Source organism: Yersinia aleksiciae (genome assembly GCF_001047675.1).
Lineage (GTDB): Bacteria > Pseudomonadota > Gammaproteobacteria > Enterobacterales > Enterobacteriaceae > Yersinia > Yersinia aleksiciae.
This window is the reverse complement of the sequence record NZ_CP011975.1, coordinates 1,380,152-1,495,494: the sequence shown is the minus strand read 5'-3', so window position 1 is coordinate 1,495,494 and position 115,343 is coordinate 1,380,152. Positions and strand designations below refer to the sequence as shown.

Sequence of the window (115,343 nt, the reverse complement as noted above, 5' to 3'; positions counted from 1 at the left end):
GAAAAACTGGAGCTGTACGCCGGTAAGCAACCGATTTTCGATCTTTACGATGTCGAAAACGAAATCCAGCGCTCATTGGAACGTAAAGTTGAATTAAAATCAGGTGGTTACCTGATTATTGACCAGACAGAAGCCATGACTACCGTGGATATCAACACCGGTGCATTTGTCGGTCACCGCAATCTTGACGAAACCATTTTCAATACCAATATTGAGGCTACTCAGGCTATCGCTCGCCAGCTGCGGATGCGTAATCTGGGGGGGATTATCATTATTGATTTCATTGATATGAGCAACGAAGAACATCGTCGGCGCGTATTGCATTCATTGGAACAGGCCCTGAGTAAAGATCGAGTAAAAACCAGTATTAATGGTTTCTCTCAGCTAGGCTTAGTCGAAATGACGCGCAAGCGCACGCGGGAGAGCATTGAGCACGTTTTATGCAATGATTGCCCGACCTGCCGTGGCCGTGGCACGGTGAAATCAGTGGAAACTGTATGCTACGAAATCTTGCGTGAAATTGTCCGTGTTCACCACGCTTACGATTCTGATCGCTTCTTGGTCTATGCTTCCCCAGCGGTGGGAGAAGCGCTGAAAGGCGAAGAGTCTCATGCACTGGCCGAGGTGGAAATCTTCGTCGGCAAGCAGGTCAAAGTTCAGATTGAGCCGCTGTATAACCAAGAACAGTTTGACGTGGTGATGATGTAAGAGCCTTCCAACCTGAGATGGGATGGGTGCGATTAAGATCCGCTGCTAGCTTTGCAGTGGATGGCAAGGAGAGATGTGTGAGGCGACTGCCCAGGATTTTGTTAGCGACAGGCGCCACAATAATTGTTGTGGTGGCGTTGTTGGTCAGTGGGCTACGCATGATGCTGCCTCTCATCAACGATTATCGTCCGCAAATCGTGGCCAAAGTTCAGTCCATCAGCGGGATTCCACTGGAGGTGGGGTTCATGCAGGGGACGTGGGAAACCTTTGGCCCGACGCTGGAATTGCGTGATATTAGCGCTAAATTGCCGAAAGCCGATTGGCAGGTGCAACGGGTGACCCTTGCCCTCGATGTCTGGCAGTCTTTGCTGCACTGGCGCTGGCAGTTCCGCGATATGACCTTTTACCAGTTGCAACTGGACCTGAACACTACGCTGGATGCGCAGCAGAACAACAGCCGCAACCTTGAAACCAGTAATATTACCGATATATTCCTGCGCCAGTTGGACCATTTCGACCTGCGCAACAGCCGTGTTTCCTTCCTCACCCCTTCAGGCCCCCGTGCCGAATTAGAGATCCCGCAACTGACCTGGCTTAACTCCCGTAACCGGCACCGCGCCGAGGGGCAAATTAGCCTTTCGACCATTAATGGTCAGCATGGCGTGGTGATGGTGCGGATGGATCTGCATGATAATCAGGGCATTTTAAATAATGGCACGGTTTATATGCAGGCCGATAACATCGATCTTAAGCCGTGGATCAGCCGCTGGCTGCACAATAATACCGGGCTGGACAGCGCTGAATTCAGTTTGGCGGCTTGGTTGAGCATTAAAAGTGGCGAGATCTACAGTGGCAATGTGCTGCTCAGCCAGGGGCAAGCCAATTGGACCGCCGGTGACAAAAGTCATCAGCTAGCGGTAGACAATTTTGTGCTGGAAGGCCGCCGTCAGGGCAATGGCTGGCAAATCGACGCGCCGCAATTGAGTCTGAAAACCGATGGACAATCGTGGCCGAAAGGGCAACTCTCGGCGCTGTGGCTGCCTGAAAATACTCAATTCATTGGCCCAGACCAATCCCAAGAATTACGTATTCGCGCCACTAATATTCAGCTAGAACGTGTGGGGCCGCTATTGCCCACAGTGTCACTCTTGACCCCTGAATTAATGAATCGCTGGGCAGACTTGCGCCCACAAGGCATCGTTGATGCGCTGGCATTAGATATTCCTATCAGTCAGCCGCAAAAAACCCGTTTTCAAGCTAAATGGCACGATATCAGCTGGCAACACTGGGATTTGCTGCCGGGCGTGAATAACTTTGCCGGTGCATTAAGTGGTTCTACCGAGCAAGGTAAGCTAGATATTAACCTTAAAAACAGCACCTTGCCTTATGGCGATATGTTTCGCGCGCCATTGGAAGTGAGCCAAGCCAGTGGAGCAGTGAACTGGCGCGTTGATGACAAAGGTTGGGAGCTGTGGAGCGACCAGTTGGATGTGAGGGCGAAATCGCTGTGGGGCAATGGCAGTTTTCACTATCAACAGCCTGATAAAGGGCAACCCTGGCTTAAAATCCTGACCGGTATCCGCCTGTATGATGCTACCGATGCCTGGCGCTACTTCCCGGAGCCCTTGATGGGCAAGAAGCTGGCGGATTATCTGACCGAGGCGTTACAGGGTGGGCAGGTAGACAATGCCACGCTGGTCTATAACGGCAATCCTCATGATTTCCCTTATAAACATAAAGAGGGCCAGTTCCAAGTTTATGTGCCGCTACGTCACGCTACCTTCCAGTTCCAACCGGATTGGCCTGCGTTAGAGAATTTAGCTATCGACTTGAATTTCCTTAATGAAGGCCTGTGGATGGACGCGCCCCATGCGATGCTGGGCAACGTCACTGGCAGCAATATCAGCGCCATCATTCCTGATTATCTGAAAGAGAAACTCTACGTCGATGCCGAGGTGGTTGGCGAAGGGCGCGATGTCCATGACTACTTTACCGACACGCCGCTTAAGGATTCGGTCGCTGAAACACTGGCAGAGCTACAGGTGGGCGGTAAGGTTAGTGGGCGCTTACACCTAGATATTCCGTTGGAAGAGGATCACATCACACACGCCAGTGGCGAAGTGACGCTGAAGAATAACAGCCTGTTGGTGAAGCCACTGAAAAGCCAGTTGGAGAATATCAGCGGCAAGTTCCGCTTCAATGATGGCAATCTTGATAGCGATAGCTTATCAGCCAACTGGTTCGGGCAGCCGCTGACGGTTGATTTCACTACCGAAGAGCAGCCAAAGAACTTTTTGGTGAATGTTGGGTTACAGGGCGACTGGCTACCGGCTAAATTACCGGGTGTGCCGGACGATGTGGCGAAATTGCTCAGTGGCAGTGCCAATTGGCAAGGCAAAGTGGCAGTGCAATTACCTAAAAATGGCAAGCCGGATTACAAAATCGATGTCACGGCGGACCTAAAAAAAGTAAGCAGTCACTTACCTCCACCGCTAGATAAATCAGCTGGTCAGGCACTACCGCTGCATGTTCAGGCCATTGGCGGACTGGATTCATTTACCCTGTCGGGCAGCGCGGGGAGTCATAACCATTTCAATAGCCAATGGTTGCTGCAAAAAGATCAAGTTGAGCTGGCGCGGGCTATTTGGCAGCACGACACGCAAAAAGCGCCGCCATTGCCAGATGATAAAGGCCTGGTGCTCAAGTTACCGCCATTAGACGGTGAGCGCTGGCTGGCCTTGCTGGCACCAGAGTTGGCAACCCTGAGCGCGCCTTTTGCTTCCTCTGCGCAACCTAAAATCAAGGGCAGTAGTTCCAGTGTCATTCTCCCTAAGCGGTTGATATTAGAGACACCACAGCTGTTGGTTGGTGGGCAGGCTTGGCATCAACTGACCCTGCTGGTCGAGCCACTGTTGACGGGCACCAAAGTTACGGCAAAAGGCGAGGAAGTTGAGGGTAGCTTGCTGATGGAAGACCACGGCTTATGGCATGCTGACATTAATTATCTCTATTACAACCCTCAATGGACGTCGAACGAGGCGAAAGACCGGTTGGCGCAAGCGGCATTGCAGTCGCCAGAAAGCCGCAGTAAAATTTCGTTCCGCGACTGGCCAGCACTGCAATTGCGCTGCAAAGCCTGTTGGATTCTGGGGCAAAATATCGGGCGGATTAATGCGGATCTGACCCCGAAAGGCGATATTTTGATGCTAACCAATGGCTTGATTGAAGCGGGTAACGGGCGGGCAAAAATTACTGGGCAGTGGCAACAAGACGGCTCTGGCGATAAAACCACGCTCAATGTTGCGCTGACCGGGCCAAAAATCGATGACACCATCTCGTTCTTTGGCCTGACAACGCCAATAAAAGACGCCTCGTTTGATATCAATGCCGACCTCAACTGGCGTGGCGTGCCGTGGCAGCCACAGATTAATACCCTAAACGGGACGTTAAAGAGTAGATTGGGCCGAGGGCTGTTGACGGATCTTGGCGGCGGGCGCGCTGGGCAGCTACTACGACTGGTCAGCTTTGACGCACTATTACGTAAGCTCCAGCTAGACTTTAGTGATACGTTTAGTCGTGACTTCGCGTTTGATTCTATTCGCGGCACTGCCAATATCAAAAATGGTGTCATGCACACCAATGATTTAGTGGTAGATGGTTTAGCCGCCGACATTGCCATGAGCGGTAATGTGGACTTGGCTAAACGCCAGATCGCCATGGAAGCGGTCATCACGCCCGAGATTTCGGCCACAGTGGGTGTCGCCACCGCTTTTGCGATTAATCCTGTGGTTGGGGCCGCGGTATTCGCTGCTTCTAAGATTTTAGGGCCATTATGGAGCAAGGTTTCGCTGATTCGCTACCAAATCACCGGTAGTTTGGACCAACCGACCATCCATGAAGTATTACGCCAGTTAAAGGAGAGTAAGGCGCCATGAAAAATGCCAATGTTGCATTGTTGCAGTTATGCAGTGGTGAAAATACCCGTGACAATCTGGCTCAAATTGAGCAGCAGATCAAACAGTTAAACTCTGGTATTAAGCTGGTTCTGACGCCGGAAAATGCACTGTTGTTTGCCAATGCCGCCTCTTATCGTCACCATGCAGAGCAGCACAACGATGGGCCATTGCAACAAGAAGTACGTGAGATGGCTCGCCGCTATGGTGTCTGGATTCAAATCGGCTCGATGCCGCTGATCAGCCGTGAGTCACCGGACCTCATCACCACCAGCAGCTTGCTGTTTGATGACCAAGGTGAGCTAAAAGCGCGCTATGATAAAATTCATATGTTTGATGTGGATATCAATGACATTCATGGTCGTTATCGTGAGTCGGATACCTATCAGCCAGGGCAGCAGATCACCGTCGTGGACACGCCTGTTGGCCGCTTAGGCATGACGGTGTGCTATGACTTGCGTTTTCCTGGCTTGTTCCAAGCTTTACGGGCGCAGGGCGCGGAGATTATTACCGTACCGGCGGCCTTTACCAAAATGACCGGTGAAGCTCACTGGGAAATTTTATTGCGCGCGCGGGCGATTGAAAACCAGTGCGTGATTTTGGCCGCAGCCCAAGTAGGGCGGCACGGTGCTACCCGCCGTACTTGGGGCCACACCATGGCAGTTGATGCTTGGGGCAAAATATTGGGGCAGAACCCCGATGCGGTGGCTGCCTTAAAAGTCAAAATTGAAACCACAGGCTTAAAAACCATCCGTAATCAAATGCCGGTATTGCAGCACAATCGCTTTTTAGCGCCGCTGGTGCCGTCATCGCATAAACCATCATCTAATTAAAGAGTGAAAACTATGAGCCTCTCGTTTGTCAGTGAGCAGTTACTCGCTGCTAACAAGCTGAACCATCAGGACTTGTTCTCAGTGTTGGGGCAGTTGGCTGAACGCCGCCTCGATTATGCTGACCTGTATTTCCAGTCCAGCTACCACGAGGCATGGGTGTTGGAAGACAGCATCATCAAAGATGGCTCTTACAATATTGATCAGGGCGTAGGTGTCCGTGCGGTCAGCGGTGAAAAAACCGGTTTTGCTTATGCAGACCAAATTACCCTGAACGCCTTGCAGCAAAGCGCCCATGCTGCGCGCAGTATTGTGCGTGAATCTGGCAATGGCAAAGTTCATACACTGGGTGAGGTTCCTTACCAAGCGCTCTACCCGTTGCTGGACCCCCTGCAAAGCTTATCGCGGGAGGACAAAATCGCGCTGTTGCATCGCGTCGATAAAGTCGCTCGTGCCGCCGATAAACGAGTGCAGGAAGTGAGTGCTAGCTTAACTGGCATCTATGAGCAGGTGCTGGTGGCGGCTACCGACGGCACACTGGCCGCTGATGTGCGCCCGCTGGTGCGCCTGTCAGTCAGCGTGTTGGTGGAAGAGAATGGCAAACGCGAGCGCGGGGCTAGCGGTGGCGGTGGTCGTTTCGGCTATGCCTACTTCCTGGAAATCGTTGACGGCGAAATGCGGGCGGATAACTTCGCCAATGAAGCCGTCAGAATGGCGCTGGTTAACCTTTCTGCTATTGCCGCGCCTGCCGGTGCCATGCCCGTGGTTTTAGGCGCAGGCTGGCCGGGTGTGCTGTTGCATGAAGCTGTCGGTCATGGTTTAGAAGGCGATTTCAACCGCCGTGGTAGCTCCGTCTTTAGCGGGCAAATGGGTAAATTGGTCGCCTCCGAGCTGTGTACCGTAGTGGATGATGGCACCATGCAAGGCCGCCGAGGCTCACTGGCGATCGACGACGAAGGTGTACCGGGGCAATACAACGTATTAATCGAAAACGGTATTCTGAAAGGCTATATGCAGGATAAGTTGAATGCGCGCCTTATGGGGGTTGCCCCGACAGGTAATGGCCGCCGCGAATCTTACGCGCACTTACCAATGCCGCGCATGACCAATACTTATATGTTAGCGGGCAAATCGACGCCAGAAGAGATCATCGCCAGTGTGGAATATGGCCTTTACGCGCCAAACTTTGGCGGCGGTCAGGTCGATATCACTTCCGGCAAGTTTGTGTTCTCAACCTCCGAAGCTTATTTAATCGAAAAAGGCCAAATCACCCACGCGGTGAAAGGTGCCACCTTGATTGGCTCCGGTATTGAAGCGATGCAGCAGATCTCGATGGTCGGCAACGATCTGGCGTTGGACAAAGGTGTCGGCGTCTGTGGCAAAGAGGGCCAAAGCCTGCCGGTAGGTGTCGGCCAACCGACGCTGAAACTGGATAATTTGACAGTAGGTGGCACGGCTTAGGGGCTGTTATTAAGAGCAACGAGATTGGCATAAAATCTATTTGGAGCTAAATTTAGGACTAAATTTAGCTCCAGTGGAGATACTATGTTAGTTCAACCTATCCTAGCGAATGCCGCTGTCAGCATGCGTGATTGCTACAAGATCAAACTCAGAAATGTAGGTGAGAAGAGCTGGCTGTCCGGCGACATTCATCGTATTAGGTGTTGCTATTGTTTTGGACATGACTTAACTCCTATGTTCTCTAACCATTCTCGCAGGCTGACTACTGCGCTTTTTATGTGATCTTCAATGACCTCACTTTGATTGAGCGTAAAAGATAAGCCACGTTTGGTCGATAGAGGGCATAACCTAGGATGTAGCAATAAAAGCCGGTATGGGTGATTAGCGATAGCCCTGATAAATCTCTGCAACGCCCTTAAAGTAGGCGGTTAAATAGTCGATACAGACTTGAACCTTGAGCGGCATTTTGTCTTTTTCAGTATATAACGCGTATACCGGGCGCGGATCTGAATGGTATTTTTTGAACAATACTTCCACTTCACCGCGCTTAATCTCTTCTATTACCCACATCAATGGCGCGTAGGCGATACCCGCGCCCGCTTTCAGCCAGCGGATCATAGTTTGTGAGTCGTTGGTCACGAAACGGCCTTGTGGCGATATTTGTGTGGTGATCCCTTCCGGTGCAATCAGTTCGAAATTACTGTCTGGCCTGACGCTGTACTCCAGCCAAGAGAAGTTGACCATATCACTTGGTTTTTCGGGCGTGCCATGTTGCAACACATAGCTTTTGGCGGCACAGACCACCATCGGCATCGAGCCGAGACGGCGGGAAAACAGCCCTGAATCTTGCAGTGCGCCAACCCGAATCACCACATCCAGACCATCGGCAATCAGATCCGGTGCCGGGATACCGGTCACCAAATTAACGGACAGGCCGGGGTACTCTTTCAGCATCTCTGCTGTCATTGTCGCCAGCACATTTTGTGCCATGGTGGATGAGCAGCCGATTCGCAACGTGCCAGTTGGCGTATTGTTAAATGCGTACAACTGCTCATGCACCTCCTGCACTTCCTGCAACATGCGCCGACAGCCCTGATAATAAATTCGGCCCGCTTCGGTCAAACCAATACGGCGGGTACTGCGGTTAAGCAACTTAACATTCAGCTCGGTCTCCAGCTTTGACACGGTTTGGCTGATCGAAGACACACTCATTTCCAACTGCCGGGCCGCCGCAGTAAAAGAGCCGCACTCAACCACTTTGGCGAACACCGACATCCGTTTTAGTCTTTCCATTGCTGATCCTGTATGGCTTATTTGTTTGGCGCTGATTGCGTGTTCTGCATCGATTGTTAACTCTAGCTTAAAAGTGATTTAGATCACACATTGTAGATAAGTTGATAATAAGCAGGCTAATATACTGCTGTCGGAGAAAGGTCCGAAGTCTGAAAGCCGCGTAGCTAAAGTGTTGCCTCGCCTCATCCAGCTTGCAGTTACACCTAACAATCAAGTTTAACCTATAAGTCAGTCTTATCGCTGGTGCTTTTAGCTCTGGCAGCTATGGTTGGATGAGTTTCAGTTAGAATCTAATTATTAACCTAGGCGTGTTCACCGACATCCTATAATTGAGAGGATTTAAAGAATGAGTTTACTTCCGGTGATGGTGATTTTCGGCCTCTCTTTCCCGCCGATATTTCTTGAACTGCTTCTCTCATTGGCACTTTTTTTTGTCGTGCGTCGTATGTTACAACCCACAGGTATTTATGAGTTTGTTTGGCATCCGGCACTCTTTAATACTGCGCTGTATGCTTGCCTTTTTTACTTAATTTCTCGTTTTCTCTCCTGAGGTCGCCGTGAGTACTTTTTCATTAAAAATAATCCGCATCGGCATCACCTTATTGGTGGTTTTACTGGCTGTTATCGCTATTTTCAAAGTATGGGCTTTTTACACTGAATCGCCGTGGACTCGTGATGCTAAATTTACCGCCGATGTGGTGGCTATCGCGCCGGATGTCAGCGGCTTAATCACTGATGTGCCGGTTAAAGACAACCAACTGGTGCAAAAAGGCCAAGTCTTGTTTGTTATTGACCAACCCCGCTATCAGCAAGCACTGGCCGAAGCTGAAGCCGATGTTGCCTATTACCAAACGCTGGCGGCTGAGAAGCAGCGCGAATCCGGTAGACGGCAACGTCTGGGGGTTCAGGCGCTGTCACAAGAGGAGATCGACCAATCCAGCAATGTGTTGCAAACCGTGAAGCATCAATTGGCAAAAGCCATTGCGGTACGTGATTTAGCCAAGCTGGATCTGGAGCGCACCACGGTACGAGCGCCTGCGGAGGGCTGGGTGACTAACCTGAATGTCCATGCAGGGGAATTCATTAACCGGGGCGCGACCGCTGTCGCCTTGGTGAAAAAAGACACTTTCTATATTTTGGCCTATCTGGAAGAGACCAAGCTGGAAGGGGTTAAACCGGGAGATCGGGCGGAAATCACCCCATTGGGCAGCAACCGCATACTGCATGGCACCGTCGACAGTATCTCTGCGGGTGTCACCAATAGCAGCAGCAGTGTGGACAGCAAAGGGCTGGCGACTATCGATAATAATCTGGAGTGGGTGCGCCTGGCGCAACGGGTGCCGGTGAAGATTCGTTTGGATAGCGAAGATCAGCAGCATCCCTACCCAGCAGGCACCACCGCGACGGTAGTGATAACCGGAGCAAATGATCGCGATCCTAATCAGGCATCACCGATGATTAAGTTGATGCACCGCCTGCGCGAGTTTGGCTAAGATGAACAGCCCGACCTTCATTCGCCTGCGCTTTGCCTTTAAGCTGAGTTTTGCCATTGTAGCCGCGCTGTTTCTGGGCTTTCATTTGCAACTGGAGACACCACGCTGGTCAGTGCTGACTGCCGCGATTGTTGCCGCTGGCCCGGCTTTTGCCGCCGGTGGTGAGCCTTTCTCTGGCGCGATTCGCCACCGTGGTTGGCTGCGTATTATCGGCACATTTATTGGCTGTATTGGCGGCTTGGTGATTATCGTGCTGACTATCAGAGCGCCGGTATTAACCCTGATGTTGTGCTGCTTATGGGCGGGGGTGTGCACCTGGATCTCATCACTGGTGCGGGTCGAAAACTCCTATGCCTTTGGTCTGGCGGGTTATACCGCGCTGATTATCATCGTGACAACCGGTGAAACGCCGCTGTTGACACCGCAGTTTGCCGTCGAGCGTTGCAGCGAAATTGTGTTGGGGATCGTTTGTGCGGTGATGGCGGATCTGCTGTTCTCCCCGCGATCGATTAAGCAGGATATTGATCGGCTGGTGGATAAAGTACTCGTGGATCAATATAAGCTGTTGCAGCTGTGTATCCGTCCGGCGGAAAAAACCGAAATCGATCGCGCCTGGAATGATTTAGTCAAAAATACCACTGCGCTCAATGGGATGCGCAGCTACCTGATGATGGAGTCATCCCGTTGGCAGCGCTGCAACCGCCGCCTGCGGGTATTGCACACGGAGTCACTCGCACTGATCACGCAGGCATGTGAAAGCTATCTGGTGCTGGTTAATCACCCCGATATTTTAACCCCTGAGCTGAAGGCCATGCTGAGCGAACCGGCATCAACACCGACAGAGATTCGCCAGCAGATGAAAAAACTACGTCAGTTCATCGGAGCCAGCCACAGTGAGGCGATCCCCCATACCATCAGCAGTTGGGTCGGTGCCGCTACCCGCTATCTATTGCTCGCAAAAGGTATTCACACCAACAGCAGCATCAGTCGGGTAGAGGAGGGCATTCTGACGGGTGACGTCCCGGTAAAGCATGTTTCAGCCGAAGGGCATCACGCGATGATCAATGGCCTGCGCACCGGTATTGCCACCGCGATTGGTGGCCTATTTTGGCTCTGGACCGGCTGGACATCAGGGGCGGGCTGCATGGTGATGATCGCCGTGGTCACCTCGCTGGCGATGCGCACTCCCAATCCGCGCATGGTGGCGATCGACTTCCTGCTGGGGGTGGTAATGGCGCTGCCCATCGGGGCGCTCTACTTTATGTTTATCATCCCCGCCACCCAGCAGAGCATGTTGCTGTTGTGCATCAGCCTCGGGTTGCTGGCCTTTATCATTGGTATCGAAGTGCAGAAGCGGCGGCTGGGTTCGCTGGGGACATTGGCCAGCACCATCAATATTATGGTGCTAAGTAACCCGATGGAATTTAACGTCAGCCTGTTCCTCGACAGCGCCTTGGGGCAAATTGTCGGTTGCTTCGTCTCCCTGATTGTCCTGCTGCTGATCCGCGATAATGCCAAAGAGCGAACCGGCAGAACCTTGCTCAATCGCTTTGTTTACAGTGCGGTATCCGCCCTGACCACCAATAAAGCGCGTCGCAGTGAAAATCATTTACCGATGCTGTATCAACAACTGAATCAGCTGTTGATGATGTTCCCCGGCGATATCGATAAGTATCGGCTGGCACTGACGTTGATCATCGCCCATCAACGACTCAACAGCACCGAAATTCCGGTAAATGCCGAACTGAGTGCCTTCCATAAGCAAATCCGCTATACCGCTGATCGCGTCATCAATGTGAAGAGTGATCAGAAGCGACGCTATTACTTCGCTCGGCTATTGCAGGAGCTGGAACAATATCAGAAAAAACTGCTGGATTATCAGTCTCCTGATTCTGTTACCCTGCCAGTAAAACGGCTAGCGGATATGTTGCACAAATATCAAAGTGCACTTATTTGATATCAGTCGAAACGACCTAAGCTGTCCTTATCGCTTTTTCAAAGGCTATACTGAATCTGGAACCACCCTTCCTCGCCCTCCATTGTTGGGGGCATCATTTCCCTAAGGAGGTTGACATGATGTCAGAACAAAGCCCCTTGCAGGACCAGCAACACAGCGACGGCGTTTACCATATCGGTTATTTTGCCGGCGGAAAATGGTGTCCGGCTCAAGACACTTTCGACGTCTGTAATCCAGCCACTGGCGAACTGGTGGCTAAAGTGGCCAAAGCCGGGAAACAAGAGACCGAAGCCGCCATCAAAGCGGCCAGTGAGGCATTTCCTGCCTGGCGCAAAAGGCCAGCCAAACAGCGGGCTGAGATCCTACAGCGTTGGTATCTGCTGATTATGGAACATCAGCAATCATTAGCTGAGATAATGGTTTCCGAGCAAGGTAAACCACTGAAAGAAGCATTAGGCGAGGTGGCCTATGCCGCCAGCTTTATTCAATGGTTTAGTGAGCAGGCCAAACGTGCCAACGGTGAAATCATTCCTCCCGCCAAAGAGGGGGCGCGTATTTTTGCCACCCGCGAACCAGTCGGCGTTGTCGCTGCCATCACACCGTGGAATTTCCCGTTGGCAATGCTCACCCGCAAATTGGGGCCAGCATTGGCCGCGGGCTGTACCGGGCTGATTAAACCCGCCAATAACACGCCACTGTCCGCTTTTGCCTTGCTGGCACTGGCTGAAAAAGCGGGCGTGCCTGCGGGTGTTATTAATGGTGTTGCCGGTGACACCCATGCTATCAGCGATGCCATCATGGCCAGTTCTGAAGTGCGTAAGATCTCCTTCACTGGCTCGACTGAAGTGGGCAAAACCCTGATGCGTAATGCCGCCGCCACCATGAAAAAGATCTCCATGGAGCTGGGGGGCAACGCACCCTATATCGTGTTCGATGATGCTGACTTAGATGCGGCGGTCGCGGGGGCGATGGCCTGTAAATTCCGCAATGCCGGACAAGTCTGTGTTTGCGTCAACCGCTTCTATATTCAAGAGGGCATTTACAATGCGTTCGTCAGCCACTTGGCCGCTGAGGTTAAAAAACTGAAAGTGGGCAATGGGATGGATAAAGACGTCGATATGGGACCGCTGATTAATATTGCGGGTCTGGAGAAAGTCGAAGATCACGTCAAAGACGCGCTTGAAAAAGGCGGTCGGCTGCTGGTGGGGGGCCATCGCCATGAATTGGGCGGTAATTTTTTCCAGCCTACCGTTATTGCCGACGCCAATGAGCAGATGAAAGTGGCGTCTGAAGAGACATTTGGCCCACTGGCAGCTTGCTTCCGCTTTAAAACGGAAGCTGAAGTGATTAAGCGGGCAAATGACACACCATTCGGACTGGCGGCTTACTTCTATACGCAGGACCTGCAACGCGTGTTTCGGGTTTCGGATGCATTGGAAAGTGGCATGATTGGCGTCAATGAAAGCTCGGTTTCTACGGAGCTGGCCCCTTTTGGTGGCGTGAAAGAATCCGGCCTTGGCCGCGAAGGTTCCGTGCTAGGGTTAGATGAGTTTATGGAAGTCAAAACCCTGCATCTGGGCAATTTATAAGTCAGATTAACGAGTCAGCTTGATTGCAACAGTGGGCATGGGTTATCACGATGTGTATACAACCATTATTGGAAGCCTAAGGGTTAAGGAGAACCATGATGAATAAACGACTTATTGCTATTCTGGGCGCGGCGGCGCTGCTGATCGTGGCAGTATTACAAGGCTTTGGCGGCATCACTGCGCGTGATATCGGTCAAACGCCCGATCTGGAGCGACCATCGGTATCGGCGCCCGCGTCCATCGAACAATTAACGCAGCCCAAACCGGTGGCGAAATACATCCATGAGCATCATCGCCTGCCGGACTTTTACATGACTAAGCAGCAGGCCCGTGAGAAGGGTTGGGACCCGAAAGAGGGTAATTTGTGTAAGGTGTTGCCGGGGCGAGCCATTGGTGGCGATCGTTTTTCTAACCGAGAACGTCAATTACCCGATGCCAAAGGGCGCAACTGGCGTGAGGCTGATGTGAATTATCGCTGCGGCCATCGCGGTAGTGATCGTTTGCTGTATTCTAATGATGGCCTGATTTATCTGACTCAGGATCACTACAAGCATTTCATTCGGATGGAGTGAGAAGATGGTAAAAGTGGTATTCGATTTTGACCATATACCGGATCTTCCTGCATTTTATCGTGAATTTTCCCAAAAATTTGCGCTGAGCGAAGGTTTCGGAGCCAATCTGGATGCGCTATGGGATGTGGTCACGGGCGAGATAGCATTGCCGGTAGAGATTGAATTTATCCATTTCAATCACCGCCGGAAACGCCGTTTTGGGGCGATAGTGTTGCTGTTCGAAGAGGCGGAAGAGGAGTTGGCAGGTAGTCTGCGTTTTAATATTAATTAGGCTATTTTACCTGCCATCTTGAGCCTGGGCAGTGTTCGGACTCCTCACGTACTGCGTGTACGCTTCGGGTCCTGTGCGCTGTCCGTGCTCAAGCTGACTGCGATAATTACGCCTAATTGAACAGGTTTCGTCTGTCGCCTGATTACTGCTGTTTTTCTGCCAATTCGCGCAGATATTGGAAGATCTGGCGGAAGGATTTTGGCGGTTTATTCGCGGCTTTCTCTTTTTGGGCATTACGCACCAAACTACGCAGTTGCTGGCGATCAGCATCTGGATACAGATCCAATACGGTTGGAATGACATCATCACCTTCTTCAACCAAGCGATCGCGCAGCGTTTCCAGTTTATGGAACAGCGAAATTTGTTGGTTGTGACGGTTCTTCAACTTATCCAAGGCGGTCTGAATCGGCTCTACATCACGGGCGCGCAGCATTTTACCAATTAACTGAATCTGGCGACGGCGGCCTTCTTTCTTGATTTTCTGTGCCAGCTCGATGGCTGCCAACAGATCTTCATCCAGCGGGATCTTCTCCAGCGCATTTTTACCTAGCTCAACCAGCTCGGTACCGAGATCTTTCAATGCTTCGGCATCGCGTTTGATTTCACTTTTACTGACCCAGATGATTTCGTCATCATCGTCATTTTTATCTTCTGGGACTTCATCTAGCCAGTCTTCGGGCTGTTTGTTCATGGTCAAATTCCTTAAAAAGAGGCTAATCGTAGCAGGTTGTTGGCTTTCTGCGAAATTGTACAAAGATCTCTGATAGACTCAAAAGTATGGCGTTCTCTATTTTATCCGTGTAAGTCGTCGTATTACGACACTTTCCTGAACGATTATCTCATTAATTATGGCAGATCGATGAAAGTAGTCACTCAAGTTGCAGAACAGCGTAAAACGCTGGAACAAGCTGTTGCACAGGCTTTGGAATTGGCCCGTGCCGGTTCTGATGCGGCCGAAGTTGCCGTCAGCAAAACCACCGGAATTAGCGTCAGCACTCGCTTTGGTGAAGTGGAAAACGTGGAGTTCAACAGCGATGGTGCGCTGGGAATTACCGTTTATCACCAGCAACGCAAAGGCAGTGCCTCCACCACCGACTTAAATCCGGATGCGGTCGCGCGTACCGTGCAGGCGGCGTTGGATATCGCCCGCTATACCTCGCCTGACCCTTACGCGGGGCCAGCAGAAAAATCGCTATTGGCCTTTGCAGCGCCGGATCTGGATCTGTTCCATCCGAGCGATTTGGATGCTGAGCAAGGTATCTTGTTGGCTGCGCGCGCAGAACAAGCGGCATTACAGGCGGACAAGCGGATTACCAATACCGAAGGTGGCAGCTTTAACAGCCACTATGGCATCAAGGTCTTCGGCAACAGCCACGGCATGTTGCAGAGCTATTGCTCCAGCCGCCATTCGCTCTCCAGCAGTGTTATCGCTGAGCACAATGGCGATATGGAGCGGGATTATGCCTATACCATTGGTCGGCGGATGGAGGATTTAGCCAACCCGGAATGGGTGGGTGAAGAGTGCGCCCGTCGCACCTTGTCCCGTTTATCCCCGCGTAAGCTGCCGACCATGCAGTCACCGGTACTGTTTGCCGCCGAAGTGGCGACGGGCTTATTCGGCCATCTGGTGTCCGCTATCAGTGGCGGCAATATTTATCGCAAATCGACTTTCTTGCTCGATCACCTCGGCAAGCAGATTCTGCCCGAATGGCTGACCATTGAAGAGCATCCGCATTTATTGCGCGGTCTGGCTTCAACGCCGTTCGACAGTGAAGGTGTGCGCACGCTGCAACGAGATATCGTCAAGGATGGGATCCTGCAAACCTATCTGCTGACCAGCTATTCGGCCCGTAAATTGGGGCTGCAAAGCACAGGGCATGCCGGGGGTATCCATAACTGGCGCATTGCCGGTCAGGGCCAGGATTTCGCTGGGATGCTGAAGCAACTGGATAAAGGCTTGGTGGTGACTGAACTGATGGGCCAAGGGGTCAGTACCGTGACCGGTGATTACTCTCGCGGTGCCGCCGGTTTCTGGGTTGAAAACGGTGAGATTCAGTATCCGGTGAGTGAGATCACCATTGCCGGTAACCTGAAAGATATGCTGCGCAATATCGTGAGTGTCGGCAGTGATATCGAACTCCGCAGTAACATCCAGTGTGGCTCTGTTTTATTACCGGCGATGAAAATCGCAGGCGAATAATAACTCTTCTGTCATATGCTCGTTCCATCTCCCGCCTGTAGAAATACGGGCGGTTTTGTTTGCTTTGTCGTCGCTCAGCTCGCTCTTTGGCTCGTACTCCCATTCCCATTTTCTCAACTGACAATAAAAAATCATTGTCAGTTTGCCCGCCCATTGCCTATGTTAAGTAGGAGCAATGCACCAATGATAACTATTCAGTTAACAATAATTATAAGGAATGTGAGCATGGGTAAGAAAATGATGGCGTTAATGGCGGCAGTGTTACTCAGCGCCAGCACGTTAGCAATGGCGGCCAGTGTGGCGGATAACATGGACACCATTGCCGAGAATTACGGCAAAGTGTTGAAGGCTGACTCTACAGAGGTAATCAAACAAGGCTTAGCTGCGATGCGCGTGGCGGCACTGGATGCGCAAAAGGGTATTCCTACCAAACTGAAGAGTAAAGGCGAGGGGAGCGCGGAGGTGAAGGATTTCCGCCATGGTTTGGATTTATTGATCGGACAGATTGATGGTGCGCTGGCATTAGCGAATCAAGGCAAACTGGATGACGCTAAAAAAGCAGCCCAAGATTTCAAAACCACCCGCGATACCTTCCACAAAAAATACCGCTAATACGCTGAAAGAGGGTAATGGCCTTCGGCTGTTACCCTCACAACTTATGCGTTGACGTTGCAATCAACATCTATCGGCATTTATTGTCGATTAACGGTGGAATTCACCAGCGGCTTCTGGCTGATACAGCAACTCCAGCACAGTAATGCGCGTTTCATCGCCACCCGGCAATTTCCAACTGATTTCGTCATTGACGTGCAAGCCCAGCAATGCCGCACCTAAAGGTGCCATCACCGAGAGTTGCTCGTTGCTGTCTTTCAGCGAGGCTGGATAAACCAGCGTGCGGATGTGCTCTTCCTGATTATTCAAATCGCGAAAACGCACACGGCTATTCATGGTCACCACATCTGCCGGAATGGCATTCGGTGGCAGAATTTCTGCGCGATCCAGTTCTTCATTGAGCGCTTGTGCGACCACAGTACCGGCAAAGGCCGGTTGCGCCAGTAACGCATCCAAACGTTCAGCATCCAGCTCGTTAATCGTGATGGTTGGCTTGGTCATACCACTCTCCAATTCAATTTCAGCAAAACATAAAAACAACACCCCCACGCCATAGGAGAGGGGGTGTTCGAAAATAACTTAATATTGATCTGATATTAGGCGCTTCCGGCTAGAAAAGAAAGAGATCCGGATCACGAACTTTTTTCCGTCACCGCCATTCACTGTGCATTTATATAAAAGTTATTTTGTTGTTAATGATTAAGTTAGCCATGTAATCACCTATTTTGCGAATGTGATCCCCCCAGTACACGACATTTCCACTTTGAACTGGAAAAAATGCCGCTACACACCTATTCCGCTAGCAGGTAGGGTGATGTTATCGCGCAGAGGGAAGGTCGCTGACCTGCCTTTGTAGTCAGAAAGCTATTACAGCAAGAAATAGAGGATTGCCAGCGTGAATGATGTAGCCGCATTGAATGCAGCCGAGGAACCTGGAGTGGAAGAAGCCATTATCATCACTGAGCGGGTATTAGCTGAAATTACCGCGATGCTAAATGCCGAAAATATTTTTACCAACGATGTTCAACAGCAAATGTTGAGCTCACATATTCGTGCCATGGTGTTGCGTTCAATAACTGGCGAGCCATTACCTGAAGTGGATAAATCATTATTCGATGAGATTTCGGCACATTCGATGCAAATGGCCCAGCAAGTTGTCGACAAATTTGCCAATTTACCCATTGAGGAAGCGTACTTATTGTCGGTTCATTTTGAAGTAGCGAAAGATAATAACCCATAAAACAGTGATCTGGAGAAGAGACTATGAGTCAAATTACCGTTGTGATTGGTGACCGTTTAGGTAAAGGCCAGAAAGTTGGGCAAGGGGTTGAATTAGCTGGTGGCCGCGTGGTGGTTATTCCCGGTGTTGCCGCAGACATGAAGCTGGGTGATGTGATGAATAGCGAAAAAGCGGACTTCGGTATTTCATTCTGTGGTAGCGGTGGCGCGGGTGCGATTACTGCCCAAAATAAGTATGGCTACAAAGCAAAATACGGCATGCGTTCAGTCGAAGAAGGTGTGACGGCAATAAATGAAGGTTGCAAGGTATTAGGCTTCGGATTTATGGATAAAGAAGAACTAGGGCAGAAGTTAGTGGAAGCTTATATCAAGAAATATGGCCAGCCGTAATGAAAGAGCAATATACCACTCAGGTACAGGTAAAAGGTAAAGGTGATACCAAGGGTAAAGCTTTCGCTAATGCGCTTGGTAATGTCCAAAATACGGTGCTGAAGTCGACGCAAAATATTCTATTACGGATTGAACCACAAGACGTAAAAGTATTACGCGCTGAATTATCAGTGAAAAAAGAGAAGTTTTTATTCTTTTTTCTACCGAGAGAAAGAAAAACATACAGTGTTGAATTAGATATTACTGTGAACGTGACAATTATTGACACAGAAAAGGTTGTCTTCGTTTCTAAATAAAAAGTCTATTCCCACCGCACTTTTATTTGCAGTTAGCTGCAACTTAAATTGCTTGGGTGTGGCTTATAGATGAAAGGATATGGTGATGTTTTTAATTATTCTTTTTAAGTCGATTATTATCGGCGGACTGGTCGGTGTGGGGGTTGGTGTTGGGGCCGCCCGTATGTTCCATGCGCCGACAATACAGGGCATGGGCGCGTTTCGTACCTTGGGCGAGTTGAACTCGTGTGAGGGCGATCCGGCATCGCATTTCTCCTTCGGGCTAGGCTTCTTCTTCAACGCCTGGGCTTCATCGGTCGCCGCAGGGGCGTTTACTCAAGACGTCGACCACCGCATTATCCCGAACTGGGGTGCCGCAGCATTGATGATTAAAAATCGTAATGTGGCGGAAACCATGCATAACCCGAAAAAGATGGCTATTGCTTGCGGGATTATCGGGGTGATTGTCGTCAGCTTCCTAAATACCACGGCTTCAGCGGTTCCGGCGGCATTGCAGGTCACGGCAATTAAAGTCTTGGTGCCTGCCGCCAATATTCTGGTTAACACCGTGATGCCAGTTATTTTCTGGTTAGCGGCTATTGATGCCGGACGCCGTTCTGGTTTCTGGGCCACTATTTTCGGCGGCTTGGCACAGTTAATTATGGGTAACGCGGTTCCAGGTCTGGTACTGGGTATTTTAATTGGTAAAGGTGTTGAGGAAAGTGGCTGGAATAAAGTCACGAAAATCATGATGACAGTGATTGTGCTGTTGTTCGTGCTCAGTGGTTTCTTCCGTGGATTCGACATGAAGTTCCTTGAGTCATTCAGTCTGGGTGTGCCAGTGTGGCTCGATACTATTCATAACGCATTGAGCGGAAAATAACACAGCGAGAGGAGCTTAATGATGGATGAACAAACCAAGAATAATTTCTGGTATGCCGACTGGTCCTTTCCGATCTTTGTAGGGCTGTTATCTTCCGGCGTATTCGCGGGTACCCATATGTATTATTTATATGGTATCGGCGCATTTAACGAAGTGGCATTTGTTTCAATGCTGCGAGCGGGTATGGATACCGGTGTTTATGGTGCGGTGGCCGCATTCGGTGCCAGCTTCTTATTTGCTCGTATTATTGAAGGATCGCTGGTCGGTATTTTAGATATCGGCGGTGCGATTCAAACGGGGGTGGGCTTGGGCGTACCTGCATTATTGCTGGGGGCGGGATTCGTGTTCCCGGTTGCCAACTTTGCTGCATCCCTGGTGACGGGCCTGATTATTGGTTTAGCCATCGGCTATCTGATTATTTTGGCGCGTAAATTCACGATTAACCAAAGTAATTCGACTTACGGTGCAGATGTCATGATGGGCGCAGGTAACTCATCGGGGCGCTTCTTAGGGCCACTGATTATTCTGTCAGCGATTACCGCATCCATTCCCATTGGTATCGGCTCTTTAGGCGGCGCATTACTGTTTTATCTGTGGAATAAACCTATTACCGGTGGCGCAATTCTAGGTGCCATGATTTTAGGGTCTATTTTCCCGGTCGCGATTTCTTGAACTTCGGGGTAAATATTCAAATTACCGGATATTTACCCCGCTGCGATACCCAGTAAGCAGGGTATAACGGAGAATAAAGATAATGCATGACTTTATTATCACTCGGGCAGTATTGGTTGATGGCCGTCAGGTTGATATTGCAATTAATGATGGAAAAATAACAGCAGTGAGCACGGCTATTGCTGCGGTTGAAAATAACCAAACTGAATCCCCCCTTTACCCGGCCAAAAAAGTCCTGGATCTGGCTGGGAAATATTATCTTAGTGCGGGCTGGATTGATTCCCATGTTCACTGCTATCCCGCATCGCCTATTTATCATGACGAAGCTGATTTAGTGGGTGTTGCCAGTGGCGTAACCACGGTGGTAGACGCGGGCAGTACTGGCGCTAATGATATCGATGATTTCTACCGGCTGACTCGCGCAGCCAAAACTCATGTTTATGCTTTTTTGAATATTGCAAAAACGGGCATCGTCACGCAAAACGAATTAGCTGATATGGCGCAGATTGATAAGCAAAGTGTCAGTCAGGCGATTGCCCGAAATCCCGGCTTTATTATCGGTATTAAAGCTCGAATGAGCAGCAGTGTGGTGGGTAAAAATGGCATTAAGCCATTGATTCGCGCCAAAGAGATCCAGCACGAAAACAACCAGTTGCCGCTGATGGTACACATTGGCAATAACCCGCCGGATCTGGATGAAATTGCCGATTTATTGACGCAAGGCGACATTATTACCCACTGCTACAACGGCAAACCCAACCGAATTCTGACCCCTGCGGGTACTTTGCGTGAGTCTATTCAGCGCGCACTCAAACGCGGTGTGTTACTGGATGTGGGCCACGGCAGCGCCAGTTTCAGCTTTGATGTTGCAGAGCTTGCCATCAAGCAAGGTATCTACCCGCACACCATCAGCTCCGACATCTATTGCCGCAACCGCATCAACGGGCCAGTACACAGCCTGGCGACCGTGATGTCCAAATTTTTCACCATCGGCCTGAGCCTGGAACAGGTCATTGGCTGCGTAACCGAAAATGCCGCCCAAGCCCTGCGCCTGCACGATAAAGGGGTACTGGCTCAGGGCTATGACGCTGACCTGACCATTTTTGAGCTGAAACAACAGCCGCAGGTATTCAGCGATTCGGAAGGCAAATCGGTCACCGGTGAACAGTACCTGGTGCCACTGGCTGCGGTCGTCGCCGGTGACTTAGTGTTAACTGATGAAGGGAAGTTAAAAAATGTCTTCAGTCTATGAAAAATACCAGTTAAAACATGTAATTAATGCCTCCGGCAGGATGACGATGCTCGGGGTTTCAACGCCACGCCCCGATGTGGTTGAAGCCGTGGAACTCGGTCTGAATCACTACTTTGAAATGAAAGATCTGGTGAATAAAACCGGTGCTTACATTGCCGATTTATTAAATGTTGAGAGCGCGGTGGTGGTCTCCTGCGCTTCGGCTGGCATTGCACAATCGGTCGCGGCGGTGATCGTGAAAGATGATGCGAATTTGCTGGTCAATCTTCATGCCGCACCTCGCACTGTGCCCCATGAAATCGTACTGCCGAAGGGCCACAACGTTAACTTCGGTGCGCCAGTCGATACGATGGTGACGTTGGGTGGCGGCAAAGTGGTGGAAGCCGGTTATGCCAATGAGTGTTTACCGGAGCAGCTAGAAGCGGCGATCACGCCAAATACGGCGGCGATCTTGTACATAAAATCCCACCATTGCGTGCAAAAAAGCATTTTATCGGTTGAGCAAGCGGTGGTCATCGCCCGTAAGCATCAACTGCCCTTAATCGTCGACGCGGCTGCGGAAGAAGATCTGATCTGCTACTACCAAATGGGCGCTGATTTAGTGATTTACAGCGGTGCTAAAGCCATTGAAGGGCCGACCAGCGGATTGGTCTTAGGCAAGAAAACCTATGTCGATTGGGTGAAATTGCAATCAAGCGGCATTGGTCGGGCGATGAAAGTGGGTAAAGAGGGCATCCTCGGCCTGACCCGTGCCATTGAAAGCTATATGACGCTGGAAAAAGAGACCGGACAGCAGATGGTGGCGAAGATGACGCCTTTCATCACCCAATTGAATACCATCGATGGCGTTTCCGCCAAAGTGGTTTGGGATGCCGCTGGGCGCGATATTGCCCGCACTGAGATCAGTTTTGATGAAGCCAAAATTGGCTGCTCGACACCGGATCTGGTTGATGCGCTAAAAAATGGCGATATCGCCATCTACTTCCGCGCTTACAAAGCCAACGAAGGCAAAATTGAGGTGGATGTTCGCAGTGTGACCCCTGCGCAACTCGAGACAATTTACCGCTGTATCAACCAATTGGTTAAGGGAGCCTAACCCATGAAATTGACCCCAAATTATTACCGTGATCGGGTGTGCCTGAATGTGCTGGCCGGTTCAAAAGAGAATGCGCGCGAGATCTATCAAGCGGCTGAAGGCCATGTGTTGGTGGGCGTGTTATCGAAAAATTACCCTGATGTCGACAGCGCCGTGAAAGAGATGCGCGAGTATGCGGCACTTATCGACAATGCCTTATCCGTCGGGCTGGGCGCAGGCGATCCAAAGCAATCGGCGATGGTCAGCCTGATCTCGCAGCAGGTGCAACCACAGCATGTAAATCAGGTATTTACCGGCGTCGGCCCGAGCCGCGCTTTGCTGGGGCAACAGGATACGGTGGTTAACGGCCTGATTTCACCGACCGGTAAAGTGGGCTACGTGAAGATCTCTACCGGCCCACTCAGTTCGCAGCAAAAAGATGCGATCGTTCCGGTCACCACCGCCATTGCCATGTTGCGGGATATGGGCGGCAGCTCGATAAAATTCTTCCCAATGAATGGGTTGGATTCAATCGACGAGTATCGCTTTGTCGCCGAAGCTTGCGCCGCGACCGGTTTCTGGCTGGAACCAACCGGTGGTATCGATCTGGAGAATTTCGAGCAGATCGTGCAGATCGCACTGGATGCCGGAGTAACGAAAATCATTCCGCACATCTATAGCTCGATTATCGACAGTAAAACGGGCAATACCCGCCCGGAAGATGTGAAAACCTTATTGGATATCGTGAAGAAGATCATGGCCTAACATTCTGATAACCCCTCACTATGGGTAAGGACCAATATGCATAACAGCTCAATAGATTCTGGTTTGAAAGGTTTATCCGCAGGTATCGCTCTGGCTATGGTGGCGCTGTTTAATCCGCTGGCCCATGCCGAGCAAGCTGCTAATAAGTCGTTTGCTTATGTCGGAACTTATCATCCTAACGGTGAAGGGGTTTATCGGCTGCTGGTCGATCCTAAATCCGGTGAATTAACAGAGAAAACCTTGGTCAGCTCACTGGCGAATCCGGCGCAGTTAGTGGTGGATAGCCACGGAAAAACCTTATACGTCGCCAGTGAAGTCGCGGACTACAATGGTGGCAAACATGGGGCTATCGCGGCTTACAGTATCAATCCGACGGATGGCAGCTTGACGCTGCTCAATCAGGTTGATTCTCAGGGCGCTGGGCCGGTGTACCTCTCATTGACGCCATCTGGCAACCATTTGTTGGTGGCTAACTATATCAGCGGTTCGGTGGCGGCATTCCCAGTGCAAAGTGGCGGGAAATTGTCCGAAGCCAGTTCGGTAGAGCAAGATGAAGGCCTGGCAGGTGCGGCTAAACCGGCGGCAGCGGTGGAAGGGAGCTTTGCTATCAGTGATCACAATGGCCCGCATGCCCATATGATTGCCAGTGATCCCAGCGGCAAATTCGTGTTTTCCACTGATCTGGGGTTGGATCGTATTTATCAGTACCGTTTCGATGCTGATAGCGGCAAGTTAACACCCAATGATCCGCCATATATCAGCGCCTCATCCGCGGGCGCGGGACCGCGTCATTTTGTGTTCCATCCTAATGGCAAGACGCTATTCTTAATCAATGAAGAAGCCTCGACCCTGACCAGCTATCAATTGGACCCGCAGAAAGGTACGCTCAAGCAGTTACATACGCTGTCATCATTGCCAGCAGATTACCGTGGCACAAGCTTTGCCGCGGGCTTGACGCTGTCGAAAGAGGGCAAGTTCCTGTATGTGGCGAATCGCCTGCATAACAGCATCGGTCAGTTTGCCGTGACTGCTGACGGCGCATTCAAGCCGATAGACCAGGTCTGGACGCGAGGCGACTATCCACGCACGCTGGTGCTCGATCCGACAGGCCACTACCTGTACGCCATGAACCAGCGCAGCGATAATATAACCCGCTTTAAAGTTGATCCGCAAAGTGGCAAATTGACCTTTGTACCAGGCTACACGGCTGTCGGCAGCCCATCGCAGATGGTGTTTGTACCGCCAGTACAGAAAAAATGATGTGAGCTACGCCCCCTGCGCACATACTGGCAGGGGAAGCACTCAATGCCTTGAAAAACAGCATGTCTGAATAACGGAGTGGAGCAGTGAGATTTCCCTATCAACGTCTGGCCTATATGTTCGATGCCCTGCAATCGGAAACGCTGCCTCAGGATGAGCTGGCGAAACGCTTTGCGGTCTCGACACGTACTGTGCGGGCTGATATCACGGCGTTGAATGAAATTCTTGAGCATTATGGCGCACACTTTGTGCATAACCGTGGCTTTGGTTATCGACTCATGATTGATGACGCCGAACGCTTTCGCGCTCTACAGCAGCAAAATCGCAAAACGCATTTAACCCCGCGCACTGCCAATGAGCGAGTGCACTATCTGTTAATCCGTTTTCTGACCTCTGCTTTTTCATTGAAGCTGGAAGATTTAGCCGATGAATGGTTTGTCAGCCGTGGCACACTGCAAAATGATATGGCTGAGGTGAGAGAGAGGCTAAACCGCTACCATCTGACGATTGAAACCAAGCCCCGCTATGGCATGAAATTGTTTGGGACAGAGTTGGCGATCCGCACCTGTCTGACGGATCTTTTGTTCCAACTTCAACTGCAAGATACTGATAACCCATTATTAAAAAATGAGTTTCTGAGTATTCAGGCTATCCCTGAACTGACCGGAATGTTACACGCGCTCTTGGATCAATATGGGGTGCGGTTGACTGATGAAGGTGAGCAATATCTGATTTTCTACTGTGCAGTGGCGATAAAACGTATCACTGACGGCTATCCGTTATCAGATTTTGATGCAGAAGATGTGGATGAGGCGGTGAAACTGGCATCAGGCCGCTTGGCGAATGAGCTTAAGTTACTGTCCGGAAAAGATATTTCAGCAGCGGAAGAAGCTTATTTGCGGGTCAATATTGCCGCCCGTCGGGTGCAAGCTAGCCAGCCTAGCACCAGCCGACCGAGTGAAATCAATGCTGATGATGAAGAGACGCTGGTGGATTACATCCTCTCGTATATCAACGCGCATTATAATTACAATTTGCAGGGTGATAAGCAGCTGCGCAGTGACCTTCTCACCCATATCAAAACCATGATCACGCGGGTGAAGTATCAAATAACCATTCCTAACCCATTGTTATCCAATATTAAACAGCACTATCCTATGGCCTATGATGTCACGCTGGCGGCGGTATCCAGTTGGGGAAAATATACCCCTTACAGCCTGAGTGAGAATGAAATCGGCTATCTGGTGCTGCATATTGGGGTAGGGCTGGAGCGCCATTACAACATTGGTTATCAGCGCCATCCGCAGGTAATGCTGGTGTGTGATACCGGTAACTCCACCACCCGCATGATTCAGGCGCAGATTTCCCGCAAGTATCCACAAATTGTGATGACACAGACTATTTCCCTGCGTGACTACGAAATTCTCGACCATATCGACGAAGATTTCATTATTTCCAACTCGCGATTAGCTGAAAAAAACAAGCCAGTGGTGGTCATGTCGCCATTCCCGACCGAGTATCAGTTGGAGCAGTTGGGCAAGCTAGTGTTGGTGGATCGGACTCGCCCCTACATGCTGGAAAAGTTTTTTGATCGCCAACACTTCATGATTATCGACCAGCCAATGACGCAGGCGCAGTTGTTCGAGAAAGTCTGCGGTCAGTTAGAGGCGGAAGGGTTTGTTGACGCGGATTTCTACCCGTCAGTGGTTGAGCGGGAAGCGATTGTCTCCACCATGCTAGGCGAGGGGATCGCACTGCCACATTCGCTGGGCTTATTGGCGAAGAAAACGGTGGTGGTGACGTTACTGGCCCCTAATGGTATTGCCTGGGGGGACGGCGAAGTCGCCTATGTTATTTTCTTGCTCGCGATCAGTAAAACCGATTATGAAGAGGCGATGGCGATTTACGATCTGTTCGTCACCTTTGTGCGAGAGCGCTCAATGAGTCGTTTGTTGAGTAGTCAGCATTTTGATAGTTTTAAGGCGATAGCGATTGATTGTTTGAGTCGCATTTAACTTAGGGTTCAAGTTTCGGTTTGGTTTGGTGATCGGTTCGGTTGACATGAGATCGGCGATCACCTTATCTCTGATGCCTCAACCGCCAATGGCGTCCAGCCCGTTTTCCTTACCTTCTCTCTTCATTCGGCAGCTCAAATGTGCTGTTAAACTTCAAGGTCAAAACCATGACTTGTAGGTTTTGACCTTAAGCGCAATCAGAAAAATTGCCGACGAGGATGGAGGATAGAGTGAGCGGCCATGGACGGCCGCGAAAAGCGCGCTTGAGCATGGATGCGAATCGCGCTGGCTCGTTAGCCGAAAGACGTAGGAGGTTTACCCGCAGGGCAATATTTCGCGCAAAGGCGCGGGTGTTGGGCCGCCGCCCTGCGGCCCGACTCGGTTGAGGCGGCGGAGTCAAAGTGATCACCGAACGAATATCAACCGAAATCAGATCCAGTCCTCAACCGAAATCAGATCCAATCTTCAACCGAAACCAGATCCAGTCCTCAACTGAAACTAAAAATGTGCTCCCCCTCCCTCACTGCCACCCATATCTCCTGACAAACCACCCTTTCACCCACTGCACCGTCACCATATAACCCGCCAGAATCACTATCAGCCACGGGAAGTAAGCGAGTGGCAGCGCTTGTAATTGCAGGAATCCTGCCAGGGGCGAGAAGGTTAGCCCGATGCCGATGACCACCACTGCCAGTGTCATCAAACAGAGCGGCCATGAGGCGCGGCTCTGGATAAATGGAATCTTACGGGTGCGAATCATATGCACGATTAATGTCTGGGACAGCAGCCCCTCGACAAACCAACCGGACTGGAACAACGTCTGCATTTCTGGCGTATTCGCCTTAAATACCCACCACATCAGGCTAAAGGTCAATACGTCAAAAATAGAACTTATCGGGCCAAAGAACACCATAAACCGTCCCAGATCACCGGCGTTCCAGCGCTGCGGTTTCGCCAATTGCTCCTCGTCGACGTTATCGAACGGAATGGCAATCTGCGAAATATCGTATAGCAGGTTTTGGATTAACAGATGCAGTGGCAGCATCGGCAAGAAAGGCAAAAATGCACTGGCAATCAGCACGCTGAAGACGTTACCAAAGTTGGAACTGGCAGTCATTTTTATATATTTCAGCATGTTGGCGAAGGTGCGGCGGCCTTCGATAACCCCCTGTTCCAGCACCATCAGGCTCTTTTCCAGCAAAATGATATCGGCCGCTTCTTTGGCGATATCCACCGCCGAATCCACGGAGATCCCAATGTCAGCCGCCCGTAGAGCGGGCGCATCATTGATGCCATCCCCCATAAAACCCACCACATGGCCCGCTGCCCGCAGGTTTTGCACAATGCGCTCTTTATGCATTGGCGTCAGTTTGGCAAACACCGTAGTGGTGCGGGTGGCTTCGGTCAGTTCCGCCTCTGTCATCTGCTCAATATCATTGCCGCGCAGAACTCGCTCGACAGATAATCCGACATCTTTGCAAACCTTACGCGCCACTAACTCATTGTCGCCAGTCAGAATTTTTACGTTAACACCATTGTGTTTCAGCGCCAACAGCGCTGGGGCGGTGCTCTCTTTCGGTGGATCGAGGAAGGCGATATACCCTTCCAAAATCAGGTCATACTCATCGATAACCGCATAATCTCGCTGATAGGCGGGGAGAATGCGGGTCGCGACGGCAACCACCCGCAGCCCTTGCTGGTTCTGCTCATCCGTCACCCGGCGAATACGGGCCAACAGTGCGTCAGTCAGAGGGATCACCTCATCCCCATGGCGCACATGGCGACAAATGGAGAGCATCTCTTCCAGCGCACCTTTGCAGATCAGCTCGTGATAATCTGATTTATCGCTGACGACCACGGACATGCGGCGGCGTTCGAAATCAAAGGGGATTTCATCGATTTTGCGGTAACCCGCCAGTGTGTCGGCGGCCTGAGACTCGGTGATGGCAGATCCCGTCATGGAGGAGAGTACCGCCACATCCAGTAAATTTTTCAGCCCAGTTTGGTAGTAACTGTTGAGCCAAGCGTAGTGCAGCACTCGCTCACAGCTGGCACCAAACACATCGGTATGGCTCTCTAACACGATTTTATCTTGGGTCAGGGTGCCAGTTTTATCGGTGCACAGAACGTCCATTGCACCAAAGTTTTGAATCGCATCCAGTCGTTTGACGATCACTTTCTGTTGCGAGAGCTTCACTGCCCCTTTTGCCAGCGTTGAGGTGACGATCATTGGCAGCATTTCGGGGGTTAAACCGACCGCGACGGAGAGGGCAAAAAGCGCAGCTTCCCACCAGTCGCCTTTGGTAAAACCATTGAGCAGCAACACAATGGGCGTCATGACCAACATGAAGCGGATCAGCAGCCAGCTGACTTTACTGATGCCACTCTGGAAGGCGTTTGGTTGCTCATCCTGATGAGTCACCCGCTCAGCCAACAGGCCAAAATAGGTTTGGTTGCCAGTGCCGATGACTATCGCCAGCGCCGTGCCGCTGACCACATTGGTGCCCATAAAGCACAGGGTATCGCGCTCCAGCGGGTTCTGCTCCTCACACTCACGGCACTGGGCCAATTTCTCCACTGGCAGTGATTCACCGGTCAATGCGGCCTGACTGATAAACAGGTCTTTTGCCACTAAAATGCGCAAGTCTGCCGGGATCATGTCGCCAGCAGAGAGCTTGATGATATCGCCGGGGACCAACTGTGAAATGGGCAGCTCGCGGTGCTCGCTCTTGCCGGTATGGGCATCGCTGCGGATCACGGTAGCGGTGTTGCTGACCATGGCTTTCAACGCATCTGCCGCGCGGCTTGAGCGCGCTTCCTGAATAAAATGCATCAGGGTGGAGATCAATACCATGGCGCCAATCACCAGTGCGGCAGTAAGATCCTCGGTGGCATAGGAGATCAGCGCCAGAATGGTTAGCAGCAAGTTAAATGGGTTGCGGTAGCAGTGCCATAGGTGAACCCACCAGCGGGTGGCCTGCTGATTCTCAATTTCATTATTGCCACTGTTGAGGCGAATCGCCTCCGCTTCCTGCTCGGTCAACCCTTCCGGGTGGCTCTGGAAGCGCTGGTACAGCTGCTGTGGCGTCTCATTGGCGCACTGCAAACGCTGCTGTGTCAGTGCAGCGGGCAGAACTTTAGCCGCACTTCCCTGCGGTAAACCGTCTAGCATGGTTTCCCGGCGGATCAGGCGGCGAGGTAGGCTACGGCTCAATACATTGAGCAACTGCCGGGTGAAATTTTTAACGCGCATGGTTCAAACCTTACTGTCATGCCATGGAGCCGTTTATTAGATGGCCTTCATGTTGCGCCCACAGCAACACGGCCATAGAAGCGCAAAAAAACATCATCAGCAGAAACCAACGCAGGGAGAGTGCGCGATGACTGCCGACCAGATTGTTATCCGGTCAGCAATCACCTCAAATGAGGAATTACCGGACCGGAGGCACCCAGCGGGTGCAGATTGAGGGAACAGGGTCCACGGGTTAGTTAACCTCCGGTAAATAATTGACGTTGCAGCTAACCATAAGCTTAGCAACCAAACAGACACTAAACGGTATAACTATTGTTAACACGGCAAAAATCACCCTGACGAGAAGATAATCCGTTAGGGTGACAACTTGCTGCTGGTCATTGGGATATCATGCGCTGAGTCTGATTCTGTGCATGCTATGCTTCCCTGTATGCCGTCAAATATAAATAATCAGTTTATTATATATTTCTAAACCTAAACATTAGGTAAACCATGCAAAACCGCTTAACCATTAAGGACATTGCCCGCATGAGTGGAGTTGGAAAATCCACGGTTTCGCGGGTATTGAATAACGAAGGCAGTGTCAGCCCACAGACGCGCGAGCGGGTTGAGGCGGTTATTCGTCAGCAGGGCTTTACCCCATCAAAATCCGCTCGTGCCATGCGGGGACAGAGCGATAAAGTGGTGGCGATTATTGTCTCGCGTCTGGATTCACCGTCTGAAAATCAGGCGGTACGCACCATGCTGCCACTGTTCTATCAGCAAGGTTACGACCCGATTCTGATGGAGAGCCAGTTTGATCCCACCTTGGTGGGCGAGCATCTGCATGTACTGCAACAGCGCAATGTGGATGGGGTGATTTTGTTTGGTTTCACTGGGTTAACCGCAGATATGCTCTCGCCGTGGCAAGAGAAAATGGTGGTGTTGGCGCGGGAGTATGCGGGCTACTCTTCTGTTTGTTACGACGATGAAGGCGCGGTGCGCCTGCTGATGGATAAGTTACGCCATGCCGGACATCGTCATATCAGTTATATCGGCGTGCAGCCATCGGATGCCACCACCGGTATGCGCCGCCATCAATCTTATCTCGATTACAGCCAGCAGCACGGCCTGACAGCGACAGTTGCACTGGGTGAGCTGAGCTATCAGAGTGGCTTTCAACTGGCACCTCAAGTGATAAAACCGGATACCTCGGCGCTGGTCTGTGCTTCTGATACCATCGCCATGGGAGTGAGTAAGTACTTACAGCAGCAGGGCCAGCAACATATTCAGGTGTGCGGCATTGGTAATACGCCGCTGCTGCACTTTCTGTTCCCCAATACCCTGTCAGTCGAGCTGGGTTATGGCACTGCGGGTGTGAAAGCGGCGCAACAACTGCTGGCTCAGCTTAATCATAGTCTGCCAATTCAACAGATTATCATCCCCGGTCAACTGGCCTAATGCCTCTTCTCTCACACTGCTATTAGCCGCTATCCCATCCTGAGTGGTGGGAATGAATTGCGGTAGCGCTTCTGTTTTTGGCGGCTTATCTGGCACAAAAAATTGCCAAATTGTGATCTTCAACGCAAGTTGGGAACGTTCCCATTCCATAAATATAAATACGTAGCTAATCTTTAATTAGCCGAATATTTAACCGGCTATGGTTTTAATACTGGCGACGCTCTTAATGCCGACGACCATTTTTCACTCTTTTTTATTCAAGATAGGCCTTACAGATTAAAAAAACCTTATCACTCAGCATGCTATCCCACCGTTGAAAGGTACGTTGAAATGAGCAAAGTAAAACAACAAGATATCGACCAATTGATCGTACTGGTGGGAGGCAGAGAGAATATTGCCTCCGTCAGCCACTGCATTACCCGGCTACGTTTTGTATTAAATGACCCGTCGAAAGCTTCGCCAAAAGAGATCGAAAATCTATCGATGGTTAAAGGCTGCTTTACCAATGCGGGGCAATTTCAAGTGGTCATCGGGCCAGAAGTCGATGATTACTATCAAGCGCTGATCGCCAAAATTGGCCTAAATGAGGTGGATAAAGAGCAAACTAAGCTGGCTGCGCGGCAGAACATGACTTGGTTTGAGCGCGGCATTTCTCACTTTGCCGAGATCTTCTTCCCACTGTTACCGGCACTGATCAGCGGGGGCTTGATCCTCGGCTTCCGTAATGTGATCGGTGATATCCCGATGACTGACGGCAAAACGCTGGCGCAGATGTATCCGGCGTGGAAAACCCTCTATGACTTCCTCTGGTTACTGGGCGAAGCCATCTTCTTCTACCTGCCGGTAGCGATCTGTTGGTCGACAGTGAAGAAAATGGGCGGCACGCCAGTATTGGGGATTGTGCTGGGTATCACGCTGGTTTCACCGCAGCTGATGAACTCCTATCTGCTGGGCCAACAAATTCCTGAGGTGTGGAACTTTGGCTGGTTCACCATTGAAAAAGTGGGTTATCAGGCGCAGGTTATCCCCTCAATTCTGGCGGGTTTAGCGCTGGGCTGGATTGAAACCAACCTGAAGAAAATCATCCCTGCTTACCTCTATCTGGTGGTGGTGCCAGTGGTTTCCCTGCTGCTGGCGGTGTTCCTCGCCCATACGCTGATCGGGCCATTTGGCCGCATGATTGGTGATGGGGTGGCATGGGGCGTGAAAGCAGTGATGACCGGCAGTTTCGCGCCGATTGGGGCCGCGCTGTTTGGCTTCCTGTATGCGCCGCTGGTTATCACGGGCGTGCATCAAACTACGTTAGCCATTGATATGCAGATGATTCAGAGCATGGGCGGTACGCCAGTCTGGCCGTTGATTGCACTGTCTAACATCGCGCAGGCCTCTGCAGTACTGGGTATCATCATTATTAGCCGTAAGATTAATGAGCGCGAAATTTCTGTGCCCGCGGCTATTTCGGCTTACCTCGGCGTCACCGAACCCGCAATGTACGGTATCAACCTGAAATACCGCTTCCCGATGCTCTGCGCCATGATTGGCTCAGCGCTGGCGGGTCTGATTTGTGGGTTGACGGGGGTGATGGCGAACGGCATCGGTGTCGGCGGTCTGCCGGGAATTCTATCCATTAAACCGCAGTTCTGGGGCATTTATGCTCTGGCAATGTTAGTGGCGATTGTGGTGCCACTGGTGCTGACGATTATGGTTTATAAGCGTAAAGAGAGTCGCGGCGAGCTGCCAGTCTAAGTCATGAAACGCCGCGGGTGGTGATCCGCTGGCGGCGTCGTTTTTTCCATTTTTCTGTTTTTCTACGAATAAAGAGTCTGCTATGAATAATCCTATCCCTTGGTGGCAAAACGGCGTCATTTATCAGATTTACCCGAAGAGTTTTCAGGACAGCACCGGTAATGGTTTTGGTGATCTGGCGGGGGTGACGCAACGTTTGGATTATCTGCAAAAACTGGGTATTGATGCCATTTGGCTGACGCCCGTGTATGTCTCGCCGCAAGTGGATAATGGCTATGACGTCGCGGATTACTGCGCCATCGACCCGGCTTACGGCACACTGGACGACTTCAAAAATCTGGTGGCGCAAGCCCATCAGCGCGGAATTCGCATTGTGATGGATATGGTGTTCAACCACACCTCCACCGAGCACGCCTGGTTTAAAGCCTCGCAAGACCGCAGCAGCCCTTATCGCCAGTTCTACATCTGGCGCGATGGTGAGGGCGATAACTTGCCAAATAACTGGCGCTCGAAATTTGGCGGCAACGCCTGGCAATGGCACGCCGCCAGTGGCCAATATTACCTGCATTTATTCGCCACCGAGCAGGCAGATTTGAACTGGGAACATCAGCCGGTACGTGATGAGCTGAAAAAAGTGTGCGAGTTCTGGGCGGATATGGGTGTTGATGGCTTGCGGCTGGATGTGATCAATCTGGTTTCCAAACAGCAGGACTTCCCTGATGATTTTGAGGGCGATGGCCGCCGTTTCTATACCGATGGCCCCCGTATCCACGAATTTTTGCAAGAGATGAGCCGCGATGTGTTTCAACCACGCGGCCTGATGACGGTGGGCGAGATGTCCTCCACCCGCCTTGAACATTGCCAGCGTTATGCCGCATTAGGGGGTGATGAGCTGTCGATGACCTTTAATTTCCATCATCTGAAAGTCGATTATCTCAATGGCGAGAAGTGGTCGCTAATGCCACCGGATCGGGTCGAGCTAAAGCAGATTTTTAACCAGTGGCAGCAGGGGATGCATAACCGTGCGTGGAATGCGTTGTTCTGGTGTAATCACGACCAGCCGCGCATTGTGTCGCGCTTTGGTGATGAAGGGGCATTGCGCCTGCCTGCGGCCAAGATGCTGGCGATGGTGCTGCATGGTATGCAGGGCACCCCCTATATCTATCAGGGTGAAGAGATTGGGATGACCAATCCTAATTTCAGTGCCATCAGCCAATATCGTGATGTAGAAAGCCTGAATATGTTTGCTGAGTTGAGTGCCAAAGGGCGCGATCCGGATACGTTATTGGCGATTCTGGCGGCGAAATCCCGCGATAATGGCCGCACGCCGATGCAGTGGGATCGCAGCCGCAATGCGGGATTCAGCCAAGGCACACCATGGATTGAACCTTGCAGTAACTATGCTGATATCAATGTCGATGCTGCACTGGCAGATGCTGATTCGGTATTTTATGCCTACCAATATTTAATCGCCCTACGTAAGCAACATGATGTGTTCACCTTTGGCGATTATCAGGATCTCTGCCCGCAGCACCCTGATTTATGGTGTTATTTGCGCAGTTGGCAGGGGAAGCAGTTGTTGGTGGTAGCGAACCTGAGTGGTGAACCGCAGGCATGGCAGCCAGAGGGGATCGCGCTGGATGGCAACTGGCAGTTATTGATGAGCAGCTATGGTGAAAGCGCTTTCCAGCCGCAGGAGAGTGTATTGCGGGGGTATGAGGGGGTTTATTGGGTTAGGGATTAATGGGATCTAATGGGGATCGGATTAAGTTTCGGTTGATATTCGTTCAGTGATTACCTTACCTTCGCGGCCTCAACCGAGCAGGAGGGCAGACCGGCCCTCCTGCACCTGCGGCTTGCGCGAAATATTACTGCTGTCGCAGTGCCCTCCGGCAGCTTGCCGGCTGTTCGAACCGGGGCTGACTCGCTCCCAGCTCGACAGCCCCTTTCGCCGCGTCCATGCGGCTCATTCGGCCTGCAATCTTTGTCGGCAATATTCCTGACTGCGCTCAAGGTCAAAAACCAATTCAAAACCAAACCCATTTTTAGATTTTGATGTTAAAAGCACATTTGAGCTGCCGAGTGAAGAGTGGAGGTAGGACGCGAGGCATGGATGCCGAGCGAGGGCCGCTTGAACAGGAGTGAATCGGCCCGGTCCGTCAGCCGAAACGATGATTGAGGGAACCCACGAAGTGGGCAAGCGATACGTGCGAAGCGCGGGATTCCACAAGGGGCCACGCTTATGGCCCCTTTGGCGGTTGAGGCGCTGGAGGTCAAGTGAACGCTGCTCTCATGTCAACCGAACCGATAACCTGAACGTCTATCAACCGAAACTTGATCTGATCCATCATGGCGCTAACCTCAGCACCGGTAACTGCGCAAAAATACTCACTAACCCCTCGCCCCACCCCTTACGGATCATCATAAAATAGGGGTGATCCTCGGTGATTCGATACTGCTGCTCGGTGCTGAAACTGTCGAGGGGGTAGATCATCACATCCAGCGGCAAGCCCACTGACAAATTACTGCGCAAAGTCGAGTCCATCGAAATTAATGCACACTGCATCGCCTGATCCAGCGCGGTATCGTAACTCAACACACGATCAATAATGGGCTTACCATATTTACTCTCGCCAATCTGAAAATAGGGCGTGTCCTGGGTGGCTTCAATAAAATTACCCTGCGGATAGATGTGGAACAGCCGTAGCCCTTCGCCTTTAATCTGCCCACCTAACAACAGGTTACAGTTGAAATCTGTACCGCCACTGTTTTGCTGCGCGCCGCTGTCCCGGTTGATCACCTCGCGCACCGTTTCACCCAACAGGGTGGCAGCTTCGTACATTGAACCGACATTCATCAGGTTGGTTTGTTCGGGGTCCAAACAGCGGCGTTGCAGTAAACTGACAATGCTCTGTGTGGTCGCTAGATTGCCCGCACTTTGCACCACCAGCGTTCGTTCGCCCTCTTGCTGGAACAGATGCAATTTACGAAAAGTGGAAATATGATCCACTCCGGCATTGGTTCGGGAATCGGAAGCAAACACTAACCCGGACGACAGCCGCATGGCCACACAGTAGGTCATAAAAATGAGTCCTTTTATTGCGACAAATCACGTCGTGGGGTCGATAACATATGCACAGCAGCAATGGTTTGCATATCTTCATAGCCACCGCCTCGGCGAATACCGCGCACTGGGCAGGCATCCAGATAGTCTATGCCCACCGCCAGTTTCAAATGCTGATTCGGTTTGCAGGTGTTATTGGTGACGTCAAAGCTCTGCCAATGCCCACCCAGCCACACTTCTGCCCACGCATGGGTCGCGACATGACTGGAGGATTCTGTATAAAGATAGCCGCTTACATAGCGTGCCGGAATATTTAAACTTCGGCAACAGGCAAGAAAGACGTGAGTGTGATCCTGACATACCCCTTGCTCGGCGGCAAAAGCCTGGGCTGCACTGTCTTGGACCGTCGTGGTGCCGGGGCTGTAGGGCATTTTTGCCAGCAGCTCGCCCATCATCAGTGTTAGACAATCCAATTGCGCATCTGCATGGGGCGCGCCCTGACAATAACCTGAAGCAAATTGGCGGATGGCGGTGTCCGGCTGAGTGAGTGGGCTGTGGCGCAGAAACACCAGTGGGGAGAGATGGTCGCCACTGTCATCCTCCACGTTATCTTCAATCTCCACCACACCCTGAGCCTGAATGGTGATGGCTTGATGGGGTTTATCCAGTGTCAGCACGTGCAGCACATTGCCAAAGGCATCAGTGGTGCAGATGGCCTCTTCCGGCAAGGTCAGTTGCCAGGATAAAATCCGCTGGTGGGCAGAATCTTGTGGTGTCAGGCGCAGATATTGCGTGCTGTGCTGCACTTGCTGTGCATAGGTGTAATGGGTACTGTGATCGACATTCAGTCTCATTGGACCTCCAGATAGGTTTGACGAATGCTGTCAGCGATCGCATTGATCTTGCCTAAAAAATCCATCAGATAGATGTGCAGGCCATCAGCCATCACATCGTTAATGCTGCTAAAACGCAGCTCGGCAAGCAAGATACTGACCAACCGCCGTGGCTGATTACTGCGATTGCCGCCAATCAATTCCAACTGCTGCTCCATGTCGTTGATGCAGGCCAGCAGGGAGCGTGGGATCTCGTTGCGTAGAATCAATAGTTCCGCAATCGCCTCGCGGCTAAGTTGCTGTTTGTACAGGCTGTGGTATGCCTCACGCGCACTGACGGCCCGCAGCAAGGTGTCCATTCGGTAGTATTCGCGCACCGGGTCATCGTCGTTATCCAGTAATTGGTTTTTCACATCCAACAGACGTGCGGTGCTGTCAGCCCGCTCAATCAAGGTGCCCAGACGAATAAAATAGAGCGCATCGCTGCGCAGCAAGGTGCCGTAAACCGCGCCACGAAAGAGATGTGAGCGCTCCTTAACCCAGTCAAAAAAGGCATCGATACCGGCGGCGCTGATCCCCTGTCGCCGCAGCTGTTTCATCTCAATCCAAGTGGCGTTGATGCTTTCCCATACCTCGGACGACAAGCTACCGCGTACTGCATGGGCATTGTTCCAAGCCATCTGTAAACAGCTAAAAATACTGCTGGGGTTATTGCTGTCGAGTACGAAGAAATTCAGCAGGTGGGTCATGGAGACCTGCGGATAGTGTTCGGCAAACAAGGCTTGGGTGTTGCTTAAACTGAGAGGCACCAGTAAATCAAAATTCACGCGGGTGCTGGTGGGCATCATCGATAGTCGATTGGTGACATCCAGTACCCGCGTGATGTTTTCTGCCCGCTCAAGATAACGGGCCATCCAATAAAGCTCGCTGGCTGTTCGGCTTAGCATGCATCATCCTCCAATACCCAAGTGTCTTTGGTGCCGCCGCCTTGCGAGGAGTTAACCACCAGTGAGCCATCCGCCAGAGCCACGCGGGTTAGACCGCCGGGTACCAAACGAATTTCCGCGCCAGACAGGGCAAAAGGGCGCAAATCAATGTGGCGCGGGGCCAGGCCGTTGTTCACAAAGGTCGGGCAGGTCGAGAGCGCGAGGGTCTCTTGTGCGATGTAGTTTTGTGGCCGCGCCAGTAGCAATTGGCGGAATTGGGCAATCTCCGCTTGTGTGGCGGCGGGACCGATCAACATGCCATAGCCCCCCGCACCATGTACCTCTTTCACCACCATTTGATCCAGATTAGCCAACACATAAGATAAATCAGTAGGTTGGCGGCATTGCCAGGTGGGGACATTCGCCAGAATAGGATCTTCGGTGAGGTAAAAACGAATCATGTCCGGTACATAGGGATAGATAGATTTATCATCTGCAACGCCAGTACCAATTGCGTTAGCCAATACCACCCCACCAGCCCGATAGACTGACAGCAGTCCGGGGATACCTAACATCGAGTCAGGGCGGAAAGCCAGTGGATCGAGGAAGGCATCATCCACTCGCCGATAGATCACATCTATCTTGCAAGGGCCGGCGGTGGTGCGCATAAAGACCGCCCCCTCTTTGACAAACAGATCCGCGCTTTCAACCAGCTCGACCCCCATCTGTTGCGCCAGAAAACTGTGCTCAAAATAGGCGCTGTTAAAGCGACCTGGGGTCAGTACCACCACGGTAGGATCGTTAACGGGCGTGCTTTCGCGCAGGGTTTGCAATAGATGGGAAGGGTAGCGCTCAACCGGAGCAATACGTTGCTGCGCAAACAGTTCCGGGTAGAGCCGCATCATCATTTTGCGGTTTTCCAGCATATAGGAGACGCCGGACGGGGTGCGCAGGTTATCCTCCAACACATAATAGAGGCCATCGCTGTTACGCACCATATCCACGCCAATGATGTGTGCGTAGGTGTCGCGATGTAGGTTTACCCCTTGCATACAGGGCTGATATTGGTCATTGGCTAACACTTGTTCAGCCGGAATAATCCCTGCTTTTAGGATGTGTTGATCGTGGTAAATATCATGCAGAAACGCATTCAGCGCTTGAACACGTTGACGAATGCCACGGTCCAACATCTGCCATTCACTGGCGGGAATAATACGTGGCACGCTATCGAACGGGATTAAGCGCTCCGCACCATCATCATCACCATACACATTGAAGGTAATGCCCACCCGGTGAAACAGCAGTGCAGCTTCTTCACGCTTACGCGCAATTGTCAGCTGATCGGCCTGTTGTAACCATTGCCAGTAGGCGTCGTAATGGCTTCGGTGTTGTCCCTGCGCCAGTAACATTTCATCGAAAAATCGTGATGCGGAAAGGTCGATGTTCAGCATTATCACCTCGCTAACAGAACAGGCTGTAGTCAGGATCAGGCATAAACTGTGCCAGCTCGTAAAACAGGCAAAATAAGGGGGATTAGCGCGATTTCAGCACTATTAGGGGGCAATAAGTGAGCCTGCTGCTTTATTTATGGGCAGAAAATTGCCACATCTGAGCATGATGATCTGCAATGGAGCACAGAGAAAAGAGGGTGGAAGTATTCATGGAGGAGCAGTAAAACACGGCTGGCGATCACCAGCCGTGGGCGCAATGACATCAGAATTAACGACGTACCGCGATAGCTTCGATTTCGATTTTGACATCTTTTGGCAGACGGGCGACTTCAACACATGAACGCGCCGGGAAGGGTGCATTGTGCTCATTGAAGAAGGTTTCGTAAGTGGCGTTAACTGTACTGAAATCATTCAAATCTTTCACGAATACCGTGGTTTTCACGATATCGGCCACTTTCAGGCCAGCCGCTTCGACGATAGCTTTCACATTTTCCAGTGACTGACGTGCCTGAGCTGAAACATCATCAGCCACCAGACCGGTTTTAGGGTCAACCGGGATCTGGCCGGAAGTGAAGATCATGCTGCCCAAATCAACACCTTGGACATAAGGGCCAATGGCGGCAGGGGCAAGTTCAGTGCTGATAATGCGTGACATGGTGACTCCTGGTTTACGTGATGCAGAAAAGATATACCCGCTATCTTTCAAGTGGCAGGTGTGTTGGCTGCATCATGAAATCTATCGGGTATAATTATCGCTACTATTATAAAGCTGGGATGAATAACGGCAACCCGCACGCACTAAGTTTGCTACGGGTCACCGTGTTAATTTGCTTACAGCTTGCCATCCATTTACAACACTTCATCCGCTTGCAGCACCACTTGATGATCGAACTCTTTCTCGCAATATTGGCACTTCAGGTGGATCTCGCCCAATTTGGCCTTCACTTTGAAGCTGGAGTCGACTGGCTCATTGTGGCTGATGCAGTTACTGTTCGGGCAGGTGAGAACGCCGTCGATCTGCTCTGGCAGGCTGAGGGTGAGTTTCTTCACCACTTCGTAGTTATCGATGCGGTTGACGGTCGCGTCTGGGGCATACATCGCCAATTGGTTGGCTTGTTGCTCAGTCAGAAAGGTATTTTCTATTTTAATCAGGTCCTTACGCCCTGAGCGTTTGGATGGCAAATTCAAGCCGATGGTAATACGCTGATCCGTCGCCGTCAGTTTGAATAGCGATAGCAATTTGAACCCGATTTGCGCCGGAATATGGTCAATCACGGTGCCACATTTAATCGCTTCAACCTGTAGTTTGTAATCCTGAGTCATGTTCAATTCTCCCTCAAAGAGCCAATTCAGCGTTTAAGACCAGTGCCAGCAGCGCCTGACGTGCAAAAATCCCATTCCCCGCCTGTTGGAAATAGTAGGCGTAAGGCGTTTTATCGACATCGGTGGTGATTTCATCAATGCGTGGCAGTGGGTGCAGCACTTTGAGATTATCCCGTGCGCCATTCAAATCCGCTGCGCGTAGAACAAATTGTGCTTTGACATTGGCGTATTCTGACGGGTCAAGGCGCTCTTTTTGTACGCGGGTCATGTAGAGAATATCCAGATCCGCGACCACTTCTTCGATGCTTTCGTGCAGGCTATATTCGATCCCTTTTTCGTCCAACATTTGCAGGATATAGGCGGGCATTGCCAGCGCATCGGGGGCGATAAAGAAGAAGCGATTGCCGTCGAATTTTGCCAGCGCTTGCGTCAGGGAGTGCACGGTACGGCCATATTTCAGGTCACCGACCATGGCGATATTGATGTTATCCAGTCGCCCTTGGGTTTCCTGAATGGTGAATAAGTCGAGCAAAGTTTGCGTTGGATGCTGGTTTGCACCGTCACCGGCATTGACCACCGGTACATTGCCGGAGAATTGTGCCGCCAGTCGGGCTGCGCCCTCCTGTGGGTGACGCATGACGATGGCATCCACATAGGTGCTGATCACCGACACGGTATCGGCCAGTGTCTCGCCTTTCTTGCCTAGCGACGTATTGCTGCTGTCAGAGAAACCGACCACGGATGCGCCCAGACGATGAATCGAGGTTTCGAATGACAGACGGGTGCGGGTTGAAGCTTCGAAAAAGCAACTGGCGATCACTTTATGTTTTAACAGCTCAGGTTGCGGATGGTTCTTCAGGCTGGCGGCAGTACGTAGCACCAGTTCCAGGTCATCGCGACATAAGTCATTAATTGAGATGATATGCTTGTGATACAACGGGTTGGCCATTTTTCGCTCTCCTCTGTGACTGCCCGTGGTCGCGGGCTCTTAATTGGTTTTAATGTGGTTGATGTAAAATTCGGCCCGATCGATAGACAAAAAAAAGCCCCTCAATGAGGGGCCTGACAGGATCGGTTTAGCAACGGGAGAAACCACGGCAGTTTGCTGCCTGCTGGCTGGCCATTTTGTCGGCCATCAATCGGGTCATTTTCAACAAAACGACGATGTTGAGCGAAATCTAAGCAGCTTTTCATCATATCTCCCGGCAAATTGTGGCGAATTATACTCGCGTGCCATTTCTCTGCAAGGGGCAAAAGCCGCATTTTTTATGATTAGCAAACGATTACCCAGTATATTTTGATTTCAAATATCTTAAGTTAGGGTATGTGCTGGTTATGTTTGTTTAGATGTTATTTGTTCAGTGACTGGCTCGGTTGTTAAAGCTGTGGCTTGCGTGATCACATCGACTGAACCCTTAATCCTCGTCAAATCCCGAATTGAACAGTTCAATCACCGCACTTAGCGCCTGAATCTCATCAGGGCCGGTCGCTTCAACCTCAATCTGACGGCCTTTCGCCGAGTCCAGCATCAGCAGTGCAATCACACTGCTGGCTTCAGCTTCAGTTCCACTGTCATTACGTAACATCACTTCTGCATCAAAACTCTGAACCAGCTCGAACAATTTCATTGCGGGTCTGGCGTGCATCCCCAACTTGTTCTTGATCTCAACGGTCTGTTTGACGGTCATTGTTTACGTTTTTCCAGAGTACGGTGGCGTGATTGGACATTTTTGCCACGAGCGCGGAAATAATCTGCCAATTGTTCAGCAACATAGACCGAGCGGTGCTTGCCGCCGGTACAACCAATAGCCACCGTCAGATAACTGCGATTATTGGTTTCCAGCATGGGCAGCCACTGTTCCAGATAGCTGCGCGTCTGGTAAACAAAGTTGTGTACTTCGGTATGGCGATCAAGGAAGGAGATTACAGGTTTGTCCAGACCGGTCATCGGGCGTAGTTTCGGGTCCCAGTGTGGGTTCGGCAGGAAACGTACGTCGAAAACATAATCTGCATCAATGGGAATCCCGTGCTTGAAGCCAAATGACTCAAACACCATCGTCAGTTCGCGCTCACGTTTACCCAACAAGCGGGTACGCAGCATCTCAGCTAACTCGTGCACTGACATTTCAGAGGTATCGATAACCAGATCAGCCCGTGAGCGCAGAGGCTCCAGCAGGCTACTCTCTTCATCGATAGCACTTTCTAGTGACAGATTTTTCGCTGAGAGTGGGTGTAAGCGACGGGTATCACTGTAGCGACGAATCAAGGTATTGCGATCAGCATCCAAAAACAGCAACTGTGGTGAGAAGCTGTCCGGTAGTTGAGTCATGGCGTGTTCAAATACCTCAGGAGATTCCGGCATATTGCGCACGTCTATGCTCACCGCCACTGAGATATTCATACTGGCAAGTGTGTTTGCCAATTGCGGCAGCAGAACCACGGGCAAGTTATCGACACAGTAAAAGCCCATATCTTCCAATGCGCGTAAAGCAACAGACTTCCCTGAACCGGAACGGCCGCTGACAATCATCAGCACCATGTGAGTGACTCCCCTTGGTATCTCTTTGGCGCTCATCGCCACTATTATGAATCGACATTCCGGCTATAACAGCCGGATCTGCGAATCGACCCGTGCTGCTAAGGCACCCTTTACCTGTTTACGCTGTTTCTGGCGGTAATTCCGTAATGATCTGATAAAGCTCATCATCACTCTGTGCAGCACGTAGGCGGCGACACACTGTTTTATCAGCTAATCGCTTGGCCACTAAAGACAAAGTGTGTAAGTGAGTTTTACATTGATCTGCCGGAACCAACAAGGCAAATAATAGATCAACAGGTTGATTATCAATAGCATCGAAGGCAATGGGTTGTTCCAAGCGGATAAATACACCCACGGCGCGCAGCGTATCTTCCTCCAGCTTGCCATGAGGTATCGCGATGCCACTACCAATGCCGGTACTGCCCATGCGTTCGCGGGTCAATACAGCATCGAAAACGACCTGTGAAGGCAGGTTTAGCTGTTTGGCAGCCAACTCGCTGATAATTTCCAAAGCCCGTTTTTTACTTGCGCAATGTACGGCGCTTTTGGTGCACTCGATATTTAATACCGAGCTTAATTGCAATGCTGGATCGTTGATCATCTCATCTTTCACTTAAGCGCTGTTTTAAGCCTGATCCCGCGGCGATTTATGCTGCGGGATCAGGTTATGTAGCGCGTATAGAACCTTATACCTTTCGCCCGTGGAGTCGCAGTGAACACCTCTACAACTCCACGTACTTTGGGTATAGCTACAAGGATTCTTAATGTTGTTTCAATTTATCTTTATGCTTGTTCAACTGGCGGGCCAGTTTATCAACCAAAATATCAATCGCGGCGTACATATCTTCCTGCTCTGAACTCGCGTGCAACTCGCCTCCATTCACATGCACCGTGGCTTCTGCAATTTGTTTTACTTTTTCGACACTTAAAACCACGTACACTTGGTTAATGCGATCAAAATATTGCTCAAGTTTGGCAAATTTAGTGGTAACAAACTCGCGTAATGCTTCGGTTATTTCAACATGATGTCCGGTAATATTGAGCTGCATAGTGTCTTCCTTCTCAGTTCAGGTCAAACCAACTGTTTACGTTGATTTGACGGCGGGATGGATAACGACTCTCGGTACTTCGCGACGGTTCGCCGTGCCACCATGATGCCTTGTTCACATAATAGTGTGGTCAGTTTACTGTCGCTAAGGGGTTTGGCAGGATTTTCTGCCGCAACCAATTTTTTCACCAGTGCACGAATTGCGGTGGAAGAGGCTTCGCCTCCGCTCTCGGTATTGACGTGACTGGAGAAGAAATATTTCAGCTCGAAAATCCCCCGAGGGCTGTGCAGGAACTTCTGCGTAGTCACGCGGGAGATTGTCGATTCATGCATATCAACGGCTTGGGCAATATCAGCCAGTACCATGGGTTTCATAAACTCAGGCCCATTTTCAAAAAATGCTACCTGCTGCTCTACAATACAACGCGCAACCTTCAGCAGCGTTTCATTGCGGCTTTCAAGGCTTTTTATCAACCATTTTGCTTCTTGCAGATTGCTGCGGATAAACTGCCCGTCGCTATCATTGCGGGTATTGCTACCCATTGCAGCATAGTGTTGATTAATTTTTAGGCGTGGAATGCTATCGGCATTTAGCTCGACCGTCCATTGATCTTTGTCTTTGCGAACTAAAACATCGGGAATGACATACTCAGATTCGCCGGTATTGATCGACTGGCCCGGTCGCGGGTCCAGTGATTGAATCAGGGCGATCGCTTCCTTAAGTGTATCTTCTTTTAACCGACTTAAGCGGATCATTGTGCGGAAATCATGGTTGCCTAGCAAATCCAGATAATCGCTAACGACCAAGCGCGCTTCGGCAAGATAAGGGGTATCTTTGGCATATTGCGATAGTTGCACCAGCAGACATTCGCGTAGGTTGCGTGCTGCTACACCAATAGGATCAAAGTGCTGTATCCGCTTGAGTACGGCTTCAACTTCGTCCAGCGCGATGCTCTCGTCGCCCATGCTTTCCAGGATATCTTCCAGCGGAACGGTGAGGTAGCCGGTTTCATCAACCGCATCGACGATGGAGGTCGCGATGGCAGCATCGGTCTCAGAGAAGGGGGTCAAATCCACCTGCCACATGAGGTAGTCTTGCAGCGTTTGGGTGGTTTCACCCTGGTAGACTGGCAACTCATCATCACTGTAATCGTTGCCCATTCCTGATGGCGTACCTGCGGTGTAGATCTCATCCCAGGTGGCATCCAGTGGCAACTCTTCTGGCATATCTTTTTGTTCCAGCGCTTCGCGGGTATCAAGGGATTCGCTGTCTACCGTTTCTTTGGCATCTATCTCTTCATGAAGATCCGTTTGCTCAAGCAGGGGGTTGCTCTCCAGCGCTAACTGAATCTCCTGCTGGAGTTCAAGTGTAGAAAGTTGCAACAGACGAATAGCCTGTTGAAGCTGCGGAGTCATTGCCAGTTGTTGGCTGAACTTGAGTTGCAAACCTTGCTTCATAATGCGGTATCAATTTTCCTTAATGGCCGAAAACAATCTTGCGATACATCTTGGGAGAAGATTAGAGACGGAACTCTTCACCCAGATAGACACGTTTAACTTGTTCGTCAGCCAAAATTTCCTGTGGTGTGCCGTGAGCGATTAAGTGCCCTTGGCTTACAATATAAGCCCGCTCACAAACGTCTAACGTTTCACGCACGTTATGGTCGGTAATCAGTACACCAAGACCACTGTCGCGCAGATGTTCGATAATTTTTTTGATATCAATAACAGAAATTGGGTCAACCCCAGCAAATGGCTCATCCAGCAGAATAAACTTAGGATTTGCCGCCAATGCGCGGGCAATTTCAACCCGGCGGCGTTCACCACCAGAGAGTGATTGCCCCAGACTGTCACGCAGATGGGTGATATGAAACTCTTCCATCAACTCATCAGCCCGTTCTTGACGCTGTTCTGCAGTGAGGTCTTTACGGATTTCTAGCACCGCCATCAGGTTATTAAATACACTCAGGCGGCGGAAGATGGAGGCTTCTTGCGGTAAATAACCAATGCCGCGACGAGCGCGTTCATGGAGAGGCAAGAGGCTGATATCTTCGTCATCAATCACAATGCGCCCGGCGTCACGCTGGACAATGCCGACGACCATATAAAAAGTGGTGGTCTTACCTGCGCCGTTTGGCCCAAGCAGACCCACAATCTCACCGGACTTTACACTCAGGCTAACGTCTTCGACCACTTTACGGCCTTTGTACGCCTTAGCCAGCTTTTCTGCGATTAATGTTGCCATAAATGATTACTTACTCTTCTTTTGGCCTGAAGCTGCTGGCCCTTTGTCTTGTAATTGGGACGGTAATAGTACGGTTGTGACGCGATTGCCTTTGTCACTGAAGGCTTCCATCTGCTGTTTTTTCACCAGATAAGTGATGCGATCACCTTTGATATTGCTATCAAGTTGCTCCAGATAAGCATTGCCAGTCAACACCACAAAATCATTTGCGACTTCGTAACGCAATTTTTGACCATGGCCTTTGACGGGCTTACCGCTGTCTTGCATCTGGTAGAAGGTGACTGGGTTACCATAACCTTCGATGACCATTTTGCTCTGATCACCGCCAGGACGGGTCACCACCACTTTATCCGCTTTAATCTCGATGGTGCCTTGCTTGATAATGACGTTGTCGGTGAAGGTGATGGTATTCGCCTGCATATCCAACGCTTGCTTGGCTGAATCAACTTTGACGGGCTGATCAGTATCACCCGTTAAAGCCAGAGCGGGCAGACTTGCGGCCAAAAGTGAACTGGCAAGCAAAAGATGGCGCATTTTATTTTTGGATTTCATAAGAGGTTTTAACCTTTTCAATCAGCTCGGCGGTTTTGTCCCGCAAGTTCCCACGCATTTTCATGCCGTTAGACGTGAATCCAACACCAAAGAGGGTAACTTCATCGTCTGAGGATACATCCTGAGTGATCAAATTAACCTGGGCGTTATCAGTTTTAATTTTTTGCAATTGTGCATCTGGAGTCAGGCTATCGACCTCAACATGACCATACAAATAAAGCATTTTATCATTGGTCAGCTTGGCGCGGTCGGCCCGAACTGTCCAGGTGGCAACCGCATTATCACCAAACATCGTCATGACCGGTTTGGTAAACCACGTCAGCTCCTGAGTGTTGAAATTTTGCACGTCTTCCGCGACCAATTTATAACTTAACTGCCCGACCGGATTAAACACCACGGTCACAGTATGCTGGCTTTGCGAAGAGGGCTCATTATTATCAGCCACGGGTTGCGCGTCCTGCTGGTTAAAACCGGACATATTCCAGCCAATCAATGCCAAAACAATCAATGCCAGGGATAGGGTTATCCATAGTCTTGTTTTACTCATATCGACAATCCTTTGGCACCGTCGAGTTTATCTTGGGCCAATAATATCAAATCACATACCTCGCGTACCGCACCGCGCCCGCCATTGATTTGCGTCACATAATGCGCTTTGGGAAGCAGTAACGGATGGGCGTCGGCCACCGCGACAGATAATCCCACTTGCGCCATGACTGGCCAATCAATCAGGTCATCGCCAATATAAGCTACCTGTTCAGGCTGGCAGTTGACTGCTTGCAACAATTCGTTATAGGCGACCAGCTTATCAGATTGCCCTTGATAAAGGTGGGTAATGCCTAAGGTGTTAGCGCGGTCTTCCAGTAATTTAGCGCGGCGGCCGGTAATAATCGCTACTTCAATGCCTGAGGTTATCAGGCAGCGGATACCATAGCCATCGCGCACGTTGAATGCTTTCAGCTCTTCGCCCTGATTACCCATGTAAATCAGGCCATCGGACATCACGCCATCCACATCACAGATTAGCAGGCGAATGTTGGCCGCGCGTTGCATGACGCTCTCAGCGATGGGGCCGTAACATGTGTCCAAATAGACGGTGCTGCTCATAATTTATCCTTTGTTAAACGACACCGGCTCTGAGCATGTCGTGCATATGCACCACGCCGAGCAGTTGCTCACCGTTAGCCACCAACACTGCCGTAATATGACGTGACTCCATCAGGTTGAGCGCATCCACCGCCAACATGGTCGGGCTAACCCGAATACCGCCGCTGGTCATCACGTCGGCGATTTTCGCATTATTCAAATCAACGCCCATATCGAATACCCGGCGCAAGTCACCGTCGGTAAAGATACCCTTAATCATCATCAGATCGTCACAGATGACGGTTAAACCCAGATTCTTCCGAGTAATCTCCAGTAATGCATCGCGCAATGAAGCATCAGGGCTGACGTGCGGGATCTCTGCGCCAGTGTGCATGATATCGCTGATTCGTAACAGCAACTTGCGCCCAAGTGCTCCGCCCGGATGGGAGAGGGCAAAATCTTCTTGGGTGAACCCGCGCGCCTGTAACAATGCCACGGCGAGAGCATCACCCATCACCAACGTGGCGGTGGTACTGGTGGTGGGGGCCAGACCCAGCGGGCAAGCTTCTTGCGGAACTTTGATGCACAAGTGAATATCGGCGGCTTTACCCATGGTGCTGTCAGGGTTTTTGCTCATGCAGATCAGCTTAATTTTCTGGCGCTTGAGTACCGGGATCAACGCGAGAATCTCGTTTGACTCGCCTGAATTGGAGATAGCCAAGACGATATCTTGCGGTGTGACCATGCCCAGGTCGCCATGGCTGGCTTCTGCGGGATGGACGAAAAAGGCAGGCGTACCTGTGCTGGCAAAGGTCGCCGCAATTTTGCAGCCAATATGGCCTGATTTACCCATCCCCATCACCACAACTTTGCCATGGCAATTAAATATGGCTTCGCAGGCGTTGGCGAAATCGTCATTAATGTATTGATCGAGCTGTGCCAGTCCTTCGCGCTCAATGCGTAATACCTGTTTACCCGCCTGCTGAAAATCCATTCTTGGTTGCGAATCAAAAGAAGACATACTTGGTTCCCGTGCGCAGCATTGTTTATGTTACGCCACACTAAAAGGGGCGAAGAACAGCACCGCAAGATAAGCGATAAACCCACATAATAACAGAGCACCTGCCATATGGCCGATTCGATGTTTACGGCCCAGACAAAGAATCGTAAATATCACACTGACACCAAGCATCACCCAATAATCCCGCTGGAAAGCTTCAGGGTTAATATCACCGGGGGAGAGCAGTGCAGGTACACCTAAGACAATCACAATATTAAAAATGTTCGATCCGATGATATTACCCACCGCCATATCATCTTCCCCTTTCAACGCGCCAGCGATGAAGGTAGCCAGTTCCGGCAAACTGGTGCCGATAGCAATCACGGTCAACCCAATCACCAGCTCACTGACGCCCGCGACCCGAGCAATGACTGTCGCGTTATCGATAATCATTTTGGCTGACAGCGGTAAGATAATGAAGGCCAGCACCAGCCACAATAAGGCCACGGTCGTGCTGCTGTCCTGCGGCAACTCAGCCAACTGTTCGCGGGTCAGGATATCATTTCCCTCCGCATGGGCCAGTCGCGCAATTTTAAGCATCAGGACAATAAATGCCGCCGCCGCCAGCAGTAAAATAATCCCATCCCCACGGCTGAGATGATTATCGGCCAACAGGAAGCCACACAGCACCGTGACCACCAACATTAAGGGTAACTCCCGGCGCAAAATCTCTGAGCGCACAGTCAACGGGCGTATTAAGGCCGCTCCCCCCACAATTAGCAGCAGGTTGGTAATATTGGAGCCCAGCACATTGCCGACCGCCATATCGGTTTGATTATTGAGGGCCGCAGTCACCGAAACAATCAACTCCGGTAGCGATGTGCCGATCCCCACAATGGTCATCCCGATAATAAGCGGCGGGATACCGAAAGAGCGGGATAACACCGCAGCGCCGTAGACTAATCGATCGGCGCCATACACTAATAAGACTAAACCAACGATTAATAGTGTTATCGCAAGAAACATGCAGAGTCCTTTATTAGGTATAATCCCGATCCATTGGCTGCTGGTAACAGATAGCCCGTTGGCAAAAAATGGCTGACAATAGGTTTTCACGCTTATTTTTGCTTAGGTTCTAATTTTGACTGTGAGAGCCAGAAAAGTAAAACTTATGGCAACTTTGGCCACGAAAAAGCGGTAATAAATTGCCAAACTACTTCCCAATTGCGCTCGTTGCCGCCATTTGATGTAGCATTGGCGGCTGGATGAGTAATAAAAGGCTCAAGGGACGAATGATAATGAATCAAATGGCGTCGAATTTGATAGAGATCCATGGGATGAGTTTCACCCGTGGTGAGCGCCCGATATTCGCCGATATCAATATGACGGTCCCGCGCGGCAAAGTGACGGCGATTATGGGGCCTTCAGGTATTGGTAAAACCACGCTGCTGCGGATAATTGGTGGGCAACTGACACCGGATAGCGGCGAAATCTGGTTTGATGGTGATAATATTCCGGCGCTTTCACGTCAGCGTTTGTATGATGTGCGCAAGAAAATGAGCATGTTATTCCAATCCGGGGCGCTATTTACCGATTTAACCGTATTCGAAAATGTGGCTTTTCCACTGCGCGAACATAGCCGTTTGCCGGAAGAGTTGCTGCACAGCACGGTGATGATGAAGCTGGAAGCGGTGGGGCTACGCGGGGCGGCCAATCTGATGCCCGCTGAGCTTTCTGGCGGTATGGCACGCCGTGCGGCATTGGCGCGGGCGATTGCTCTCGATCCTGAGTTGATTATGTTTGATGAGCCGTTTGTCGGTCAGGACCCTATTACCATGGGGGTCCTGGTAAAACTGATTGATGAGCTGAATCATGCGCTGGGCGTCACCTGTGTGGTGGTTTCCCATGATGTACCCGAAGTGCTCAGTATTGCTGATTATGCCTATATTGTTGCAGATCAGCATGTTATTGCTGAAGGAACACCTGAACAGTTGCAAGCCAACGACGATATGCGGGTGCGCCAGTTCCTCGATGGTATTGCTGACGGGCCGGTGCCTTTCCGTTTCCCCGCTGGGGATTATAAAACCGAGCTATTAGAGCCAAGATAATTGGAGTTGCAGTTAGCACCACGGCAACTTCAAGAATGAAGGGTATAGGTTGATGGAGTATTCATGTTAGTCGAATCGTTAGCGTCTTTAGGTCGCCGAGGCATTAATGTCTGCGCCTCCTTTGGTCGCGCAGGTTTAATGCTGTTCAATGCCCTCATTGGGCGGCCTGAACCGCGAAAACAGTGGCCACTATTGGTCAAACAGCTGTATAGCGTCGGGGTGCAATCCCTGCTGATTATTGTGGTTTCCGGCCTGTTTATCGGCATGGTACTGGGGTTGCAGGGCTTCTTGATCCTGACCACCTACAGCGCGGAAGCCAGCCTCGGCATGATGGTGTCACTGTCACTGCTACGTGAGCTGGGACCAGTGGTAACGGCACTGCTGTTCGCGGGTCGCGCCGGTTCTGCCTTGACCGCCGAGATCGGCCTGATGAAAGCCACGGAGCAGATCTCCAGTCTGGAAATGATGGCTATCGATCCGCTGCGGCGGGTGGTCGCTCCTCGATTCTGGGCGGGTCTGATCAGCATGCCATTATTGACCGCGATTTTTGTTGCTGTCGGTATCTGGGGTGGCTCGGTAGTCGGTGTTGACTGGAAAGGGATCGACGGCGGTTTCTTCTGGTCGGCGATGCAGAATGCAGTTGAGTGGCGTACAGATTTACTGAATTGCCTGATTAAGAGTCTGGTATTTGCCATTACCGTGACCTGGATTGCGCTGTTCAATGGTTATGATGCGATCCCAACGTCTGAAGGGATTAGCCGGGCAACGACCCGTACCGTGGTGCATTCGTCGCTGGCGGTATTGGGATTAGATTTTGTGCTGACAGCACTGATGTTTGGGAACTGAGTCGATGCAAACGAAGAGAAGTGAAGTCTGGGTAGGCGCGTTTATACTGATTGCTATACTGGCAGTTATCTTCCTCTGCCTCAAAGTTGCAGATATTAAATCCGTGGGTAATCAGCCAACTTACCGGATTTACGCAAATTTTGACAATATTGGTGGCCTGAAAACCAATTCGCCGGTCAAGATTGGCGGCGTGGTGGTTGGGAGGGTGGCCGATATTACTCTGGATACCAAAAACTACAGCCCTCGTGTGGCGATCGATATTCAGCAGCGCTATAACCATATCCCAGATACCAGTTCACTGGCGGTCCGTACATCTGGTTTGTTAGGTGAGCAGTTCCTGGCGCTGAATGTCGGTTTTGAAGATCCGGACATGGGCACCAGTATTCTGAAAGAGGGTGGCATCATTCAAGACACCAAATCAGCCTTGGTTCTGGAAGATCTTATCGGCCAGTTCTTGTACAAAAGTGGCGGGGATGGTAATTCTGGTGCGCCAGCGAGTGATCCAGCAGCAGCGGTTGGAGCACCAACACCGGCAGCAAATGGTAGCTTGCCTGCAACTCAACAGCCATAAAAGGGTATCTGAATGTTTAAACGTTTACTTATGGTCGCATTGCTGGTGGTTGCCCCACTGGCGAATGCTGTCGATCAAACCAACCCGTACCGTCTGATGGATGAAGCGGCGCAAAGAACATTCACGCGCCTGAAAACTGAACAACCTAAGATCAAACAAAACCCAGACTATTTACGCACCATCGTACGTGAAGAGTTGTTGCCATTCGTTCAGATCAAGTATGCCGGCGCACTGGTACTTGGCAGCTATTATAAGACGGCAACGCCTGCGCAACGTGAAGCTTACTTCAATGCCTTCAGCCAATATCTGGAACAGGCATATGGTCAGGCATTGGCGTTGTACCACGGCCAAACTTACGACGTTGCACCAGACCAACCACTGGGTGATGCCAATATCGTGGCTATCCGTGTGACTATCCTTGATCCCAATGGTCGCCCGCCGGTGCGCTTAGATTTTCAATGGCGTAAAAATAGCCAAACGGGTCATTGGCAGGCGTTTGATATGATAGCCGAAGGGGTTAGCATGATCAGCACCAAGCAAAATGAGTGGGCTTCCATTCTGCGTCAGAAAGGTGTGGATGGCTTGACTCAACAGCTGCTGATTGCGGCGAAACAGCCGATTACCTTAGATAAGCAATAATGATGGCAAATGAACTGAGCTGGCACTCCCAGCAGGAAACGCTGGTACTGCAAGGTGAGTTGGATCGTGAAACGCTGTTGCCTCTTTGGCAGCAGCGCGAAGCATTGCTGGCGGATAAAACCTATATTGATGTCAGCCAATTACAGCGTGTCGATTCATCCGGTTTGGCATTACTGGTGCACTTTCGTGAACTGCGAAGCAAGCAGGGTGTCTCACTCACCATTACCGGTGTCAGTGATCGGTTGTCGACCCTGATTGAGCTGTACAACCTTCGGGATATCATCCCGGTAGAAGCAGCCACTTCGGTGGAAACCGCTATCCCAGCCGAAAAAACCAGCACGTAGCAAGCGGAATTAAGGTGGCGAGCTTTTGTGTCACCTATTTCCAAAACAAAAAACTAAAGTTTTTAAGCCCCTGAATATAATTATGTGACAGGGGCTTTTCTTTAGTTTCGGAGCTCGCCGTATTCCACTAATATGTTTGGCTGGCTATGCTCCTCTTAAAACCATGATCCTCATAAAATAGAAAGAATCTTATGGATACTAACGAAATTAAAGACGTGTTGATGCGAGCATTGGCACTACAAGAAGCGCATGTTACCGGTGATGGTAGCCACTTTCAGGTGATTGTGGTCGGTGAGTTGTTTGCCGACATGAGCCGGGTGAAAAAACAGCAGGCTGTGTATGCGCCTTTGATGGAATATATCGCTGATAACCGTATTCATGCCTTATCGATTAAGGCCTATACGCCGCAAGAGTGGCAGCGGGATCGCAAGCTAAACGGCTTTTAATACTGTTGGCTGGTGGACTGTTTAGCGCTATCGAAACAGTTCTAAGGCGGGCAGTGAATTCGAATTTGACAACAGAGAGTGGTCACAATGGATAAGTTTCGTGTGCAGGGGCGGACTCGCCTAAGCGGTGAAGTCACTATTTCCGGCGCGAAAAACGCCGCATTGCCAATATTATTTGCTGCGTTATTAGCTGAAGAACCGGTAGAACTGCAAAATGTCCCAAAGCTAAAAGACATTGATACCACGATTAAGCTGCTCGGCCAATTAGGCACCAAGATTGAACGGGATAGCTCGGGTTCCGTTTTTGTTGATGCTCGTGATGTAAATGAGTTTTGCGCACCTTATGATTTAGTCAAAACCATGCGTGCCTCTATTTGGGCGCTGGGGCCACTGGTAGCTCGTTTTGGTAAAGGGCAGGTCTCTTTGCCCGGCGGTTGTGCTATCGGCGCGCGTCCGGTTGATTTGCATATCACCGGTTTAGAACAGCTGGGTGCTGAAATAAAGCTGGAAGAGGGCTACGTGAAAGCCTCCGTCAATGGCCGCCTGAAAGGCGCGCATATCGTGATGGACAAAGTGAGCGTTGGCGCAACAGTGACCATTATGAGTGCTGCGACTTTGGCTGAAGGCACCACAGTGATTGAAAACGCAGCCCGTGAGCCTGAAATTGTCGATACCGCGAATTTCCTGAATACACTGGGTGCTAAAATCAGCGGCGCAGGGACTGACCGTATTACCATCGAGGGCGTTGCGCGCTTAGGTGGTGGTGTCTATCGTGTACTGCCTGACCGCATTGAAACCGGTACTTTCCTGGTTGCTGCGGCTATCTCTGGCGGTAAAGTTGTCTGTCGTCAGACTCGCCCTGATACGCTGGATGCTGTATTGGCTAAGCTCCGCGAAGCAGGCGCTGATATTGAAGTTGGTGATGACTGGATCAGCATCGACATGCATGGGCAGCGGCCTAAAGCGGTGACAATCCGCACCGCGCCACACCCTGGCTTTCCAACGGATATGCAGGCCCAGTTCAGCTTGTTGAACCTAGTGGCGGAAGGGACGGGCGTTATCACCGAAACTATCTTCGAAAATCGTTTCATGCACGTACCTGAGCTGATTCGCATGGGCGCACATGCTGAAATCGAGAGCAATACCGTGATCTGTTATGGTGTTGAGCAACTGTCCGGTGCTCAGGTGATGGCCACTGATCTACGTGCTTCTGCTAGTTTGGTATTGGCGGGTTGTATCGCTGACGGGGTAACTATCGTTGACCGTATCTATCATATCGACCGTGGCTACGAACGTATCGAAGATAAACTGCGTGCGCTGGGTGCCAAAATTGAGCGCGTGAAGGGCGAGTAAATTTTCGCTAAATCAGACCAATAAAAATGCCAGCTTATTGTTACGGGCTGGCATTTTTTTAACTAAAAATTATGGTTGTTGTGTTGCTTGCTGGCTAAGCACCGCATTTTGATCTAATTCCGTGATGGTGATCTGCGTCGTCATCTGCTGGCCGTTGCGCAAGAGTAAGACAGGAATTGTGGTGCCGGGGCGGATTTCTGCGACCTGATCCATAGTTTCAATTACGGACGTCGCAGGCTTATTATTCACGCTGAGAATGATATCGCCCACTTGCAAATCGGTTTTCGCCGCTGGGCCATCTGGCGATATCTTATTCACTTTAATACCGTGTATCCGGTCTGCGCCATTACCACTGGCATTGAAGGGAGGATACTCCTCGCCGGTCACTCCGATATAGCCACGAATCACCCGCCCGTCACGAATCAGCTTTTCCATGACTTTGGTCGCCAGCGCGGTTGGGATAGCAAAACCAATACCTTCTGGGGTTTCACCGTTGCTACTTTTATCGAAAGATAAGGTATTAATCCCCATCAATTCACCCAATGTATTTACCAGCGCACCGCCAGAATTACCCTGATTGATTGAGGCATCTGTCTGAAGAAAGTTTTGCCGACCGGAATCACTCAAACCAATACGTCCGGTGGCGCTGATAATCCCCTGAGTGACCGTCTGGCCCAGATTATAGGGGTTACCGATCGCCAGCACCACATCACCAATATGGGGCATACGATTAATATTGATGGGAATAACGGGTAGATTCACCGCATCAATTTTCAACACAGCTAAATCTGTCAGGCTATCCGAACCCACCAGCAATGCCTCTGAAACACGACCATTTTGTAATGCCACGATGATCTGTTCCGCATTATTGATAACGTGCTTATTGGTCAGGATGTAACCCTTATCACTCATGATCACACCAGAACCCAGCGTGCGAATGGCCAGCCCATCTTGTGTCGGGCTTAAGCTGCGGTTATATACATTAACGACCGCCGGTGCTGCTCTACGCACCGCTTGGTTATAACTGACGGGGGTCTCTTCATCTAAGCTATTGCCAGTACCGGAGAAAAAGTGGCCCGGATTACGAAGCATAGGCATTGCGACCAGCAGAATACCGGCGACAATTAGTCCCAAAATAATTGAACGCAATAGCTTTAGAAACATGAGGTTTAAGGCTTGAATGGATGGATGTCAGGAGAATAGCATGAGTTTGGCGGACACAGCATTGTGCTGTGTCCGATTTTTCTGCAAATTAACGTATTAACAGATAAATATTCTCATCACCACGCACAATATTCAGTGCGATTACAGCAGGTTTGGCTTCGATAGCTTTCCGTAATTGGGCGATATCCTGAACTCGCACACGGTTTACGGCAATGATTACATCATCTTTCTGCAAGCCAGACTGTGCGGCTGGTGAGCCTTTGGTCACGCTTTCAACCTTGACCCCTTTGCTACCCCCTTTGATTTCGCCATTACTCAGGGATGCACCCTGTAATGATGGAGACAAAGTATCTGCACTGGTTGATGTTGGGCTGCTGTTCTCCAGCGTTACCGTGACTTCAAGTGGTTTCCCATCGCGCAGCAAGCCAACCTTAACGGCTTTACCCGGCCCGGTGGTGCCCACTTTAGCACGCAATTCTGCAAAGCTGCTGATTGGCTTACCATCTACGGAAACCAACACGTCACCCGCTTTGATGCCCGCTTTAGATGCTGCTGATTTTGGCAACACTTCACTGACGAATGCGCCACGCTGAGCATCGATATTAAAGGCTTTTGCCATATCAGCGGTCATTTCGCTACCACGAATACCCAACAGCCCGCGTTTCACTTCGCCAAACTCAATCAACTGCTGGCTCAGGTTCTGCGCCATATTGCTTGGGATCGCGAAGCCGATACCGATGTTACCGCCGCCTGGGGCCAGAATCGCAGTGTTAATCCCAATCAGTTCGCCGTTAAGGTTAACCAAGGCACCGCCAGAGTTACCTCTGTTGATAGAGGCGTCAGTTTGGATAAAGTTTTCCAGCCCTTCCAGATTCAGGCCACTACGACCCAAAGCAGAAATGATCCCTGAAGTTGCGGTTTGCCCCAAACCAAATGGGTTACCGACTGCAACAGCGAAATCACCTACCCGCAGGTTATCGGAGTCAGCAATTTTGATTGCGGTCAGATTCTTAGCATCGACCAACTGCAATAACGCGATGTCGGTTTGCTCATCACGGCCCAGCAATTTGGCATCATATTCGCGGCCATCATTGAGCTGAACACGAATTTTATCCGCATTATTGATCACGTGGTTGTTGGTCAGCACATAACCTTTCTCAGCGTTAATAATGACGCCAGACCCCAGCCCCTCGAAGGGACGATTGCTCTCTTTACCGGCAGGCGCATTAGGGCCAAAGAAGAATTTGAACTCTTCTGGTAAACGTTGCTGCTGTGCTTGTGTCCCAGAGACATGAACGCTGACTACAGCAGGCAAAACCTTTTCCAACATCGGTGCCAGGCTAGGAACTGCCTGCCCGGCCACGGCCGCTGGAAGTGCTGCGGCGTTCACCACAGGAACGGAAGCGAGACCTAAGCCGACACTCATTGCCAGCGCACTAAGAAATAATGACTTTTTCTTCATTGATTTAAACTCTCTCAATACCTAACGGTGAATGAATAGGGTAGATGGCTGTTACAGGCCCGTTGCAAGTTCAGACTCTGAGTTCGCTAGAAAATTCACTTATTTCAAAAGGCTACTGTTATCTTAAAATAAGTAGCCTGAGATACCGCTTGATATAAGGTTCGCTGTGGAGCAATTCAAGGAGAGGTGAGTATAGAAGTGTAAATGTGCTGACTACAATTGCGTAGCCAGCATGATGTATCTGTCTTAATCGCGGGTCTGATGCTCCGGGCGTAATAAGCCCGATGCCCCTTCAGAGTAATCGCGAGGTGGCATTTTCACTGGTGCCTGATCGTTATCGGCCTCAGATTCGGTCAGACGGTAGCGGAATGGATTATCCTGCAACGGTAAGTCCGGTAATAAGTTATTGGAGCCTTTCGCCATATGCTGATAGAGCTGGCGGTAGTCGCGAGCCATATTATCCAGCAACTCAGCACTGCGGGCGAAGTGCCCAACCAGTTCCTGACGATACTCTTCCAAATCTGTTTTGCTCTTCTCCAGCTCATCTTGCAGCACTTGCTGCTGACGCAATTTGCGGTTGCCAAAGCGCATAGCTACCGCGCCAATCACAATACCAACAACCAACCCAATAAGCGCATACTCCCAGGTCATGATGACTCCTTTTTTGACTTCATTGTTCAGCAGGACTTTTCACTTAATAATAGCCACTATAACCGTTAACCTTGTCTGAGTGGAATCCTGATGCAACTTTGCTTTTTGTTTTCAGGCTTTTTCCGCAGGGACAGAGTCGGTAAATGCTGCGATTGCGCGATAAATCAGTGAGAAAGTACCGCGAAAAGTAGATAACTATTTTATCAGGGATTGGTGATAAACATGCAACCAACTACACCTACAACACTTTACCAGCAGGCACTTAATGCTGGTGACTATCAATCTGACGATGTGCAACGGCGCGCTGTCGCACAACTAGACCAGATTTATCACGCGCTGACACAGCGCCAGAGCGAGCCACCGGCTGGCGCGGGTTTACGTGGGCGGTTAAACCGCTTAATTGGGCGCGCGGCTCCCAAAACCGCGATACGTCCGGTTCAAGGCTTATATATGTGGGGCGGCGTCGGACGCGGCAAAACCTGGCTGATGGATATGTTTTTTCACAGTCTGCCGGGTGATCGCAAGCTTAGACTGCATTTCCACCGTTTTATGCTGCGGGTACATCAAGAGCTGGCTGAGCTGCAAGGACATGAGAATCCGCTGGAAATCATCGCCGATAACTTCAAGGTGCAGACCGATGTGCTGTGCTTTGATGAGTTTTTTGTCACTGATATTACGGATGCCATGTTGCTGGCAACACTGCTGGACGCGCTATTCGCCAGAGGCATTACTCTGGTCGCGACATCCAACATTCCGCCGGATAACCTGTACCAAAACGGTTTACAGCGCGCCCGCTTCCTGCCGGCTATTACATTGATTAAGCAGTATTGTGAGGTGATGAATGTTGATGCTGGCATCGATTACCGCTTGCGCACGCTGACGCAGGCCAATCTCTATCTGACGCCGCTGAACCCGCAAACCGAGCAGGCGATGGATGAGATTTTTGTCAAATTAGCCGGTAAAGAGGGCGAACATGCGCCAGTACTGGAAGTGAATCACCGGCCACTGCCCGCCATTTGCGCGACACAGGGCGTTTTGGCGGTGGATTTCCATACGTTGTGCGAAGAGGCCCGCAGCCAGCTGGATTACATTGCGCTATCGAAGCTTTATCACACTGTTTTGCTGCACAATGTCCACTGCATGGAGACTCGAGATGAAAATACCGCGCGGCGTTTTCTGGCGTTAGTTGATGAATTTTACGAGCGGCGAGTGAAACTGATCATTACGGCCGAAGCTTCGATGTTTGAGATTTATCGCGGTGAGCGCCTTAAATTCGAATATCAGCGCTGTTTGTCGCGGTTACAAGAGATGCAGAGTGAAGAGTATCTCTCTTTACCGCATCTGCCGTAAGTGCGTAATCTACACCACAGTTATTCACTTTTGGCATGTTAAAATGCTATTCTATTGCGGGCGATTATCCTTCGCCCTGACTTAACATGTTTAATTTATACCTTTCTCGTCAAAAACAGTTCGATCTTTAACGCTGACTTCTCTATAATCTTGCGACCCCACGTTACAACAAAGTTTTTTTCCCAAAAACTTTGATAGTGCCAGCATTGGCTATTCGAAGGGGTAGGTTTGCTGGACTGATGGTCGTGTGAGCCTCAACTGTTTTTGAACGTTTGGGTGTTCACCAACGTGTAACTTATTAATTGGGTAAGCTTTTATAATGAAAACTTTCACAGCTAAACCAGAAACTGTAAAACGCGACTGGTATGTTGTTGACGCGAATGGTAAGACCTTAGGTCGCCTCGCTACTGAACTGGCTAGTCGCCTACGCGGCAAGCATAAAGCGGAATACACCCCGCACGTTGATACTGGTGATTACATCATCGTTCTGAACGCAGAAAAAATTGCTGTAACCGGCAACAAGCGTACAGACAAGATTTATTACCGTCACACCGGTCACATCGGTGGTATCAAACAAGCGACCTTTGAAGAGATGATTGCCCGCAGTCCTGAGCGTGTGATTGAAATCGCGGTTAAAGGCATGCTGCCGAAGGGTCCGCTGGGCCGTGCAATGTATCGTAAGCTTAAAGTTTACGCAGGTACTGAGCACAATCATGCGGCGCAGCAACCGCAAGTTCTGGACATTTAATCGGGATTATGGCAATGGCTGAAAATCAATACTACGGCACTGGTCGCCGCAAAAGTTCTGCAGCTCGCGTTTTTCTTAAGCCGGGCAGCGGTAAAATCGTTATTAACCAACGTAGCCTTGAAGTTTACTTCGGTCGTGAAACTGCCCGCATGGTAGTTAATCAACCGTTGGAACTGGTAGACATGGTTACCAAGTTTGACATGTACATCACTGTTAAAGGTGGTGGTATTTCAGGTCAGGCTGGCGCTATCCGTCACGGTATCACCCGTGCACTGATGGAATATGACGAGTCTCTACGTGGTGAACTGCGTAAAGCTGGCTTCGTAACGCGTGATGCGCGTGAAGTTGAGCGTAAGAAAGTGGGTCTGCGTAAAGCACGTCGTCGTCCACAGTTCTCCAAACGTTAATTTTTTGCCTTTATGGCATCAGATTGATGGTAAAAACCCGGTGTCTCACCGGGTTTTTTTATTTGTTTAAAAAATATATTTGAAAAACCCATCTGAAAAACAGCTCCCCGCCACGTTAGATATTATATTTTTACCGCTAAGCTATTGTCTGATAGACGATTTTTCATGAAATAGCCGTACCATCCCCACAAAAGATTCAAAATCTGGTAAACTATCACTCACTTTTGTGCCTGTTCGGCGAACTGTTGGCGTCCGTGTATCTCCCTGGCTGAATTCTTATCTCGACCAAGGCTTATTTACGGCAGCAGCTGTCGAGATTGCGAACTGGCGGTAAAACGACTCAGGATAGCCACCTCACCGTGGGCTATTCGCACTGTTTTCTAGATAATCTTGGAGGTTTTCATGGCTGTCGCTGCCAACAAACGTTCGGTAATGACGCTGTTTTCCGGCCCGACCGACATTTTTAGCCATCAAGTACGCATCGTACTGGCGGAGAAAGGTGTCAGTGTTGAGATTGAGCAGGTTGAAGCTGGTAATCTGCCGCAGGACCTGATTGACCTCAATCCCTACCAGACCGTCCCTACTTTGGTTGATCGCGAGCTGACACTGTATGAATCCCGCATCATCATGGAGTATCTGGATGAGCGTTTTCCTCACCCGCCATTGATGCCGGTATACCCAGTTGCTCGTGGTAGCAGTCGTTTGATGATGCACCGCATTGAGAAAGACTGGTATACCCTGATGCATAAAATCGAGCAGGGTAATGCACAGGAAGCTGAAGCAGCACGCAAGCAACTGCGCGAAGTTCTGCTGTCTATCGCTCCGGTGTTCAATGAAACGCCTTACTTCCTAAGCGAAGAATTCAGCCTGGTTGATTGCTATTTGGCCCCGCTGCTGTGGCGCTTGCCTGTCTTAGGCATTGAGCTAACTGGCGCAGGTTCCAAAGAGTTGAAAGGCTATATGACACGTGTGTTCGAGCGTGATGCGTTCCTGGCTTCTCTGACTGAAGCTGAACGTGAAATGCACCTGAAAACCCGAGGTTAATTGCTATGGAGATGTCGGATATGTCTCCGCGCCGTCCCTATCTGTTACGCGCATTTTACGAATGGTTGATTGATAATCAACTGACGCCACATCTGGTCGTTGATGTGACAAGGCCAGGTGTTTCGGTGCCAATGGAGTTTGCCCGTGATGGGCAGATTGTATTGAATGTGGCACCGCGTGCCGTGGGTAACCTGGAACTGGGTAACGATGGCGTGAGTTTCAATGCCCGTTTCGGTGGTGTGCCGCGTCAGGTCATCGTGCCTATGGGTGCGATAGTGGCAATTTATGCGCGAGAAAATGGTTCTGGCACCATGTTTGAACCTGAAGAAGCTTACGATTCTGATGCTGAGGGTAATTTCGAGGGCATCGAAGAGGAAGAGGGCAATAGTGTGCCGACTGACAATCTGATGTTAGTCACAGACGAGACGTCGTCTTCGCAAGACGATAACGGTTCACCTGATGATGAGCCGCCACAACCGCCACGTAGTGGTGGTCGCCCAGCATTGCGGGTCGTTAAGTAGCCCCTTCGTTTTCAAGCATAGCATTAGCATTTTTAAGGGCGGCATTGGCCGCCCTTATCATTTCCTCAGAACCCATATTCAAGATAACTTTTTCAATTCGGCCAGACAGCTATCACGCTGACTCATCATGTCGCTATTTCTGATCGTGGATAGAGTATGAGAGGCGCGCTGCTGGAAGCTGGCTTTGGCGGCGCTGTCTTTGATATCAGCTGGCGCGGTACAAATCTCTGATAACTTGAGTGTTTTACTGTCGCTTACCGCTTTTAGCACTGCGGCTGGATTATAAATCAGCGCGGAAGAGAGTGCTGATTTCACGCCGGCAGTGAAATTCGCATTCCCACCATCGGCCAGTTTAGGGGCCATGGCAATCCAGTTATCATCACCCAGCTTGATATTATTCTCTACCGCCGGGAGTTGCCCAGCTTTTGCCAGTTCAGCCACTACTGCGCGAGCACCTCGAGCCTCAATGTTATAGCCAACTTCTTGATAATTCAGCGACATCGCCAATGCGCTGCCACTCATCGCCAGCAATCCGCCAGCAATAAAAAGTAAGTGAGATTTCATAACAGATAATCCTTTCTTTAAAACGGGGCGTAACAAGATAAGTAGGCCAAGCGATGTAGGCCCAAAAGCAATTATAAACTCGGCCTTTACTATAGCGCTTCACGATTAAAATGCTGCAAATAAGGGATATTGAGATTGTTACAAAATCTTGGGCGGGGGTGTGCAGGGGAAAAATAGCAATGAAAAGGGCTGGATGACCCGCCCTCAGACTGCTGACAAAGTTGATTAGCGGGGAAATGTACCTAATGGGCCGTAACGGCGTAAGCCGTCGGAGCGCCCATCGGTGCAGTCGCCCCGCCATGCACCAGGTTTAATGCTGGGTTTGTCACTAACCTCAGGGCTGGATTAACCAGCCCTCGACACCATTAAATGATCGGAAAGTTTTGAGTATCAGACTTCCAGATAATTCATGATGCCTTCTGCGGCTTTGCGGCCTTCGGCGATGGCGGTCACCACCAAATCAGAGCCACGGACGATATCGCCGCCAGCAAAGATTTTCGGGTTACTGGTCTGGAAGGCATTATCGGTGCTTTCAGGGGCAACGACACGGCCTTGCTTGTCCAGTGCCACGTCATGAGCAGCCAACCACTCCATGCTGTGTGGGCGGAAGCCAAACGCCATTATCACGGCGTCTGCTGGCAGCACATGTTCTGAACCGGGGATCTGCTCAGCCATGCTACGGCCCTGTGCATCGGGTGCGCCCAGTTGGGTGCGAACCATCTTCACGCCGCAAACTTTGCCATTGCCGTTCACTTCAATGCTCAATGGTTGCAGGTTGAATTTAAATTCGACCCCTTCCTCACGGGCGTTTTTCACTTCCCGTTTGGAACCTGGCATGTTGGTTTCATCGCGACGATAGGCGCAGACCACGTCAGTTGCGCCCTGACGAATAGAAGAACGCACACAGTCCATCGCGGTATCACCCCCCCCCAGCACTACCACACGTTGACCTTCCATGCTGATGTATGGCTCGTGAGCTGCTGCTTCGTAACCCATCAACTGCTTGGTATTGGCAATCAGGAACGGCAGCGCATCGTAAACACCCGAAGCATCTTCGTTTTCCAGTCCGCCGCGCATAGATTGGTAAGTGCCTACACCGAGGAACACCGCGTCATACTCTTTCAGCAGCGCATCTAGGGTGATATCTCTGCCGACTTCGATATTCAGTTGGAACTCGATACCCATCTCAGAGAAAATTTTGCGACGCTTAATCATCACCTCTTTTTCCAGCTTGAAGGCTGGGATACCGAAGGTCAGTAAGCCCCCAATCTCTGGGTGACGGTCAAACACCACGGCTTGCACGCCGTTACGCGCTAATACGTCAGCGCAGGCCAGCCCCGCAGGACCCGCGCCGATCACCGCGACACGTTTGCCAGTCGGGTGAACATGGGACATATCCGGCTTCCAGCCCATCTCGATGGCTTTATCACTGATATAGCGCTCGATGTTACCGATAGTGACCGCACCGAACTCGTCATTCAGGGTGCAAGACCCTTCGCACAGACGATCCTGTGGGCACACACGGCCACAGACTTCCGGCAAGCTGTTGGTCTGGTGAGCCAGATCCGCGGCTTCCATAATCCGCCCCTCATTGGCGAGTTTCAGCCAGTTAGGGATGTAGTTATGCACCGGGCATTTCCATTCACAGTAAGGGTTACCGCAAGACAAACAGCGGTCTGCTTGCGCTTTGGCCTGTGTTTCTGAGAATGGCTCGTAAATCTCAACAAATTCTATTTTACGGATCTTCAGCGGCTTTTTCGGCGGATCTACGCGCTGTAGGTCGATAAACTGATAAACATTCTGACTCATTTCAACCCCTTACTGCGCTTGAACCCGCAGCTCAGCTGCGGAACGGCTACGGTGGCCCAACAGTGCTTTCACATCGCTGGATTTCGGTTTAACCAAAGCAAACTTGGTCACCCACTCCGGCCAGTTAGCCAGAATTTCTTCGCCACGGCTAGAACCTGTCAACTGAACGTGCTCAGTGATCAGCCCACGCAGATGCTCTTCATGGATAGCCAGTTGATCGACATCCAAAACTTCTACCAGCTCAGGGTTAACACGTTTACGGAATTCACCGTCTTCATCAAGAACGTAAGCGAAACCCCCCGTCATACCGGCACCGAAGTTAATCCCGGTGCGGCCCAGTACGCAAACAATCCCGCCAGTCATATATTCACAACCGTTATCGCCGATACCTTCAACCACGGTGATAGCACCGGAGTTACGTACCGCGAAACGCTCACCTGCACGACCTGCGGCGAATAATTTGCCACCAGTGGCGCCATATAGGCAGGTGTTGCCGACAATACTGGCTTCGTGGCTACGGAAGTTAGAACCCACCGGAGGGCGCACCGCGATGCGACCACCAGCCATCCCTTTACCCACATAGTCGTTGGCATCGCCCGTCAAGGTCAGCTCAACGCCGCCCGCATTCCAGACGCCAAAGCTCTGACCCGCAGTGCCGGAGAAGTAAGCTTTGATCGGATCGGTCGCCATGCCTTGATCGCCATGTTTAGTGGCAATCGCGCCGGACAATGACGCGCCCACAGAGCGGTCAGTGTTGCGGATATCAAAGTAAAATGTTTTGCTGTGTTTGGCTTCAATGTGTGACTCAGCCTGCGACAGTAACTCTTTGTTCAGTGACCCCTTATCGAACGGCGGGTTACTTTCGGTGCAATACAGTGCTTTACCCGGATGCGGCGTGGCAGTTTGCAGCAACGGCGACAGATCCAGCTTGTTCTGTTTGGCTGATATACCCTCCAGCTCCAGTAACATGTCAGTACGGCCAATCAAATCAACCAGTTGACGCACACCCAACTCGGCCATGATTTCACGGGTTTCCCGCGCGATGAACTGGAAGTAGTTCACTACCCGCTCAGGTAAGCCGTGATAGTGGTCACGACGCAGTTTCTCATCTTGAGTTGCGACACCTGTGGCGCAGTTATTCAGATGACAAATACGCAGGTATTTACAACCCAGCGCCACCATAGGGCCAGTGCCGAAGCCGAAGCTCTCTGCACCTAGAATCGCGGCTTTCACAATATCTACGCCGGTTTTCAGGCCGCCATCCACTTGCAGACGGATTTTATGGCGCAATCCATTGGCAACCAGTGCTTGCTGTGTTTCAACCAGCCCCAGTTCCCACGGACAACCGGCATATTTCACCGATGACAGCGGGCTAGCGCCAGTACCACCGTCGTAACCGGCAATGGTAATCAGGTCGGCGTAAGCTTTCGCCACACCGGTGGCAATCGTGCCCACACCTGGCTCAGACACCAGTTTCACTGAAATCAGGGCTTTCGGATTGACCTGTTTCAAGTCGAAAATCAGCTGTGCCAAGTCTTCGATTGAGTAAATATCATGGTGCGGTGGTGGGGAGATCAAGGTCACGCCCGGGACGGAATAGCGCAATTTGGCGATATACGGCGTGACTTTATCACCCGGTAACTGACCGCCTTCACCCGGTTTCGCGCCTTGGGCCACTTTGATCTGGATAACATCAGCATTCACCAGATACGCGGGTGTGACACCGAAACGACCTGAGGCCACCTGCTTGATACGGGACACCTTATTGGTGCCGTAACGCGCTGGATCTTCGCCACCTTCGCCGGAGTTGGAGAAGCCGCCGAGACTGTTCATGGCGATAGCCAGTGACTCGTGGGCTTCCGGACTCAGTGCGCCGATAGACATCGCGGCGGTATCAAAGCGGGTGAACAGAGATTCAGCCGGCTCAACCTGATCGACAGGGATAGGCGTGCCTTGCGGTTTAATCGCCAGCAGATCGCGCAGTGTGGCAATCGGTCGCTCATTCACCAGTTTGGCGTAAACCTGATAATCGCTGTATTCACCGCTGTGGACCGCAGTTTGTAAGGTGCTGACCACATCTGGGTTATACGCATGGTATTCGCCGTTGTGGACAAATTTCAGTAAACCGCCCTGATCCAATGGTTTGCGTTTCAGCCAAGCGCGTTTGGACAGATTCTGCAAATCCTGTTGGAAATCGCTGAAGCTGGCCCCGCCGATGCGGCTTACCACCCCTTGGAAGCAGAGATCCGTCAGTTCACGATGCAGGCCAACGGCTTCAAACAGCTTGGCGCAGCGGTATGAGGCAACGGTCGAGATGCCCATTTTGGACATGATTTTGTACAGGCCCTTATTGATCCCGTTACGATAGTTAAGCATCACATCGCGATACTTCTTATCAATAGCTTGGGTATCAACCAATTTAGCCAATGATTCATAAGCTAAATAAGGGTAAATCGCGGTCGCACCAAAACCGAGCAGCACGGCGAAGTGATGCGGGTCACGGGCGCTGGCGGTTTCAACAATAATGTTCGCGTCGCAGCGCAGGTTTTTTTCTACCAGACGGGTCTGAACGGCACCAACGGCCATTGGCGCTGGAACCGGCAGGCGATTCGGGGCAATGGCACGATCTGACAACACCAGCATCACGGCACCATCGCGAACTTTGCGCTCGGCTTCGTCGCACAGTGCAAGCACCGCTTGTTCTAAATCAGTTTCAGCCGGATCAAAGGTCAAATCCAGACGATCAGCGCGGTAATGCTCCCCTTCCAGCGTAGTGAGCTGCTGGAAATCAGAGAACAGCAAAATGGGTGATTTAAAGCTCAGACGGTGGGCCTGACCTTCAGCTTCCGAGAACACATTCATTTCGCGGCCGATACTGGTGGCCAGTGACATGACGTGTGCTTCACGCAGCGGATCGATTGGCGGGTTGGTGACCTGCGCGAACTGCTGGCGGAAGTAATCATAAATAATGCGTGGACCGCTCGACAACACAGCAAATGGGGTGTCATCGCCCATAGAACCTGTGGCTTCCTGACCAATTTCACCCAGTACGCGGATGACTTGATCTAGCTCTTCGCTGCTGTAACCAAACTGCTTCTGATAGGTTTCCAGTGTCGAATCATCTAACTGGCGGCTACCCACCTGATCTTCCGGCAAGTCTTCAAACGGCACCAGACGCTTAACGTTCTTCTCCATCCACTCTTTATATGGGTGGCGGCTTTTCAGATCGTTATCGGTTTCGGCAGAGTGTAGGATCTTACCGCTGCGGGTATCGATCACCATCAGTTCACCGGGGCCGACGCGGCCTTTTTCAATCACTTCATCGGGCTGGTAATCCCAGATACCGACTTCAGAGGCGCAGGTGATAAGCTTGTCTTTGGTGATGACATAACGCGCAGGGCGCAGGCCATTACGGTCAAGGTTACAAGCCGCATAACGACCATCTGACATCACAATCCCAGCCGGGCCATCCCATGGCTCCATGTGCATGGAGTTGAAGTCAAAGAAGGCGCGTAGATCGGTATCCATATCCGGGTTGTTCTGCCAGGCCGGTGGCACCAGCAGACGCATGGCGCGGATCAAGTCCATACCGCCACTGAGGAACAGCTCCAGCATGTTATCCAGTGAACTGGAGTCCGAGCCGGTCTCATTGACGAATGGCGCTGCATCCTGCAAATCAGGGATTAATGGCGTTTTGAATTTGTAAGCACGTGCGCGCGCCCATTGGCGGTTACCGGCGATGGTATTGATTTCGCCATTATGGGCCAGATAGCGGAACGGCTGAGCCAGCGGCCAGCGTGGCACGGTGTTGGTTGAGAAACGCTGATGGAACAGGCAAATGGCCGATTCAAGGCGCAGGTCGGCCAAATCAAGATAAAAGCGAGGCAGATCCGCAGGCATACATAAGCCTTTATAGATCGTCACCAGGTTAGAGAAACTACAAACGTAGAAATCTTTGTCACCTAAAATACGCTTTTCGATACGGCGACGCGCGACAAATAGGCGGCGTTCCATATCACGTGGACGCCAACCCGCAGGGGCGTTCACAAAAATTTGTTCAATCCGAGGCAGGGAGGAGAGAGCGATTTCACCAAGAACATCTGGGTTGGTCGGCACTTCACGCCAGCCGATGACCGACAGCGTTTCGTTTTGCAATTCTTCTTCTACAATGCGGCGGCTTGCCTTGGCGAGTTCTTCGTCCTGACTGAGGAACATCATGCCGACGGCATAGTTTTTGGCCAAACGCCATCCGCGTTCTTCGGCGACCATCCGGAAAAAGCGATCCGGTTTTTGTAAAAGCAGACCACAGCCGTCGCCGGTCTTGCCATCAGCAAGGATCGCGCCACGGTGTTGCATGCGGGCCAGTGCGTGTATAGCGGTACGCACGACCTTATGGCTAGGTTCGCCTTCTATGTGGGCGATTAGGCCGAAACCACAGTTGTCCCTCTCAAGGGATTTATCGTACAACATATCAGTGAACCTCCCCAGGCTCTGCGAGACTCTCACAAACCGACTCCAGAAGGACATCGCGACATAAGACGGTGTGGGCTGACAGGCGCGTATTTTGCGGCAAATCTGCTTTTCCGCCCTCCGCCAATGGCCTCTTGTGACGGTTCTCACAAGTGGTAAAAGACTTGTTTTAAGAGGGAGTCTTAAATTACTGCATAATTATGACTAGACGTTTGCCCGTCTAGAAAGCTTCCAGCGGACCTCCAACTTAGCGAGAAAGAATACTCAGGTCAAATATAGGCTTAAGAACTATCTTTAAGGTAAATAATGGCTTTATCACCATGAAAAATATGTGTTTATTGGCGTTTTTTACCCGTCGAATGCATTGTGCGGTAAACATGAAATTGTGAGCTGTCTCACTATAGTGCAATCGACAAATCTCTGCACCATGCTAGTGCTGGCGGGGATGTTAGAGTTATATTCTGGTTTTATGATATTTATTGGTGTTTAAAACTATTTTTCACTGAATTGTAATAGAAGCGCTAAGGGCTTGGTGGAAATAAGAAAATTTAATCATCGGTCAAGTGATTTTATTTGCATTTATAATGAATGGTTATGCGAAGTTGCACCCAAGGGCATGGGAGTTGATCTCTGTCATCGCGCACAACATCGTTGGCGGGTAATCTTGGGTTCTTTTCAGACAGGCAGTGCCAAGATTATGCAGTTGCAGCAATTAGTCAATATGTTTGGTGCGGATTTACAGCGCCGCTACGGTGAAAAAGTGCATAAACTCACGCTACATGGCGGGTTTAGCTGCCCCAATCGTGATGGCACCCTCGGCCGTGGCGGTTGCACTTTTTGTCAGGTAGCCTCATTTGCCGATGAGCAAATGCAGCAACAAAGTATTGCGCAGCAGTTAGCGGCACAGGCAAAAAAAACTAATCGAGCAAATCGTTACCTGGCTTACTTTCAGGCCTATACCAGTACTTATGCAGAGGTGAATGCGCTGGCCGCGATGTATGAGCAGGCGCTGGCCGAAGCTGACATCGTCGGTTTGTGTGTGGGTACTCGCCCTGACTGTGTACCGGATGCGGTGCTGGATTTGCTGAGTGACTATCAGCAGCAAGGTTATGAGGTCTGGCTTGAGTTAGGGCTACAGACTGCCAATGATAAAACCCTCAAACGTATTAATCGCGGCCATGATTTTGCCTGCTATCAGCAGACCGCGCGCCGCGCCCGTGCTCGTGGCCTCAAAGTGTGCTGCCATTTGATTGTTGGCCTGCCCGGCGAGGACCAGGCACAGGGGATGGAAACATTGGAAAAGGTGGTGGCGGCTGGCGTTGATGGGCTGAAGCTGCATCCGCTACATATCGTCGAGGGCAGCACTATGGCGAAAGCCTGGCGGGCAGGGCGCTTGCCGGAGTTGGCGCTGGAGGATTACGTGCTGACTGCCGGTGAAATGATTCGCCATACACCCGCGGAGATTGTTTATCACCGAATTTCCGCCAGCGCGCGCCGCCCCACGCTGCTTGCCCCCTTGTGGTGTGAGAATCGGTGGACCGGCATGAATGCGCTTAATCACTATATGCTTGCCCATGGTGGGCAAGCTTCGGGGCTGTGATCAGCTACTGCGCGTCGTCTTCGGCTATATCTGCCGTTTATTGGCAGATAATCGGCTTATTTCCCAATCTCTCACCGTGATTTGCAATCTTTTCCACACTTCTAAGGAAGCCATCTTATCTCTAGCCAGTTTTACGGTATGCTTTATCCCCTTCGGACTTGAAGTTGCAGGGGGTAGCTGCAACTCCAATGACTTTGGGGATACCTTTATGCCTAAATTTCACTGCAATACCATTGATTTTGGGTATATCCGGAAACACTGACAGAGGTTGCTATGAAGCAAATCAGGGTATTGGCCCAGTACTACGTTGATTTAATGGTTAAGTTGGGGCTGGTTCGCTTCTCACTGCTATTGGCCTCGGTGCTGGTATTGCTCGCCATGGTGGTACAGATGGCGGTGACCTTTGTGCTGAGCGGTTCAGTGGAAACCCTCGATCTGGTGCGGTCGATCTTCTTTGGCCTACTGATAACACCTTGGGCGGTGTATTTCCTGTCGGTGGTGGTAGAGCAACTGGAAGAGTCGCGCCAACGACTGTCGCGTCTGGTGGATAAGCTTGAAGTGATGCGTTATCGCGATTTAGAGCTGAATAAGCAACTGACCGAAAACATTGCTCAGCTCAACCAAGAGATCGTCGAGCGTGAAAAAGCAGAAAAAGCGCACCTGCAAGTGGTTGATAAACTGAAAGAAGAGATGGGCCATCGTGAGCAGGCTCAGGTTGAATTAGGGCAGCAGTCTGCCCTGTTGCGCTCTTTCTTGGATGCTTCGCCGGATCTGGTTTATTACCGCAACGAAGATAATGAGTTCTCCGGCTGCAACCGCGCGATGGAGCTGCTGACGGGCAAGAGTGAAAAGCAGTTGGTCGGGCTGACCCCCAAAGATGTTTATGCGCCGGATATTGCTGAGAAGGTGATGGAAACCGATGAAAAAGTCTTCCGCCATAACGTCTCTCTCACCTACGAGCAGTGGTTGGTTTACCCCGATGGCCGGAAAGCCTGCTTTGAGCTACGAAAAGTGCCGTTTTATGATCGTGTCGGCAAACGTCACGGTTTGATGGGCTTCGGGCGCGATATAACCGAGCGTAAGCGCTATCAGGACGCGCTGGAGAATGCCAGTAGGGATAAGACCACCTTTATCTCAACTATTAGCCACGAGCTGCGGACGCCGCTTAATGGCATTGTGGGCCTGAGCCGCATTCTGCTGGATACCGAATTAGACAGCGAACAACTGAAATACCTGAAAACCATTCATGTCAGTGCTATCACCCTCGGGAATATTTTCAACGATATCATTGAGATGGATAAACTCGAGCGGCGCAAAGTTCAATTGGATAATCAACCGATTGATTTTACAGGTTTTATGGCGGATTTAGAAAATCTCAGCGGCTTGCTGGTACAGCCGAAAGGGCTGAAATTCATTATGGAGCCTGAACTACCGCTGCCAGAGAAGATCATCACCGACGGCACGCGCTTACGTCAGATTTTGTGGAATCTTATTGGTAACGCAGTGAAATTTACCCAGCAGGGCAAAATTGTGGTGCGGGTGCGGCGTGAGGGCAATGACCGCCTGATTTTTGAAGTGGAAGATTCAGGTATGGGCATCCCTGAAGATGAGCAGGATAAAATCTTTGCCATGTATTATCAGGTGAAAGACAGCAACGGCGGCCGTCCGGCAACGGGCACGGGTATTGGCTTGGCGGTGTCTAAACGGCTGGCGCAGAGCATGGGCGGCGATATTACCGTGAAAAGTGTCCAAGGATCAGGCTCCTGCTTTACCCTGACGATTAAAGCACCCGCGGTGCAGCAAGCCGCCAGCGCGCCATCAGGCGACGACATGCCGCTACCCGCACTCCACGTCTTGCTGGTGGAAGATATCGAGCTGAACGTGATTGTCGCGCGCTCGGTGTTGGAGAAACTGGGTAACAGCGTCGAGGTCGCGATGAATGGCCACGATGCATTGGCGATGTTCAAACCCGATGATTTTGATTTGGTACTGCTGGATATTCAGTTGCCGGATATGAGTGGGTTGGATATTGCTCGGCAGATTCGAGCGGAATATGACTCCGAATCCCTGCCGCCACTGGTGGCATTGACCGCCAACGTCCTTAAAGACAAAAAAGAGTATTTAGACGCTGGGATGGATGACGTGCTGAGTAAGCCGTTGTCGGTGCCTGCGCTCACGGCCATGATTAAGCAATTTTGGGATCATAAGCCCTCTTCCTCAGCCAAAAAACAGGAAATTAAAGTGATGCAAACCCATGAATCGTTACTTGATACTGCGATGCTGGAACAATACATCGATTTGGTCGGCCCGCAATTAATTCATCAAAGCCTGGAAATGTTTGAACAGATGATGCCGGGCTACTTGGCAGTGCTGGATTCAAATATGACGGCGCGGGACCAAAAGGGGATTACCGAAGAAGCGCATAAAATTAAGGGCGCGGCAGGTTCTGTTGGCTTACGTCACCTCCAGCAGCTTGCCCAGCAGATTCAAACACCGACGCTACCAGCATGGTGGGACAACGTGCAAGATTGGATCGATGAATTAAAATTAGAGTGGCGCAATGATGTGCAGGTATTACGTGAATGGGTGGCGGAAGTTGAAAAAAAATAACCCCGACCGAGGCCGGGGTGCGCGAATACTGCGCCAACACCAGGGAAATCGTTAACCTGCGATACCCGTTATGACTTAGGGCATATTATTTCGATTTCGCGTGAATTCGCAGGTTGTAAGGATTCTTCCATACATCATACAAGCAACAACATAGCAAATGTAAGCGCTCTTGTTACAAGATTCATTAAAATTTGTGATAGAGATTCGTCTTTGTCACTAGAACGGGTTAAGCGATTGACAGTGTAAGAAAAGGAGAGGTGTGATGAAAACGGTCGGTGTAGTCCTTAGCGGATGTGGTGTTTTCGACGGTGCTGAGATACATGAATCTGTCTTGACCATGCTGGCGTTGGACCGTGCGGGCGCGCGGGTTTTATTCTTCGCGCCCGATAAGCCACAACTGCATGTTATTAATCATATTACCGGCGAAGAAATGGCCGAGCAGCGGAATGTATTAGTGGAGTCCGCACGCATTGCCCGTGGGCATATCACGCCACTTTCCTTGGCCGATTCAGCGCAGTTGGATGCCTTGATTGTCCCCGGTGGTTTTGGCGCTGCCAAGAACCTCAGCGATTTCGCGATTAAGGGTGCTGAATGCACTCTGGATCCAGATTTAGTTAAATTGACCCAGTCAATGCATAAGTCAGGTAAACCAATTGGATTTATATGTATTTCACCGGTTATGCTGCCGAAACTGTTGGGTAAACCTATCCGTCTGACGATTGGTAACGATCCCGATACTATTGATGCCATTGAAATTATGGGTGGGGAGCATGTTATTTGTCCTGCTGATGACGTGGTGATTGATATAGATAATAAAGTGGTGACAACCCCGGCTTATATGTTGGCCGGATCAATTTCTGAGGCTGCAAAAGGGATTGATAAATTGGTTACGAAGGTACTGGATTTAACCGAATGATATCAGCCAGGCGTGGACTAAATCGGCTTTGGTATTGGGTAAAACGGGGTGTCATTGGCATTGCTGTACTGTGGTTGGCCGGTATTTTGATTTTTGCCTTCCTGCCGGTCCCTTTTTCCATGGTGATGATCGAAAGGCAACTAGGTGCTTGGTTAACCGGTGATTTTTCATACGTTGCGCACTCAGATTGGGTGCCAATGGATGAGATTTCACCTTATATGGCGGTGGCCGTGATGGCTGCGGAGGATCAAAAGTTCCCTGAGCATTGGGGGTTTGATGTTGATGCCATTGAGTCCGCGCTATCGCATAATCAGCGCAATCAAAAGCGTATCCGCGGTGCCTCCACGTTATCGCAGCAAACGGCGAAAAATCTGTTTCTGTGGGATGGGCGAAGCTGGGTACGTAAAGGGCTGGAAGTGGGGTTGACCGCCGGTATTGAGCTGGTGTGGACCAAACGTCGTATTTTGACGGTTTATCTGAATATCGCAGAATTTGGTGAGGGTATTTTTGGCGTGGAGGCGGCTGCACAGCACTTTTTCAAAAAACCAGCCAGCAAATTGAGCGCGTCAGAAGCCGCTTTATTGGCCGCAGTACTGCCCAATCCGTTACGTTTTAAGGCTAATGCACCTTCGGGTTACGTTATTTCTCGGCAACAATGGATTTTGCGCCAAATGCGACAGTTGGGTGGGAAAGATTTTTTACAGGAAAGTTCGCTAGATTAATCCTTGCTAGATAGGTGTATTGCAATTGCAGATAAAAAACGGGCTTAGAAAAGTCTAAGCCCGTAATAGTTTGATTTTACGCCAATAAGCGAGATTACTTCACGATAGTGAACGCGGTGGTCACGTGCTTAACGCCACTGACCTGGCTGGCAATCTGTGCAGCTGATTGCGCTTCCTGCTGAGTCACCAGACCCAAAAGGAAAACTTCGCCATTTTCGGTGGTCACTTTTACATTCGACGATTTAACCGAGTCGGCAGTCAGCAATTGTGATCGGACTTTGGTGGTGATCCAGGTATCCATCGACGCGGTCGTCAGATCGACCGGTTTACCCAAGCGCATCTCGTTATAAACTTCTGTTGCGCCATCGACGCCCGCTGCAATTTGTTTTGCACGGTTAGACAGTTCTGCGGTTGGTGTTTGCCCGGTCAGCAATACTTTCCCTTGATAAGCGGTCACCACAAAACGTGTCTGGCTTTTTATCTGCTGATCTTTGCTCAGTGCGTTGACGACTCTGGCTTCTAGTGTGCCATCGTCTACCTGAGTACCGACAGAGCGTGGGTCGGTTGCGGATTTAGTTGCAACCGCTGCGCTGCCGACAACCACGGCACCGACACAGCCTTGCAGTAGCAGGGCGCTGAATAGCATGGCAAAAATATAACCAACCTTCATTCGTGCTCCTTTAATCGTCCTGATGAGGAAATAGAGTGTTATCAATTAAGTCACACAAGCAATTCACTGTGAGCATGTGTAATTCTTGAACCCGTGCGCTACGGTGCGAAGGGATGCGGATTTCAACATCCTGCTGACCTAATAGGCCAGCCAGCTCACCACCATCATAACCGGTAAGGGCAACAATGGTCATATCACGGGTGACTGCGGCTTCGACCGCTTTCACAATATCACGGCTATTGCCGCGAGTGGAAATTGCGAGCAAAACATCGCCAGCGTGACCGAGCGCTCGCACCTGTTTGGCGTAAACTTCATCGTGCAGACGGTCGTTAGTGATTGCAGTCAGCACCACATTATCAGCATTCAAAGCAATTGCTGGCAGACTTGGCCGTTCTGTTTCAAAACGGTTGATCATGCTGGCAGCAAAGTGCTGCGCATTAGCCGCAGAAGTCCCATTACCGCAGCAGAGAATTTTATTGCCGTTGAGCAGTGACTGAACCAACGTCATTGCTGCACGGGATATGGCATCAGGCAAAGCCTCAGCCGCGGCAATCTGGGTTTGAATACTTTCTGTAAAGCAGCCTTTGATTCTATCCAGCACGTTGATTTAACTCACTTATAATTTAATAATTCCGGTAACAATCCGGCGAAACTTATCAATCCGCATTGAAGGCGTTAGGCAGCCATTCTAACTGACTGCCAGTGATAGCAAAAACATCAAAACGGCACGGTGTTGTGGCAAAACAGGCCCCTCGCTGAGCGAGCCAAACGGTGGCAGCTCGGAGTAACCGTTGTTGCTTGCGGTAGGTGACGCTAGCTGCGGCACCACCGAACAGGGCATTACGTCGAAAGCGAACCTCAACAAATACCCAGGTTGGCCCATCGCGCATGATAAGGTCAATTTCACCGCTTTGATAGGTGACATTGGCCGCTTGAAAAATTAAACCCGCCCGCTCCAGATGGCGACGGGCTTGCCGTTCGTAATGTGCGCCAGTATCCCTTTGGCTCATGGCTATTCCCTTCGTACTTGAAGTTGCAGGGGTGTTAGCTACGTTCGTTACTCGGCCCGTCCATGGGCCTCGCCCCTGCGAGGCCGCTGCAAGCAGCGTTCAAATCTGTTCCAGACAGATTTGTCACCCGAATCACTTTAGGCTGCCGGTACTACCGCGCCCTGGCGATATTGTAACCAAGGCAGCTTACGGGTGATAACGCAATCTGCGGAGGCGGTTAACTCACCGGTGGTGCCACTGACCTGGAAGCCCGGAATCTGCCGCATTTCAGCAAAATGGTTCGACAATGTCCATGCATCAATCCCCATGGCGTACAAACGCACCAGTGAATAGTCGTTGGCATATTTAGCCGCCGCTTGTTGCATTAATTCGGGGTTAGAGCCTGCCATCAATGGAATATCACTAAACTGAATGCCTTCCATCTCTAAGCGGTAATCCGGGCCAGCACCCGCCTGATAGCTACGTGAGCTGGCAAACAGCGCAGGTTTACTGCGTGAGCTGGTGGCCATATCAATCATCGGCTTAATCAGCGTCAGTTCAGCAGGGGTTGCAATGATATACACCGCGTCAATGTTGCCACCAGCAGAGGTGGAGACGACTGGCGCATCCACTGGCGGTGCCGGAATTGTCAGGCCAGCAATGGTGACAGAGGCAGGAGTCGCAGCTGGTGTGCTTGAAATAGCCACTGGCTGCCCAGTCAGACGGATACCTGCACCACTATTGATCGCTTGTTTCAACTCAGCCGTTGAGCCGAAGTTTTGCTGCAATACTGTCTGCCCACCCTGTTTCTGCCACTCTTCGGCAAAGGCTTTGGCGACGCGATCACCGAAGGCACCACGGGGTGTCAGCAATAACGGCGCTCTTTTTTCCAGACTCCACAGATGATGCGCGGCATCGCGGGCTTCATCTTCTGGCGACAGTGCGAAGTAACAGATATTCGGGGTATTGGTGCTCACTTCCGGCTGATTCAAGGCCAGAATGTTTAGGGTGCTTGGCGTCGCACTCAGTTGCTCAACTTCGGGTTTCAGCAGGGGGCCGACCACCAATGTTGCGCCATCTTGCTGGGCTTGCGCCAATAATGCGGCAATGGGCTGGGTAGTGGTGTCGTAGATCTTCACTTGCGCATTGCTGGTGGCAACAGGTGCTGCTACTGGCGCTGGCGTGGTCACGGCGGCTACATCTACTGGTGCAGCTGCATCAGTAGGGGCGCTTGCCGTGGCATTTGGTGTTTCGGGCGTCGGGGGTGTAACCGGTAACCCATTTTGCGCGGCGGTAAAACCTTGCTGGATAGCATCAGCGAACACCTGTGCCGGGCCACTCAATGGCAACAACAGCGCAATTTTTGCCGTGGAGGCCTGACTGAAATTGCTAATCTGAGTCAACGCCGTTGGCAAATTCTTCGCCGCTGGATTTTGCGGATAGCGATTCTGCCAATCTTTAATCGCGGCTTTCAGCAGTTCAGGATCTTGTTTGTTATCTTGATACACATGGGTTAAATCCAGCCAGCCTTGCAGCACATTTTCGTCTGCATTAATCACAATATTATTCAATTCTTGTGGGGTTAGCTGTGCCAGTGATTGCCAGGTGCTATCGATATTATCCTGATGAGCTTTATCTTTCAGCAATGGCTCCTGAGCGATAAATGCCCGTATCAGTGGCAGCGTAGCCTTGCCTTGATTGGCCGCAATCTGGGCCTGATAGAAGCGAACTTGCTGATTAGCGGAAAGCTGAGTGGCATCGAGTTTGCCAAGAATGTCGGCGGCGGCAGGGGTGTTTTTCTGCGCGACCAGCAGTTCTGCGGTCAGTAATTGCTGTTCCTGACGTTGCGTATCGCTCAGATTTGCCGGGAGTGTCCCCAGCTGTTCTGCCGCCTGAAGGATTTTCCCTTCGCGTAACAGGGCACGAATGGCGAGTAATTGCCAGTCAGCCTTGTTATCATCACTGCTCTGTTGCAGCTGCTGCAAATAATAATCGGCGTTAGCGGTGGCTTCGTCCTGTATATTTGCGGGTGGCGGTGTCTGTGGTGCCCTGCCTGAACAGGCTGCCAGTATCAGGGCAGCAAGAACAACAGGGAAAAACCCTGCTTTAGAACGAACGAATGTTGAGGAAAGCATACTGTATCCAGTGATGTTTTTTTCAAGATGCTCAATATTAAATCGGTAATTCGGATGAAACAATGAATCAACACGATCGAGCAGTGATTTCTGCATCTACGCTTTATGTGGTACCTACCCCAATCGGTAATTTAGGGGATATCACCCACCGGGCGTTAGAGGTACTGAAAGGCGTTGATTTGATTGCGGCAGAAGATACACGTCATACAGGGTTGCTGTTACAGCATTTCGCGATCAACGCCCGCCTGTTTGCACTTCATGACCATAACGAACAACAAAAAGCCGATCATTTGCTGGCGAAACTGCAAGAGGGCCAGAGTATAGCGCTGGTTTCAGATGCAGGAACGCCACTTATCAACGATCCGGGCTACCATTTAGTACGCCGTTGCCGTGAAGCTGGCATCAGAGTGGTGCCATTACCGGGCGCTTGTGCAGCGATTACCGCACTTTCTGCTGCCGGTCTTGCCTCAGATCGTTTTTGCTACGAAGGCTTCCTGCCTGCGAAAACCAAAGGTCGTAAGGATACTCTGCAAGCGCTGATTGAGGAACCTCGAACACTGATCTTCTACGAATCAACGCATCGCTTGTTGGAAAGTTTACAGGACATGGTAACCGTACTTGGACCACAACGCTATGTGGTACTCGCTAGAGAGTTGACCAAAACCTGGGAGTCTATCCACGGTGCGCCAGTCGGCGAGTTACTGGCTTGGGTTCAGGAAGAAGAGACCCGCCGTCGTGGCGAGATGGTGCTGATTGTCGAAGGGCATAAAGTGCAGGCCGAAGATGCATTACCTGCCGCCGCATTGCGCACCTTAGCGCTGCTGCAAAAAGAGCTGCCGTTGAAAAAAGCCGCCGCCTTGGCCGCTGAAATTCACGGCGTGAAAAAGAACGCGCTCTATAAGTATGCACTTGAACAGCAAAATGGCGGTCAAAGCCAAGCGGAAGATGACATTCAATCGTAATGTGATTATAATCCGCCGCGGAGTTGACTAGACAGTCGCCGCTTCGCTGCCGTCCCTTTCGGGGGAGACAGGTGAAGGGGAGGAAAGTCCGGGCTCCATAGGGCAGGGTGCCAGGTAACGCCTGGGAGGCGCAAGCCTACGACAAGTGCAACAGAGAGCAAACCGCCGATGGCCCGCGTAAGTGGGATCAGGTAAGGGTGAAAGGGTGCGGTAAGAGCGCACCGCGCGGCTGGCAACAGTCCGTGGCATGGTAAACTCCACCCGGAGCAAGGCCAAATAGGGGTTCACATGGTACGGCCCGTACTGAACCCGGGTAGGCTGCTTGAGCCAGTGAGCGATTGCTGGCCTAGAGGAATGACTGTCCACGACAGAACCCGGCTTACCGGTCAACTCCACTCATTCCATAAAACCCCGCTTCGGCGGGGTTTTTGCTTTGTGACAATTGAAGTCAGGATAATAGAAAAACCACTGTTGCTAGTGCCAGTCACTCTATCACGATGATTCCAAGGCGGCCCATTAGCTGTGATACCTGGTCACTGTCCAATTTGACGCCCTCCAAATCGTTTCTACGAATATCGAGTTCACCGATGGCGGAGTTGGTCAGGTCGCAATGGGTGAAGTTTGCTGAACTCCAGTCAAAAGAGGAGAATTCCCCGCCAGACAAATCAGATCCGCTAAAAGTTGCCCCTAAAACATGGGTACCAATCCAACGGTTTTCCCATAACTCACATTTCTCTAGGACAACCTTCGAAAAATTAGCATAACTTAAATTGCTTTTAGTGATATATGCACTACAAAACCAAGTACGAGCGGTAATCATATTCATAAAGCTGGCGCCGCGAAAATCAGCGCCTTGCGCTCGGCAATCTCTTATTTCTATTCCTAACGCATTAATGTTCATGAAGTTATTCATGGTTAAATCACAGTTTTTAAAACTGGCGTCTTTTAAGGTTGCACGATTAAAGTGACAGCCCACCTGATTTTCTTGATCGTAAAATTGGCAGTTGATGAACTGTGTATCGGTTAAATCGTTGCCAGAAAAATCGCATTCAAAAAACTGACTGTTTTCTATCGTGCTGCCAGTAAATTGATTGGTATTGAATTTTGTACTGCGATAGAGAGATGACATCATTAAAATACCTGTGTATTTGCTCAACCTGAGCACGGTCAGTTAACGGTCTCAACCTGTTTTTGAGTGCGGTAGTAGAGTAACACCACCACCAAAGCGATAACCGTCAAAAAGATCAAATAGGCACCATAGGTCGGGAGCATCTCGGCAAGGGTTTGCCCTCGTATGGCGAAATCGCGATAAAATCGATATTGCCAAACCAGTGGGAAGGCATAGCAAATGTAGTAGGCCCAAAGGGGCAAGAAAGTCACTGCTATCTTTTTTGTGGGCTTTAAGGCGTTTTCTTGTTCTGGATTCAATTTATTTAGCCGACTAAGTATGAGGTTAAAAAAGGATTTAACCGGTTAAACCCAGTGTTTTTAGGTGGTTTTAGGTATTTCTAGATATTTTTAGCTGTTTTTTCGCAGCAGTTTGCGCAGCATTAAAATCAAGGATTCACGCTCTTGATCATCAAGCACTTCGGCAAAAGAGCGAATGGCGTTGATGTGACCCGGCAGCGCCTCTTTAATGACGCGGCGGCCAGCGGCGCTTAACGCAATTAAGCGGGAACGCCCATCGGCATGAGTTCGGGTCATGGTAATTAAGGGGTCGGGGGCGGAGAGCATACGCTTGACCATGACGGAGACGGTTGCAGGTGCGACACCAATTCGCAATGCCAGCTCGCTGGCGGCGGTTTCGCCTTCGCCATAAAGTGACATTAAGAGAATGAATTTTCCTTCTGAAATATCATATTTATCATAAAGTTGATCGTAAATACTTGAGCGAATTAAATCGGCTGTGGTGATCAGATTTAAGACCAAATCCACACCCGAAACATCCGTGTCGATATTTTCTCGATTCTGCACGCGGGCCAGTGTCTCGCGGGTGGGCAATGCTCTTGCTTTATATTCCATATCGCTCACATTAATTTATTTAGCCGGCTAAATTATAGCGATGCAAAAGAAAATCACAATAAAGAAAAAGAGGCCAAAAGAGGACGCCACCCGCATTTTTAGGCCATCTTTTGCTCGATTAACGCTGATAACGCAGGGCTTCAACCAAGAGTGAAAAGGCGGTGGTATGCTGCCTGCGGCTGGGGTAGTACAAATAGTAACCAGGGAAAGGGTCGCACCAAGTTTCCAGCACGTGAATCAAGCCGCCGCTGGAAATCTCCTCTTTTACGGCGTCTTCTGGTACGTAGGCCAGACCAAAACCCATAACAGCGGCATCAATACGTTGGCGCAAACTATTGAAGGTTAGCTGACCATCAACGCGCACTTTTAGTTCCCGTCCCCCCTGTTCGAACTCCCAAGCATAAAGGCCACCCATGGTTGGCAGACGCATATTGATGCAACGATGGTTTTGTAACTCTGCGGGGGTGGCAGGCACGCCATATTTAGCCAAATAAGCAGGGGAACCGACCACCGCCATGCTCATCTCTGGCCCAATCCGTACCGCAATCATGTCTTTCGCGACTTGCTCCCCCAGACGAATACCGGCATCAAAGCGCTCGGCGACAATATCGGTCAAGGTGTTATCAACCGTGATTTCTACATTAATATCCGGATAGTCAGCGAGGAATGTTTTCAGTACTGGCCAGAGAACCGAGTCGACCGCATGTTCACCGGCGGTGACGCGAATATTTCCGGCTGGCCGCGCGCGCATTTCGCTCAGCGCATCCAGCTCGCTCTCAATTTCGGCAAAACGTGGCCCAAGGCTATTTGCTAATCGTTCTCCCGCTTCTGTCGGCGCGACACTGCGGGTAGTCCGGGTTAATAAACGAAGTTCAAGACGCTCCTCCAGCCCGCGAATGGAGTGACTTAAGGCGGATTGTGAAACCCCCAGTTTTGCTGCCGCTTTGGTAAAACTACGTTCTCTGGCAACCATAAGGAATGAAATTAAATCGTTGAAATTCTCTTTTAACATCATGGTTTCTGCTTGCTTAGCCACGGGTATTAACGAGTATAACGTAACTTATGAGTTAAACTCATAGAACCATGCAGCTTTATCCCTCTAATCCTCCACTCAGGTATTTGCTACCTTCTGTCACCGATATTCATCGAGTGGATTCCCCGTAATGACCGAGAGAAGTTAAAGCCGTTTTCGCTCAACGCAGTACCTAACTTTAACGAAGTAATAACGATGAAAATACTCGCAGCGTCTACAGTTATGTTGTCCATGTTAAGTCCGGCGGCTTTCGCCGCAGTGGAGGAAAAAGTGAAAATTACCCCAAGTGGTTCCCAGCCCTCTCGGTCAGGCCCAGAAAATTACTTCAGCGGTCAGGTTCGCATTGATGCGCCTTTTCAGGCGACACCACCTGCCCGCGTTGGTGGCGCTACAGTCACATTTGAGCCTAAGGCTCGCACCGCATGGCACACACATCCACTGGGTCAGACCCTGATTATCACTCAAGGGCGCGGTTGGATTCAGGAGTGGGGCAGTGAGATTAAGGAGATGAATCAAGGTGATATCGTCTGGATACCTGAAGGTGTTAAGCACTGGCATGGGGCGACACCGGATACCGCGATGACTCACATTGCTATCGCTGAATCTCTTAATGGCAGCCCTGTTGAGTGGATGGAAAAAGTCAGTGATGAGCAGTACCAGAAGTAACCTTGGCTGCTTATCGCGTTTAAAGTTAGCATACTCATAATACCGGAGATACCACATGACAATGAAAGTACTCGGTTATGCTGCCAAGTCAGCACAAGTTCCTTTAGCGCCGTTAGAGATTACTCGCCGTGATCCTCGCCCCGATGATGTTGTGATGGAGGTGCTTTATTGTGGTGTTTGCCACTCTGACCTGCATCAGGCGCGCAACGACTGGGGGTTCAGCACCTATCCACTGGTGCCCGGTCATGAAGTGGTTGGGCGAGTGACGGCGGTCGGCAAAGATGTCACCAAATTCAAAGTGGGTGATTTTGCCGGTATTGGCTGCATGGTGGACTCCTGTCGCGTGTGCCAACCTTGTCAGCAGGGTCTGGAGCAGTATTGTGAAGTTGGCAATGTGCAAACTTACAATGGCGTTGACCGCCATGACCATACGCCAACCTACGGCGGCTACTCACAATCTATTGTTGCCTCACAAGATTTTGTACTAAAAATGTCCGAAGGCCTGGATCTGAAAGCCGCCGCACCTTTGCTGTGCGCGGGTATCACCACCTGGTCGCCATTGCGTCATTGGAAAGTGGGTAAGGGCAGTAAAGTGGCGGTTGTCGGGTTGGGCGGCTTGGGCCATATGGCATTGAAGTTGGCTAATGCGCTGGGCGCTGAAGTGACACTCTTTACCCGTTCAGCAAGTAAAGAGGCTGATGCCCGTCGTTTAGGAGCCCATCACATTGTGTTGTCTACTGATGATGCACAGATGGCAGCAACTAAAGGGCAATTCGATCTGATTATTGATACCGTGCCTTATGTGCATGATATCAACCCTTACATGCCAACGCTGAATGTCGACGGTACGCTGGTGTTTGTGGGGTACTTGGGAGATCTCAGCCCAATGTTGAACACGATGCCATTGATTCTGGCGCGGCGTTCGGTGGCCGGTTCATGCATTGGCGGTATTGCGGAGACTCAGGAAATGCTGGATTTCTGCGCCAAACATGGCATCGCCTCCGATATCGAGATGATCAATATTCAGGATATCAATGACGCCTACGAACGTATGCTGAAAAGCGATGTGAAATACCGCTTCGTGATTGATATGGCGTCGCTAAAAGCCTAAGAGACACCCATCGGATGATGAGGTGAATAGATAAAAAAAACCAACCACTCAGGTTGGTTTTTTTGCGAGAAGTGTGAGGCTAACCTGAAGTGATCCACATTAGAGCTGCTGCGAGAGTATTTGTTGACCCATAAATCCCAAATAGGCAAAACGAATATCATCGATTAAGTGCTTCGCCAGTGGCGTCAAGGTCTGTTGCTGTCGATAAATTAAGCTATAGTGCCCATCAGGCAGCTTTTCTTTGATAGGAATAATGGACACCATTTTTTGCACGTGAGGCACTGCTAGCATATTTTTTGGCCCGACAAATAAATAGTCCTCGTTTAAGACCAACTGTTCAGCAATCGCCGTTGAGTCGCCAAGAATTACAGAGCAGGTCGGCTCTCTGCCATAAGGGAAGATTAATTTTTCCATATCACTGAAATACCCAGCGCTGGCCGTCGGTAAATACCATTTCGCCGCCCGTAGATCGCGTAATGACGTGCTATTAATTAACGGGTGCCCTTTACGGGCAATCACACCGAATTCAGCAATGGCTAAATGTTCATCATTGAATTCGTGCAGAGAAATATCGGGAGAGACAACGCCAATAAAGAAATCCATGCGGCCGAGGCGTAAAGATGAAATTAATTCCGAAAGCTGCCCCTCAATCACGGTAAATCTCGCGGTTGGGTAACGTTCCTGAAATTTCTTTATTACCGTAGGAACAATGCCAAATGCGGGTAAGTGGGAGCAACCAAAGGTCACTGACCCCTGAGATGAACGTTCAATTTGCCGCAATTCATCAATCGCTCGTTCTAGCTCGTTAAGAACCATATTCATCCTCGGCTCAAATATCCGCCCCATCTCGGTTAAGAGCGCGCCTCTCACCCCTCTAACTAACAGCGGTACACCGACTATTCTTTCCAGCTCCTGAATGCTTCGCGTCATCGCTGGCTGGGTTTGGTGCAGGGCCTCGGAGGCAGCCCGGATGCTGCCATACTGGATAATTGCCTTGAGGTTTTTGAGTTGATGAATCTTAGGCAGCTCTCTCATTTTGCACCTGCTGTTTTTTATTAGAGCCATTTATGTCATTGAAAAAATCAACTGCAGGGCCCTTCTATGTAAACATAGCACATATTTTATTTAACTCTTGGGCGGTAGAAAAATGCTAAACCGCCATAAATCCATGACGGCTTAGCTTGAGAAATTAATATTATTATATCAATTCCACTCTATTTTATTAAAGATAAATAATGCAGTATCGTTTTTTGAATTTATGTTAATTAAATATTTCTAATAAGTAATTATTGTTTATCGATACTCTATCTCTTTAATCTTGAATATAAACCAATGAGATCATTTACCTGATACTTATTATAGATATTGACTCTATGTGCGCTGGTAGTCTTAGGGCTAATATCCAATAATCGGGCAATATCAGCATTAGTGAGTCCTGATAACAGATATTGGCAAATCTGGTTTTCTCGTGGCGTCAAAGCAGCAAATTTTAATCTATCCGTTGTTTCAGTGTGAGCTCTCACTCTCAAATTTTCGTCACAATGGTACATTATCGGATACAAAACACTCTCTAGTTGTGCTTGCGTGGCTGTTTTGCTGAACACAAATGAAGATATATATCTTATTGCGGCAAAACACCGGGATTCTTCGGGTTCTTTAGTAAAGATAAAAATACGATTTTTCTTCGCCTTTTTATTAATCAGTTTCAAAAGGCGAAACAGGTCAAACCTTGAGACATCATCAGTATCAAAAATGACGATGGGTTGGTCCATGAACTGTATGGCACTTTCAACTTCGGGTAAAGAGTGACATAGCGTAATATCTGATTTTTCTTTTTGAGGTCGCATTGCGGTGACTTTATCAACAACGTTTTTTAAGAAAAATCGAATGAGATCATAATGGCTGAAGATAATAACATTATTCATAAAATCCCCAAGGATTAATAGTCCATATTGAAATCAAATATAACAACCCTTGTTAATTTATATGATTACCCTTGTGAGCAATAATACTATATATACGAATATTATTAATATAACGGATATAATACATTGAGCAGTAAAACAGATAATCCATTAATATAATTTATCAGATGAGTTAAGTGCATTTCTTGCTGCAGGGGTACTATAGAAAAAATGACTCTTTCTGGAAAGGAAGTTTTATTTTAACGTGATGCCGAAAATGCATAGTTAGTATTTATTTTTTAAAAATCAGTTGGTTAGATGATGTGTTAAGCTTGATAATAGATGATAAAATCAAGCTCGCCAGAAATCACTTGAATTCAGCGCGTATTTTAACGCTGTGTTCAAAGGGTCTGATGACTCATTAATGCTAAATAAGCACGGCGGATATCATCACTGAGAAGTTTTGCCATTGGTGTGAGTGTTTGTTGCTGCGGGTAGATCAAACTGTAGTTACCATCAGGTAGTTTCTCTCGAATAGGAATAATGGAAACCACCTGTTGTAGATGGGGAATTTTTAACATGGCTTTGGGGGCGATAAACAGATAGTCTTCATTTAAAATAAGCTGCTCAGCGACCGTAGTTGAATTGCCGAAGATAACAGAGCTGGTATCTTCTCTCCCATAGGGAAATATCTGTTTTTCCATGTCGGTGTAATATCCCGTACTGGCGGTGGGTAAATACCATTTAGCCCCACGTAACTCGCGTAATGAGGTGCTGTGAATTAGCGGATGATCTTTACGGGCGATAGCTGAAAATTCGGCGATACCCAAATGTTCTTCATAGAATTCGTGCAATGAGATATCGGGTGTGCTCACACCAATAAAGAAATCTAATTGTCCGTGGCGCAAAGAATCCAGTAGCGCAGACAATTGGCCTTCAATCACGGTAATACGGAGGCTGGTGTATTGTTCTTGAAATTTTTTTATCACTTCAGGGACAATGCCACAGGCGGGGAAAAATGAGCATCCGAATGTAACAGACCCCTTAGATGAATGTTCTACTTGCTGTAATTCATCAATGGCCCGTTCCAATTCGTTGAGAACAATATTCATTCTCGGCTCAAATACTCTACCCATGTCGGTTAATACTGCGCCATGTCCCCCTCTGACTAACAGAGACACCCCCAAAATCCTCTCTAGTTCTTGAATGCTTCTCGTCATTGCAGGCTGTGTTTGGTGTAACGAGTGAGAGGCGGCCCGGATACTGCCATACTGTATAATTGCCCTAAGGTTTTTAAGTTGGTTAATTTTAGGCAACTCTTTCATAGCATTCTCGCTGAATTGATTAAAGGTCCGCTTTATGGCTGAACGATAGGGTCACGATGCAGGAAACAGTCATTGTTCTATTCATGGGCGCACCGACACCCATACCGACGTAGTGACGTTTAGAGATATTACCTGCGACAACAAACAATCAAGAAATTAAAGGACTCACGAGGGAAATAGCTAATCTATATAAGGTGAGATAATACGGGGAAGGGGGAGGAATAAGAATAAGGCCAATCTGTTTCTTTGTAGGAAACTTCCTCAGATCGACTATCTTAAGTAGACATAAAAGGTGGATTTTCTTAATAAAAGATTCATTTACACAAGATTAATTAATTAATAATCGTATTTTTTATTTTAATTTTCATAAGGTTATTTTATTTTCATTATGGAGTGATTATTCTGCGTAAATCAGAATCATTTATATCTTTGCTGTAGGACGACAAATCATTGTTAAGAGTGACTGGCAGCTAAGATTATGGTCGCTTTTGATATGAGTCATTATGTAAGCGGGGAACGAATATGTTCAGGGAATTAAGCGATTGAGCCAGGGAGATAAAATAAACGCTTCTTATCTCCCCGAATACTATCAAGCAGGCAAATCAATCAGCAGCGCCCGTAATGGCGTTTCTGCTTTAATCACTAAATGCTGCTCTTCTTGCACAAAAGCCCCGTCGCCGCAAGTTAGGCGCTGAGCTTCGCTGACTTGCGGGCCTTCCACGGCAACGGTCCCGTGAATGGATTGCAGATATGCTCTCGGGCCGTGCAGGCTAATCGTATATTGCCCACCGGCGGCTAAGTCCAGATGATGAATCCACACTTGTTGGCGTAGCTTCAGGCTGCCTTGCTCGCCGTCAGGAGAAGCCAGCAGTCGTAATGGCTGAGTGCATAGTGACAGGCGCTGAGCGGAATGGCTCTCCTGCTCTGGGCAGGCATTGAGCCAGAGCTGAATGCGGGTTAAGGGCTGATCTGTACTCAGATTGTGTTCGCTATAACTGACACCGGGCTGTGTAGAGAACAGCAGGACATCACCGGTCTTGCCGCGAATATGGTTACCCAAACTATCCCGATACTCCGCTTCACCTTGCAAAATCAGGTTCAGGATATCCACTCGCGGGTAAGTACGCGGTTGGAATGAAGCACCGGGTGCCAGCACTTCCTGATTCAAGACACGTAATGAAGCGTAGCCCAGTAATTTGGGATCAAAATAGTGGCCGAATGAGAAAGTGTAACGAGCCTGAAGCCAACCAAAGTCAGCTTGCCCGCACTGTTTTGCTGTTCTGCATGTGATCATGATTGCTCCTCTACCCGTCATCTTTCAAGTTGCAGGTGTGTTGGCTACACTCGATAACCCGAATCACTTACTTGAGTAAGCTCATCGGGATTATCTCGTTTTGCCGCCTTCCTGCACCTTGAAATCTATAGGGTATATAGCTGCCGTCATCTTTCAAGTTGCAGGTGTGTTGGCTACCTGGCTGTAACACCAATTACTTTGGGTATATATTGAAGTTATTAATCGATAAAGACATGGTATGCGTCTGGACGCCGGATTGTTAGCCAGTTAATCTGGTCGCTATGTTCAAATTTCCTGATTGAGAAAATGATGGCCAAAGATCGGGCTCTAACGTTAGAAGCATTGAGAGTGATGGACGCCATTGATCGTCGTGGCAGTTTTGCAGCGGCGGCCGATGAGTTGGGGCGGGTGCCTTCTGCGCTGAGCTACACCATGCAAAAGCTTGAAGAGGAGCTGGATGTGGTGCTGTTTGACCGCTCTGGGCATCGCACCAAGTTTACCAATGTTGGCCGCATGTTGCTGGATCGCGGGCGGGTACTGTTGGAGGCCGCAGATAAGCTGACCACCGATGCCGAGGCATTGGCGCGCGGTTGGGAAACCCACATTACTATCGTCAGCGAGGCGCTCTCCCCTGCGTGGAAACTGTTCCCACTGGTGGACAAGTTGGCGCTCAAAGCCAATACGCAAGTCTCTATTTTTACTGAAGTATTAGCAGGTGCATGGGAGCGCTTAGAGCAGGGGCGGGCGGATATCGTGATAGCGCCCGATATGCATTTTCGCGCCTCCTCGGAGATCAATAGCCGCAAATTGTACAAGGTGACCAGTGTCTATGTTGCCAGTCCAGACCACCCAATCCATCTGGAGCCGGAACCGCTATCGGAGCTGACGCGGGTGAAATACCGTGGTGTTGCTGTCGCCGATACTGCCCGTGAACGGCCGGTGTTGACCGTGCAATTGCTGGATAAACAGCAACGATTGACCGTCAGTACCATTGAGGACAAACGGCGGGCGTTATTAGCCGGTTTGGGGGTGGCAACCATGCCATATGAGATGGTCGAAAAAGATATTGAAGCTGGACGTTTACGGGTTGTCGGGCCGGAGTATAGCCGTGAGGCAGATATTATTATGGCGTGGCGGCGGGATAGTATGGGGGAGGCTAAGTCGTGGTGTTTGCGGGAGATCCCTAAGTTACTGGGCCGGGGCTAAGACGGCTACTGCGCGCCGTCATTGGGGGCCATATCCTTTGCCTATCATTTAGGCAAAGCGGCTCTCTCTATCATGGGGCTCCAGGAGATCTTGCTGCGGGCCGATGGAGATGATGCCATACGGATTGATGGTACCGTGGCTGCGGTAGTAGTGATTGCGGATATGGGCGAAATCCACTGTGGCGGCAATACCGGGCATCTGATAAATATCCCGCAGGAAACCATAGAGATTCGGGTAATCGCTGATGCGGTGTTTATCACATTTGAAGTGTGTGACATAGACCGGATCGAAGCGGACCAGTGTGGTCCATAAGCGCAAATCGGCTTCGGTGAGTTGGTTGCCAGTCAGATAGCGCTGTTTTGCCAAAATTTGTTCCAGTCGATCCAAAGCATCGAATAAGGTATTGACTGCTTCGTCGTAGGCTGACTGAGTGGTCGCAAATCCTGCCTTATACACCCCATTATTGACCTGATCGTAGACCCAGCCATTGATATCATCAATATCACTGCGTAATGCCGCAGGGTAATAATCGCCAACTTTGGCTCCCACACCATCAAAAGCACTATTGAACATACGAATGATGTCGGCTGATTCATTGCTAACGACTGTCTGCTGCTGTTTATCCCATAACACTGGGACCGTCACGCGCCCGCTATAAGTCGGGTCAGCGCGCAGGTAAAGCTGATACAGATAATCGAGTTGATAAAGGTTATCGCCAGTGGCGGCGGGGAAATCGTCAGCGAAAGTCCAGCCATTTTCCAGCATCAGCGGATGTACAACAGAAATGGAAATCAGAGATTCCAGACCTTTTAGCGTGCGCATCAGCAAAGTTCGATGGGCCCACGGGCAGGCAAGAGAAACATACAGATGGTAGCGGTCGGCCTCGGCGTTAAAACCGGCTTTACCCTGTGGGCCAGCCTGCCCATCCACGGTGACCCAATTGCGAAACTGTGAGGTACTGCGTTTGAAATGGCCGCCGGTAGATTTGGTGTCATACCAGATGTCTTTCCATTTACCGTCAACAAGTTGCCCCATTCTGTGTTCCTCCATAAAAACACGCCCTATCGGATGAAAGGGCGTCGTTGATTAAAATAGTCTGTTCATTGTCACTGCTGGATTTACCACTTTTTACCCAGCAGGCGGTCGAGACTGAAGCTACCAGGGCCTGCGACAGCCAGGACGATGAAACCGCCAGCGATAGTCAGGTTTTTCATAAACATCAGTTGGTTAACGCCTTCCGCAAAGTTAGTGTGGAAGATCAATGCGGTCAGAATAGTGAAACCGGCAGTGAACAGCGCAGTGGTACGGGTCAGGAAACCAAACAGAATGGCCAGACCGCCGCCAAATTCCAGCAAAATTGTCAGTGGCAGGAAGAAACCAGGGACACCCATGGCTTGCATATATTGTTGGGTGCCAGCATAAGCATCGCCCATTTTGCCGTAACCGGCCACAATAAACAGAATTGGCATCAGAATGCGTGCTACCAACAGGCCAGTATCTTGTAATTTGTTCATCGACGACTTCTCCAAAAAGTGGTTTGTATTAATGCCTGGCGTCTGCGGGCGTTAATGGTTAACAAAAGATGTTTTGTGTGTGGTGACCTGCTGGTGTTATCCCGCAAGTTCCCTGAGTTGATGTAAGAATGTTAGTGGAGAAGTTGAGAAGTTGTTAGCAAGTAAATCTGTTGGTTTTTATCAAAAAAACTGAAGTGGTAGAGGCGAAACGCCGAAAGCGTCCCACAGAGATGTGTGGTAACGATTCAGCGTATCAAAAAAGTACGGCGAAACAGTTGGATAGTACCCCATGCACTGACGGCTCTGCGGGACCAACGGATTAATTTGCTGGGGTGGCGGACACCGTAGAGTGCCAATAAACTGGAGCCAACCATCAAATATTTTCTCATACCGACGATTTTTGCCCAGCCACGATCGTAGGGGGCGGTGACTGCGATCCAATGGGCAGCACTGTTGGCGAGATCCAAGCGTTGCTGCTGGATCTCACGTAACAATGCGGCCTTCTCCTGTGCTAATTGACGGCGGCTCAACGCTCTTTCTCCAATAGTTCGCGATCCGTTTCCAACTGCTTACGGGTAGAACCCAGTAGCGTGGAGCGGCGCGCCTTGGTGAGTGTCCAGATAAAACCGATGATCGCCAGTGCTAACAGCACCGCAGTGGTGGTTCCCAGCGCCATTAAACGATAGGCAGGGTCGATGGCCCAAATGACTAATACCAGCAGACTCATCAAACCGAAAGCGGTAAACAGCAGGGTGATCCCCGCCATCATCAGCAACTGAATCAGTGTTGCCTTCTCTTCTTCCAGCTCAATCGCAGCCAGCCGTACACGGGTTTCAACCATGCCGACCACAATGGTGGCAATACGATGAACAGTATCTAGGACCCCTTTACCGGGGCCCTGAGTTTGAGGTTGCTCTGCCATAATTAACGGCGAGACAACAGAACGCCTAACACCACGCCAACGGCGGCACCGATACCGACGCCAGCCCAAGGGTTGTCGTGGACATAAGTGTCAGCTTTGTCAGCAATTTCTTTGGTTTGGGCTGCGATTTTATCGCCAGTTTCGCTCAGACGCTCGCGTGTATCCTTCAACGCGCTCTCTGCTTTGGCCCGCAGTTTGTCTAACTCAGCTTTTGGCTTATCGGTCGAAGATTGCAGTACTTCTTCTAAGGTATCTGCCAATGACTTAAGTTCAGCGCGTAAATGTTCAGAGGTTTTATCTTGTGGCATGTAATAGCTCCTTAACATAACTGAGGTGAGTACCAAGCGTAACGAATTTCTCCGCGGGTTAACAGGTTAATAATCCTAAAATAATCCCGGATAGTCCGCTGCTTTATCTTGAAAAACGAAGTGGCTACTTCTGTTCCTGAGCTTGCTTTAACTCAGCTTGTGCTTCTGTTAATTTCTTTTGCTGCTTGGAAATTTTACCCGCATCACCTTTCTGCTGAGCCTCTTTTAACTCTTGCTGACGCTCAGTGACTTTGTGCTGCTTTTGTCGAATTTTTTTCTGCCGCTCAGCCTTCAGACTTTCCGCAGTGCAATTGTTTTTAACTTCTTTTAATGCGGTTTCCAGCCCTGCGGCGCGGCGAGTATTGCCATGCTGTTTGGCATAATCTATCTGCTGTTGGATTTCTTTGGCTTTTACATCGCATTCATTATCAGCCACTGCCTGAGCAGTGCTGGAAAACATGATAATAGGTAAAACCAACAGGAGAGAATGACGTAATAACGTCGTACGTAACAACATAGTATTGCTTCCTTTTACAGCAAGAGTCAGGGACGAAACAGGTTGCCGTGAATGACTAAGCATAGCGCTGAATGATGTGATACCCAAGTTTACTACAGAATTTTTTATAGATTAATCAGATATCAGCAGAATAAAGGGGGAATAAAGAAGATGTCACGACGGGGAGATTGCCCCCGCCGCGTTAATTACCCTACATTTTGCATGTGATTTCTGAATGCAGGCAATAGTCGATGACGTTTCTTTGACTCACTGGAGACAATGACATAACCACTGGGCAAGATATCCTGCAAAACCTCAATGGCTTCTTTCTGCTGATCAGGGGACTCCAGGTTCACCACCAGACTATCCTTCTCTGGGATAATACTCTTGATGCGAATCCCCCGCTGATCGAGATGTTGGTACAGATAAAATCCATCAGGCACCGATAACCCCTGCTGATTAGGCCGAATTTTTAACGCACTCTCGGTGCGCAAAATAATGGGCGTAAACAGCAGTGCTGCCAGCAACAAGGCAGTCACTGGCAGAATAAGATAATGCCAAACTGGGCGGCTAAAACGGCCCCTGAACTTGATCACTCTGACTTACCTTTGTCATTGCTCTCGTCAACTGGTGCGGCGTTCTTCTTGCGCCAAAGCACATACAAAGAACCAAATAAGCCAATCACCAAGAGTGCCAGTGGCAGCAACATCAGGAAGAACATCACTTCATCTTCGTACTTAAGGAATACCGGGGTTTTACCGAAAGCAAAGCCCATAGTGGTCAGAATCAATACCCACAGCAACCCACTCATCCAGTTAAAGAATTGAAAACGGGCATTACTCAGGCCAGAAAGACCCGCAATTGTTGGCAACAAGGTGCGTACAAATGCCAGGAAACGGCCAACCAACAGGGCGGATAATCCATGACGGTGGAACAGATTATGAGCGCGCTGATGATAATGGGCAGGCAGATGGGACAGCCACCCCTGTACCACTTTGGTATTCCCCAGCCATCGGCCCTGAATATAGCTGACCCAGCAGCCAAGGCTGGCCGCAGTGGTCAATACCACGAGTGTCACTGGGAAACTCATGGCACCTTTTGAAATCAGTACGCCAACCAGAATCAGCAGACTATCGCCCGGTAAAAACGCTGCCGGAAGTAAACCATTTTCCAGAAAAAGTATCACAAACAGCAGGATATAGATGGCCCATACCAGAGACGGGTTAGCCAACGTCTCATAGTCCTGTGCCCATAAAGCATGTAAGAGTTCTTTAATGATATCCATCTGGTATTCCTAAAACGTCATTGTTATATATCCTTCGTACTTAAAGCTGCGGGGTGTTCGTTTGCTGCTTACCTGCAACTGCAATTACTTTGGGTATATCCGTTAGTTTATAAACACGATCCGCGAAGGTATTCGAAAGTTTTCGTGTCTAAGCGAGGGTTTTGATAAAGGTATTCAAAACAAACCAATTCGCTGATATCAAGAGATAAATGTACTTCTCGCTGTGACAACTCTGAGGCTATGACAACAGAAAAGTCATCACATCGTCATGGTGGTAGGTAAGCATCCCGCTATATTGAATATTACTCTCTTTCCAGCCACCCACACGATTTCGCTGTGTCGATGCATGGAATATCCAGTTGGAATAGTTCACCAGTGGCAGTGATTGCCGTGGTTGTTTATAGATTTCATCCGCGCGGCTGCCATGTAGCATGACCAGATTGGTACCAACCCAGCTGTTATTGACCAGTGAAGGATTGGCTGAACCGGTAAATTTGGCTGCACCCAGCCGATTTTTTATGGCAGTTTTCTTGGCTGGCACACCCATCAGACGCAATTGTGGGTGAATGGCGCTATTTTTCAGGCTCAGGGAGGACGAAAGTGCGCAAACGGATGATGGCGTAGCGCTAACAAGAAGGGTGTCAGAATACGCAGCACTCAGCGCGGATAACGCCATGCCTGAGGGGCTGGAATTCGTGTGCGAGAGCATGCCACCGGAGACCGAACCGGTCCAGCCCGACACCGCAATAAATAGAGCAAACAACCAGCGCATATATTTGCGTTTCGCTCCCAAAGCACCCGAATCAAAAAGTGCTGCCACTTTAGCAAAATAGCGGGATATGAAACAGGGAAATATAGATGCCAGTTGGGTGTTTATTAACCAATGGTTTAAAAATAAGCCTAACCATGACGTTTGCTGACAGAACTCGACATTTTCTGACCCAAAGTAGGCATATTCATGGGGAGAAGAGAAACAAGAGTGTGAGTTTCTCTGGCGCTGTTGCAAATAGCCAGTGGTGACAAACTGAACTGCCTTTTTTGCAGAAGGAGCAGCGTATGAACCCTTTCCATGGTCAGCATTTTGTGGATCACCGTCAGGTGACATACCTCAACAACGTGATTGATTGTGATCACGGTAAGCTGAAGCGGATAATCAATCCGATGTTAGGTTTGGTTGTCTGATGTCTGAAATTCATCACCGAGCAATCATAACAAAACCCACAAATCACCGATAACGTCAAAATCATTAGCTTTTATTATATGTGATGATTAGATGCGTAAATATAATTGTCAATTAAAGCTCAGGTTTTTCATTACATTGCCCATAAATTACTTAATAAAATTCTTAATTAGAGCAATAGACTGTTTGCAATAATTCAATTTAGTGAACTACATTTCTTATGGATATATTTTCATTAACATGGCTGTGGTTGTAATTATATTTATTGCAACTATGTATAATCACATCAATTATATGAAGGTATTATTACCATGGGCAACAATAATTTACTTAAGTGTGAAGATGATACTGCGGCATTATATTTATTGGAGCAGGCTATGGGCTTTACTTTTCAAGCCTCATTACGTGCCGCAGCAATTTTAGGCGTTGCAGATCATTTGGTAAAAGGCGCCAAAACAGCGGAGGAGCTTGGGTTGGCGGTGGGGGCTGATTGGCGTCTGTTAAATCGTGTATTACGTATGTTGGCCTCTCGAAATATCTTTGAAGAATTAGAAGATGGCCGATTCTCCCTTACCCCTGCGGCGCAGTTCCTCTGCTCAGATAATCGTAACTCACTGCGCGCGGCAGTATTAATGCTGACAGATAAGACATTCTGGCTCCCACTCGGTAATCTCGTCGAAAATCTACGGGGTGAATCAGCTTTTAAACAAGCATTCGGCATGTCTTTTTATGAATACTGGTCACAAGAAAATATTCCCGAATCTGAAAGCGATTTCCATACCGGAATGTACTCTATGTCCTCAGTAGAAAACAACTTTTTGGTGCGCAGTTATAACTTCCCAGAACATGCCACCGTGATTGATATTGCCGGTGGTTTTGGCGGATTATTGCTAAAAGTCTTACAACATAATCCCACTCTCCATGGCATTTTATTCGACCGTCCGGCTGTTTTAGCAAGGAATCGTCTGGGCGAATTAGGAGATGATTCTCGTTGGGAAACTCAGTCAGGTAATTTCTTTGAAAGCTGCCCAACGGCGGATTTTTATTTATTAAAATACATCACGATGGATTGGCCCGAAGAGCAAGCAAGTAAGATATTACGTAGCTGTCGTAATGCAATGCAGCCCAATTCAAAAGTGCTTATCTTAGAACCTGTCATATCCAGAAATGATACCTGGCAAGGTGGAAAAGAGATCGACCTTCTATTATTAGGTAGTTTTGATGGGGGACAAGCACGAACTGAGGAAGAACTTAAAACACTGCTCGCCAGCGCAGATTTGAAACTTAACCGTATTATCGATACTGGAAGCTATGTATCGATAATTGAGGCTATTCCCGCCTGAATATAAATATCGGCTTAAAGAAATGGCCTAATTGAAATATTAAAAAAAAGATTTATTCGGATAACTACGGTCTATTAAATGATGAAGTGCTACAGACAATGTTACGACACATTGCGGTATAACATTGTCTTTTATTGATACCTAATTGTTAATGCTGAAGCGGATAATCAATCCGATACTAGGTTTCAAACCCCTGAAGACAGCTTACCCGAATCACTTACTGGTGTAAGCTCATCGGGATTCGTTCGCTTGCTGCCTACCTGCAGCCCCAACTTCTTTGGGGATCCCCTTCGCCCTTGGCGTTGCAGAGGCGTTAGCTGCGTTCACTTACCCGAATCACTTACTGGTGTAAGCTCATCGGGATTCGTTCGCTTGCTACCTACCTGCAGCCCCAACTTCTTTGGGGATCCCCTTCGCCCTTGGCGTTGCAGAGGCGTTAGCTGCGTTCACTTACCCGAATCACTTACTGGTGTAAGCTCATCGGGATTCGTTCGCTTGCTGCCTACCTGCAACCCCAATTTCTTTGGGGATGTCGAGGTGAACTACGGGGTTTTCTGTGAACAAATAGCGATCCACATTAAATTCGAAATCATCGGTTGTGGCGCGGAACAGCATCTGTTTGGTGTTCTCCAGATGTTGCCACATGGCCAGTTTGCTGGCGTAGGGATCTTTACGCATCAAAGCTTCAAGGATCCTGTCGTGATCTTCGCACCAGCTCTCGATCGATTTATCGTCGATATGTTCATGCAGTTTGAGCCAATAAGGGTTATGCACCCGCTGACTCCACATTTTTTCGACAATGGTTGCCATGGCGGTATTTTGGGTCGCCAGCGCCACCTGCACATGGAATTTGAGATCCCACTGCGAGTCACGGAAACGATCTTCCTGCCGCGCATGTTTCTGGATCTCGATCAATTGCACGATATCTTGCCGTGTCACCTGCGTGGCGGCGAATTCCGCAATGTTACTCTCGATCAGCTGGCGCGCCTGTAACAGCTCAAAAGGACCCGCGGTGGCAAACTCAATACCCTGATTGGGCATCACCAAGTGCTTTTGCTTATTCGACATCACATGGATGCCGGAGCCTTTGCGCACTTCAACGTAACCCTCCACTTCCAGCATGATAATCGCTTCACGAACCACGGTTCGGCTGACATTCATTTCTTCGGAAATGTAGCGTTCTGCGGGCAATTTATCACCTACCGGATAAACACCCGCTTCGATTCGCTGCTTTAACTCTGCGGCTAACTGCTGGTACAACCGTCTGGTTTCTGTGAATTCCATGATTAAGGCTCTTGGATCAGCTGAGGCCGTAAATTTTGCGGCTCATTTTGTCAGGAAGGCTTGATATCCCGAAGGAGATATAATTGGACTTGTTATACCACTTATCCCTATTGGGTTCTAGTTATTGCTATCACAGTTGTGATGGAAAAAGTGCGGTATATCGGGGCTGAGAGGCAATAAAAAGCCCGGCCAATAATAGCCGGGCTTTCGTCAAGGCGAAGAGTTAATCATGGTTAATCAGATTAATTCTGTCCGGCTGGAGATTGCTGAATGGAGTCGATAGCGGGTTCGACTGCTGGACGGTTTTGCAGTACGGTCCAGATAACCACTACCGCTAACACGTCAAACACGGCCAAGGCAGCAAACAGTGGGCTGAAGCCCATGGTATCGGCTAATGCACCGACTACCAGAGCAAACATGGTACTGGCTGTCCAAGCCGCCATACCGGTCAAGCCGTTAGCCGTTGCCACTTCATTTCGACCAAAGACGTCAGACGACAGCGTAATCAGTGCGCCAGACAGTGATTGGTGAGCAAAGCCCCCAACACACAGCAGTGCGATCGCGGCATAAGGGCTAGTGAACAGGCCGATAGTCCCCGGTGCAATCATCAACAGGCCACCCATTGTGACCACTAACTTACGGGAAACAATCAGGTTAACTTTGAAATGCTTCTGGAACAGTGGCGGCAGGTAGCCACCCAAAATGCAGCCCAAATCGGCAAACAGCATTGGCATCCAGGCAAACATGGCGATCTCTTTCAGGTTAAAGCCATAAGCTTTGAACATGAACAGTGGGATCCATGCGTTGAACGTCCCCCAGGCAGGTTCTGCCAAGAAACGTGGGATCGCAATACCCCAAAACTGACGGTTACGGATAATCTGCAATGCAGACATCTTTTTAGCGTTAGCGGTGGAGTGCTGTGCTTCCTGACCACTGAGGATGTATTCGCGCTCTTCATCAGTCAGTTTTTTCTGATCTTTCGGGTGTTTGTAGAGAATCAACCAGGCAATGGCCCAAATCAGGCTGAGCACACCGGTGATGATAAATGCCATCTGCCAGCTGTGCATCACAATCGCCCACACCACTAATGGGGGAGCAATCATGCCGCCGATTGAGGAGCCGACGTTAAAGTAACCCACCGCAATGGAACGCTCTTTTGCTGGGAACCATTCACTACTGGCCTTCAGGCCCGCAGGGATCATAGCAGCCTCTGCCATACCTACCGCACCACGGGCGATAGCTAAACCACCCCAGCTGCTGGCCAACGCGGTGCTCATACAGAAGATGGCCCACATAATGGCAAACATGGCATAGCCCACTTTGGTGCCCATGACATCCAGAACATAACCGGCTACCGGTTGCATAATGGTGTAAGCGGCAGAATAAGCGGCGATAATGTAAGAATATTGCTGTGTTGTGATATGTAACTGCTCTTGCAACGTCGGTGCGGCAACAGCAATAGCATTACGTGTTAGGTAACCCAATATCGTGCCGACGGTGACCAAAGCGATCATGTACCAGCGTAATCCTTTAATTTTACGCATCATTTATAACGTTCTCCCAGTCTAAGATTACTGCTATGAACTGCAGTCTGTAGCCGCATTTCATGGCGCAATTTGGTCCAACCCGACATTGCTGTGCATGCGGAGGTACCTGACCTTTCTTAATTAGCGTTGCAGTGGTGTTAGCTGCCGATCTGCAACCCCATTACTTTGGGTCATGCCTTCTTTTTGAGTTGAGGCTCGAATGTTATTGGCAGCTTCAACTACTTTGGGTATCCCTTCCTATTAAGAGCCGCTGTGCTGTAACTGCTCTCATTCTTGCTTGTCTATTCCCATTTAGGTCAAATCAGCGCGTTTGATTGAGCAATGCGGATGAGATGACTGAGGACGACGCAACAATAACTTGTCATACAGATTTAAAAGTTGAGTGATATCACAAAAACCACTTTTCAATTAGGGAATAATAGAACCCGACAGACTTAGTGCCGCAAGGGACTAAATAGACTATAAATGTTGAGTATTTGTTCTTTTTGTTAGCTTTTTGCGATCTCTATCGATGAAAAAGTGCTGGACGATAGATGAAATTGGTGTGATAACTTCGCGATAACAGGAAGCAGTACTCGAAGATGTACTCAAGTGAGGAACCTAATATGTCGCAGTTTTTGACCGAAGACTTTTTGCTCGACACCGAATTCGCCCGTCGTCTCTATCATGACTATGCAAAAGATCAGCCGATTTATGATTATCACTGCCATTTACCCCCAGAACAGATTGCAGAAAACTACCGCTTTAAGAATCTGTATGACATCTGGTTAAAAGGTGACCACTACAAATGGCGTGCGATGCGGACCAACGGTGTTGCAGAACGTCTGTGTACCGGTGATGCCAGTGACCGCGAGAAGTTCGAAGCTTGGGCGGCAACGGTTCCTCATACTATCGGTAATCCGCTGTATCACTGGACACATCTGGAATTACGTCGTCCATTTGGTATTACAGGAAAATTATTGTCACCGGCAACCTCAGAAGAGATCTGGCAGCGTGGTAACGAATTACTGGCTCAGGACAACTTCTCTGCCCGTGGCATCATGCAGCAGATGAAGGTCAAAATGGTCGGCACCACTGATGACCCTATTGATGATCTGCGCCACCACAAAGCCATCGCCGCTGATGGCAGCTTTAACATTAAAGTGCTGCCAAGCTGGCGTCCGGACAAAGCTTTCAACATTGAAGCCGCAGGTTTTAACGACTACATGCAGCGTTTGGAAGCCGCTGCCGATACCTCTATCAGCCGCTTTGCTGATCTCTGTACCGCACTGAACAAACGTATGGATCACTTTGCCGCCCACGGCTGTAAAGTTTCTGACCATGCACTGGACGTGGTGGTTTACGGTGAAGCTGACGAAGCCACACTGGATGCAATTTTGGCCCGTCGTCTGGCCGGCAATCAGCCGAGTACGGAAGAGATCGCACAGTTTAAGACTGCCGTATTGCTATTCCTGTCTGGCGAATATCATCGCCGCGAATGGGTGCAGCAGTACCATATCGGCGCGCTGCGTAACAATAACAGTCGCATGTTTAATCTGGTGGGGCCGGATATCGGTTTTGACTCCATCAATGACCAACCGCTGGCGCAGCCGCTGTCCCGCTTATTGGATGCACAGGGCCTGCGTAATGCGCTGCCAAAAACCATTCTTTACTGCTTGAATCCACGCGACAACGAAGTGATCGGCACCATGGTCGGTAACTTCCAGGGCGAAGGCGCGGCAGGAAAAATGCAATTTGGTTCCGGCTGGTGGTTCAACGACCAGAAAGATGGCATGCAACGCCAAATGACCCAGCTGGCGCAGCTTGGTTTGCTAAGCCGCTTTGTTGGCATGCTGACGGATAGCCGCAGCTTCTTGTCTTATACCCGCCATGAATACTTCCGCCGCATCCTGTGCCAGATGATCGGCCGGTGGGTTGAAGAGGGTGAAGCGCCTGCGGATATTGAGCTGCTGGGTTCCATGGTGAAAAACATCTGTTTCGATAACGCGAAACAGTACTTCGCCATCGAGCTGTAAGCGCCCGATCTGTTTGAGTGATAAATAGCAAATAACAAATCACGGGGCTGCATGCTAGCCCCGCATAACTTTAACTTATTGTTTATTTAACGCCCGGCTGCGCTGCGACAAAGACCTTATCGGTAACGAAAGGCTTGCCTGCAAAGCACGGACTGTCAGCGATGATGGGTCCACGCCTGCATGCGTTATGAGGTGAATCCTGATGCAAACCCTGAACCGTCGTGACTTTCCCGGCCGTAGCCACCCAGACAAAATTATTCAATTTGGCGAAGGTAACTTCCTACGCGCTTTCGTCGACTGGCAAATTGATTTACTGAATGAGCATACCGACCTTAATGCTGGGATCGTGGTAATCCGCCCGATCGACACCGATTTTCCGCCGTCACTCAGTACTCAGGATGGCCTGTATACTGCGGTGATCCGTGGGTTGAACGAGCAGGGTGAAGCGGTGCGTGAATCTCGCCTGATCCGCTCTGTTAACCGCGAAATCAATATCTACCGCCAATTCGATGAATATCTGGCGCTGGCTCGCGATGCCAATATCCGCTTTATGTTCTCTAACACCACAGAAGCTGGGATTGCCTGGAACGAAGCGGATCAATTCAGCGATGCGCCGCCAAGCTCTTTCCCCGCTAAATTGACCCGTCTGCTGTTCGAACGTTTCGAGCATTTTGCTGGTGCCGCTGATAAAGGCTGGGTGCTGCTGCCTTGTGAACTGATTGATTACAATGGCGAAGCTCTGCGCGAATTAGTATTGCGCTACGCCAGCCACTGGCAACTGCCTGCCAAATTCACCCAGTGGTTGACTGAAAACAACAGCTTCTGCTCAACATTAGTGGACCGCATCGTTACTGGCTATCCGCGTGATGAAGTGGCGGCGCTGCAAACCGAACTGGGTTATCAGGACAGCTTCCTCGACACCGCTGAGTATTTCTATCTGTTTGTTATTCAAGGGCCAAAAGAGTTGGCGCAAGAGCTGCGTCTGGATCAATTAGATCTGAACGTGCGCATCGTGGATGACATCAAGCCCTACAAAGAGCGCAAAGTGGCTATCCTGAACGGCGCACACACCGCGCTGGTTCCGGTGGCTTATCTGTCTGGGCTGGACACGGTCGGTCAGACTATGGACGACGCGCAGATCAGCAGCTTTGTCGAAAAAACCATTACCGAAGAGATTGTGCCGGTGCTGGACTTACCGGAAGACGAGTTGTTGTCATTCTCGCAGGCGGTATTGAGCCGTTTCCGCAACCCGTTCATTCAGCATCAACTGCTATCTATCGCCTTGAATGGCATGACAAAATTCCGCACCCGTATTTTGCCACAGTTGCTGACTTATCAGCAGCAGCAAGGCAAATTACCGCCACGCCTGACTTTTGCTCTGGCCGCACTGATCGCCTTTTATCGTGGCGAACGTGAGGGGCAAACTTACCCATTGCAGGATGATGCTCACTGGCTGGAGCGTTTTTCCACCCTGTGGAGTGGCGTAAAACACAGCGACATTACGCTGGCTGAATTGGTTAACAGCGTGTTGTCCGATGCGACCCATTGGGGCCAGGATTTGACGGCGGTGCCGCAACTGGCCGATCAGGTGACAGAACAACTGCAATCCATCATTGATCGCGGTATGAGAGCTGCGGTAGCGACTTACAGCTAAAGGTTTAACTATGCAAAGTATTATAAAAATTCACCCGTTGGATAATGTCGCCGTCGCACTGCAAGACTTGGCCGCTGATGAAGTGATTGAAAGCGGTGAGCTTCGCGTTAAGTTAGCTCAGCCGGTGGTGCGCGGGCATAAATTTGCCTTAACTGCCATCGAACCTGGGCAGATGATCGTTAAGTATGGTTTGCCTATCGGCCATGCATTAACCCTGATCCCGCCGGGCGAACATATTCATTCGCAAAATGCTAAAACCAATCTGAGCGATCTGGATGAGTATCAATATCAGCCAGAGTTCAGTGAGTTGCCGCCGCAAATGGCGGATCGTGAAGTGCAGATCTATCGCCGTGCCAATGGCAACGTGGGGATCCGCAACGAGCTGTGGATCATCCCAACCGTGGGTTGTGTGAATGGGATCGCGCGCCAGATTCAGCAACGTTTCTTAAAAGAGACGCAAGACGCTGAAGATATTGATGGCGTCTATCTGTTCAGTCACCCATTCGGCTGTTCACAGCTGGGCCAGGATCACGAAAACACCCGCACCATGCTGCAAAACATGGTGCGTCACCCGAATGCCGGTGCGGTGCTGGTGATTGGTTTAGGGTGTGAAAACAACCAAGTCGACGTTTTCCAAACCACACTGGGCAAGGTTGATGAAGAGCGCGTGCATTTTATGGTGTGCCAGCAGCAAGATGATGAGGTCGAAGCGGGCCTCGAACATCTGCGCGCTTTGTATCAAGCCATGCGCGATGACAAACGGGTTCCGGGTAAACTGAGCGAACTGAAGTTTGGGCTGGAGTGTGGCGGTTCTGATGGTTTGTCCGGCATTACGGCTAACCCACTACTGGGGCGCTTCTCCGACTATGTGATCGCTAACGGCGGCACATCGGTGCTGACTGAAGTGCCGGAAATGTTCGGTGCGGAACGTATTCTGATGAGCCGCTGCCGTGATGAAGCGACATTTGAAAAGACCGTCAGCATGGTCAACGACTTCAAACAGTACTTTATTGCGCACAACCAACCGATTTATGAAAACCCGTCACCGGGCAATAAAGCGGGCGGTATCACAACGCTGGAAGAGAAATCCCTTGGCTGCACCCAGAAAGCGGGGCAGAGCAAAGTGGTGGATGTGCTGAAGTATGGTGAGCGCTTACAGCGCCCTGGCCTGAATTTGCTCAGTGCACCGGGCAATGACGCCGTGGCAACCAGTGCATTAGCGGGGGCAGGCTGCCATATGGTGCTGTTCAGTACCGGTCGTGGCACACCTTACGGCGGTTTTGTCCCGACAGTCAAATTGGCAACCAATAGTGAATTGGCCGCCAAGAAACCCCATTGGATCGATTTTGATGCGGGTAAACTGATTCATGGCACCTCAATGGACAGCTTACTGACTGAGTTTGTTGATCTGATCGTTGATATTGCCAACGGCAAACCCGCCCGCAATGAAGTGAACGATTTCCGCGAACTGGCGATCTTTAAAAGTGGCGTAACCTTGTAAAAGTCATGTCTTTTAATTAATATGAAACCGTGTTTTGTTTTTTATGAATAAGGCACGACACCCAAAGTACCTGGAGTTGCAGTTAACCCGCCTGCGGCTTCAAGTACTGAGGGGATATTGATTAATTTGTAAGACACAGTGCGGCTAACCGCACACCAGGACTCTCCCACCATGACCTTCTATTGGTTTGCTCAAGCCGTTGGCGTACTGGCCTTTTTTGTCGGTATCACCATGTTTTTCAACCGCGATGAGCGGCGTTTCAAACTTCAACTCTCCGCCTACAGTGCCATTATTGGCTGCCATTTCTTCCTGATGGGGGCCAGTGCCGCCGGCAGTAGCGCCATGCTTAATGCTGCGCGTAATCTGGTCGCATCCAAAACCCGCAGCATCACGGCGATGATAGTGTTTATCATCCTGACACTGGCGTTTGGCCTCTGGCGCATGCAGCACGCGATAGAGATATTGCCGATTTTTGGTACCGTGATCAGCACTTGGGCGATGTTTCGTACCCGTGGGCTGACGACCCGCTGTGTGATGTGGATATCCACTGTCTGTTGGGTTATCCATAATGTGTGGTTGGGTTCGATTGGTGGGTCATTGATCGAAGGCAGTTTCTTGCTGTTAAACGGATTTAATATTATCCGTTTCCGTCGGCTGCAACTAAAAGGGATAGACCCTTTTAAGATTGAGAAAAAAGCCACTAAAGAGGAAGCGGCCCAATAAAAACGGGGGCCATATAGCCCCCGATAATCATTATTGCGATTTAAATTAGACGATTTTACGGCTCGCCAGCGGATCTGGATTCGCCAGTTTTGCATCATCTGCCTGACAGGCTGCCGCCGTAAACAACACGTCGGTTGAGGAGTTCAGCGCGGTTTCAGCTGAGTCCTGCAATACGCCGATGATGAAACCAACCGCAACCACTTGCATCGCTATTTCGTTCGGAATACCAAACATGCCGCATGCCAGCGGGATCAGCAGCAGTGAGCCACCGGCTACACCAGATGCCCCACAGGCGCAGACCGCAGCCACTACACTTAACAGCAGGGCGGTTGGCAGATCCACAGCAATACCCAAGGTATGCACTGCCGCCAGTGTCAGCACGGTGATGGTAATCGCCGCGCCTGCCATGTTGATGGTGGCACCCAACGGAATGGAGACTGAGTAAGTGTCTTCATTCAGGTTCATCTTCTTGCACATTTCCATGTTCACTGGAATGTTAGCAGCTGAGCTGCGGGTAAAGAAGGCGGTGACGCCACTTTCACGCAAGCAGGCAAATACCAATGGATAAGGATTGCGGCGGATTTTCCAGTAAACGATCAGTGGGTTGACCACTAATGCCACCAGTAACATACAGCCAATCAAGACCACCAGCAGCTGTGCGTAGCCCAGTAACACGCCAAAACCGGTTTCTGCCATGGTTGAGGAGACCAGACCGAAAATACCCAGTGGCGCAAAACGGATCACCACACGTACCACTTTGGTCACGGCATCAGACATATCGTTAATCAGTGACTTGGTGGTATCTGCCGCATGACGTAAAGCGACACCCAAGCCCACAGCCCAAGCCAAAATACCGATATAGTTGGCATTCAGCAGTGCATGGATAGGGTTAGCTATCACGCTGCTCAACAAGCCTTTCAATACTTCGACAATCCCACTTGGCGGGGTAATTTCGGCAGTACTGGTGACCAAAATGAGTGTTGATGGGAACAGAAAGCTAATCACCACGGCAATCAGTGCCGCTGAAAAGGTGCCTAATAAATATAAAAACAGAATAGGGCGGATACTGGTTTTTTGGCCTTGTTTATGGTTGGCAATCGAGGACATCACCAGCATTAACACCAAAACCGGTGCGACAGCTTTTAATGCGCCAACGAACAGTGTGCCGAGCAAGCCGACGGCTGTTGCTGCCGGGGTAGAGACCAAGGCTAAAATAATACCGGCAACCAAGCCGACCAGTATCTGTTTAACCAAGCTGCCGCGGATAATAAATCCGATGAATCCTGAAGATGTGTTTGCCATAGTTTTCCAGTGATGCCTCTTCCCAAGTTGAACTTAATTTTATTTTTAACTGATCAACGCACTCAGCCGGAACGTGGCCGAGCGATTTTCTCACACCTGTAACTTAGTATTATTTGTAACTGGGTGTGTTTGCTTTGACAGTATAAGGGAATCTATTGGGCAGGAAAGAGACAATTAGCAAAATCCAATGTAGATCTAATTTGCATAACATTTTGTTTACATTTATGTGATCGTAATAACATTTGGTTGAGAGAGGGGTGTGCAAAATAAATGCGGGGTAATAATCACCCCGCGTAATATATTGTGTTGCTAAGAAGACTATTTATGGACAGCTTTATCTGCTGCTGACCGGCGATCTGCGCGATGATTCACCCAAACGTTAATCAATAATGTCAGTGCCAAAATACCCGCCACCACACCTAATGAAATGCCGATAGGGATATGGAACAGATCGATAATCATCATTTTGACACCGATAAACACCAATATGACCGATAGGCCATATTTCAACATTGAGAAGCGCTCTGCCACATTTGCTAGCAAGAAATACATGGCGCGTAAGCCCAGAATAGCAAACAGGTTAGAAGTCAAAACAATAAAGGGATCGGTGGTAACGGCGAAGATCGCCGGAATACTGTCGACGGCGAAAATCACATCACTCAACTCAACCAGAATCAATACCAGCACCAGTGGCGTGGCATAGAGCAGACCGTTTTTACGCACAGTGAAGCGGTCGCCGTGTAACTCGTCAGTCATGCGCAGATGGTTACGAATCCAGCGAACCAGCGGTTTTTCGCCGATGGGTGTATCGTCTTCTTTCGCCAATGCCATTTTGATACCAGTAAACAGCAGGAAGGCCCCGAACAGGTATAGGATCCAGCTGAATTGCGACACCAGCCAGCTTCCAGCAAAGATCATGATGGTACGCAGCACAATCGCACCCAGCACACCGTAAATCAGCACGCGGCGCTGCAAATTGGCTGGAACAGCAAAATAACTGAACAGCATCAACCAGACGAAGACGTTATCGACGGCCAGTGCTTTTTCAATCAGATAGCCAGTCAGGAAGGCCAGCGCTTGTTTGTCGGCGACTTCACGACCGACGGTTTCGGCCAGATACCACCAGAAACCGGCGTTAAACAGCAAAGACAAGCTCACCCAGACTAACGACCAGCAAGCCGCCTGGCGCAGAGTCATGGTTTGTGAGCCACGGCGGCCCTGTAACAGTAAGTCAATGGCGAGCATGATCGTCACCACAACAGCAAAACTACCCCAGAGTAAGGGAGTACCCACGGTATTCATCATTTAAGGAACCTCATAAAAACAAAAACGGCCAACGTCGGAAGACGCCAGCCGCTATGTCTGAGCTGCAAGCAAACCTCGCCTTCCGGCAAGGTCTCACTTACAACTCTACTAATGCAAAAGTCCTAAACAGGCACTTGTACATTAATGAGGTTGCCCGGTAACCGGGTGCTTTCGCACCGTAATGACGGCAGACCGGCAATGAAGTTACTCCCCTTTGCCGCGCAAAAATAATGGAAAACGGCCTGCTGGTCAATCACTGAAACAAAATATTAACGTCACCCTGAGTACTTGATGCTGCATCGCTGTTTGTTGCAACATCAATAACTTTGGCTATAGAGCAGGCGGCTGGGTATCTGCTGGGAAAATAACGCCAGTCTGACGGCGAATTTCGGTCTGAATGCGCGAGGTTAGCAATGACAGCTGCAACCCTGCGTGTTCTACCTGCTTATTTTCAACCAAATTGGCAAAAACCTCAGCTTCATACAGCATAGTATTAATATGCTGTGGTTGCGTCAGGTCTTGTGAATGGCTACCGCGTGGCGTAAAGGCAACAGATTGGCATTCAGAGATGCTTTCGATAACTAGCGAACCATCTTCCCCCTGAATTTCACTGGGGATATCTGATTGGCTGACTTTCGAATGGATGATAGCCACATCAAAATCACCATAATTCAGACAAATGGTGCCGTGGGCATCAACCCCGCTGGGTAGCAAACTCGCACTGGCGAGCACCGATTTTGGTTCACCCCATAATGCCAACGCGCTGGCCAGACAGTAGTAGCCAATATCCATGATCGAGCCGTTAGAAAACGCTGGATTAAAAGTATTAGGATTTTCGCCATTCAGATAGCGTTGATAGCGAGAGGAGTACTGGCAGAAATTAATAAAGGCTTTGCGCAGTTTCCCCACACGCGGTAACGACAGTTTTAGCTGAATAAAATTAGGCAGGTAGGCCGTTTTAAAGGCTTCAAACAGTACTACTTGGTGATCGCGGGCGCAAGCCACCAGTGATTCGACTTCGGCCAGATTCGAGGCCAATGACTTTTCGCAAATAACGTGTTTTTTATGGCTGAGGAACAGTTTAGCCTGAGGGTAATGCAGGGAGTTCGGGCTGGCGATATACACCGCATCAATTTGATCACTTGCTGCAAGGGCTTCCAAATGATCAAAGCATTCAGTAACGTTATAATCAGCGCCAAATTTTTGAGCTTGATCCAGTCGACGAGAGTAAACCGCGACCAGTTTTATTTTGCCACTTTCGTGGGCAGCATCAACAAAGCGCGCGGTGATCCAATTGGTGCCAATAACGGCTAAACGAATCATAGTGAACTCCATTCCTACAGAAGAAAAACACGTTGAACGGCCAGATTATCATGACCCTAGAGTCACCGATGGATTTTCTTGAATCATCATGCAAATGCTAGTAAATCGTGCCAAAAAGATCTAAGTGTGTCAGATAGAGGCGAGTATCAAACTCCAACTGATGATATTGCGGCTCCATATGGCAGCACAAACTGTAGAACGCTTTGTTGTGATCTTTCTCTTTTAAATGAGCCAGTTCGTGGACCACGATCATTTTGAGAAAAGCTTCAGGGGCATTTTTAAATAGGGTCGCGACCCGAATTTCGGCTTTGGCCTTTAATTTGCCGCCTTGCACTCTGGAAATGGCGGTATGCAGGCCAAGCGCATGTTTCATCACCTGAATTTTACTGTCGTAAGCAACTTTACTCAGTGGCTGAGCATTGCGCAAATACTGGTTCTTTAAATCAATCGTGTATTGATACAGCATTTTATCTGTATTGTAATCATGAGTTTGTGGATACCGCTGGCGCAATACACTGCCCAACCGCTGGTCGGTAATAAGTTGGCGTACCTGAGATTGTAAGTGTTCGGGATAACCTTGCAGATAGGTTAGTTCCTGCATATATAATTTGCTCTGGCTAATTTGATGAATCTATTGTTAGTGGTGATAGCCTGATAATAACGTTTTCTTGCTGTTTAGACAAAAAGTGACCAATGCAGATATCACCATTAAGCTTTACCCGCATTGGATGTTTTGATTTAAAGAAGCGGTGACTTAAAAGTGGTAATTTCCCCCAATTGTAGCTTGAGTCTCAGAGTATTTTTGGCGGCCAAATTGTTGGCCTAAGTTCGTCCACAGCTGTAGGTTGTTGCTGATTTGGCTTTCAATGCCCAGCTTCAGTTCGGCAATATCACGGTTACCTTGTGGTGTCACCCGAGTTTGGCTTAGCCATGTCCCTTTATTTCCATTGTTATGTATCCAATTGGCTTCAAAGGAGGGGCTGATTTGTAGGTTTTTAGTCGACAAAGTAGCAATGTCGAATTCCAGTGCTGTACGTACGCCTAATTTGGTCACGACGGAATCACTTTTCTCAATCGTGACTGGCTCTCTAGCGACTTCGTCGTGCTGCAGCCCGCTGCTCAACTGCCAGGATACCTTCGCGTTAGGCTGTACAAAGAATCTGGCCTGCTCTTTTTCGAGTAGCTGAATTTTGTAACCCGTTTCTAATGCTGTGGTGAATACATACGATTGGTAATGAGTGACATCTCTAACGCCTGGCGTCCTAATGTGGTTTTTGAAAAAACTGTATTGCGTCAGCAAATCAACGTAAGTTCCGAGCCTTGTGTCACTGTCGGCGAACCAGATGCTATATAAGCCAAGGTTATAGCCTTCTACCGATCCGTGGACCTGGTTGTTAGAGGAAGCAGAATAGCTGTTGTTTGTGGCCCGGCCCAAACCAGTAGTGATACCCAAAAGTCCTTGATCGTTTTCGCCATAGCTCCATTTGATCAGCGGCCCTCCGAGTTGGATCGCGTAGCGAGAACTTTTGGTATTCAACTGCTTGTGGCCTGCATTAAAACGACTTGCTGTGCTTGAGGTGTTCAACCACATGTTGGTCGTTTTTCTCTCGCCTGTGAGTGGGTCAATGTAGAGTGTTTCCCTTTGGCGATGTTGTAAGTCGTCGGTAATAAACATTTTTTGAGCTGCGATCTGGTTCGCGATATAGATACCGATCTGTGGGTTCAGCTCAATGATAGATTCTGGTTTAGGTTGTGGCTTGGTTTCTTGTTTGGTTTTTTTCTTAGGTGCCGATTTAGGTTTGTCTGTGGTGGTGACAAGCGATGTGTCTTTCTGCCCGACCTGATCTTGTTGCTTCCGTTTTTGAGCTAGAACTTCCTGTCCCTGCTCCAATTCCCTTCGTAGTTGTGCCAGATCCTCCTGTGTTTCCTCCAATGCCTTCTGTGTTCCCACCAGACTCTTCTGTACTTCCGCCTGTGTCATCAGATCCCACACATTGTATTCAGACAGGTGCATATTTTGCAGTTGCTCATATTGCTGCCGGATCTGCCCCTCTAGATATTCAATCTTCCCCTTCTGTCTCTGATCTGGATGCAGATTCAGCTGATTCTCCCTATCCTGCTTTAAATACCCAAGGTGCTGTATCATTTCTTGCGCTTGGGCCGACCTTTCGGGTTCTTTTTTTTCAGTATCAATACTTGCCCACGCAGTGGTATTGCCCAGTATTAACAACAAAACTCCGATGGCTTTGGCACAAGGTGCTAAATGATACGGGATACGGGATGTAGATAAATGAGAGGGGCGAGTAGGGGGGCTCGGTTGTATAAAATCTAATAATGACATTATTGGTTTACCTTCCTGGTAATTGATACTTCAGCGTTTTTAAGCTGGTTATAGAAATCCTGATGATAAAGATAAGATGTAATATGAAATAAATGTTTTGGCGCTAACCCGTTAAAATAAAAGACGTAAGATCTAAATAATTAAATCACGAAATATTTATCATTTAATCTATTCGATGAATAAGTGATAATAAGAAGTTAAGTAATAATGTAGGTTTACATACCGAGCGATATTTTATGTTGAGCCAGCAGGAATTGATTGTGTTGATAATGACTCGGCATGAAAATAATATTTAATAAGGATTGGTGCGTGAGTGGAACCTGTTGTCGACCCAAGCTATTGGTTCGGCTGCTCTCCTCACTCTGTCCTCAGCATTTTTTGTTTTGTGGGCCTTGGTGTCGATAAAATGCCATTTAAGTAAAAAAACATTTTACTGATCGCCCGTTTTAGGGGATAAACAGCCCAAATTTATTATTCAGGAGCGGTGATGAGCCAACTCGATCTGGGAACGCAAAGCCTTGAGCTTGAGCGTTTTCCGCCACAAGAAAATTCCAATACCCTACAGGCGTGGGAAGCAGCAGATGAATATCTGTTACAACACATTGATTTAAATCTAATTGATGACCGCCCGGTGCTGGTGTTTAACGATCAGTTTGGTACGCTGGCTTGCGCTTTACATGCTCATCGGCCATTCAGTGTCAGTGATTCTTATATGAGCCAACTGGCAACGGCGCATAATTTGCGTTTAAACCGTCTGGATGAAGACGCCGTTACATTACTGAGCAGCATTGATGCTTTGCCAGAAGCCCCTAAGCTGGTGGTGATTAAGATCCCTAAAGCCTTGGCGCTGCTGGAGCAGCAATTGCGTGCTTTGCGCCGCGTTGTCGCCCCAGATACGGTGATTATTGCCGGCGCGAAATCCCGCGACGTGCATAATTCCACCCTGCAACTGTTTGAAACCATTCTTGGGCCGACCAAAACGACGTTGGCATGGAAGAAAGCCCGGCTTATCCACTGTGAAGTGGCGGATCTGCCACTGACCGACGCCGCTGAAACCACTGACTGGCCGCTGGCGAATACCGAGTATGTTATCCATAACCACGCGAACGTTTTCTCTCGCAATAATCTGGATATCGGCGCACGCTTCTTTATGGAGATCCTGCCATATGATGTGACGGGTAAAATTGCAGATCTCGGCTGTGGCAATGGGGTGGTTGGTTTAATCGCGCTGGAGCAAAATCCACTAGCAGAAATGTTGTTTGTGGATGAGTCCTACATGGCAGTGGCGTCCAGTGAACTGAATATCACCTATAATCGCCCGCAGGATTTGTCGCGCTGTGAATTTATGGTGAGCCATGGGTTGGCAGGTGTTGAGCGCGAGAGCTTGCAATTGGTGCTGTGCAACCCACCTTTCCATCAACAGCACGCGGTCAGCGACCATGTCGCCTGGCAGATGTTTTGTGATGCCAAGCGTTGCCTGAAAGTCGGGGGCGAGCTGATGATCGTCGGTAACCGTCATCTGGACTACTTCCACAAACTGAAGCGCTTGTTTGGTAATTGCGAAACACTGGATTCCAACCAGAAGTTTATGGTACTGAAAGCGGTGAAAACGGCCTCATCTCGCTCAGAAGGCGGTGGTTCTGGGAGTCTGGATATGTCGTACAGCGATTTCTAAATACCCTGCGTAATTGAAGCCGCAGGGTTGTTAGCGGCGCGCACTTACCCGAATCACTTACTGATGTAAGCTCATCGGGATACATTTGCTTGCTGCCTACCTGCGACTCCAATGACTTTGGGTATACCCTGCAAACTTGAAGTTGCAGGGTTGTTAGCGACACGTACATACCCGAATCACTTACTGATGTAAGCTCATCGGGATGCATTTGCTTGCTGCCTACCTGCGACTCCAATGACTTTGGGTATACCCTGCAAACTTGAAGCCGCAGGGTTGTTAGCGACACGTACATACCCGAATCACTTACTGATGTAAGCTCATCGGGATGCATTTGCTTGCTGCCTACCTGCGACTCCAATGACTTTGGGTATACCCTGCAAACTTGAAGTTGCAGGGTTGTTAGCGGCGCGTACATACCCGAATCACTTACTGATGTAAGCTCATCGGGATGCATTTGCTTGCTGCCTACCTGCGACTCCAATGACTTTGGGTATACCCTGCAAACTTGAAGCCGCAGGGTTGTTAGCGGCGCGCACTTACCCGAATCACTGACTTGAATCAGTGATTCGGGTGATACTTACTGATGTTAGAAGTGGTATTTTATGCCAGCCAAAGCATTAGCGTTATTATCACTATAACGCCCCATCTGATAGTCTATTGTCGCCCAGACATGCAGTTGTTGCTCAATCTTA

General features: G+C 49.8%; 108 protein-coding genes, 1 other RNA gene and 1 pseudogene (2 of these 110 running past the window's edge). 53 read left to right on the top strand and 57 right to left on the bottom strand.

Features of this window, described 5'->3' with window-relative positions; genetic code table 11:
- From rng to tldD, 4 genes are all read left to right on the top strand, one after another.
- Window positions 1-708, top strand: partial view of a ribonuclease G gene (gene rng, locus ACZ76_RS06875; protein WP_048617993.1) — the end only. Its footprint begins 762 nt before the window's first position; 708 of the gene's 1,470 nt are visible here — the last part of the coding sequence; its start codon lies off the left edge, out of view; it ends in the stop codon at window positions 706-708.
- A 77-nt stretch (window positions 709-785) separates the two neighbouring features.
- A complete protein-coding gene (yhdP, locus tag ACZ76_RS06870; RefSeq protein ID WP_048617989.1) occupies window positions 786-4,643 on the top strand; it encodes an AsmA2 domain-containing protein YhdP in 3,858 nt (1,285 codons plus the stop codon).
- Entirely contained in the window at window positions 4,640-5,494 is an 855-nt protein-coding gene (gene nit1, locus ACZ76_RS06865; RefSeq protein ID WP_048617987.1) for a deaminated glutathione amidase, read from the top strand. The genes yhdP and nit1 overlap by 4 nt, the downstream gene beginning before the upstream one ends.
- A gap of 12 nt (window positions 5,495-5,506) precedes the next feature.
- Entirely contained in the window at window positions 5,507-6,952 is a 1,446-nt protein-coding gene (tldD, locus tag ACZ76_RS06860) for a metalloprotease TldD (protein WP_048617985.1), read from the top strand.
- 381 nt (window positions 6,953-7,333) lie between these two features.
- Here the strand turns inward: tldD and aaeR are convergent, their stop codons facing one another.
- Window positions 7,334-8,245 (bottom strand): HTH-type transcriptional activator AaeR, encoded by a 912-nt coding sequence (gene aaeR, locus ACZ76_RS06855; RefSeq protein WP_048617983.1) that lies wholly within the window; start codon window positions 8,243-8,245, stop codon window positions 7,334-7,336.
- Window positions 8,246-8,591: 346 nt separating this feature from the next.
- On the opposite strand from aaeR, the gene aaeX reads away from it, so the two are divergent.
- The 6 genes from aaeX (at window position 8,592) to ACZ76_RS06825 (ending at window position 14,127) form a co-directional block, all read left to right on the top strand.
- A complete protein-coding gene (gene aaeX / locus ACZ76_RS06850) occupies window positions 8,592-8,795 on the top strand; it encodes a p-hydroxybenzoic acid efflux pump operon protein AaeX (RefSeq protein WP_048617981.1) in 204 nt (67 codons plus the stop codon).
- Between the two features lie 7 nt (window positions 8,796-8,802).
- Window positions 8,803-9,738 (top strand): p-hydroxybenzoic acid efflux pump subunit AaeA, encoded by a 936-nt coding sequence (aaeA, locus tag ACZ76_RS06845; protein ID WP_048617979.1) that lies wholly within the window; start codon window positions 8,803-8,805, stop codon window positions 9,736-9,738.
- A gap of 1 nt (window position 9,739) precedes the next feature.
- Window positions 9,740-11,695, top strand: coding sequence for a p-hydroxybenzoic acid efflux pump subunit AaeB (aaeB, locus tag ACZ76_RS06840; RefSeq protein WP_048617977.1), 1,956 nt, complete (start codon window positions 9,740-9,742; stop codon window positions 11,693-11,695).
- Window positions 11,696-11,814: 119 nt separating this feature from the next.
- Window positions 11,815-13,284, top strand: coding sequence for an NAD-dependent succinate-semialdehyde dehydrogenase (locus tag ACZ76_RS06835; RefSeq protein ID WP_048620223.1), 1,470 nt, complete (start codon window positions 11,815-11,817; stop codon window positions 13,282-13,284).
- 98 nt (window positions 13,285-13,382) lie between these two features.
- Window positions 13,383-13,856: a ribonuclease gene (locus ACZ76_RS06830; RefSeq protein WP_048617975.1), complete on the top strand. Its 474-nt coding sequence runs from the start codon at window positions 13,383-13,385 to the stop codon at window positions 13,854-13,856.
- 4 nt (window positions 13,857-13,860) lie between these two features.
- Complete coding sequence (locus tag ACZ76_RS06825; protein ID WP_048617973.1) at window positions 13,861-14,127, top strand: barstar family protein; 267 nt, start codon at window positions 13,861-13,863, stop codon at window positions 14,125-14,127.
- 142 nt (window positions 14,128-14,269) lie between these two features.
- Here the strand turns inward: ACZ76_RS06825 and yjgA are convergent, their stop codons facing one another.
- Window positions 14,270-14,818, bottom strand: coding sequence for a ribosome biogenesis factor YjgA (gene yjgA / locus ACZ76_RS06820; protein ID WP_048617971.1), 549 nt, complete (start codon window positions 14,816-14,818; stop codon window positions 14,270-14,272).
- Between the two features lie 168 nt (window positions 14,819-14,986).
- On the opposite strand from yjgA, the gene pmbA reads away from it, so the two are divergent.
- Together pmbA and cybC are read left to right on the top strand one after the other, a co-directional pair.
- Complete coding sequence (pmbA, locus tag ACZ76_RS06815; RefSeq protein ID WP_048617970.1) at window positions 14,987-16,327, top strand: metalloprotease PmbA; 1,341 nt, start codon at window positions 14,987-14,989, stop codon at window positions 16,325-16,327.
- A gap of 225 nt (window positions 16,328-16,552) precedes the next feature.
- Entirely contained in the window at window positions 16,553-16,939 is a 387-nt protein-coding gene (cybC, locus tag ACZ76_RS06810) for a cytochrome b562 (RefSeq protein WP_048617969.1), read from the top strand.
- Window positions 16,940-17,029: 90 nt separating this feature from the next.
- On the opposite strand, the gene rnk is transcribed toward cybC, so the two are convergent.
- On the bottom strand, window positions 17,030-17,440 hold the full coding sequence (rnk, locus tag ACZ76_RS06805; protein WP_032815605.1) for a nucleoside diphosphate kinase regulator: 411 nt from the start codon (window positions 17,438-17,440) through the stop codon (window positions 17,030-17,032).
- Window positions 17,441-17,834: 394 nt separating this feature from the next.
- On the opposite strand from rnk, the gene ACZ76_RS06800 reads away from it, so the two are divergent.
- The 10 genes from ACZ76_RS06800 (at window position 17,835) to ACZ76_RS06755 (ending at window position 26,765) form a co-directional block, all read left to right on the top strand.
- Window positions 17,835-18,179 carry a PRD domain-containing protein gene (locus tag ACZ76_RS06800; RefSeq protein ID WP_048617967.1) on the top strand — a complete coding sequence of 115 codons (345 nt, stop codon included), beginning with the start codon at window positions 17,835-17,837 and terminating at the stop codon, window positions 18,177-18,179.
- A gap of 23 nt (window positions 18,180-18,202) precedes the next feature.
- A complete protein-coding gene (locus tag ACZ76_RS06795; RefSeq protein ID WP_004392359.1) occupies window positions 18,203-18,568 on the top strand; it encodes a glycine-rich SFCGS family protein in 366 nt (121 codons plus the stop codon).
- Window positions 18,568-18,864 (top strand): DUF4312 family protein, encoded by a 297-nt coding sequence (locus ACZ76_RS06790; RefSeq protein ID WP_048617965.1) that lies wholly within the window; start codon window positions 18,568-18,570, stop codon window positions 18,862-18,864. The genes ACZ76_RS06795 and ACZ76_RS06790 overlap by 1 nt, the downstream gene beginning before the upstream one ends.
- An 85-nt stretch (window positions 18,865-18,949) precedes the next feature.
- The gene (locus ACZ76_RS06785; RefSeq protein ID WP_004701420.1) at window positions 18,950-19,726 is read left to right on the top strand and encodes a DUF4311 domain-containing protein; all 777 of its coding nucleotides are present in this window, start codon (window positions 18,950-18,952) and stop codon (window positions 19,724-19,726) included.
- A gap of 21 nt (window positions 19,727-19,747) precedes the next feature.
- Window positions 19,748-20,398, top strand: a complete 651-nt coding sequence (locus tag ACZ76_RS06780) for a DUF4310 family protein (RefSeq protein WP_032896643.1) — start codon at window positions 19,748-19,750, stop codon at window positions 20,396-20,398.
- Window positions 20,399-20,480: 82 nt separating this feature from the next.
- Window positions 20,481-21,650, top strand: a complete 1,170-nt coding sequence (locus tag ACZ76_RS06775; RefSeq protein ID WP_048617961.1) for an amidohydrolase/deacetylase family metallohydrolase — start codon at window positions 20,481-20,483, stop codon at window positions 21,648-21,650.
- Complete coding sequence (locus ACZ76_RS06770) at window positions 21,634-22,746, top strand: DgaE family pyridoxal phosphate-dependent ammonia lyase (protein WP_048617959.1); 1,113 nt, start codon at window positions 21,634-21,636, stop codon at window positions 22,744-22,746. The genes ACZ76_RS06775 and ACZ76_RS06770 overlap by 17 nt, the downstream gene beginning before the upstream one ends.
- Window positions 22,747-22,749: 3 nt before the next feature.
- Window positions 22,750-23,490, top strand: coding sequence for a 2-dehydro-3-deoxy-phosphogluconate aldolase (dagF, locus tag ACZ76_RS06765; protein ID WP_048617957.1), 741 nt, complete (start codon window positions 22,750-22,752; stop codon window positions 23,488-23,490).
- Window positions 23,491-23,526: 36 nt separating this feature from the next.
- Complete coding sequence (locus ACZ76_RS06760) at window positions 23,527-24,750, top strand: lactonase family protein (RefSeq protein WP_048617955.1); 1,224 nt, start codon at window positions 23,527-23,529, stop codon at window positions 24,748-24,750.
- An 86-nt stretch (window positions 24,751-24,836) separates the two neighbouring features.
- Window positions 24,837-26,765, top strand: a complete 1,929-nt coding sequence (locus tag ACZ76_RS06755; RefSeq protein WP_074007598.1) for a BglG family transcription antiterminator — start codon at window positions 24,837-24,839, stop codon at window positions 26,763-26,765.
- A gap of 520 nt (window positions 26,766-27,285) precedes the next feature.
- Here the strand turns inward: ACZ76_RS06755 and mgtA are convergent.
- On the bottom strand, window positions 27,286-30,018 hold the full coding sequence (gene mgtA / locus ACZ76_RS06750) for a magnesium-translocating P-type ATPase (protein WP_048617953.1): 2,733 nt from the start codon (window positions 30,016-30,018) through the stop codon (window positions 27,286-27,288).
- A 492-nt stretch (window positions 30,019-30,510) separates the two neighbouring features.
- On the opposite strand from mgtA, the gene treR reads away from it, so the two are divergent.
- The 3 genes from treR to treC all read left to right on the top strand — a co-directional run bounded on the left by treR (window position 30,511) and on the right by treC (window position 34,948).
- Window positions 30,511-31,458, top strand: a complete 948-nt coding sequence (treR, locus tag ACZ76_RS06745; RefSeq protein ID WP_048617951.1) for a trehalose operon repressor TreR — start codon at window positions 30,511-30,513, stop codon at window positions 31,456-31,458.
- A gap of 330 nt (window positions 31,459-31,788) precedes the next feature.
- Window positions 31,789-33,204, top strand: a complete 1,416-nt coding sequence (gene treB / locus ACZ76_RS06740; protein WP_048617949.1) for a PTS trehalose transporter subunit IIBC — start codon at window positions 31,789-31,791, stop codon at window positions 33,202-33,204.
- A gap of 82 nt (window positions 33,205-33,286) precedes the next feature.
- Complete coding sequence (gene treC, locus ACZ76_RS06735; protein ID WP_048617947.1) at window positions 33,287-34,948, top strand: alpha,alpha-phosphotrehalase; 1,662 nt, start codon at window positions 33,287-33,289, stop codon at window positions 34,946-34,948.
- Between the two features lie 603 nt (window positions 34,949-35,551).
- Here treC and ACZ76_RS06730 read toward each other — a convergent pair.
- The 18 genes from ACZ76_RS06730 to ACZ76_RS06645 form a co-directional block, all read right to left on the bottom strand.
- Window positions 35,552-36,286, bottom strand: coding sequence for a proteasome-type protease (locus ACZ76_RS06730; protein ID WP_048617945.1), 735 nt, complete (start codon window positions 36,284-36,286; stop codon window positions 35,552-35,554).
- 14 nt (window positions 36,287-36,300) lie between these two features.
- Window positions 36,301-37,122, bottom strand: a complete 822-nt coding sequence (locus ACZ76_RS06725; protein WP_048617943.1) for a transglutaminase family protein — start codon at window positions 37,120-37,122, stop codon at window positions 36,301-36,303.
- Complete coding sequence (locus tag ACZ76_RS06720) at window positions 37,119-38,048, bottom strand: alpha-E domain-containing protein (protein WP_048617941.1); 930 nt, start codon at window positions 38,046-38,048, stop codon at window positions 37,119-37,121. Before ACZ76_RS06720 ends, ACZ76_RS06725 begins: the two co-directional genes overlap by 4 nt.
- Complete coding sequence (locus ACZ76_RS06715; RefSeq protein WP_048617939.1) at window positions 38,042-39,478, bottom strand: circularly permuted type 2 ATP-grasp protein; 1,437 nt, start codon at window positions 39,476-39,478, stop codon at window positions 38,042-38,044. Before ACZ76_RS06715 ends, ACZ76_RS06720 begins: the two co-directional genes overlap by 7 nt.
- A 268-nt stretch (window positions 39,479-39,746) precedes the next feature.
- A complete protein-coding gene (ridA, locus tag ACZ76_RS06710; protein ID WP_048617937.1) occupies window positions 39,747-40,133 on the bottom strand; it encodes a 2-iminobutanoate/2-iminopropanoate deaminase in 387 nt (128 codons plus the stop codon).
- A 194-nt stretch (window positions 40,134-40,327) separates the two neighbouring features.
- Window positions 40,328-40,801, bottom strand: coding sequence for an aspartate carbamoyltransferase regulatory subunit (gene pyrI, locus ACZ76_RS06705; protein WP_048617935.1), 474 nt, complete (start codon window positions 40,799-40,801; stop codon window positions 40,328-40,330).
- Between the two features lie 13 nt (window positions 40,802-40,814).
- Window positions 40,815-41,750, bottom strand: a complete 936-nt coding sequence (gene pyrB, locus ACZ76_RS06700) for an aspartate carbamoyltransferase (protein WP_048617934.1) — start codon at window positions 41,748-41,750, stop codon at window positions 40,815-40,817.
- A gap of 466 nt (window positions 41,751-42,216) precedes the next feature.
- Entirely contained in the window at window positions 42,217-42,489 is a 273-nt protein-coding gene (npr, locus tag ACZ76_RS06695) for a PTS phosphocarrier protein NPr (protein WP_048617932.1), read from the bottom strand.
- Entirely contained in the window at window positions 42,486-43,340 is an 855-nt protein-coding gene (gene rapZ, locus ACZ76_RS06690) for an RNase adapter RapZ (protein ID WP_048617930.1), read from the bottom strand. Before rapZ ends, npr begins: the two co-directional genes overlap by 4 nt.
- Window positions 43,341-43,458: 118 nt before the next feature.
- Complete coding sequence (ptsN, locus tag ACZ76_RS06685) at window positions 43,459-43,941, bottom strand: PTS IIA-like nitrogen regulatory protein PtsN (RefSeq protein ID WP_048620221.1); 483 nt, start codon at window positions 43,939-43,941, stop codon at window positions 43,459-43,461.
- 160 nt (window positions 43,942-44,101) lie between these two features.
- Window positions 44,102-44,389, bottom strand: a complete 288-nt coding sequence (gene hpf, locus ACZ76_RS06680) for a ribosome hibernation promoting factor (protein ID WP_004392031.1) — start codon at window positions 44,387-44,389, stop codon at window positions 44,102-44,104.
- A gap of 23 nt (window positions 44,390-44,412) precedes the next feature.
- Window positions 44,413-45,846, bottom strand: a complete 1,434-nt coding sequence (gene rpoN / locus ACZ76_RS06675; RefSeq protein ID WP_048617928.1) for an RNA polymerase factor sigma-54 — start codon at window positions 45,844-45,846, stop codon at window positions 44,413-44,415.
- A gap of 61 nt (window positions 45,847-45,907) precedes the next feature.
- Window positions 45,908-46,633: an LPS export ABC transporter ATP-binding protein gene (gene lptB / locus ACZ76_RS06670; RefSeq protein WP_005276593.1), complete on the bottom strand. Its 726-nt coding sequence runs from the start codon at window positions 46,631-46,633 to the stop codon at window positions 45,908-45,910.
- 6 nt (window positions 46,634-46,639) lie between these two features.
- Window positions 46,640-47,185: a lipopolysaccharide ABC transporter substrate-binding protein LptA gene (gene lptA / locus ACZ76_RS06665; protein WP_048617926.1), complete on the bottom strand. Its 546-nt coding sequence runs from the start codon at window positions 47,183-47,185 to the stop codon at window positions 46,640-46,642.
- Window positions 47,169-47,732, bottom strand: a complete 564-nt coding sequence (gene lptC, locus ACZ76_RS06660; RefSeq protein WP_048617924.1) for an LPS export ABC transporter periplasmic protein LptC — start codon at window positions 47,730-47,732, stop codon at window positions 47,169-47,171. Before lptC ends, lptA begins: the two co-directional genes overlap by 17 nt.
- Window positions 47,729-48,292 (bottom strand): 3-deoxy-manno-octulosonate-8-phosphatase KdsC, encoded by a 564-nt coding sequence (gene kdsC / locus ACZ76_RS06655; protein WP_048617922.1) that lies wholly within the window; start codon window positions 48,290-48,292, stop codon window positions 47,729-47,731. The genes lptC and kdsC overlap by 4 nt, the downstream gene beginning before the upstream one ends.
- 13 nt (window positions 48,293-48,305) lie before the next feature.
- Window positions 48,306-49,292, bottom strand: coding sequence for an arabinose-5-phosphate isomerase KdsD (gene kdsD, locus ACZ76_RS06650; protein WP_048617920.1), 987 nt, complete (start codon window positions 49,290-49,292; stop codon window positions 48,306-48,308).
- A gap of 30 nt (window positions 49,293-49,322) precedes the next feature.
- Window positions 49,323-50,297 (bottom strand): calcium/sodium antiporter, encoded by a 975-nt coding sequence (locus ACZ76_RS06645; protein ID WP_048617919.1) that lies wholly within the window; start codon window positions 50,295-50,297, stop codon window positions 49,323-49,325.
- A 272-nt stretch (window positions 50,298-50,569) separates the two neighbouring features.
- Here ACZ76_RS06645 and mlaF point away from each other — a divergent pair, with 272 nt between their 5' ends.
- From mlaF to murA, 7 genes are all read left to right on the top strand, one after another.
- Window positions 50,570-51,379, top strand: a complete 810-nt coding sequence (gene mlaF / locus ACZ76_RS06640; protein ID WP_048617917.1) for a phospholipid ABC transporter ATP-binding protein MlaF — start codon at window positions 50,570-50,572, stop codon at window positions 51,377-51,379.
- A gap of 63 nt (window positions 51,380-51,442) precedes the next feature.
- Window positions 51,443-52,225 carry a lipid asymmetry maintenance ABC transporter permease subunit MlaE gene (mlaE, locus tag ACZ76_RS06635; protein ID WP_048617915.1) on the top strand — a complete coding sequence of 261 codons (783 nt, stop codon included), beginning with the start codon at window positions 51,443-51,445 and terminating at the stop codon, window positions 52,223-52,225.
- 4 nt (window positions 52,226-52,229) lie between these two features.
- Window positions 52,230-52,796 carry an outer membrane lipid asymmetry maintenance protein MlaD gene (gene mlaD / locus ACZ76_RS06630; protein ID WP_048617913.1) on the top strand — a complete coding sequence of 189 codons (567 nt, stop codon included), beginning with the start codon at window positions 52,230-52,232 and terminating at the stop codon, window positions 52,794-52,796.
- A gap of 12 nt (window positions 52,797-52,808) precedes the next feature.
- Window positions 52,809-53,435, top strand: coding sequence for a phospholipid-binding protein MlaC (gene mlaC / locus ACZ76_RS06625; RefSeq protein ID WP_048617911.1), 627 nt, complete (start codon window positions 52,809-52,811; stop codon window positions 53,433-53,435).
- Window positions 53,436-53,437: 2 nt separating this feature from the next.
- Window positions 53,438-53,779 (top strand): lipid asymmetry maintenance protein MlaB, encoded by a 342-nt coding sequence (gene mlaB, locus ACZ76_RS06620; RefSeq protein ID WP_048617909.1) that lies wholly within the window; start codon window positions 53,438-53,440, stop codon window positions 53,777-53,779.
- A 191-nt stretch (window positions 53,780-53,970) separates the two neighbouring features.
- Window positions 53,971-54,225: a BolA family iron metabolism protein IbaG gene (ibaG, locus tag ACZ76_RS06615; protein ID WP_005276613.1), complete on the top strand. Its 255-nt coding sequence runs from the start codon at window positions 53,971-53,973 to the stop codon at window positions 54,223-54,225.
- Between the two features lie 87 nt (window positions 54,226-54,312).
- Entirely contained in the window at window positions 54,313-55,578 is a 1,266-nt protein-coding gene (gene murA, locus ACZ76_RS06610; protein WP_048617907.1) for a UDP-N-acetylglucosamine 1-carboxyvinyltransferase, read from the top strand.
- Between the two features lie 69 nt (window positions 55,579-55,647).
- On the opposite strand, the gene degS is transcribed toward murA, so the two are convergent.
- The 3 genes from degS to zapG form a co-directional block, all read right to left on the bottom strand.
- Window positions 55,648-56,742: an outer membrane-stress sensor serine endopeptidase DegS gene (gene degS / locus ACZ76_RS06605; RefSeq protein WP_048617904.1), complete on the bottom strand. Its 1,095-nt coding sequence runs from the start codon at window positions 56,740-56,742 to the stop codon at window positions 55,648-55,650.
- Window positions 56,743-56,830: 88 nt separating this feature from the next.
- A complete protein-coding gene (gene degQ / locus ACZ76_RS06600) occupies window positions 56,831-58,204 on the bottom strand; it encodes a serine endoprotease DegQ (RefSeq protein WP_048617902.1) in 1,374 nt (457 codons plus the stop codon).
- 246 nt (window positions 58,205-58,450) lie between these two features.
- Entirely contained in the window at window positions 58,451-58,855 is a 405-nt protein-coding gene (gene zapG, locus ACZ76_RS06595) for a Z-ring associated protein ZapG (protein WP_048617900.1), read from the bottom strand.
- 222 nt (window positions 58,856-59,077) lie between these two features.
- Between zapG and zapE the strand changes: the two genes are divergently transcribed.
- The 5 genes from zapE to sspB all read left to right on the top strand — a co-directional run bounded on the left by zapE (window position 59,078) and on the right by sspB (window position 62,925).
- The gene (gene zapE, locus ACZ76_RS06590; protein WP_048617898.1) at window positions 59,078-60,205 is read left to right on the top strand and encodes a cell division protein ZapE; all 1,128 of its coding nucleotides are present in this window, start codon (window positions 59,078-59,080) and stop codon (window positions 60,203-60,205) included.
- 319 nt (window positions 60,206-60,524) lie between these two features.
- A complete protein-coding gene (gene rplM / locus ACZ76_RS06585) occupies window positions 60,525-60,953 on the top strand; it encodes a 50S ribosomal protein L13 (RefSeq protein WP_004874088.1) in 429 nt (142 codons plus the stop codon).
- 14 nt (window positions 60,954-60,967) lie between these two features.
- Window positions 60,968-61,360: a 30S ribosomal protein S9 gene (rpsI, locus tag ACZ76_RS06580; RefSeq protein WP_005162424.1), complete on the top strand. Its 393-nt coding sequence runs from the start codon at window positions 60,968-60,970 to the stop codon at window positions 61,358-61,360.
- A gap of 402 nt (window positions 61,361-61,762) precedes the next feature.
- Window positions 61,763-62,404, top strand: coding sequence for a stringent starvation protein SspA (gene sspA, locus ACZ76_RS06575; RefSeq protein ID WP_005276622.1), 642 nt, complete (start codon window positions 61,763-61,765; stop codon window positions 62,402-62,404).
- 5 nt (window positions 62,405-62,409) lie between these two features.
- On the top strand, window positions 62,410-62,925 hold the full coding sequence (gene sspB / locus ACZ76_RS06570; RefSeq protein ID WP_048617895.1) for a ClpXP protease specificity-enhancing factor: 516 nt from the start codon (window positions 62,410-62,412) through the stop codon (window positions 62,923-62,925).
- Between the two features lie 78 nt (window positions 62,926-63,003).
- Here the strand turns inward: sspB and ACZ76_RS06565 are convergent, their stop codons facing one another.
- From ACZ76_RS06565 to gltB, 3 genes are all read right to left on the bottom strand, one after another.
- A complete protein-coding gene (locus ACZ76_RS06565) occupies window positions 63,004-63,489 on the bottom strand; it encodes a hypothetical protein (protein WP_048617893.1) in 486 nt (161 codons plus the stop codon).
- A 390-nt stretch (window positions 63,490-63,879) separates the two neighbouring features.
- The gene (locus ACZ76_RS06560; protein ID WP_048617891.1) at window positions 63,880-65,298 is read right to left on the bottom strand and encodes a glutamate synthase small subunit; all 1,419 of its coding nucleotides are present in this window, start codon (window positions 65,296-65,298) and stop codon (window positions 63,880-63,882) included.
- Between the two features lie 9 nt (window positions 65,299-65,307).
- Window positions 65,308-69,768, bottom strand: a complete 4,461-nt coding sequence (gene gltB / locus ACZ76_RS06555; protein WP_048617889.1) for a glutamate synthase large subunit — start codon at window positions 69,766-69,768, stop codon at window positions 65,308-65,310.
- A gap of 697 nt (window positions 69,769-70,465) precedes the next feature.
- On the opposite strand from gltB, the gene ACZ76_RS06550 reads away from it, so the two are divergent.
- The 4 genes from ACZ76_RS06550 (at window position 70,466) to mtgA (ending at window position 75,616) form a co-directional block, all read left to right on the top strand.
- Entirely contained in the window at window positions 70,466-71,368 is a 903-nt protein-coding gene (locus tag ACZ76_RS06550) for a TIGR01212 family radical SAM protein (protein WP_048620220.1), read from the top strand.
- Between the two features lie 273 nt (window positions 71,369-71,641).
- Entirely contained in the window at window positions 71,642-73,978 is a 2,337-nt protein-coding gene (gene arcB / locus ACZ76_RS06545; RefSeq protein ID WP_048617887.1) for an aerobic respiration two-component sensor histidine kinase ArcB, read from the top strand.
- A gap of 262 nt (window positions 73,979-74,240) precedes the next feature.
- Entirely contained in the window at window positions 74,241-74,894 is a 654-nt protein-coding gene (elbB, locus tag ACZ76_RS06540) for an isoprenoid biosynthesis glyoxalase ElbB (protein WP_048617884.1), read from the top strand.
- Window positions 74,891-75,616: a monofunctional biosynthetic peptidoglycan transglycosylase gene (gene mtgA, locus ACZ76_RS06535; protein ID WP_048617881.1), complete on the top strand. Its 726-nt coding sequence runs from the start codon at window positions 74,891-74,893 to the stop codon at window positions 75,614-75,616. The genes elbB and mtgA overlap by 4 nt, the downstream gene beginning before the upstream one ends.
- Before the next feature lie 94 nt (window positions 75,617-75,710).
- Here the strand turns inward: mtgA and dolP are convergent, their stop codons facing one another.
- From dolP to ACZ76_RS06515, 4 genes are all read right to left on the bottom strand, one after another.
- Window positions 75,711-76,286 carry a division/outer membrane stress-associated lipid-binding lipoprotein gene (gene dolP / locus ACZ76_RS06530; RefSeq protein WP_005276635.1) on the bottom strand — a complete coding sequence of 192 codons (576 nt, stop codon included), beginning with the start codon at window positions 76,284-76,286 and terminating at the stop codon, window positions 75,711-75,713.
- 10 nt (window positions 76,287-76,296) lie between these two features.
- Window positions 76,297-76,887 (bottom strand): DnaA initiator-associating protein DiaA, encoded by a 591-nt coding sequence (gene diaA, locus ACZ76_RS06525; RefSeq protein WP_004391999.1) that lies wholly within the window; start codon window positions 76,885-76,887, stop codon window positions 76,297-76,299.
- 55 nt (window positions 76,888-76,942) lie between these two features.
- Window positions 76,943-77,296 (bottom strand): YraN family protein, encoded by a 354-nt coding sequence (locus tag ACZ76_RS06520; protein ID WP_048617877.1) that lies wholly within the window; start codon window positions 77,294-77,296, stop codon window positions 76,943-76,945.
- 137 nt (window positions 77,297-77,433) lie between these two features.
- On the bottom strand, window positions 77,434-79,410 hold the full coding sequence (locus ACZ76_RS06515) for a penicillin-binding protein activator (protein ID WP_048620219.1): 1,977 nt from the start codon (window positions 79,408-79,410) through the stop codon (window positions 77,434-77,436).
- A gap of 62 nt (window positions 79,411-79,472) precedes the next feature.
- Between ACZ76_RS06515 and rsmI the strand changes: the two genes are divergently transcribed.
- Window positions 79,473-80,372 carry a 16S rRNA (cytidine(1402)-2'-O)-methyltransferase gene (gene rsmI / locus ACZ76_RS06510; protein ID WP_048617875.1) on the top strand — a complete coding sequence of 300 codons (900 nt, stop codon included), beginning with the start codon at window positions 79,473-79,475 and terminating at the stop codon, window positions 80,370-80,372.
- A 19-nt stretch (window positions 80,373-80,391) separates the two neighbouring features.
- Window positions 80,392-80,770, top strand: an RNA gene (gene rnpB / locus ACZ76_RS18025) — RNase P RNA component class A.
- An 86-nt stretch (window positions 80,771-80,856) separates the two neighbouring features.
- Here rnpB and ACZ76_RS06505 read toward each other — a convergent pair.
- The 4 genes from ACZ76_RS06505 to ACZ76_RS06490 form a co-directional block, all read right to left on the bottom strand.
- Window positions 80,857-81,501: a Qnr family pentapeptide repeat protein gene (locus tag ACZ76_RS06505; RefSeq protein WP_048620218.1), complete on the bottom strand. Its 645-nt coding sequence runs from the start codon at window positions 81,499-81,501 to the stop codon at window positions 80,857-80,859.
- A 38-nt stretch (window positions 81,502-81,539) separates the two neighbouring features.
- Window positions 81,540-81,752: a hypothetical protein gene (locus ACZ76_RS06500; RefSeq protein ID WP_048617872.1), complete on the bottom strand. Its 213-nt coding sequence runs from the start codon at window positions 81,750-81,752 to the stop codon at window positions 81,540-81,542.
- Window positions 81,753-81,890: 138 nt separating this feature from the next.
- Entirely contained in the window at window positions 81,891-82,394 is a 504-nt protein-coding gene (locus ACZ76_RS06495; protein WP_048617870.1) for a MarR family winged helix-turn-helix transcriptional regulator, read from the bottom strand.
- Between the two features lie 118 nt (window positions 82,395-82,512).
- Window positions 82,513-83,406: a LysR family transcriptional regulator gene (locus ACZ76_RS06490; RefSeq protein ID WP_048620217.1), complete on the bottom strand. Its 894-nt coding sequence runs from the start codon at window positions 83,404-83,406 to the stop codon at window positions 82,513-82,515.
- Between the two features lie 216 nt (window positions 83,407-83,622).
- On the opposite strand from ACZ76_RS06490, the gene ACZ76_RS06485 reads away from it, so the two are divergent.
- Window positions 83,623-84,093, top strand: a complete 471-nt coding sequence (locus ACZ76_RS06485) for a (R)-mandelonitrile lyase (RefSeq protein WP_071840481.1) — start codon at window positions 83,623-83,625, stop codon at window positions 84,091-84,093.
- Window positions 84,094-84,148: 55 nt separating this feature from the next.
- Window positions 84,149-85,204, top strand: a complete 1,056-nt coding sequence (locus tag ACZ76_RS06480; protein WP_048617868.1) for an NAD(P)-dependent alcohol dehydrogenase — start codon at window positions 84,149-84,151, stop codon at window positions 85,202-85,204.
- A gap of 99 nt (window positions 85,205-85,303) precedes the next feature.
- Here ACZ76_RS06480 and ACZ76_RS06475 read toward each other — a convergent pair whose 3' ends face one another.
- The 4 genes from ACZ76_RS06475 to ACZ76_RS06460 all read right to left on the bottom strand — a co-directional run bounded on the left by ACZ76_RS06475 (window position 85,304) and on the right by ACZ76_RS06460 (window position 89,727).
- Window positions 85,304-86,239, bottom strand: a complete 936-nt coding sequence (locus tag ACZ76_RS06475) for a LysR substrate-binding domain-containing protein (RefSeq protein ID WP_048617866.1) — start codon at window positions 86,237-86,239, stop codon at window positions 85,304-85,306.
- A 269-nt stretch (window positions 86,240-86,508) separates the two neighbouring features.
- Complete coding sequence (locus tag ACZ76_RS06470; protein ID WP_048617864.1) at window positions 86,509-87,129, bottom strand: helix-turn-helix transcriptional regulator; 621 nt, start codon at window positions 87,127-87,129, stop codon at window positions 86,509-86,511.
- A 380-nt stretch (window positions 87,130-87,509) separates the two neighbouring features.
- Window positions 87,510-88,433, bottom strand: coding sequence for a LysR substrate-binding domain-containing protein (locus ACZ76_RS06465; RefSeq protein ID WP_048617862.1), 924 nt, complete (start codon window positions 88,431-88,433; stop codon window positions 87,510-87,512).
- 589 nt (window positions 88,434-89,022) lie between these two features.
- The gene (locus ACZ76_RS06460) at window positions 89,023-89,727 is read right to left on the bottom strand and encodes a pirin family protein (RefSeq protein WP_048617860.1); all 705 of its coding nucleotides are present in this window, start codon (window positions 89,725-89,727) and stop codon (window positions 89,023-89,025) included.
- 309 nt (window positions 89,728-90,036) lie between these two features.
- Between ACZ76_RS06460 and ACZ76_RS06455 the strand changes: the two genes are divergently transcribed.
- Window positions 90,037-90,933, top strand: a complete 897-nt coding sequence (locus ACZ76_RS06455; RefSeq protein WP_004877882.1) for a LysR family transcriptional regulator — start codon at window positions 90,037-90,039, stop codon at window positions 90,931-90,933.
- Window positions 90,934-90,981: 48 nt separating this feature from the next.
- Here ACZ76_RS06455 and ACZ76_RS06450 read toward each other — a convergent pair whose 3' ends face one another.
- The 9 genes from ACZ76_RS06450 to ACZ76_RS06410 all read right to left on the bottom strand — a co-directional run bounded on the left by ACZ76_RS06450 (window position 90,982) and on the right by ACZ76_RS06410 (window position 96,230).
- On the bottom strand, window positions 90,982-91,968 hold the full coding sequence (locus ACZ76_RS06450; RefSeq protein WP_048617857.1) for a glutathione S-transferase family protein: 987 nt from the start codon (window positions 91,966-91,968) through the stop codon (window positions 90,982-90,984).
- Window positions 91,969-92,051: 83 nt separating this feature from the next.
- Window positions 92,052-92,447 carry a DoxX family protein gene (locus tag ACZ76_RS06445; protein WP_048617856.1) on the bottom strand — a complete coding sequence of 132 codons (396 nt, stop codon included), beginning with the start codon at window positions 92,445-92,447 and terminating at the stop codon, window positions 92,052-92,054.
- Window positions 92,448-92,692: 245 nt separating this feature from the next.
- The gene (locus tag ACZ76_RS06440) at window positions 92,693-92,977 is read right to left on the bottom strand and encodes a YqjK-like family protein (protein WP_048617854.1); all 285 of its coding nucleotides are present in this window, start codon (window positions 92,975-92,977) and stop codon (window positions 92,693-92,695) included.
- The gene (locus ACZ76_RS06435) at window positions 92,974-93,369 is read right to left on the bottom strand and encodes a phage holin family protein (RefSeq protein ID WP_048617852.1); all 396 of its coding nucleotides are present in this window, start codon (window positions 93,367-93,369) and stop codon (window positions 92,974-92,976) included. Before ACZ76_RS06435 ends, ACZ76_RS06440 begins: the two co-directional genes overlap by 4 nt.
- A gap of 2 nt (window positions 93,370-93,371) precedes the next feature.
- Complete coding sequence (locus ACZ76_RS06430; protein WP_005277233.1) at window positions 93,372-93,677, bottom strand: ElaB/YgaM/YqjD family protein; 306 nt, start codon at window positions 93,675-93,677, stop codon at window positions 93,372-93,374.
- A gap of 124 nt (window positions 93,678-93,801) precedes the next feature.
- Window positions 93,802-94,194, bottom strand: coding sequence for a DUF1090 domain-containing protein (locus tag ACZ76_RS06425; protein WP_048617850.1), 393 nt, complete (start codon window positions 94,192-94,194; stop codon window positions 93,802-93,804).
- A gap of 185 nt (window positions 94,195-94,379) precedes the next feature.
- Window positions 94,380-94,769: an EnvZ/OmpR regulon moderator MzrA gene (gene mzrA, locus ACZ76_RS06420; RefSeq protein ID WP_048617848.1), complete on the bottom strand. Its 390-nt coding sequence runs from the start codon at window positions 94,767-94,769 to the stop codon at window positions 94,380-94,382.
- Window positions 94,766-95,458 carry a DedA family protein gene (locus ACZ76_RS06415; protein WP_048617846.1) on the bottom strand — a complete coding sequence of 231 codons (693 nt, stop codon included), beginning with the start codon at window positions 95,456-95,458 and terminating at the stop codon, window positions 94,766-94,768. Before ACZ76_RS06415 ends, mzrA begins: the two co-directional genes overlap by 4 nt.
- A 238-nt stretch (window positions 95,459-95,696) precedes the next feature.
- Complete coding sequence (locus tag ACZ76_RS06410; RefSeq protein WP_048617844.1) at window positions 95,697-96,230, bottom strand: hypothetical protein; 534 nt, start codon at window positions 96,228-96,230, stop codon at window positions 95,697-95,699.
- Window positions 96,231-96,541: 311 nt separating this feature from the next.
- Between ACZ76_RS06410 and ACZ76_RS19530 the strand changes: the two are divergent.
- Both ACZ76_RS19530 and ACZ76_RS06405 read left to right on the top strand, forming a co-directional pair.
- Window positions 96,542-96,628 (top strand): annotated as a pseudogene (locus tag ACZ76_RS19530) (IS6 family transposase); the annotation flags it as partial.
- Between the two features lie 321 nt (window positions 96,629-96,949).
- A complete protein-coding gene (locus ACZ76_RS06405; protein WP_048617842.1) occupies window positions 96,950-97,981 on the top strand; it encodes a methyltransferase in 1,032 nt (343 codons plus the stop codon).
- A gap of 477 nt (window positions 97,982-98,458) precedes the next feature.
- On the opposite strand, the gene exuR is transcribed toward ACZ76_RS06405, so the two are convergent.
- Both exuR and ACZ76_RS06395 read right to left on the bottom strand, forming a co-directional pair.
- Window positions 98,459-99,265: a transcriptional regulator ExuR gene (exuR, locus tag ACZ76_RS06400; RefSeq protein ID WP_048617840.1), complete on the bottom strand. Its 807-nt coding sequence runs from the start codon at window positions 99,263-99,265 to the stop codon at window positions 98,459-98,461.
- A gap of 242 nt (window positions 99,266-99,507) precedes the next feature.
- Window positions 99,508-100,812, bottom strand: a complete 1,305-nt coding sequence (locus ACZ76_RS06395) for an MFS transporter (RefSeq protein ID WP_072081034.1) — start codon at window positions 100,810-100,812, stop codon at window positions 99,508-99,510.
- 605 nt (window positions 100,813-101,417) lie between these two features.
- Between ACZ76_RS06395 and uxaC the strand changes: the two genes are divergently transcribed.
- From uxaC to ACZ76_RS06375, 4 genes are all read left to right on the top strand, one after another.
- Window positions 101,418-102,827 carry a glucuronate isomerase gene (uxaC, locus tag ACZ76_RS06390; RefSeq protein ID WP_048617838.1) on the top strand — a complete coding sequence of 470 codons (1,410 nt, stop codon included), beginning with the start codon at window positions 101,418-101,420 and terminating at the stop codon, window positions 102,825-102,827.
- A 202-nt stretch (window positions 102,828-103,029) separates the two neighbouring features.
- The gene (locus ACZ76_RS06385; protein WP_048617836.1) at window positions 103,030-104,481 is read left to right on the top strand and encodes a tagaturonate reductase; all 1,452 of its coding nucleotides are present in this window, start codon (window positions 103,030-103,032) and stop codon (window positions 104,479-104,481) included.
- A gap of 10 nt (window positions 104,482-104,491) precedes the next feature.
- The gene (locus tag ACZ76_RS06380) at window positions 104,492-105,982 is read left to right on the top strand and encodes a UxaA family hydrolase (RefSeq protein WP_048617834.1); all 1,491 of its coding nucleotides are present in this window, start codon (window positions 104,492-104,494) and stop codon (window positions 105,980-105,982) included.
- 171 nt (window positions 105,983-106,153) lie between these two features.
- Complete coding sequence (locus tag ACZ76_RS06375; protein WP_048617832.1) at window positions 106,154-106,705, top strand: YgjV family protein; 552 nt, start codon at window positions 106,154-106,156, stop codon at window positions 106,703-106,705.
- A 45-nt stretch (window positions 106,706-106,750) separates the two neighbouring features.
- Here ACZ76_RS06375 and sstT read toward each other — a convergent pair whose 3' ends face one another.
- The 5 genes from sstT to ACZ76_RS06350 all read right to left on the bottom strand — a co-directional run bounded on the left by sstT (window position 106,751) and on the right by ACZ76_RS06350 (window position 112,976).
- Window positions 106,751-108,007, bottom strand: a complete 1,257-nt coding sequence (gene sstT / locus ACZ76_RS06370; protein WP_048617830.1) for a serine/threonine transporter SstT — start codon at window positions 108,005-108,007, stop codon at window positions 106,751-106,753.
- Between the two features lie 318 nt (window positions 108,008-108,325).
- Window positions 108,326-109,312, bottom strand: coding sequence for a TerC family protein (locus ACZ76_RS06365; RefSeq protein WP_048617829.1), 987 nt, complete (start codon window positions 109,310-109,312; stop codon window positions 108,326-108,328).
- A gap of 330 nt (window positions 109,313-109,642) precedes the next feature.
- The gene (locus ACZ76_RS06360; RefSeq protein ID WP_048617827.1) at window positions 109,643-110,635 is read right to left on the bottom strand and encodes a Gfo/Idh/MocA family protein; all 993 of its coding nucleotides are present in this window, start codon (window positions 110,633-110,635) and stop codon (window positions 109,643-109,645) included.
- A gap of 97 nt (window positions 110,636-110,732) precedes the next feature.
- Window positions 110,733-111,236 carry a M48 metallopeptidase family protein gene (locus tag ACZ76_RS06355; RefSeq protein ID WP_048617825.1) on the bottom strand — a complete coding sequence of 168 codons (504 nt, stop codon included), beginning with the start codon at window positions 111,234-111,236 and terminating at the stop codon, window positions 110,733-110,735.
- A gap of 153 nt (window positions 111,237-111,389) precedes the next feature.
- Window positions 111,390-112,976 carry an autotransporter family protein gene (locus tag ACZ76_RS06350; RefSeq protein ID WP_235428211.1) on the bottom strand — a complete coding sequence of 529 codons (1,587 nt, stop codon included), beginning with the start codon at window positions 112,974-112,976 and terminating at the stop codon, window positions 111,390-111,392.
- A 487-nt stretch (window positions 112,977-113,463) separates the two neighbouring features.
- Between ACZ76_RS06350 and rlmG the strand changes: the two genes are divergently transcribed.
- A complete protein-coding gene (rlmG, locus tag ACZ76_RS06345) occupies window positions 113,464-114,651 on the top strand; it encodes a 23S rRNA (guanine(1835)-N(2))-methyltransferase RlmG (RefSeq protein ID WP_048617823.1) in 1,188 nt (395 codons plus the stop codon).
- A 586-nt stretch (window positions 114,652-115,237) separates the two neighbouring features.
- Here the strand turns inward: rlmG and ACZ76_RS06340 are convergent.
- A protein-coding gene (locus tag ACZ76_RS06340; protein WP_082146897.1) for an autotransporter outer membrane beta-barrel domain-containing protein crosses the window boundary here: on the bottom strand, window positions 115,238-115,343 show its end. The gene runs 2,621 nt beyond the window's last position; only the last 106 of its 2,727 coding nucleotides appear in the window; its start codon lies beyond the right edge, outside the window; it ends in the stop codon at window positions 115,238-115,240.

Coding starts and splice junctions, on each gene's coding strand:
- dolP (WP_005276635.1), bottom strand. CDS start 76,286: ATGAAGGTTGGTTATATTTTTGCCATGCTATTCAGCGCCCTGCTACTG.
- mlaB (WP_048617909.1), top strand. CDS start 53,438: ATGGCAAATGAACTGAGCTGGCACTCCCAGCAGGAAACGCTGGTACTG.
- zapG (WP_048617900.1), bottom strand. CDS start 58,855: ATGACCTGGGAGTATGCGCTTATTGGGTTGGTTGTTGGTATTGTGATT.
- ACZ76_RS06560 (WP_048617891.1), bottom strand. CDS start 65,298: ATGAGTCAGAATGTTTATCAGTTTATCGACCTACAGCGCGTAGATCCG.
- ACZ76_RS06455 (WP_004877882.1), top strand. CDS start 90,037: ATGGCCAAAGATCGGGCTCTAACGTTAGAAGCATTGAGAGTGATGGAC.
- ACZ76_RS06480 (WP_048617868.1), top strand. CDS start 84,149: ATGACAATGAAAGTACTCGGTTATGCTGCCAAGTCAGCACAAGTTCCT.
- mtgA (WP_048617881.1), top strand. CDS start 74,891: ATGATATCAGCCAGGCGTGGACTAAATCGGCTTTGGTATTGGGTAAAA.
- ACZ76_RS06405 (WP_048617842.1), top strand. CDS start 96,950: ATGGGCAACAATAATTTACTTAAGTGTGAAGATGATACTGCGGCATTA.
- ACZ76_RS06780 (WP_032896643.1), top strand. CDS start 19,748: ATGGATGAACAAACCAAGAATAATTTCTGGTATGCCGACTGGTCCTTT.
- ACZ76_RS06490 (WP_048620217.1), bottom strand. CDS start 83,406: ATGTTAAAAGAGAATTTCAACGATTTAATTTCATTCCTTATGGTTGCC.
- treB (WP_048617949.1), top strand. CDS start 31,789: ATGAGCAAAGTAAAACAACAAGATATCGACCAATTGATCGTACTGGTG.
- rlmG (WP_048617823.1), top strand. CDS start 113,464: ATGAGCCAACTCGATCTGGGAACGCAAAGCCTTGAGCTTGAGCGTTTT.
- ACZ76_RS06825 (WP_048617973.1), top strand. CDS start 13,861: ATGGTAAAAGTGGTATTCGATTTTGACCATATACCGGATCTTCCTGCA.
- ptsN (WP_048620221.1), bottom strand. CDS start 43,941: ATGATCAACGATCCAGCATTGCAATTAAGCTCGGTATTAAATATCGAG.
- mlaF (WP_048617917.1), top strand. CDS start 50,570: ATGAATCAAATGGCGTCGAATTTGATAGAGATCCATGGGATGAGTTTC.
- yjgA (WP_048617971.1), bottom strand. CDS start 14,818: ATGAACAAACAGCCCGAAGACTGGCTAGATGAAGTCCCAGAAGATAAA.
- ACZ76_RS06720 (WP_048617941.1), bottom strand. CDS start 38,048: ATGCTAAGCCGAACAGCCAGCGAGCTTTATTGGATGGCCCGTTATCTT.
- ACZ76_RS06730 (WP_048617945.1), bottom strand. CDS start 36,286: ATGACCTACTGTGTGGCCATGCGGCTGTCGTCCGGGTTAGTGTTTGCT.
- aaeR (WP_048617983.1), bottom strand. CDS start 8,245: ATGGAAAGACTAAAACGGATGTCGGTGTTCGCCAAAGTGGTTGAGTGC.
- ACZ76_RS06350 (WP_235428211.1), bottom strand. CDS start 112,976: ATGTCATTATTAGATTTTATACAACCGAGCCCCCCTACTCGCCCCTCT.
- npr (WP_048617932.1), bottom strand. CDS start 42,489: ATGACCGTCAAACAGACCGTTGAGATCAAGAACAAGTTGGGGATGCAC.
- rplM (WP_004874088.1), top strand. CDS start 60,525: ATGAAAACTTTCACAGCTAAACCAGAAACTGTAAAACGCGACTGGTAT.
- rpoN (WP_048617928.1), bottom strand. CDS start 45,846: ATGAAGCAAGGTTTGCAACTCAAGTTCAGCCAACAACTGGCAATGACT.
- ACZ76_RS06645 (WP_048617919.1), bottom strand. CDS start 50,297: ATGTTTCTTGCGATAACACTATTAATCGTTGGTTTAGTCTTATTAGTG.
- dagF (WP_048617957.1), top strand. CDS start 22,750: ATGAAATTGACCCCAAATTATTACCGTGATCGGGTGTGCCTGAATGTG.
- uxaC (WP_048617838.1), top strand. CDS start 101,418: ATGTCGCAGTTTTTGACCGAAGACTTTTTGCTCGACACCGAATTCGCC.
- elbB (WP_048617884.1), top strand. CDS start 74,241: ATGAAAACGGTCGGTGTAGTCCTTAGCGGATGTGGTGTTTTCGACGGT.
- ACZ76_RS06715 (WP_048617939.1), bottom strand. CDS start 39,478: ATGCTGAACATCGACCTTTCCGCATCACGATTTTTCGATGAAATGTTA.
- rnk (WP_032815605.1), bottom strand. CDS start 17,440: ATGACCAAGCCAACCATCACGATTAACGAGCTGGATGCTGAACGTTTG.
- ACZ76_RS06505 (WP_048620218.1), bottom strand. CDS start 81,501: ATGTCATCTCTCTATCGCAGTACAAAATTCAATACCAATCAATTTACT.
- cybC (WP_048617969.1), top strand. CDS start 16,553: ATGGGTAAGAAAATGATGGCGTTAATGGCGGCAGTGTTACTCAGCGCC.
- ACZ76_RS06395 (WP_072081034.1), bottom strand. CDS start 100,812: ATGATGCGTAAAATTAAAGGATTACGCTGGTACATGATCGCTTTGGTC.
- ACZ76_RS06365 (WP_048617829.1), bottom strand. CDS start 109,312: ATGATGAATACCGTGGGTACTCCCTTACTCTGGGGTAGTTTTGCTGTT.
- ACZ76_RS06550 (WP_048620220.1), top strand. CDS start 70,466: ATGCAGTTGCAGCAATTAGTCAATATGTTTGGTGCGGATTTACAGCGC.
- ACZ76_RS06360 (WP_048617827.1), bottom strand. CDS start 110,635: ATGATTCGTTTAGCCGTTATTGGCACCAATTGGATCACCGCGCGCTTT.
- pmbA (WP_048617970.1), top strand. CDS start 14,987: ATGAAAGTAGTCACTCAAGTTGCAGAACAGCGTAAAACGCTGGAACAA.
- aaeX (WP_048617981.1), top strand. CDS start 8,592: ATGAGTTTACTTCCGGTGATGGTGATTTTCGGCCTCTCTTTCCCGCCG.
- zapE (WP_048617898.1), top strand. CDS start 59,078: ATGCAACCAACTACACCTACAACACTTTACCAGCAGGCACTTAATGCT.
- mlaD (WP_048617913.1), top strand. CDS start 52,230: ATGCAAACGAAGAGAAGTGAAGTCTGGGTAGGCGCGTTTATACTGATT.
- degS (WP_048617904.1), bottom strand. CDS start 56,742: ATGTTTCTAAAGCTATTGCGTTCAATTATTTTGGGACTAATTGTCGCC.
- ACZ76_RS06385 (WP_048617836.1), top strand. CDS start 103,030: ATGCAAACCCTGAACCGTCGTGACTTTCCCGGCCGTAGCCACCCAGAC.
- ACZ76_RS06795 (WP_004392359.1), top strand. CDS start 18,203: ATGAGTCAAATTACCGTTGTGATTGGTGACCGTTTAGGTAAAGGCCAG.
- ACZ76_RS06785 (WP_004701420.1), top strand. CDS start 18,950: ATGTTTTTAATTATTCTTTTTAAGTCGATTATTATCGGCGGACTGGTC.
- ACZ76_RS06830 (WP_048617975.1), top strand. CDS start 13,383: ATGAATAAACGACTTATTGCTATTCTGGGCGCGGCGGCGCTGCTGATC.
- aaeB (WP_048617977.1), top strand. CDS start 9,740: ATGAACAGCCCGACCTTCATTCGCCTGCGCTTTGCCTTTAAGCTGAGT.
- arcB (WP_048617887.1), top strand. CDS start 71,642: ATGAAGCAAATCAGGGTATTGGCCCAGTACTACGTTGATTTAATGGTT.
- ACZ76_RS06725 (WP_048617943.1), bottom strand. CDS start 37,122: ATGAGACTGAATGTCGATCACAGTACCCATTACACCTATGCACAGCAA.
- ACZ76_RS06380 (WP_048617834.1), top strand. CDS start 104,492: ATGCAAAGTATTATAAAAATTCACCCGTTGGATAATGTCGCCGTCGCA.
- lptA (WP_048617926.1), bottom strand. CDS start 47,185: ATGAAATCCAAAAATAAAATGCGCCATCTTTTGCTTGCCAGTTCACTT.
- ACZ76_RS06565 (WP_048617893.1), bottom strand. CDS start 63,489: ATGAAATCTCACTTACTTTTTATTGCTGGCGGATTGCTGGCGATGAGT.
- treR (WP_048617951.1), top strand. CDS start 30,511: ATGCAAAACCGCTTAACCATTAAGGACATTGCCCGCATGAGTGGAGTT.
- ibaG (WP_005276613.1), top strand. CDS start 53,971: ATGGATACTAACGAAATTAAAGACGTGTTGATGCGAGCATTGGCACTA.
- ACZ76_RS06415 (WP_048617846.1), bottom strand. CDS start 95,458: ATGGATATCATTAAAGAACTCTTACATGCTTTATGGGCACAGGACTAT.
- rapZ (WP_048617930.1), bottom strand. CDS start 43,340: ATGGTGCTGATGATTGTCAGCGGCCGTTCCGGTTCAGGGAAGTCTGTT.
- ACZ76_RS06495 (WP_048617870.1), bottom strand. CDS start 82,394: ATGGAATATAAAGCAAGAGCATTGCCCACCCGCGAGACACTGGCCCGC.
- pyrI (WP_048617935.1), bottom strand. CDS start 40,801: ATGACTCAGGATTACAAACTACAGGTTGAAGCGATTAAATGTGGCACC.
- pyrB (WP_048617934.1), bottom strand. CDS start 41,750: ATGGCCAACCCGTTGTATCACAAGCATATCATCTCAATTAATGACTTA.
- ACZ76_RS06465 (WP_048617862.1), bottom strand. CDS start 88,433: ATGAAAGAGTTGCCTAAAATTAACCAACTTAAAAACCTTAGGGCAATT.
- sspB (WP_048617895.1), top strand. CDS start 62,410: ATGGAGATGTCGGATATGTCTCCGCGCCGTCCCTATCTGTTACGCGCA.
- ACZ76_RS06775 (WP_048617961.1), top strand. CDS start 20,481: ATGCATGACTTTATTATCACTCGGGCAGTATTGGTTGATGGCCGTCAG.
- ACZ76_RS06355 (WP_048617825.1), bottom strand. CDS start 111,236: ATGCAGGAACTAACCTATCTGCAAGGTTATCCCGAACACTTACAATCT.
- exuR (WP_048617840.1), bottom strand. CDS start 99,265: ATGGAATTCACAGAAACCAGACGGTTGTACCAGCAGTTAGCCGCAGAG.
- rpsI (WP_005162424.1), top strand. CDS start 60,968: ATGGCTGAAAATCAATACTACGGCACTGGTCGCCGCAAAAGTTCTGCA.
- degQ (WP_048617902.1), bottom strand. CDS start 58,204: ATGAAGAAAAAGTCATTATTTCTTAGTGCGCTGGCAATGAGTGTCGGC.
- mgtA (WP_048617953.1), bottom strand. CDS start 30,018: ATGCGCGTTAAAAATTTCACCCGGCAGTTGCTCAATGTATTGAGCCGT.
- ACZ76_RS06485 (WP_071840481.1), top strand. CDS start 83,623: ATGAAAATACTCGCAGCGTCTACAGTTATGTTGTCCATGTTAAGTCCG.
- ACZ76_RS06375 (WP_048617832.1), top strand. CDS start 106,154: ATGACCTTCTATTGGTTTGCTCAAGCCGTTGGCGTACTGGCCTTTTTT.
- sspA (WP_005276622.1), top strand. CDS start 61,763: ATGGCTGTCGCTGCCAACAAACGTTCGGTAATGACGCTGTTTTCCGGC.
- lptB (WP_005276593.1), bottom strand. CDS start 46,633: ATGGCAACATTAATCGCAGAAAAGCTGGCTAAGGCGTACAAAGGCCGT.
- ACZ76_RS06475 (WP_048617866.1), bottom strand. CDS start 86,239: ATGAGAGAGCTGCCTAAGATTCATCAACTCAAAAACCTCAAGGCAATT.
- ACZ76_RS06435 (WP_048617852.1), bottom strand. CDS start 93,369: ATGGCAGAGCAACCTCAAACTCAGGGCCCCGGTAAAGGGGTCCTAGAT.
- ACZ76_RS06520 (WP_048617877.1), bottom strand. CDS start 77,296: ATGAGCCAAAGGGATACTGGCGCACATTACGAACGGCAAGCCCGTCGC.
- murA (WP_048617907.1), top strand. CDS start 54,313: ATGGATAAGTTTCGTGTGCAGGGGCGGACTCGCCTAAGCGGTGAAGTC.
- ACZ76_RS06445 (WP_048617856.1), bottom strand. CDS start 92,447: ATGAACAAATTACAAGATACTGGCCTGTTGGTAGCACGCATTCTGATG.
- ACZ76_RS06470 (WP_048617864.1), bottom strand. CDS start 87,129: ATGAATAATGTTATTATCTTCAGCCATTATGATCTCATTCGATTTTTC.
- lptC (WP_048617924.1), bottom strand. CDS start 47,732: ATGAGTAAAACAAGACTATGGATAACCCTATCCCTGGCATTGATTGTT.
- rsmI (WP_048617875.1), top strand. CDS start 79,473: ATGAATCAACACGATCGAGCAGTGATTTCTGCATCTACGCTTTATGTG.
- hpf (WP_004392031.1), bottom strand. CDS start 44,389: ATGCAGCTCAATATTACCGGACATCATGTTGAAATAACCGAAGCATTA.
- kdsC (WP_048617922.1), bottom strand. CDS start 48,292: ATGAGCAGCACCGTCTATTTGGACACATGTTACGGCCCCATCGCTGAG.
- ACZ76_RS06425 (WP_048617850.1), bottom strand. CDS start 94,194: ATGTTGTTACGTACGACGTTATTACGTCATTCTCTCCTGTTGGTTTTA.
- ACZ76_RS06760 (WP_048617955.1), top strand. CDS start 23,527: ATGCATAACAGCTCAATAGATTCTGGTTTGAAAGGTTTATCCGCAGGT.
- ACZ76_RS06790 (WP_048617965.1), top strand. CDS start 18,568: ATGAAAGAGCAATATACCACTCAGGTACAGGTAAAAGGTAAAGGTGAT.
- ridA (WP_048617937.1), bottom strand. CDS start 40,133: ATGTCACGCATTATCAGCACTGAACTTGCCCCTGCCGCCATTGGCCCT.
- ACZ76_RS06770 (WP_048617959.1), top strand. CDS start 21,634: ATGTCTTCAGTCTATGAAAAATACCAGTTAAAACATGTAATTAATGCC.
- ACZ76_RS06450 (WP_048617857.1), bottom strand. CDS start 91,968: ATGGGGCAACTTGTTGACGGTAAATGGAAAGACATCTGGTATGACACC.
- ACZ76_RS06835 (WP_048620223.1), top strand. CDS start 11,815: ATGTCAGAACAAAGCCCCTTGCAGGACCAGCAACACAGCGACGGCGTT.
- ACZ76_RS06515 (WP_048620219.1), bottom strand. CDS start 79,410: ATGCTTTCCTCAACATTCGTTCGTTCTAAAGCAGGGTTTTTCCCTGTT.
- tldD (WP_048617985.1), top strand. CDS start 5,507: ATGAGCCTCTCGTTTGTCAGTGAGCAGTTACTCGCTGCTAACAAGCTG.
- ACZ76_RS06410 (WP_048617844.1), bottom strand. CDS start 96,230: ATGCGCTGGTTGTTTGCTCTATTTATTGCGGTGTCGGGCTGGACCGGT.
- ACZ76_RS06430 (WP_005277233.1), bottom strand. CDS start 93,677: ATGCCACAAGATAAAACCTCTGAACATTTACGCGCTGAACTTAAGTCA.
- gltB (WP_048617889.1), bottom strand. CDS start 69,768: ATGTTGTACGATAAATCCCTTGAGAGGGACAACTGTGGTTTCGGCCTA.
- treC (WP_048617947.1), top strand. CDS start 33,287: ATGAATAATCCTATCCCTTGGTGGCAAAACGGCGTCATTTATCAGATT.
- nit1 (WP_048617987.1), top strand. CDS start 4,640: ATGAAAAATGCCAATGTTGCATTGTTGCAGTTATGCAGTGGTGAAAAT.
- sstT (WP_048617830.1), bottom strand. CDS start 108,007: ATGGCAAACACATCTTCAGGATTCATCGGATTTATTATCCGCGGCAGC.
- kdsD (WP_048617920.1), bottom strand. CDS start 49,292: ATGTCTTCTTTTGATTCGCAACCAAGAATGGATTTTCAGCAGGCGGGT.
- ACZ76_RS06460 (WP_048617860.1), bottom strand. CDS start 89,727: ATGATCACATGCAGAACAGCAAAACAGTGCGGGCAAGCTGACTTTGGT.
- mlaC (WP_048617911.1), top strand. CDS start 52,809: ATGTTTAAACGTTTACTTATGGTCGCATTGCTGGTGGTTGCCCCACTG.
- mlaE (WP_048617915.1), top strand. CDS start 51,443: ATGTTAGTCGAATCGTTAGCGTCTTTAGGTCGCCGAGGCATTAATGTC.